The organism is Bacillus sp. S/N-304-OC-R1, from assembly GCF_019749375.1.
Lineage (GTDB): Bacteria > Bacillota > Bacilli > Bacillales > Cytobacillaceae > Cytobacillus.
In genome coordinates this window covers 57,672-160,331 of record NZ_JACWFE010000003.1, presented here as the reverse complement: position 1 = coordinate 160,331, position 102,660 = coordinate 57,672, and the positions used below count along the sequence as shown (strand labels likewise).

At 37.9% G+C, this 102,660-nt stretch carries 91 protein-coding genes, 16 tRNA genes, 1 rRNA gene, 2 pseudogenes and 2 riboswitches (1 of these 112 cut by a window edge); of the genes and pseudogenes, 79 read left to right on the top strand and 31 right to left on the bottom strand.

Going from position 1 to position 102,660, the window contains the following annotated elements; genetic code table 11:
* Window positions 1-136: 136 nt before the first annotated feature.
* From rrf to H0173_RS05000, 22 genes are all read left to right on the top strand, one after another.
* A 5S ribosomal RNA gene (gene rrf / locus H0173_RS05105) occupies window positions 137-253 on the top strand.
* Between the two features lie 16 nt (window positions 254-269).
* Window positions 270-344, top strand: a tRNA-Glu gene (locus H0173_RS05100).
* Between the two features lie 4 nt (window positions 345-348).
* A tRNA-Val gene (locus tag H0173_RS05095) sits at window positions 349-421 on the top strand.
* Window positions 422-438: 17 nt separating this feature from the next.
* Window positions 439-513 (top strand) — tRNA-Gly (locus H0173_RS05090).
* 23 nt (window positions 514-536) lie between these two features.
* Window positions 537-612: transfer RNA gene (locus H0173_RS05085), tRNA-Ala, on the top strand.
* Between the two features lie 27 nt (window positions 613-639).
* A tRNA-Met gene (locus H0173_RS05080) sits at window positions 640-716 on the top strand.
* A gap of 9 nt (window positions 717-725) precedes the next feature.
* Window positions 726-818: transfer RNA gene (locus H0173_RS05075), tRNA-Ser, on the top strand.
* A 29-nt stretch (window positions 819-847) separates the two neighbouring features.
* Window positions 848-924, top strand: a tRNA-Asp gene (locus tag H0173_RS05070).
* 149 nt (window positions 925-1,073) lie between these two features.
* Window positions 1,074-1,149, top strand: a tRNA-Phe gene (locus H0173_RS05065).
* A gap of 24 nt (window positions 1,150-1,173) precedes the next feature.
* Window positions 1,174-1,258, top strand: a tRNA-Tyr gene (locus tag H0173_RS05060).
* 7 nt (window positions 1,259-1,265) lie between these two features.
* Window positions 1,266-1,339 (top strand) — tRNA-Trp (locus H0173_RS05055).
* Window positions 1,340-1,348: 9 nt separating this feature from the next.
* A tRNA-His gene (locus H0173_RS05050) sits at window positions 1,349-1,424 on the top strand.
* Window positions 1,425-1,458: 34 nt separating this feature from the next.
* A tRNA-Gln gene (locus H0173_RS05045) sits at window positions 1,459-1,533 on the top strand.
* A gap of 10 nt (window positions 1,534-1,543) precedes the next feature.
* A tRNA-Cys gene (locus H0173_RS05040) sits at window positions 1,544-1,617 on the top strand.
* 25 nt (window positions 1,618-1,642) lie between these two features.
* A tRNA-Gly gene (locus H0173_RS05035) sits at window positions 1,643-1,716 on the top strand.
* Between the two features lie 6 nt (window positions 1,717-1,722).
* A tRNA-Ile gene (locus H0173_RS05030) sits at window positions 1,723-1,799 on the top strand.
* Window positions 1,800-1,805: 6 nt separating this feature from the next.
* Window positions 1,806-1,880: transfer RNA gene (locus H0173_RS05025), tRNA-Asn, on the top strand.
* 400 nt (window positions 1,881-2,280) lie between these two features.
* Window positions 2,281-3,231 carry an ABC transporter permease gene (locus tag H0173_RS05020; protein WP_221845259.1) on the top strand — a complete coding sequence of 317 codons (951 nt, stop codon included), beginning with the start codon at window positions 2,281-2,283 and terminating at the stop codon, window positions 3,229-3,231.
* A complete protein-coding gene (locus tag H0173_RS05015; protein ID WP_221845257.1) occupies window positions 3,224-4,174 on the top strand; it encodes an iron chelate uptake ABC transporter family permease subunit in 951 nt (316 codons plus the stop codon). The genes H0173_RS05020 and H0173_RS05015 overlap by 8 nt, the downstream gene beginning before the upstream one ends.
* The gene (locus tag H0173_RS05010) at window positions 4,171-4,932 is read left to right on the top strand and encodes an iron ABC transporter ATP-binding protein (protein ID WP_221845255.1); all 762 of its coding nucleotides are present in this window, start codon (window positions 4,171-4,173) and stop codon (window positions 4,930-4,932) included. The genes H0173_RS05015 and H0173_RS05010 overlap by 4 nt, the downstream gene beginning before the upstream one ends.
* Window positions 4,933-4,953: 21 nt before the next feature.
* Window positions 4,954-5,922 (top strand): siderophore ABC transporter substrate-binding protein, encoded by a 969-nt coding sequence (locus H0173_RS05005; RefSeq protein WP_221845276.1) that lies wholly within the window; start codon window positions 4,954-4,956, stop codon window positions 5,920-5,922.
* 1 nt (window position 5,923) lies between these two features.
* Window positions 5,924-6,232: an antibiotic biosynthesis monooxygenase gene (locus tag H0173_RS05000; protein ID WP_221845253.1), complete on the top strand. Its 309-nt coding sequence runs from the start codon at window positions 5,924-5,926 to the stop codon at window positions 6,230-6,232.
* A gap of 124 nt (window positions 6,233-6,356) precedes the next feature.
* On the opposite strand, the gene H0173_RS04995 is transcribed toward H0173_RS05000, so the two are convergent.
* Window positions 6,357-8,564, bottom strand: a complete 2,208-nt coding sequence (locus tag H0173_RS04995; protein WP_221845251.1) for a heavy metal translocating P-type ATPase — start codon at window positions 8,562-8,564, stop codon at window positions 6,357-6,359.
* Window positions 8,565-8,652: 88 nt separating this feature from the next.
* Window positions 8,653-9,447, bottom strand: a complete 795-nt coding sequence (locus H0173_RS04990) for a cytochrome c oxidase assembly protein (RefSeq protein WP_221845249.1) — start codon at window positions 9,445-9,447, stop codon at window positions 8,653-8,655.
* A gap of 189 nt (window positions 9,448-9,636) precedes the next feature.
* Between H0173_RS04990 and H0173_RS04985 the strand changes: the two genes are divergently transcribed.
* From H0173_RS04985 to H0173_RS04970, 4 genes are all read left to right on the top strand, one after another.
* Complete coding sequence (locus H0173_RS04985) at window positions 9,637-10,125, top strand: GNAT family N-acetyltransferase (protein WP_221845246.1); 489 nt, start codon at window positions 9,637-9,639, stop codon at window positions 10,123-10,125.
* Window positions 10,118-10,306, top strand: coding sequence for a hypothetical protein (locus tag H0173_RS04980; protein ID WP_221845244.1), 189 nt, complete (start codon window positions 10,118-10,120; stop codon window positions 10,304-10,306). The genes H0173_RS04985 and H0173_RS04980 overlap by 8 nt, the downstream gene beginning before the upstream one ends.
* A 6-nt stretch (window positions 10,307-10,312) precedes the next feature.
* Window positions 10,313-11,032, top strand: coding sequence for an aminoglycoside phosphotransferase family protein (locus H0173_RS04975; RefSeq protein ID WP_313770607.1), 720 nt, complete (start codon window positions 10,313-10,315; stop codon window positions 11,030-11,032).
* An 82-nt stretch (window positions 11,033-11,114) separates the two neighbouring features.
* Complete coding sequence (locus H0173_RS04970) at window positions 11,115-11,510, top strand: VanZ family protein (protein WP_221845240.1); 396 nt, start codon at window positions 11,115-11,117, stop codon at window positions 11,508-11,510.
* A 308-nt stretch (window positions 11,511-11,818) separates the two neighbouring features.
* Here the strand turns inward: H0173_RS04970 and H0173_RS04965 are convergent, their stop codons facing one another.
* From H0173_RS04965 to mtnW, 4 genes are read right to left on the bottom strand one after another with little or no spacing between them, the layout of a single operon-like run.
* Complete coding sequence (locus H0173_RS04965) at window positions 11,819-12,352, bottom strand: 1,2-dihydroxy-3-keto-5-methylthiopentene dioxygenase (RefSeq protein WP_221845238.1); 534 nt, start codon at window positions 12,350-12,352, stop codon at window positions 11,819-11,821.
* 15 nt (window positions 12,353-12,367) lie between these two features.
* A complete protein-coding gene (locus H0173_RS04960; protein ID WP_221845236.1) occupies window positions 12,368-12,991 on the bottom strand; it encodes a methylthioribulose 1-phosphate dehydratase in 624 nt (207 codons plus the stop codon).
* Complete coding sequence (locus tag H0173_RS04955; RefSeq protein ID WP_221845234.1) at window positions 12,988-13,653, bottom strand: 2-hydroxy-3-keto-5-methylthiopentenyl-1-phosphate phosphatase; 666 nt, start codon at window positions 13,651-13,653, stop codon at window positions 12,988-12,990. The genes H0173_RS04960 and H0173_RS04955 overlap by 4 nt, the downstream gene beginning before the upstream one ends.
* The gene (mtnW, locus tag H0173_RS04950) at window positions 13,650-14,873 is read right to left on the bottom strand and encodes a 2,3-diketo-5-methylthiopentyl-1-phosphate enolase (RefSeq protein ID WP_221845232.1); all 1,224 of its coding nucleotides are present in this window, start codon (window positions 14,871-14,873) and stop codon (window positions 13,650-13,652) included. Before mtnW ends, H0173_RS04955 begins: the two co-directional genes overlap by 4 nt.
* Window positions 14,874-14,945: 72 nt before the next feature.
* Window positions 14,946-15,050, bottom strand: a riboswitch (SAM riboswitch).
* 621 nt (window positions 15,051-15,671) lie between these two features.
* Window positions 15,672-15,823: riboswitch (SAM riboswitch) on the top strand.
* Between the two features lie 76 nt (window positions 15,824-15,899).
* Here mtnW and mtnK point away from each other — a divergent pair.
* The 10 genes and pseudogenes from mtnK (at window position 15,900) to H0173_RS04905 (ending at window position 26,526) form a co-directional block, all read left to right on the top strand.
* The gene (gene mtnK / locus H0173_RS04945; RefSeq protein WP_221845230.1) at window positions 15,900-17,090 is read left to right on the top strand and encodes an S-methyl-5-thioribose kinase; all 1,191 of its coding nucleotides are present in this window, start codon (window positions 15,900-15,902) and stop codon (window positions 17,088-17,090) included.
* Window positions 17,087-18,148: an S-methyl-5-thioribose-1-phosphate isomerase gene (mtnA, locus tag H0173_RS04940; RefSeq protein WP_221845228.1), complete on the top strand. Its 1,062-nt coding sequence runs from the start codon at window positions 17,087-17,089 to the stop codon at window positions 18,146-18,148. The genes mtnK and mtnA overlap by 4 nt, the downstream gene beginning before the upstream one ends.
* On the top strand, window positions 18,145-19,242 hold the full coding sequence (locus H0173_RS04935) for a sugar ABC transporter substrate-binding protein (protein WP_221845226.1): 1,098 nt from the start codon (window positions 18,145-18,147) through the stop codon (window positions 19,240-19,242). Before mtnA ends, H0173_RS04935 begins: the two co-directional genes overlap by 4 nt.
* Before the next feature lie 67 nt (window positions 19,243-19,309).
* Window positions 19,310-20,848: a sugar ABC transporter ATP-binding protein gene (locus H0173_RS04930; RefSeq protein WP_221845224.1), complete on the top strand. Its 1,539-nt coding sequence runs from the start codon at window positions 19,310-19,312 to the stop codon at window positions 20,846-20,848.
* Entirely contained in the window at window positions 20,817-21,806 is a 990-nt protein-coding gene (locus tag H0173_RS04925; protein ID WP_221845222.1) for an ABC transporter permease, read from the top strand. Before H0173_RS04930 ends, H0173_RS04925 begins: the two co-directional genes overlap by 32 nt.
* Before the next feature lie 121 nt (window positions 21,807-21,927).
* Complete coding sequence (locus tag H0173_RS04920) at window positions 21,928-22,770, top strand: YitT family protein (RefSeq protein WP_221845220.1); 843 nt, start codon at window positions 21,928-21,930, stop codon at window positions 22,768-22,770.
* 130 nt (window positions 22,771-22,900) lie between these two features.
* Entirely contained in the window at window positions 22,901-23,422 is a 522-nt protein-coding gene (locus H0173_RS04915) for a YbaK/EbsC family protein (protein ID WP_221845218.1), read from the top strand.
* A 224-nt stretch (window positions 23,423-23,646) separates the two neighbouring features.
* Window positions 23,647-24,426: pseudogene (locus H0173_RS22655) on the top strand (HAMP domain-containing protein); the annotation flags it as partial.
* Window positions 24,421-25,368, top strand: a complete 948-nt coding sequence (locus H0173_RS22650) for a methyl-accepting chemotaxis protein (protein ID WP_396021185.1) — start codon at window positions 24,421-24,423, stop codon at window positions 25,366-25,368. The pseudogene H0173_RS22655 and the gene H0173_RS22650, both read left to right, overlap by 6 nt.
* A 231-nt stretch (window positions 25,369-25,599) precedes the next feature.
* Entirely contained in the window at window positions 25,600-26,526 is a 927-nt protein-coding gene (locus H0173_RS04905; RefSeq protein WP_221845214.1) for a C40 family peptidase, read from the top strand.
* A 79-nt stretch (window positions 26,527-26,605) separates the two neighbouring features.
* Here H0173_RS04905 and H0173_RS04900 read toward each other — a convergent pair whose 3' ends face one another.
* From H0173_RS04900 to H0173_RS04880, 5 genes are all read right to left on the bottom strand, one after another.
* The gene (locus H0173_RS04900) at window positions 26,606-27,994 is read right to left on the bottom strand and encodes a Mur ligase family protein (protein WP_221845212.1); all 1,389 of its coding nucleotides are present in this window, start codon (window positions 27,992-27,994) and stop codon (window positions 26,606-26,608) included.
* A gap of 145 nt (window positions 27,995-28,139) precedes the next feature.
* Complete coding sequence (locus tag H0173_RS04895) at window positions 28,140-28,928, bottom strand: YheC/YheD family protein (RefSeq protein ID WP_221845210.1); 789 nt, start codon at window positions 28,926-28,928, stop codon at window positions 28,140-28,142.
* A 45-nt stretch (window positions 28,929-28,973) separates the two neighbouring features.
* Window positions 28,974-30,278, bottom strand: coding sequence for a YheC/YheD family protein (locus H0173_RS04890; protein ID WP_221845209.1), 1,305 nt, complete (start codon window positions 30,276-30,278; stop codon window positions 28,974-28,976).
* A gap of 127 nt (window positions 30,279-30,405) precedes the next feature.
* Window positions 30,406-30,852 carry a hypothetical protein gene (locus H0173_RS04885; RefSeq protein WP_221845207.1) on the bottom strand — a complete coding sequence of 149 codons (447 nt, stop codon included), beginning with the start codon at window positions 30,850-30,852 and terminating at the stop codon, window positions 30,406-30,408.
* A gap of 125 nt (window positions 30,853-30,977) precedes the next feature.
* Window positions 30,978-32,357 (bottom strand): UDP-N-acetylmuramoyl-tripeptide--D-alanyl-D-alanine ligase, encoded by a 1,380-nt coding sequence (locus H0173_RS04880; protein ID WP_221845205.1) that lies wholly within the window; start codon window positions 32,355-32,357, stop codon window positions 30,978-30,980.
* Window positions 32,358-32,587: 230 nt separating this feature from the next.
* Between H0173_RS04880 and H0173_RS04875 the strand changes: the two genes are divergently transcribed.
* Window positions 32,588-33,811 (top strand): ATP-grasp domain-containing protein, encoded by a 1,224-nt coding sequence (locus tag H0173_RS04875; RefSeq protein ID WP_260631030.1) that lies wholly within the window; start codon window positions 32,588-32,590, stop codon window positions 33,809-33,811.
* A 139-nt stretch (window positions 33,812-33,950) separates the two neighbouring features.
* On the opposite strand, the gene H0173_RS04870 is transcribed toward H0173_RS04875, so the two are convergent.
* The 3 genes from H0173_RS04870 to H0173_RS04860 form a co-directional block, all read right to left on the bottom strand.
* On the bottom strand, window positions 33,951-36,128 hold the full coding sequence (locus tag H0173_RS04870) for a YheC/YheD family protein (RefSeq protein ID WP_221845195.1): 2,178 nt from the start codon (window positions 36,126-36,128) through the stop codon (window positions 33,951-33,953).
* 298 nt (window positions 36,129-36,426) lie between these two features.
* The gene (locus tag H0173_RS04865; RefSeq protein WP_221845193.1) at window positions 36,427-36,876 is read right to left on the bottom strand and encodes a CotY/CotZ family spore coat protein; all 450 of its coding nucleotides are present in this window, start codon (window positions 36,874-36,876) and stop codon (window positions 36,427-36,429) included.
* 131 nt (window positions 36,877-37,007) lie between these two features.
* Entirely contained in the window at window positions 37,008-38,231 is a 1,224-nt protein-coding gene (locus tag H0173_RS04860; protein WP_221845191.1) for an ATP-grasp domain-containing protein, read from the bottom strand.
* Between the two features lie 179 nt (window positions 38,232-38,410).
* On the opposite strand from H0173_RS04860, the gene H0173_RS04855 reads away from it, so the two are divergent.
* From H0173_RS04855 to H0173_RS04845, 3 genes are all read left to right on the top strand, one after another.
* Entirely contained in the window at window positions 38,411-38,989 is a 579-nt protein-coding gene (locus tag H0173_RS04855; protein WP_221845189.1) for a TetR/AcrR family transcriptional regulator, read from the top strand.
* Window positions 38,990-39,091: 102 nt separating this feature from the next.
* Window positions 39,092-39,442 carry a DMT family transporter gene (locus tag H0173_RS04850; RefSeq protein ID WP_221845187.1) on the top strand — a complete coding sequence of 117 codons (351 nt, stop codon included), beginning with the start codon at window positions 39,092-39,094 and terminating at the stop codon, window positions 39,440-39,442.
* A 1-nt stretch (window position 39,443) separates the two neighbouring features.
* Complete coding sequence (locus H0173_RS04845) at window positions 39,444-39,758, top strand: DMT family transporter (protein WP_221845185.1); 315 nt, start codon at window positions 39,444-39,446, stop codon at window positions 39,756-39,758.
* Window positions 39,759-39,840: 82 nt separating this feature from the next.
* On the opposite strand, the gene H0173_RS04840 is transcribed toward H0173_RS04845, so the two are convergent.
* On the bottom strand, window positions 39,841-40,848 hold the full coding sequence (locus H0173_RS04840; RefSeq protein ID WP_313770606.1) for a CAP domain-containing protein: 1,008 nt from the start codon (window positions 40,846-40,848) through the stop codon (window positions 39,841-39,843).
* A 286-nt stretch (window positions 40,849-41,134) separates the two neighbouring features.
* Here H0173_RS04840 and H0173_RS04835 point away from each other — a divergent pair, with 286 nt between their 5' ends.
* Window positions 41,135-42,172: a mechanosensitive ion channel family protein gene (locus H0173_RS04835; RefSeq protein WP_221845183.1), complete on the top strand. Its 1,038-nt coding sequence runs from the start codon at window positions 41,135-41,137 to the stop codon at window positions 42,170-42,172.
* A gap of 41 nt (window positions 42,173-42,213) precedes the next feature.
* On the opposite strand, the gene H0173_RS04830 is transcribed toward H0173_RS04835, so the two are convergent.
* A complete protein-coding gene (locus H0173_RS04830; RefSeq protein ID WP_221845181.1) occupies window positions 42,214-43,368 on the bottom strand; it encodes a pyridoxal-phosphate-dependent aminotransferase family protein in 1,155 nt (384 codons plus the stop codon).
* Between the two features lie 229 nt (window positions 43,369-43,597).
* Here H0173_RS04830 and H0173_RS04825 point away from each other — a divergent pair, with 229 nt between their 5' ends.
* The 3 genes from H0173_RS04825 to H0173_RS04815 all read left to right on the top strand — a co-directional run bounded on the left by H0173_RS04825 (window position 43,598) and on the right by H0173_RS04815 (window position 46,060).
* On the top strand, window positions 43,598-45,190 hold the full coding sequence (locus H0173_RS04825) for a gluzincin family metallopeptidase (protein ID WP_221845179.1): 1,593 nt from the start codon (window positions 43,598-43,600) through the stop codon (window positions 45,188-45,190).
* A 149-nt stretch (window positions 45,191-45,339) separates the two neighbouring features.
* Complete coding sequence (locus H0173_RS04820; protein WP_221845177.1) at window positions 45,340-45,858, top strand: DUF6773 family protein; 519 nt, start codon at window positions 45,340-45,342, stop codon at window positions 45,856-45,858.
* A 7-nt stretch (window positions 45,859-45,865) separates the two neighbouring features.
* Complete coding sequence (locus H0173_RS04815; RefSeq protein WP_221845176.1) at window positions 45,866-46,060, top strand: helix-turn-helix transcriptional regulator; 195 nt, start codon at window positions 45,866-45,868, stop codon at window positions 46,058-46,060.
* 93 nt (window positions 46,061-46,153) lie between these two features.
* Here the strand turns inward: H0173_RS04815 and helD are convergent, their stop codons facing one another.
* Complete coding sequence (gene helD / locus H0173_RS04810) at window positions 46,154-48,418, bottom strand: RNA polymerase recycling motor HelD (RefSeq protein ID WP_221845174.1); 2,265 nt, start codon at window positions 48,416-48,418, stop codon at window positions 46,154-46,156.
* Between the two features lie 232 nt (window positions 48,419-48,650).
* Between helD and H0173_RS04805 the strand changes: the two genes are divergently transcribed.
* From H0173_RS04805 to H0173_RS04785, 5 genes are read left to right on the top strand one after another with little or no spacing between them, the layout of a single operon-like run.
* Entirely contained in the window at window positions 48,651-49,034 is a 384-nt protein-coding gene (locus H0173_RS04805) for a GntR family transcriptional regulator (protein ID WP_313770605.1), read from the top strand.
* Window positions 49,031-49,933, top strand: coding sequence for an ATP-binding cassette domain-containing protein (locus H0173_RS04800; RefSeq protein WP_221845166.1), 903 nt, complete (start codon window positions 49,031-49,033; stop codon window positions 49,931-49,933). Before H0173_RS04805 ends, H0173_RS04800 begins: the two co-directional genes overlap by 4 nt.
* Window positions 49,914-50,654 (top strand): hypothetical protein, encoded by a 741-nt coding sequence (locus H0173_RS04795; RefSeq protein WP_221845164.1) that lies wholly within the window; start codon window positions 49,914-49,916, stop codon window positions 50,652-50,654. The genes H0173_RS04800 and H0173_RS04795 overlap by 20 nt, the downstream gene beginning before the upstream one ends.
* Window positions 50,651-51,361: a hypothetical protein gene (locus H0173_RS04790; RefSeq protein ID WP_221845162.1), complete on the top strand. Its 711-nt coding sequence runs from the start codon at window positions 50,651-50,653 to the stop codon at window positions 51,359-51,361. The genes H0173_RS04795 and H0173_RS04790 overlap by 4 nt, the downstream gene beginning before the upstream one ends.
* A 48-nt stretch (window positions 51,362-51,409) precedes the next feature.
* Entirely contained in the window at window positions 51,410-51,730 is a 321-nt protein-coding gene (locus H0173_RS04785) for an ArsR/SmtB family transcription factor (protein WP_260631029.1), read from the top strand.
* Window positions 51,731-51,832: 102 nt separating this feature from the next.
* Here H0173_RS04785 and H0173_RS04780 read toward each other — a convergent pair whose 3' ends face one another.
* From H0173_RS04780 to H0173_RS04760, 5 genes are all read right to left on the bottom strand, one after another.
* A complete protein-coding gene (locus tag H0173_RS04780; protein ID WP_221845158.1) occupies window positions 51,833-52,756 on the bottom strand; it encodes a cation diffusion facilitator family transporter in 924 nt (307 codons plus the stop codon).
* A 127-nt stretch (window positions 52,757-52,883) separates the two neighbouring features.
* Window positions 52,884-54,734, bottom strand: a complete 1,851-nt coding sequence (locus H0173_RS04775) for an LTA synthase family protein (protein ID WP_221845156.1) — start codon at window positions 54,732-54,734, stop codon at window positions 52,884-52,886.
* Between the two features lie 263 nt (window positions 54,735-54,997).
* Complete coding sequence (locus H0173_RS04770) at window positions 54,998-55,726, bottom strand: amino acid ABC transporter ATP-binding protein (protein WP_260631028.1); 729 nt, start codon at window positions 55,724-55,726, stop codon at window positions 54,998-55,000.
* Entirely contained in the window at window positions 55,723-56,367 is a 645-nt protein-coding gene (locus tag H0173_RS04765) for an amino acid ABC transporter permease (RefSeq protein ID WP_221845154.1), read from the bottom strand. Before H0173_RS04765 ends, H0173_RS04770 begins: the two co-directional genes overlap by 4 nt.
* Before the next feature lie 70 nt (window positions 56,368-56,437).
* Entirely contained in the window at window positions 56,438-57,223 is a 786-nt protein-coding gene (locus H0173_RS04760; RefSeq protein WP_221845147.1) for a transporter substrate-binding domain-containing protein, read from the bottom strand.
* 449 nt (window positions 57,224-57,672) lie between these two features.
* On the opposite strand from H0173_RS04760, the gene H0173_RS04755 reads away from it, so the two are divergent.
* The gene (locus H0173_RS04755; RefSeq protein WP_221845144.1) at window positions 57,673-58,848 is read left to right on the top strand and encodes an MFS transporter; all 1,176 of its coding nucleotides are present in this window, start codon (window positions 57,673-57,675) and stop codon (window positions 58,846-58,848) included.
* 187 nt (window positions 58,849-59,035) lie between these two features.
* Here H0173_RS04755 and H0173_RS04750 read toward each other — a convergent pair whose 3' ends face one another.
* The 8 genes from H0173_RS04750 to H0173_RS04715 form a co-directional block, all read right to left on the bottom strand.
* Window positions 59,036-60,292, bottom strand: coding sequence for an MFS transporter (locus H0173_RS04750; RefSeq protein ID WP_221845142.1), 1,257 nt, complete (start codon window positions 60,290-60,292; stop codon window positions 59,036-59,038).
* Window positions 60,293-60,475: 183 nt separating this feature from the next.
* The gene (locus H0173_RS22515) at window positions 60,476-61,189 is read right to left on the bottom strand and encodes a response regulator transcription factor (protein WP_221845141.1); all 714 of its coding nucleotides are present in this window, start codon (window positions 61,187-61,189) and stop codon (window positions 60,476-60,478) included.
* 1 nt (window position 61,190) lies between these two features.
* Window positions 61,191-63,827, bottom strand: a complete 2,637-nt coding sequence (locus H0173_RS04740; RefSeq protein ID WP_221845139.1) for a sensor histidine kinase — start codon at window positions 63,825-63,827, stop codon at window positions 61,191-61,193.
* Between the two features lie 94 nt (window positions 63,828-63,921).
* A complete protein-coding gene (gene arcC / locus H0173_RS04735; RefSeq protein WP_221845137.1) occupies window positions 63,922-64,860 on the bottom strand; it encodes a carbamate kinase in 939 nt (312 codons plus the stop codon).
* Window positions 64,860-65,645 carry an oxamate carbamoyltransferase subunit AllH family protein gene (locus tag H0173_RS04730; protein WP_221845135.1) on the bottom strand — a complete coding sequence of 262 codons (786 nt, stop codon included), beginning with the start codon at window positions 65,643-65,645 and terminating at the stop codon, window positions 64,860-64,862. The genes arcC and H0173_RS04730 overlap by 1 nt, the downstream gene beginning before the upstream one ends.
* 132 nt (window positions 65,646-65,777) lie before the next feature.
* The gene (locus H0173_RS04725; protein WP_221845133.1) at window positions 65,778-67,040 is read right to left on the bottom strand and encodes a YlbE family protein; all 1,263 of its coding nucleotides are present in this window, start codon (window positions 67,038-67,040) and stop codon (window positions 65,778-65,780) included.
* 60 nt (window positions 67,041-67,100) lie between these two features.
* Window positions 67,101-68,870, bottom strand: coding sequence for an acyl-CoA synthetase FdrA (gene fdrA, locus H0173_RS04720; protein WP_221845130.1), 1,770 nt, complete (start codon window positions 68,868-68,870; stop codon window positions 67,101-67,103).
* 215 nt (window positions 68,871-69,085) lie between these two features.
* Window positions 69,086-70,339, bottom strand: a complete 1,254-nt coding sequence (locus H0173_RS04715) for an MFS transporter (protein WP_260631027.1) — start codon at window positions 70,337-70,339, stop codon at window positions 69,086-69,088.
* A 463-nt stretch (window positions 70,340-70,802) separates the two neighbouring features.
* Between H0173_RS04715 and H0173_RS04710 the strand changes: the two genes are divergently transcribed.
* The 10 genes and pseudogenes from H0173_RS04710 to H0173_RS22640 all read left to right on the top strand — a co-directional run bounded on the left by H0173_RS04710 (window position 70,803) and on the right by H0173_RS22640 (window position 83,161).
* Window positions 70,803-72,539, top strand: a complete 1,737-nt coding sequence (locus H0173_RS04710) for a methyl-accepting chemotaxis protein (protein ID WP_221845129.1) — start codon at window positions 70,803-70,805, stop codon at window positions 72,537-72,539.
* Window positions 72,540-72,770: 231 nt separating this feature from the next.
* Window positions 72,771-73,946 carry a carboxylate--amine ligase gene (locus H0173_RS04705; RefSeq protein ID WP_221845127.1) on the top strand — a complete coding sequence of 392 codons (1,176 nt, stop codon included), beginning with the start codon at window positions 72,771-72,773 and terminating at the stop codon, window positions 73,944-73,946.
* Window positions 73,947-74,000: 54 nt separating this feature from the next.
* The gene (locus H0173_RS04700; RefSeq protein ID WP_221845125.1) at window positions 74,001-75,551 is read left to right on the top strand and encodes a Mur ligase family protein; all 1,551 of its coding nucleotides are present in this window, start codon (window positions 74,001-74,003) and stop codon (window positions 75,549-75,551) included.
* Between the two features lie 70 nt (window positions 75,552-75,621).
* Entirely contained in the window at window positions 75,622-77,469 is a 1,848-nt protein-coding gene (asnB, locus tag H0173_RS04695; RefSeq protein WP_221845123.1) for an asparagine synthase (glutamine-hydrolyzing), read from the top strand.
* Between the two features lie 125 nt (window positions 77,470-77,594).
* A complete protein-coding gene (locus tag H0173_RS04690) occupies window positions 77,595-78,413 on the top strand; it encodes a C39 family peptidase (RefSeq protein ID WP_221845121.1) in 819 nt (272 codons plus the stop codon).
* 102 nt (window positions 78,414-78,515) lie between these two features.
* Complete coding sequence (gene cuyB / locus H0173_RS04685) at window positions 78,516-79,244, top strand: cysteate racemase (protein WP_221845119.1); 729 nt, start codon at window positions 78,516-78,518, stop codon at window positions 79,242-79,244.
* A gap of 40 nt (window positions 79,245-79,284) precedes the next feature.
* Window positions 79,285-79,617 carry a hypothetical protein gene (locus H0173_RS04680; RefSeq protein ID WP_221845117.1) on the top strand — a complete coding sequence of 111 codons (333 nt, stop codon included), beginning with the start codon at window positions 79,285-79,287 and terminating at the stop codon, window positions 79,615-79,617.
* Between the two features lie 362 nt (window positions 79,618-79,979).
* Entirely contained in the window at window positions 79,980-81,242 is a 1,263-nt protein-coding gene (locus tag H0173_RS04675; RefSeq protein ID WP_221845115.1) for a murein hydrolase activator EnvC family protein, read from the top strand.
* A gap of 206 nt (window positions 81,243-81,448) precedes the next feature.
* Window positions 81,449-82,219: pseudogene (locus H0173_RS22645) on the top strand (MCP four helix bundle domain-containing protein); the annotation flags it as partial.
* The gene (locus H0173_RS22640; RefSeq protein WP_396021184.1) at window positions 82,214-83,161 is read left to right on the top strand and encodes a methyl-accepting chemotaxis protein; all 948 of its coding nucleotides are present in this window, start codon (window positions 82,214-82,216) and stop codon (window positions 83,159-83,161) included. The pseudogene H0173_RS22645 and the gene H0173_RS22640, both read left to right, overlap by 6 nt.
* A gap of 86 nt (window positions 83,162-83,247) precedes the next feature.
* Here the strand turns inward: H0173_RS22640 and H0173_RS04665 are convergent, their stop codons facing one another.
* The gene (locus H0173_RS04665) at window positions 83,248-83,586 is read right to left on the bottom strand and encodes a YmaF family protein (protein ID WP_221845111.1); all 339 of its coding nucleotides are present in this window, start codon (window positions 83,584-83,586) and stop codon (window positions 83,248-83,250) included.
* 175 nt (window positions 83,587-83,761) lie between these two features.
* Between H0173_RS04665 and H0173_RS04660 the strand changes: the two genes are divergently transcribed.
* The 19 genes from H0173_RS04660 to H0173_RS04570 all read left to right on the top strand — a co-directional run.
* Window positions 83,762-84,454 (top strand): Type 1 glutamine amidotransferase-like domain-containing protein, encoded by a 693-nt coding sequence (locus H0173_RS04660; RefSeq protein ID WP_221845109.1) that lies wholly within the window; start codon window positions 83,762-83,764, stop codon window positions 84,452-84,454.
* 7 nt (window positions 84,455-84,461) lie between these two features.
* Window positions 84,462-85,028 (top strand): histidine phosphatase family protein, encoded by a 567-nt coding sequence (locus H0173_RS04655; RefSeq protein ID WP_396021183.1) that lies wholly within the window; start codon window positions 84,462-84,464, stop codon window positions 85,026-85,028.
* Between the two features lie 25 nt (window positions 85,029-85,053).
* Window positions 85,054-85,413 carry a hypothetical protein gene (locus tag H0173_RS04650; RefSeq protein WP_221845108.1) on the top strand — a complete coding sequence of 120 codons (360 nt, stop codon included), beginning with the start codon at window positions 85,054-85,056 and terminating at the stop codon, window positions 85,411-85,413.
* A gap of 112 nt (window positions 85,414-85,525) precedes the next feature.
* The gene (locus tag H0173_RS04645; protein WP_221845107.1) at window positions 85,526-87,004 is read left to right on the top strand and encodes a response regulator transcription factor; all 1,479 of its coding nucleotides are present in this window, start codon (window positions 85,526-85,528) and stop codon (window positions 87,002-87,004) included.
* Between the two features lie 82 nt (window positions 87,005-87,086).
* Entirely contained in the window at window positions 87,087-87,239 is a 153-nt protein-coding gene (locus tag H0173_RS04640; RefSeq protein WP_221845278.1) for a hypothetical protein, read from the top strand.
* A 184-nt stretch (window positions 87,240-87,423) separates the two neighbouring features.
* Window positions 87,424-89,097, top strand: a complete 1,674-nt coding sequence (gene hutU / locus H0173_RS04635) for a urocanate hydratase (RefSeq protein WP_221845106.1) — start codon at window positions 87,424-87,426, stop codon at window positions 89,095-89,097.
* Between the two features lie 2 nt (window positions 89,098-89,099).
* Window positions 89,100-90,356, top strand: coding sequence for an imidazolonepropionase (gene hutI, locus H0173_RS04630; RefSeq protein ID WP_221845105.1), 1,257 nt, complete (start codon window positions 89,100-89,102; stop codon window positions 90,354-90,356).
* Window positions 90,357-90,537: 181 nt separating this feature from the next.
* Window positions 90,538-91,374 (top strand): carbon-nitrogen family hydrolase, encoded by an 837-nt coding sequence (locus H0173_RS04625; protein ID WP_396021182.1) that lies wholly within the window; start codon window positions 90,538-90,540, stop codon window positions 91,372-91,374.
* A gap of 151 nt (window positions 91,375-91,525) precedes the next feature.
* Window positions 91,526-92,860: a D-serine ammonia-lyase gene (locus tag H0173_RS04620; RefSeq protein ID WP_221845265.1), complete on the top strand. Its 1,335-nt coding sequence runs from the start codon at window positions 91,526-91,528 to the stop codon at window positions 92,858-92,860.
* A 38-nt stretch (window positions 92,861-92,898) separates the two neighbouring features.
* Complete coding sequence (locus H0173_RS04615) at window positions 92,899-94,110, top strand: alanyl-tRNA editing protein (protein ID WP_221845103.1); 1,212 nt, start codon at window positions 92,899-92,901, stop codon at window positions 94,108-94,110.
* Between the two features lie 170 nt (window positions 94,111-94,280).
* Window positions 94,281-94,598, top strand: coding sequence for a DUF3870 domain-containing protein (locus H0173_RS04610; protein ID WP_221845102.1), 318 nt, complete (start codon window positions 94,281-94,283; stop codon window positions 94,596-94,598).
* Window positions 94,599-94,812: 214 nt separating this feature from the next.
* Window positions 94,813-95,637, top strand: a complete 825-nt coding sequence (locus tag H0173_RS04605) for a M55 family metallopeptidase (protein WP_221845101.1) — start codon at window positions 94,813-94,815, stop codon at window positions 95,635-95,637.
* Between the two features lie 12 nt (window positions 95,638-95,649).
* Window positions 95,650-96,582 (top strand): ABC transporter permease, encoded by a 933-nt coding sequence (locus tag H0173_RS04600; RefSeq protein ID WP_221845100.1) that lies wholly within the window; start codon window positions 95,650-95,652, stop codon window positions 96,580-96,582.
* Window positions 96,582-97,535: an ABC transporter permease gene (locus H0173_RS04595; protein WP_221845099.1), complete on the top strand. Its 954-nt coding sequence runs from the start codon at window positions 96,582-96,584 to the stop codon at window positions 97,533-97,535. The genes H0173_RS04600 and H0173_RS04595 overlap by 1 nt, the downstream gene beginning before the upstream one ends.
* Window positions 97,536-97,539: 4 nt before the next feature.
* On the top strand, window positions 97,540-98,538 hold the full coding sequence (locus H0173_RS04590; RefSeq protein WP_221845089.1) for an ABC transporter ATP-binding protein: 999 nt from the start codon (window positions 97,540-97,542) through the stop codon (window positions 98,536-98,538).
* Between the two features lie 134 nt (window positions 98,539-98,672).
* Entirely contained in the window at window positions 98,673-100,319 is a 1,647-nt protein-coding gene (locus tag H0173_RS04585) for a peptide ABC transporter substrate-binding protein (protein WP_221845087.1), read from the top strand.
* Window positions 100,320-100,461: 142 nt separating this feature from the next.
* Window positions 100,462-101,382, top strand: a complete 921-nt coding sequence (locus H0173_RS04580) for a S66 peptidase family protein (RefSeq protein ID WP_221845085.1) — start codon at window positions 100,462-100,464, stop codon at window positions 101,380-101,382.
* Window positions 101,383-101,440: 58 nt separating this feature from the next.
* Entirely contained in the window at window positions 101,441-102,550 is a 1,110-nt protein-coding gene (locus H0173_RS04575) for a dipeptide epimerase (protein WP_221845083.1), read from the top strand.
* On the top strand, window positions 102,534-102,660 hold the 5' portion of the coding sequence (locus H0173_RS04570) for a C40 family peptidase (protein ID WP_260631026.1). 803 nt of this gene lie beyond the right edge of the window; 127 of the gene's 930 nt are visible here — the first part of the coding sequence; the start codon lies at window positions 102,534-102,536; its stop codon lies off the right edge, out of view. The genes H0173_RS04575 and H0173_RS04570 overlap by 17 nt, the downstream gene beginning before the upstream one ends.

Genomic DNA, 102,660 nt, shown 5'->3' with positions numbered 1-102,660 from the left:
AGGTTTGAGGTGGAAGCGTGGCGACACGTGGAGCTGACAAATACTAATCGGTCGAGGACTTAACCACATTTAGATTACTCGATTTACTTCTTCAGCATTATCTAGTTTTGAGGGAACAAACTCTCAATTAAAATAGTCTAGTGGCGATAGCGAAAAGGTCACACCCGTTCCCATCCCGAACACGGAAGTTAAGCTTTTCAGCGCCGATGGTAGTTGGGGGCTCTCCCCCTGTGAGAGTAGGACGTCGCTAGGCTATTTAAGATTAATAAGGCCCATTGGTCAAGCGGTTAAGACACCGCCCTTTCACGGCGGTAACACGGGTTCGAATCCCGTATGGGTCACCAAAACGGAGGATTAGCTCAGCTGGGAGAGCATCTGCCTTACAAGCAGAGGGTCGGCGGTTCGATCCCGTCATCCTCCATATTTTATAATTTATTTGCGGAAGTAGTTCAGTGGTAGAACACCACCTTGCCAAGGTGGGGGTCGCGGGTTCGAATCCCGTCTTCCGCTCCAAAAAGATTACTTTAACTTATATTGGGGCCTTAGCTCAGCTGGGAGAGCGCCTGCCTTGCACGCAGGAGGTCAGCGGTTCGATCCCGCTAGGCTCCACCATTATAAATATTTAGTAATTCTTACTTTGGCGGTGTAGCTCAGCTGGCTAGAGCGTACGGTTCATACCCGTAAGGTCGGGGGTTCGATCCCCTCCGCCGCTACCATATTTATTTGGAGGAATACCCAAGTCCGGCTGAAGGGATCGGTCTTGAAAACCGACAGGCGGGTCAAACCGCGCAGGGGTTCGAATCCCCTTTCCTCCTCCATGTTTTTAATACATAATAATTATATTTTTGGTCCGGTAGTTCAGTTGGTTAGAATGCCTGCCTGTCACGCAGGAGGTCGCGGGTTCGAGTCCCGTCCGGACCGCCATTATTATATAGGCGCAGTAGCTGATTGTGAAAGTTTGCACTACGAAGCATGACATCCTTGATTAGCAGACTGCAGCAATCTGTTCCAAAGACCGTAGGACTTTGGAACACAGTTATAAAGCAAGATAAACTCTAGAAATATTCATTTATGGCTCAGTAGCTCAGTCGGTAGAGCAAAGGACTGAAAATCCTTGTGTCGGCGGTTCGATTCCGTCCTGAGCCACCATAATTTTTAGAACCCTATTTATCTGGTGGGGTAGCGAAGTGGCTAAACGCGGCGGACTGTAAATCCGCTCCCTTTGGGTTCGGCGGTTCGAATCCGTCCCCCACCACCATTCCTATAGGGGTATAGTTTAATGGTAAAACGAAGGTCTCCAAAACCTTTGATGTGGGTTCGATTCCTACTACCCCTGCCATTAATTATGGCGGTTGTGGCGAAGTGGTTAACGCATCGGATTGTGGTTCCGACATTCGTGGGTTCGATTCCCATCAGCCGCCCCATAATAATATTATTAATATATATTTTTTTTTCCATTGGGCTATAGCCAAGCGGTAAGGCATCGCACTTTGACTGCGACATGCGTTGGTTCGAATCCAGCTAGCCCAGCCATTTTTAATTAGGCAGCATAGCCAAGTGGTAAGGCAGAGGTCTGCAAAACCTTTATCACCGGTTCAAATCCGGTTGCTGCCTCCAATACTATATAAATTTTGATAAATATGCGGGTGTAGTTTAGTGGTAAAACCTCAGCCTTCCAAGCTGATGATGAGGGTTCGATTCCCTTCACCCGCTCCAAAATATGGGCCTATAGCTCAGCTGGTTAGAGCGCACGCCTGATAAGCGTGAGGTCGATGGTTCGAGTCCATTTAGGCCCACCATATTATTCCGCAGTAGCTCAGTGGTAGAGCATTCGGCTGTTAACCGAACGGTCGTAGGTTCGAATCCTACCTGCGGAGCCATTTATTTTATCGTTATGAGTGACAGCCTCCTAGCTGTTATCACTGTTTTTCAAACTTAAATGTACTATCATGATATTATACAGCAAAACCGCTATTTCTACATATTGTGGAAAAGCGGTTTTTTGTTTTTTAAGAAAGTCTCTAATTAAACAAGACTATTAATAAAAATATTGAATTAGGCTAAGATGAGATTTTTCATATTTTATAATAAAAACACTTCGAAATCGGAGTGTTTATTTTTTTTACCATCTGGTCAGAGGTATAGAAGGTCTAGTTGCTAATGATAATTATTTTCAATTATCCATTGACAATGATTTCCTACTTGCTATAATAAGAATCGTGAGCTCAATTGATAATGATTTTCAATATCAAAAACTTTGCGCAGAGGTATTTTAAAGTTATGAAAAAAAGATACTTGATTGTCCTACTTATAATACTTTCACTGCTATCTTTATTTGTTGGAGTTAGCGATATTACACCAAAGGATTTATTAATTCTGCATTCGGAAAAAACACAAATTTTCTTAATAAGCAGGTTGCCTAGACTTGTTGCCATTTTGTTTGCAGGGGCAGGGATGAGCATTGCTGGCTTAATAATGCAGCAGCTAAGCAGAAATAAATTCGTTTCCCCGACAACTGCAGGTACACTTGATGCTACCCGGCTTGGTATTCTTGTCTCTATGCTGTTGTTTACAAATGCATCAATTCTTGAAAAGATGGCTGTTGCTTTTGTTTTTGCACTTGTAGGCACATTATTGTTCATGCAAATACTTGATCGGATTAAGTTAAAGGATGCTATTTTTATTCCTTTAGTCGGTTTGATGTTTGGTAACATTTTGTCTTCAGTAACAACGTTCTTTGCTTATCGGGCAGATATCATTCAAAATATGTCAGCATGGCTCCAGGGTGATTTCTCCATGGTTATGAAGGGGCGATATGAGCTTCTTTACATAACGATTCCCTTGTTGGTCATAGCCTATGTATTTGCAAATCGATTTACAGTAGCAGGTATAGGGGAGGACTTTTCAAAAAACTTGGGATTATCCTATAAACGTGTTGTAAATCTTGGACTTATTCTTGTCGCTCTAATAACAGTTACAGTAGTGCTTACAGTTGGAATGATTCCTTTTTTAGGACTTATTATTCCTAACATAATTTCAATATTTAAAGGAGACCATTTGCAAAAAACCCTGCCTCATACAGCGTTACTTGGTTCATCATTTTTACTTGCATGCGATATATTAGGGCGTATTATTATATTCCCTTATGAGATCTCAATTAGTTTAATGGTTGGAGTAATCGGAAGCGGTATCTTCCTCTACTTATTATTTAGGAGGAAGGCTTATGCGTAATTCAATTAAAATGATCATTCTTGTTGTAATCGCAATTTTGTTCAGTGGAATTTATTTATTTCACGAATTAAATGGCAGCTTTGATTATGCTCTGCCGCGCAGAGGGATAAAAGTGCTTGCGATGGTGTTAACCGGAATATCGATTGCTTATGCAACGGTTGTTTTTCAAACGATAGCTCATAACCGAATTTTAACGCCAAGCATTATGGGGCTTGATTCCTTATATTTACTCGGTCAGACATTTGTTATTTTTTTCCTAGGATCCGGCCATTTGCTTGTTGTGAATCGGCAGCTGAATTTCTTTCTATCTGTAGTAGCTATGATTGTTTTTGCTTTATTGCTTTATAAACTGCTATTTAAAAGCGGCAAACGGCCGATATACTTTCTTTTGTTGGTCGGAATTATTATTGGGACGTTTTTCTCAAGCATTTCGATGTTCCTGCAAGTACTTATTGATCCAAATGAATTTCTAAGAGTGCAGGACCGAATGTTTGCAAGCTTTAATAATGTGAATGCTGATTTAGTTTGGATCGCATTTATCATTATTACAATCGTCTTAGTGATTGGATGGCGGTCCATGAACTATTTAGATGTTCTCTCACTAGGACGTGATCATGCGATGAATCTTGGTGTGCCATATGATCAGATTGTTAAGAGGATGCTTGTCCTAGTGGCTATCTTAATTTCCGTTGCTACTGCACTTGTAGGCCCCATTACATTTTTCGGCCTGATTGTCGCCAATTTATCTTACCAGTTTTTCAAAACTTATAAGCATACGATTCTTATAAGTGGAGCTATGGTTATGAGTGTCATTGCGTTAGTAGGAGGTCAGTGGGTTGTGGAAAGGATTTTTACTTTCTCTACAACGCTTAGTGTCATCATTAACTTTTTCGGAGGCGTGTATTTCATTTATTTACTGCTAAAGGAGAGTCGATCAAATTGATTCAAGTCCGTGCTCTAACCAAGTTCTATGGGAAAAAATCTGTCGTTGAAAACGTGACAGCTGATATTCATCCGGGGAAAATTACGTCCTTTATCGGGCCTAATGGAGCTGGAAAATCAACATTGTTATCAATGGTTAGCCGGCTGATTGAGGCCGATACAGGTGAAGTATTAATCGATAATTCCCATGTAAAGAAAATGAAATCAAGCGACTTTTCAAAGCGTGTGTCCATCTTAAAACAATCAAACTATATGAATGTTCGATTGACCATTCGTGAGCTTGTATCATTTGGACGGTTTCCTTACTCGAAGGGGAGACTAAATAATGACGATGAAAAGATGGTTGATCAGGCGATTGAGTATATGGGCTTAACCAATATGCAGCATGATTTTCTTGATGAGTTATCAGGCGGCCAGCGTCAGCGGGCTTTTATCGCGATGGTCATTGCTCAGGATACCGACTATATTTTGCTGGACGAACCACTTAATAATCTAGATATGAAACATTCTGTACAAATCATGAAAATATTGAGGAAGCTTGTTGATGAATTAGGAAAAACGATTGTGATTGTTCTTCATGATATTAACTTTGCATCTGTTTATTCAGATCATATCGTCGCTCTGAAAGATGGAAAAGTGATCAAAGATGGACCGACAAATGAAATTATTCAATCAGATTCGCTGAAGGAAATTTATGATATGGATATTCCAATCCAAAAAATTAATAACTGCAGAATTTGCGTTTATTTTAATTCATAGAAAAGGAGAATGGTAGACATGATGAAAAAATGGTCATTATTTGCGTTGATTTTTACAGTTTTCTTAGTGCTTGCTGCATGCGGTACGGAGGAAGCAGCTAAAGAAGAGGAGAACACAAATAGCGGAGATGATAAAAAGGTCGAAGAATCTTCAAAAATAAAAATTAAGCACGAGCTTGATGATGAAGAGGTTGTGTTAGAAAAAACACCAGAGAAAGTAGTCGTTTTTGATTTTGGTATTTTAGACACTCTCGATGAATTAGGAATTGAAGTTGCTGGTGTTCCTCAAGCATCGATCCCGCCATATCTAGACAAATATTCGGGATCTCAATATACGAATGCAGGAAGCTTAAAGGAACCAGATTTCGAAGCAATTCATGCAATGAAGCCAGATGTCATCTTCATTTCTGGCCGCCAAGCGGATTTATATGATGAATTCAAAGAAATTGCTCCAACTATTTATGTTGGTCTTGATTATTCAAACTATATGGATTCATTTACACATAATATGGAAATGATTGCTGAAGTCTTTGGCAAGGAAGAACAAATAAAAGCTGAACTAGAAGAAGTAAATCAAACAATAGCTTCTATTAAGGAACAAACATCGGGTAAAGATGAAAAGGCATTAATCATTTTAGGAACTGAAGGGAAAATTAGTGCATATGGACCAAGCTCACGCTTTGGCATCATCCATGATGTGTTTGGATTCAAAGCTGCTGATGAAAATATTGAAGTATCAACACACGGGCAAAGTGTAACTTTTGAATATATCTCAGAAACAAATCCAGAAATTCTGTTTGTCATTGACCGTGATGCAGCAATTAATGCTAATTCAAGTGTCAAGGATTCCCTTGAAAATGAACTTGTCCAAAAGACAAATGCCTATAAGAATGGCAAAATCATTTACTTAAATGCTGGACCTTGGTACTTATCAGGTGGCGGATTACAATCAATGAAACAAATGGCAGAAGACGTTAAGGCTGGTCTATAATATGTTTTATCAAGTAAAGCGTATTGTTGTGAAGGAAGGCTTTTCGGATAATGTAGTGGAGGGTTTTGACAGAGAAGGGCTTATTGAAAAACAGCCTGGATTTGTGGGAGTCCAAGTTCTTGTGCAAAAGGTGCGCCGCGGAGATAAGGAAGTATTAGTTCTTGTTAGCTGGAAGTCTGGGGAAGACCGGAAGAATTGGGAGAAGAGTCCTGAGCATATTGCGGGTCACAAAGCAAAGACTGGAGAACGAAAGCCCGAGTATATTATTGAATCTAGTCAGAATATATATAATTTAAAAGTGAGCAAATAACTAAATGAGGCGGCCTTTAGGTTCGCCTCATTTTTAATACGTTATAATACTGTGAATTAATATCTGACTATTCCATTTCTTATAGCATCCATATAATTTTTTGATCTCAAGTACCTTTTTAAATCTACAATTTTATTTTCTTTAACCGCAGAGAGTTCAGCACAACAGAGACAGAGCTAAATGCCATGGCAGCTGCTGCGATCCAAGGAGCTAAGTAACCAAGCATGGCGAGAGGAATCATCATAATATTATAGAGAAAGGCCCATAGAAAGTTCTGTTTAATATTGGTCATTGTCTTTCTGCTTATTAGGATTGCGTCAACAACCCGATTGAGATCATCTTTCATGATGGTCATATCCGCCGATTCAATTGCCACATCAGATCCGGTACCAAGTGCAATACCGACATGGGCAACTGCTAAGGCTGGTGCATCATTGATGCCATCACCAACCATAATGATCTTATTTCCTTTTTGCTGCATTGATTGGATAATTTCCGCCTTCTGTTGAGGCATGACTTCAGCCCGTAATTTATGGATGCCTACTTTTTTTCCTACAGCCATAGCTGTGTTACGATTGTCGCCAGTCAGCATGATAACCTCTAGCCCTAACCCTTTTAAACGAGATACAGCTTCAACCGATGTAGATTTGATTTCATCCGCAACAGCGATGATTCCAGCAAAGCGGGAATCGATAAAAGCAATCATAACGGATTTCCCTTCCTGTTCAAGCTTTGTTACTAAATCAGCTGCCTTAGATGGAATGAGAATATCTTTCCTTTTATAATAGACAGGGCTGGCAATAATAATTTTTTGATTTCCTACTGTAGCTTTAACACCATACCCAGGCATGGACAGAACTTGAGAAACGCTTGGGAAAATAGGAATATCTATTATTGCCCTCTGAACGATTGCCTTGGCAATGGGATGATCGGAAGTATTCTCAACGGCCCCAATCACTTCTAGAAAAGCCTCAATATTTAAGAGTTCAGAATAGATGTCGGTTACTTGGGGTTCCCCTTTTGTAATGGTTCCCGTTTTATCAAAAACGATGATTTTATTTTTCCCTAATAATTCAAGGAACCTTCCTTCTTTAAAAAGAATTCCGAGCTGTGCGGCTCTTCCGCTTCCGACCATAACAGAAGTGGGGGTGGCAAGTCCAAGCGCACAAGGACAGGCAATGATAAGAACCGTGATTGTTTTTTCCAATGCTTCTCTTAAATCACCTGGCTGAAAAAGGGCATACCATACGGCAAAGGTTACTGCAGCAATGACGACGACGATAGGAACAAATAAAGCAGTAATATGATCAGCGATATATTGAATGGGGGCTTTAGATGCTTGTGCTTCCTCAACAATCCGAATTATTTGTGACAAGGCTGTTTCTGAAATTCTTTTTGTTGCTCGTATTTTCAGTAAGCCATTCTGATTGATCGTTCCCGCATATACTTCATGTCCGATGCTCTTCTCCACGGGTATGCTTTCTCCAGTTAAAAGGGATTCATCCATAACGGAGTGACCGTCGATTACTTGTCCATCAATGGGCACTTTCTCGCCAGGCTTTAAAACAATGATATCTCCAGGGACAATTTCCTCAACCTGTATATTTGATTCTTTCCCATTCACATATAAGGTGGCGGTTTTCATTTGTAATTGATATAGTTTTTTGATTGCCTCTGATGTTCGTAATTTTGTTTTTGCTTCAAGCAGTTTTCCTAAGAGAATAAACGTAATAATAAAAGCGCTCGTTTCGTAGAACAAATCAACAGGCTGAGCGGGATTATAAGTTTTGACTGTCGTAAAGGTCAGATAATGGCTGTAAAAAAAGGCCGCGGACGTACTTAAAACGACTAATACATCCATATTGGCGCTTCTATTTCTTATCGCCTTCCATGCTCTGTCATAAAACTCTGCTCCGATGAAGAATTGAATGGGAATCGTAAGTGCGAACTGAAAAAGGGGATGCACAAACAGTTCCGGTACACGAACGAAGGAAGCCCAGTGGAAATGGGCAAACATCGCCCATGCCATTGGAAGTGTAAGCAAGGCTGATAAGATAAATTTCCATTGAAGCCGCCGAATCTCCTTATACTTATTTCTATCAGATAAGTTGTTTTTGCTAATTTCCTTCGCTTCGAATCCGATTTTATTAATCCTTTGAATAATTTCAGAAACGCTTGTCCGATTCTTTTCATACGAAACGCGACCTTTTTCTGTTGTTAAATTGACCATTATGTCTGTCACACCATCTATTTTTGAAACGGATTTTTCAATTCGAGTTGTACAGGCAGCGCAATGCATGCCCTTTACTTCAATATGTGCGGTTTCGATCATCGTTCTCCCACCACTTTCATCTATCTTTAATTCATTTTATTACTATCAATTTTCAATTAGAACGTAGAGCATTAGTGAGGAACTGGTTCTAACTCCTTTCACCCAAATGTAATGCGACATTTAATGAGAATTTGTGGATGCCAAGCATGAGTATACCCGCCATCAGCTGATCCAGCCTTGGATTAAATAACGGTGGAAAAAGAGTATGGGAACTAGAATGTGAAGGTAAACAAAGTTCAGTCATAAATTGAGCTAGAAATGGATTATTCGTGCCATCCATTAAGGCATTTAAGATGAAAACAGAACAGGCAGGCAAGAGAAGGAGCCCGCTTAGGAAGGCAAAACGTTTTTTGGGTTCGCTATAAATTGTCTGTTTTTGAAAAGGTGAAATTATAGGCCACCACATTCGAAATGCTAATATAAATAGTAATAAGAAATACATACGATGGATGCCTAGGTGATTGGAAAGAAGGTTTAAAACTAAAGGTAAATGATAAACGAAAAACATAAAAGCAAAAATAATTAGTGAAGCTAGGGGCTTTACAAGCAGGAAAGGTCTAATAAGGATAACCTTACTCAGCAGCTGATATATGGGCTTTGGAATGCCTAATAATAACAGTGGAGGAATAATAAAAAACAGAATGCTCATTTGGATCATATGCAAACTGAATGAAAGATGGGCAATGGCTGCTAGGGGGCTGCCGACTATTAAGACAAGTAAGGCTAGGCTGAGCAGAAAGAGAAGCGGCTGTTTATGCATAATTGTTAGTTCAGTTGTTTGTTTTACGAGCAATATATATGAAATGAGGATAAAAATAGAAGTCATTAATATAGGAATATTCCATTCTAAAGCATTGCTAATTAATAATAGATATTGAAACATGCTGCTCCTCCTCTAACCAGGATGAATGATCGAAAAGCATCTCTGTTTATTGATATGAAATCGAAATATTTTACATTCCAATCCTTTAACAATTTACTCCACACTTTCTTAATTCCAAAAAGTAACATAAAATATTCATAAGTGTTTGCTCTAAAACTTAAATTTTAACTATTAAAAAAGAGGGATCTTATGCAGTTATCAATTCAAAAAATCAGTAAAAATGATGCGATACAAATACTAAACTGGAAATATAATGCTCCATATGATTTTTATAATAATGAAGAAAGCGAGGAATCAATTGAGGAATTACTAGGAAACTCGTATTCGGTTGTCGTTGATGAAAGAAATCAATTAATTGGTTTCTTTTGTATCGGAAATTCAGCGCAAGTACCTGCTGGAACACACTACGGTGCTTATTCTGAGAAATATATAGATATTGGTCTTGGAATGAGGCCAGAATTAACAGGGCAAGGTTTAGGATCTTCATTTTTCTCCTTTATCATAAATCATGTTCAAGCTGCAGATAAATCAGTTCCTCTGCGCTTAACTGTAGCAAAATTTAATGAACGGGCTATACGCCTATATGAAAAACTTGGGTTTAAGAAGAAAATGGAATTTAGTAATGGATCTACTGTTTTTTTGACAATGGTAAAGGACGTGGAGATATATAATGCTTAGCTTACCAACTGCATTTATGAAAACTATCAGAGAGGTGCATAAGGAAAAAGGGGAAAAATGGCTAGAAGATTTTCAACAGCTTATTCACGAATGTGAGGAGCGGTGGCAATTGGAAATTAAGCCGCCGTTCGATCTGTCCTATAATTTTGTGGCACCAGCTATTCGAAAAGATGGGGTGTAAGTAGTCATCAAGCTAACGGTTCCGAATGATGAATTCCTATATGAAATAGAGGCCCTTACCCTATTTAACGGGGATGGCATGGTAAGAATTATAGAAGCAGATCGGGCGAAAGGAGTCCTCATTCTTGAACGGTTAAAGCCTGGAACAACTCTCGCTTCACTCGAAGATCATAAAGAGGCTGCCTTTATTGCTGCTCAAATCATGAAAAAACTATGGAAACCGGTGCAAAAGTCTGTTCATATTCCGCATTGTGAAGAAAGAGAAAAAAGCTTAAACAAAATTAATGCTGATCATCCTGAAGGACGTGGATCCATTACAAAAGAAATGCTGCAGGAAGCAACTAGAGTCTTTAAGGATTTGATTGAAAATCAAGGTCAGCCTTTTCTTCTGCATGGCGATTTACATCATTATAATATTTTAAGGACTGGCATCGATTCTTGGCTGGCCATTGATCCAAAGGGATTAATCGGTGACAGAGAATATGATGTGATTCAATTTTTACTAAATAAACTGCCGGATGATCAAATTACTAATGTAATGGAGACGCGAATAGATATTTTTGTTAAAGAATTGAACTTAGATAGAAATAAGGTTCTATTATATGGGTTCGCTCATGCAGTTCTCTCTACATGCTGGTCCATACAGGAAAGTGGAACCTATGATGAAGGTTTCTTTAAAGCGATACATGTGTTTAAGGATTTGAGGAGTAAAGCGGGAATTAGTTGATTTATTTAAGGAAATTAACACTATAGAAAATCGGATCTGTTCAGGTCTATAATAATAGAAAAAACATCTGAAGGAATTAATCATGAAGAAAAAACATATTTGGCTAACCGCTGCTATTGCATATTGCATTGCCATTTTTATAACGACAGCATCACCTGCCTCAACGGGAGGAAATACGTTATCAATCATTGTGGATATTTTTCATCTATCTGAAGAACAAGCAAGAATGATTAATGTGATATTAAGAAAGCTAGTCCATCTGTCCGCTTTTGGGTTACTCGCCGTATGCTTTTACAACGGCCTAGAGAGACGCCGAGTCTTGTTTGCATGGATGTATACAACTGCTTATGCTGCAACAGATGAATTTCACCAGACTTTTATCCCTGACCGGACAGGCTCTATTGTGGATGTAGGAATTGATTCCATTGGTGCCTTAATTGCTTTGATAATAATAAAAATGGTTACCACTAGAAAGTAAATAAGCAGCGATAATAGTAAAAAAGATGTCTAAGAACGAGAAATCGCTACATAGACATCTTTTTTACTATTATAGGAAATTATAAATTCGCATGCTGTGTATAACTTTGTGAATATTTTTGTCAACGTTCAGCTCCAGCGCCTACCCCCGACGTACAGGATGTACTAGTGTCGACATTGCGACAGGACGTCGCGTTTTGTCGACCTCGAGGTCACAAGCCAATCCTCCCAGAAAGGCAAAGAACACCTTTCCGAGAGGCTCGTCTTGTGCTTGTCAGGGGTGACCTAGGCGCTTTCGCATTTGTTCCATTAACCTTCTACACTTTCCTTCTCGTAAACTGGCACCCAGCCTTCTTCTGTTACGAAAATACGGACAGCTACTACTTTTCTATCATCGGCAAGAGTGAAATAATGACGGATATATTCTGGAACAGAGATTAGATCGCCGGGATTTAAATGAACTTCAAAGAAGCGCTCATCCTTACCTTGGATAACGAAAACGCCATGGCCGCTTGCAATAAAGCGCACTTCGTCATCCGTATGATGATGCTCTCTTTGGAAATTTTTCAAAAGCTCATCCAAATTAGGCGTCGTATCAGATAAAGAAATAACGTCAGCTGTTTTGTAGCCTCGGCGTGCAGAAATATCATCAATTTCTGCCTTAAATGACTTTAAAATTCCCTCTTTTTCTTCAGCGCTTAAATTGAATTTTTCACGAAGGTTTTCTGGCAGCTTATTAATATCCCATTGCTCATAAATAACTTCTTGCTTTTCTAAAAATGCTGCAACTTCGCTTTGCTCTTCAATAACTTCATTTGTACCTTGGATAGTAATTGTTGCCATAGGAATCTCCCTCTCTTATTTAAAATTTGATTTGGCATTAATTAATGCTAGCTCGTATTGAAATAAAAACTCACATGCTTCTAATAGTTTCTTAGCTTCAAAGCCATCTCTGCCCCATACGGTGATGCCATGGTTCCGGATCAGGACAGCTCCTTTATTAGCATGAATATGCTCTTGAAATTCTTCTGCTAGAGCAGGTATATGTGCATGGTTATGGATAATAGGAATCGTCAGGACAGCATCTTCTTCCCAAACATCAAACGCTTTAATTAATTCCTGATACTGAAAGCGTACTTTTCCTTCTTCACCATATAGCTCCGAGATCACGTTGTTTGCTACTGTATGGACATGAAGGCTGCAGCCTGCCCCAGTATTTTGAAAAACCGCACAATGGAGCAGAGTTTCAGCAGATGGCTTCAGATGTGTTTCTTCAACCGCTTTGCCATCCTTGTCGACAAGGAGGAAATCCTCTAAAGTTCGTTTTCTTTTATCTTTTCCACTCGCTGTGACAAGAAATTGGAGTGGATCGTTCTTTACCTTAATGGCAAGATTTCCGCTCGTTCCCATAAACCAGTCTCTCGCAGCCAATTCATCCTTAATCTCAGCTAGTTCATTCCATTTAGAAACGAGTGTACTCATACTTTCACATCCATTCGTGATTGGATTATTCGGATACAGTCTTGAAAACGTTCGAAGGGCTCAAAAGGGATGTTCAGTTCCTTGCATTTTTCAATGAGGAAATCCCTTGCAATGACAACGTCTGCAAGCTTAGCAGCTTCAAGATCTGTAATCGAGTCGCCAATCACAATACTACTATGTTCCTCAGAAGCAATCGTACGGATAATAGACGGCTTGCAGCAGCCGCATCCTTTGTTCGTACAATCATCGTCACACTCATGAGGGAATACAATCTGGATGTTCTCGCCTGAAAAATCTGCTTCATTGCAATAAACTTTTTCAAACGGACCAAATGGTTCCAGTACAGGGTGTACGAAGAAATCTATGCCGCCGCTCACGATATACAGCGGAATATTTGCTTCTCTTGTAAACTGAACGAACTGGGCAAAACCTTCTCTGATGACTGCATCCTTCTGTACAAAAGAAATGATTTCTTCTTTTTTCGATGAAGGGAGCAGCGAAAACATCTTGCCGACCCCCTCTTGAATCGATACCTTTTGAGCTAAAATGTCATCCTTAATCCCAACCCATTCAGGCGGGGCAAATTCTTTCATAATGTTAATGATGTTATCCTTATTCGTAATCGTGCCGTCGAAATCACAAAAAATAATTGGATTGCTCATTTTGCACCTCCCCATAATTCAAGGGCGATTCTCAATTCTTCATGTTCGGAAGCGGCTTCTATTAAGCTTTTCCCTGCAAGAACAGCGTCAACTGCCTGCCTAAATGCTTTTCCGCCGCCTGCTGCCCCGTGCGGATGGCCGTGAACTCCGCCACCTGCGTTAATGACACAATCTGTACCAAAATCCTCCATAAGCAGCGGAACAAGGCCAGGATGAATGCCGGCAGAAGGTACCGGAAAGGCGCGTTTAACTGCAGCGACTTCGGTAAGCTTTTCGCCAATTCCCAGAGCAGCACTCTTCTCAAGAGCCACACTGCCATATGGAGAAGGGAATAAAGAAAGGTCAGCGCCAGCATAGCGAGTCAGCTTGCCAAGAAGGAGAGGACTTGCGACTCCGTAAAAGTTAGAGGAGGTAAAAGCTCCGCTAAAAGCAGGGTGTGCCATGAGTGGCAGCCCAATGTCCTGATCTTCTGCAAGCTCCTGAAGGACATCAAGTCCATATGTGTGAACATTGAATAAAAGGGCATCCGCACCTAATTCGCGCGCTCTTCTTGCTTTGTCCTTTAACTCAGAAGTCCGTCCTGTCAGGTTGACAGCATAAAGTGTGCGATGTCCGGTTTCCTCATACACCTGCTGTAATACTTCTTTGCTTTTTACAATCCGCTGCTCGAATGGAGTTAATGGATTTTCAAACAGGATTTCATCATCCTTTACAAGATCCACTCCACCAAGCGCTTGCTCTCTAAGCTGGTCGGTTAAATAGTTTATATCTCTGCCGATTACGCCTTTAAAAATACTCATAGTCAGCGGTCGGTTATGCACATTTAAGATTTTTCGGATTCCTTCAATACCGAATTTCGGACCAGGAAAGTTTCGCTGTAGTTCTGAGCTAAATTCTAAATCGAGAAGCTTCACCTCTCCATCTAAGGAAAGTTTGCCGAAAACGGTTGTTATAATAGCCGGTAAATCAGGAGAAAAGTTAGCGCTCGGATAGGCAATTTTAAGATGCGCTAATATGTCATTTTCTTTAAGGGGATGACGTGTATTTGTAAATTCCTCTACGGAGATAACACGCCCTTTATGTTTTTTAAGCTGCTCCTGTTCAAGCAGCGGTAAGTCAGTCCAAGATCCAATCGTTAAGCCGAGTGCAATTCCTTCTGCTTTTTTTTCAAAGGATCCCGGCTTGCCAAATAGCTGATAGGTAGCGATGATTTCACTCATAATCGAATCATCCTCCTCCTTAGTATAATAAAAAAACCTCTTCAAATAAGAAGAGGTTAATAGGCAAACATCTTCTTATTTCTCAGCATGACTGCTGCAAGAATTAGCACCGTGTCAATAATTTGATCGGTTGCCGGGTTTCATAGGGCTCGTCCCTCCACCTGCTCTTAATAAGAAAAAATATATTCAATTCATTTACAATTCAAAACTAACTGAGACTTATTATTGCACCGTAAAAAAATTCTGTCAATAGCGTTGGATGAAAAATATTGTGAAAAGGTGGGGGTTATTTTTCCCACTTTAGATAGTTGTGATGTTGATTTGCTCAAAATCGCGGTTATTAGGTTAATGAAGGCCAAGTCAAGAGTAATAAAGGGTTGAGTTGGCTGTCATAAGGCGGATGAAGACCAAGTCAAGAGTAAATAGCGATCGAGTTGACCGTCATAAGGCGGATGAAGACCAAGTCAAGAGTAAATAGCGATCGAGTTGACCGTCATAAGGCGGATGAAGACCAAGTCAAGAGTAATTACCGATCGAGTTGTCCGTCATAAGCCAGGTGAAGGCCAAGTCAAGAGTAAATAGCGATCGAGTTGACCGTAATAAAGCGGATGAAGGCCAACTCAATCGTATACAAGTGTTAGATTGTCCGTTATTTAAGCTACCAATCTCTAATTAAGAGAAAAAGTCACAACAATTCGCGAGCTTTGAATACTAAAGAGAAATAAAAAAAATAGTTGACACTTTTAAAAACGGGTGCTAAGATTCAACTCAAGCAAACAAACGTGAATATTTTAAATACTCTTATCATGAGCAGGCAGAGGGATTTGGCCCGATGAAGCCCAGCAACCGACCGTAATACCGTTGTGAAACGGGGCGCTATAAGCGCCGGGATTTTCCCGCAAGGCACGGTGCTAATTCCAACGGAAAGGAAAATTTCCGAGAGATGAGAGGCAGAAGATTTGTATTCTTAAGCCTCTTTCGTGATGAAAGAGGCTTTTATTATTTTCATAGATAGGGTGAAAAACGATGGCAATTTTACAAAAGAAACAGTATGAGGCGCTAACGGTGGAAACGGCTGTTAAGCTGGCTCAAGAACTCAATCTTTTTCCTGAAAATTCAGTATTGGACTGCTGCGAAATTGGTGATGGCAACTTAAACTACGTATTCCATATAACAGATTCCATCAATCAAAAAGGCCTAATCATTAAACAGGCGTTGCCTTACGCGAAAGTAGTTGGGGAAAGCTGGCCGCTGACATTAAAACGCTCCACGATTGAAACGAACGCACTGAAAAAGCATGGAGAGTTTGTTCCGCAGCTTGTTCCAGAGGTATATCACGCAGACGAAGATCTTGCCATTACTATGATGGAGGATTTATCGCATTTAACAATTGCTCGAACAGGACTTATTAATGGGGAGTCGTATCCAAGGTTATCGAGCGATATTGGAGAATATTTGGCACGTACGCTTTTTTCAACATCAGATTTCGCCCTACACCCATTTGAGAAAAAACGCTTAGTAGTTGAGTTTTCAAATCCAGAGCTTTGTAAAATTACCGAGGATCTTATTTTTACTGATCCATTTTTTGATCATGACACGAATGATTTTGAACAAGAGCTTCGTTCGGATGTTGAGGCAATTTGGAATGATCAGGCCCTTAAGCTTGAAGCAGCTAAGCTAAAAAAGAGCTTTCTAACAGAAGCGGAAGCATTATTACATGGGGATTTGCATACAGGCAGTATTTTTGCGAGCAGCACAGAAACGAAAGTCATTGATCCTGAATTCGCCTTTTATGGCCCTATTGGATTCGATGTCGGACTATTTATCGGAAACTTATTCCTTCATGTCATTTCGAGAGAAGAGGCAGATCGCTCCGTTATTTTTGATCATATCGAGAATACTTGGACTATTTTCTATTCGATATTTTCGGAATTATGGGAACAGTCGAACCTCGAAGTGTACACAAGAACAGAAGGATATAAAGAATATATTCTTGAGAAAATTTTCTCAGATACTATCGGGTTTGCAGGCTGTGAACTGATCAGAAGAACGATTGGACTTGCTCATGTAAAGGATTTAGACGGCATTGCCGATCAGGATAAGCGAATTTCTGCAAAAAGGCAGGCATTGGCATTAGGGAAAAAATTAATCTTACATCGCCATAACTTAAAATCTATTAAACAAGCAATAGCTTTACTAGGAGAGAAGACAGCATGAAGGTTCCAACATCAATCCAATGGAAAGACGGGCAGTTAACGATTCTTAATCAGCAGAAGCTGCCTCACCATATTGAATATCTGAAACTAGAGACAATTGAAGATGTTTTCGATGCAATCGTTACATTAAAGGTACGCGGAGCGCCGGCAATTGGCATTACAGCTGCCTATGGACTTGCGATTGCGGCACAAAAATATGCAACAGATGTAATAAATGAATTTCGTCAGCTTTTAGATGGGGATTTTCGTTATTTAGCTGGATCACGGCCGACTGCAGTCAATTTATTCTGGGCTCTCGAAAGAATTGTTTCGGTTGCTGATGAGGCTAAGAGTGTCAACGAAGCGAAAACAATCATTCTTGAAGAAGCAATCAAAATTCATGTGGAAGATGAAGAGACTTGCAGGCAAATTGGAGAGCATGCCTTGTCTCTGCTAAATAATGTTACAAATGTAATGACGATCTGCAATGCAGGCTCCATTGCAACGGCTAAATATGGGACGGCGTTAGCTCCATTCCACCTAGGAATTGAACGAGACAAGAAGTTTCATGTTTTTGCCTGTGAGACACGGCCTGTTTTTCAAGGAGCAAGGCTGACTGTGTGGGAGCTGCAGCAATCCGGCGTTGATGTCACATTAATTACGGATAGCATGGCAGCACATACCATCCACTCAAAGGGCATCCAAGCTATTATTGTCGGAGCTGACCGTATCGCAGCAAATGGAGATACTGCGAATAAAATCGGTACACTAGGATTAGCGATTTTAGCTAAAAATTTCAATATTCCATTTTATGTAGCGGCTCCTGCATCCACATTTGACTTGTCTATTTCAAGCGGGAAAGAGATTCCAATTGAAGAGAGAAAAGCGGAGGAGATTACACATATTAGCGGTATCCCGGTGGCACCTAACAATACAAATGTCTTTAACCCAGCGTTTGATGTCACTCCGTCAGATTACATTACAGCCATCATCACGGAAAAAGGAATTATCTATCCAAACTTCAATGAAAATATTAAAAACCTATTAGGCGAGCCAGTGAAAGAAGGAGAAAAACAATGAGAAAACATTTATCAACATTACTTTTAGCGATATTACTCATATCGGCATTTTTAACAGGATGCCAGCCAAAAAGCAATACAGCGGGAACAGAGCAAAAGGAATCAGAGACAACTAAAAATGCGGAAAAATCCGATAACCCATTGGCAAATAAAAAAATTGCATTAGTGATGCAGCAAAATTTAGGAACGTTTTCAGCTCAGTATATTGAAGGTGTGAAGGAGCAAGTCGAAAAATTCGGCGGAACGGTTAATGTGTTTACTTCTGAAGGAGATCTAGCTAAAATGGCGTCTAACTTAGATGCAGCGATTAACCAAGGCTTTGATGGAATTCTAATCGACCACGGTACGAAAGAGGCATTAAATAGCGGAGTAGAAAAAGCAGTTGAAAAAGGAATTCCTGTTATTGCCTTTGATGCAGGCATTGATGTGAAAGGTGTACCAGTATTAGAGCAAGGCGACGAAAAAATGGCTGAAATGACATTGAATAAATTAGGTGAAGATGCAAATAGCCAAGCGAATATCGTTAAAATCTGGGTTGCAGGCTTTGCACCAATGGAGAGAAGACAAGTAGCGTATGATGCATTCTTAAAAAACAATCCGGGAATTAAAGAAATTGCAGCATTTGGAGCAGCTACAGCTAACACAGCTTTAGATACACAAGCACAAATGGAAGCGATCTTGAAGCAATATCCGAAGGAAGGTCAGATCACTGCTGTTTGGGCGGCATGGGATGAGTTTGCTAAAGGTGCGGTTCGCGCAATTGAGCAAGCAGGAAGAACAGATATTAAAGTATATAGCATTGATATGAGTGATGAAGATCTGCAAATGATTCAAAAGGAAAACAGCCCATGGGTTGCATCAGCTGCGGTTGATCCTAAGGATATTGGCCGTATCCAGGTTCGTTATCTGTACCAAAAAATTAATGGCGATAACCCAGAGCAAAAAATCGTGCTGAACCCGGTATTTGTAGACAAATCGAAGTTGCCTGATCAACAAGTAACTACAAACGAGCTTAGTCAATATATCGAAGGCTGGGGTGCAAGTGAGCAGGGCTATACGGACACATTGAAGGAATTAGAAGAACAGCTTAAATAATAGGTAGTTATAAACAGGAAAAGCCCAATCTTCGTATCGGGCTTTTCTGCCGAAAGGGGGAGTATTCATGGCGGAAACACTGCTTGCAATGCAGGATATACAAAAACAATTTGGCAAGGTAACAGCATTAGAGAATGCCTGCTTTCAGCTCAACAGGGGAGAAATTCATGCCCTGCTTGGTGCGAATGGCGCGGGAAAAAGTACGCTCATGAAGATTCTGTCTGGAGTGTATGAGCATGATGGCGGTGATATTCTGTTAGAAGGCACAGGGAGGCGATTCAAATCGCCTAAAGCAGCAAAGGAACAGGGAGTATACTGTGTTTATCAGGAGGTTGATACAGCGATTGTGCCCGAGCTGTCTGTTGCGGAGAATATTATGCTTGATACATTTGCCTCCAATAAAGCACTCTTTATCTCCAAGAAAAGGATTCGTGCCAGGGCAAAAGAAGTGTTAAAACAGCTTCAATTTGAGCATATACCTGTTCAGAAGCAGGCTTTAGAGCTATCGCTCGCTGAAAAACAGATTGTTTTAATCGCACGCGCATTAGTTCATTCAGCTAAAATTATTATTTTTGATGAGCCAACTGCCCCGTTATCTGTTCATGAATCAGAGCGGCTGTTTTCTGTTATGGAGAAACTGAAAAATCAGGGAGTTGGGTGCATCTTTATTTCACATCGTCTCCCAGAGGTTTTTGAAATTTGTGATCGGATTACGGTTATGAGAGAAGGTAAAACAGTTAGTACGGTGGAAACCACCTTCACTACACAGGATCGTGTTGTAGAAGATATGCTGGGCGCCGCCTTTACGAATGAGTTTACCAAGCATGAGAAGCATATTGGGGAACCGTTGCTTGAGGTATCAGGATTATCTGATGGCTATAAATTACAGGATATTTCTTTTTCCGTTTCGGAAGGTGAGATTGTTGGGATTGTCGGTTTAGTTGGAGCCGGGAAAACCGAGCTTGCTAAAACGCTATTTGGGGTACCACCTGCTAGGCGTGGAAAAATTGTGCTCAATAAAAAAGAGGCAAAGATTCTTCATCCAGCCCATGCTATAAAAGCTGGAATAGTCCTTGTTCCGGAAGAACGGAGAAAAGAAGGTCTCTTTGTTCATGAGTCATTGAGAATTAATGCGACATTTCCTAATTTACGAAGGTTTACGCGCGGATTTTTTATGAATAGGCCTGCAGAGAAGGCTTTTACTGATGAAATTATTGCAAGCCTGCAAATTAAAACAGATGGTACGGAGACACCGCTCGTTCATTTGAGCGGAGGAAACCAGCAGAAGGTGGCAATTGGAAAATGGACTTCGCTGGACTCTAGCATATATTTGTTTGATGAGCCTACTAAAGGTGTTGATATTGGAGCAAAGGTTGATATTTTTAAATTGATTCGGCAAGTCTCCGAGAAGCAAAAAGGTGTAATCTATTTTTCTAGTGAAATTCATGAAATACTCGGTATCTCAGACCGGATTCTAGTTATGTATGACGGTCAGATCGTGAAGGAGTTTTCACGGGATGAAGCTACACAAGAAAAGATTTTGCTGTATGCAAGCGGCGGAAAGGAAGAGCAGCATGAAAGAGAAAAGCATTCAGTTTCTATTTAAATACGGAGCAATTGCCCTGATGATTTTTATTATTGTTTACTTTAGTATGATTAGCGACGCTTTTTTCACTTATGATAATTTCGCTGACATTCTGCGCTCCATCTCGATTGTAACCGTACTGGCACTCGGTGTAACATTCACATTAGTTGTGAATGGTTTTGACCTATCTGTCGGATCTACGATGTCATTATCAACTGTATTTACTGCATCTTTAATGGTTTGGTATGATATGCCGCTCTGGCTAGTACTTATTTTACCAATCCTTGTGGGCATTCTTGTCGGGGTTTTCAATACTATTTTGATCGTTGTGATTGGCATTCCAGATTTATTGGCAACGTTAAGCTCCATGTATATCGTTGCAGGATTACACCGGACATATACAGAAGGATATTCGATTTACAATCATATGCCGCTTACTTCAGGGGGAACGGCAATAGGGGAATTATCCAGTGCATTTCTTTGGATTGGACAGGGGAAATTGCTTGGACTTCCTGTACCTGTCTGGATCATGCTATTACTTGTGTTAGTTACTTATCTAGTGTTAAATCATACGCGCTGGGGACGAATTTTATATATGACGGGAGGTAATGCAGAAGCAGCTACTTTATCCGGTGTAAACGTGAAAAAAGTAAAGTTTGCATCGTATGTTGTTTCCGGAATTTTTGCATCCATCGCCGGAATTTTATTTACAGCACGGGTAGGGTCCGGGCAAATCGATGCAGGAGCGCCGCTTCTTATGGAAGCAGTGGCTGCTGTATTTGTAGGCTATTCTGTTCTAGGTGCGGGCAAGCCAAATGCCATTGGAACTTTTTTCGGGGCAGCTGTTATTGGAATATTGCTGAATGGACTTACGATTTTGAATCTTCCATATTATGCTTTTGATATTGTGAAAGGTTCCGTTTTAGTGCTTGCTCTAGCAGTGACTTATATACATGCAAAAAACAAATTCTCACATTAAATAGTGCCTGATCCAAGGTATTCACTTAGGGTCAGGCATTGCTTTTCTATAAAACATGTTGAAAAGTATCTATAGATGAAAGTATAATATGATGATTCTACACATATAAGGATGGAACGCGATGAAAAAAAGAGTAATAGATATTATCTATATATTAATAGGAGCATTCCTGTTTGCCGTAGGGGTCAATGTTTTTATTATCCCGAATCAGCTTGGTGAGGGCGGGGTAACAGGGATTACCATTATCACTTACTACCTTTGGGAATGGTCCCCTGGCCTCGTTAACTTTATTCTAAATTCAATCCTGCTTATTGTTGGATATAAATTTTTGAGTAAAATGACAACGATCTACACAATAATTGCAGTGATATTTAACTCCCTGTTTCTTCACTTAACAGAGGGCTGGAGGATCGATTCAAATGAAATAGTCGTATCCACTATTTTTGGAGCTGTCATTATCGGTGTTGGGATTGGATTAATCATTCGGGTAGGTGGAACAACAGCTGGTTCCACCATCTTAGCACGGATTACTCAAAAATATCTTGGCTGGAATTTAGGCTATGGGCTGTTATTTTTTGATTTGATTGTTGCGTTTTCGTCTTATTTTATTATTGGTGCCGAAAAGCTCATGTTGACGATTATGATGCTGTATATTGCAACAAAAGTAATGGAATTTGTGATTGAGGGCATTAATACGAAAAAGGCAGTAACAATTATTTCATCTGAGCCGGATAAAATTGCGCAGCAAGTGAATGACGAGATGAATAGAGGTGTAACTGTTTTTTCCGGTAGCGGCTACTATACTAAAGCTCAGAAGGACATTTTGTATATCGTTATCAGCAGTCAGGAGATTGTGAAGCTGAAGAAAATTGTAAAAGAAGCTGATTCTCATGCGTTTATTGCGATCCATGATGTTCGGGATGTATTTGGATTAGGCTTCGGAGAGATATCGAAAGCCGATTGATTATGGGAAAGGATGTTTAACACAGGGAATTAGTGTAAACATCCTTTTTTTTATTTTTTACTTTGCTTTAAAGTGTTAAAGGGTGTTATCATCTAGCTAGTACATATAAAGAAAAGAAAGGAAGAAACGTATGTCTTTGGAAAGTGTTAAGGATCATTTTAAACAGTGGAATCGCGAATCAGATATTCTAGAATTTGATGTATCAAGTGCAACCGTTGACCTGGCTGCTGAAGCGATTGGCGTTATTCCTGCTCGTATTGCCAAAACCTTATCCTTTAGAGGAGAAGGAGATCAAGCCATTTTAATAGTGGCAGCTGGAGATGCTAAAATCGATAATAAAAAGTTCCGCCATACCTTTGGCTTTAAAGCCCGTATGCTTTCGGCTGAGGAGGTAGTTGAGCAAACGGGCCATGTAATAGGCGGTGTTTGCCCATTTGGGTTAGCCAATGATTTAGATGTCTATTTGGATGAATCTATGAAACGCTTTGAAACATTATTCCCTGCTTGTGGCAGTACAAACTCAGCTATCAAGCTAACTTGTGATGAAATATTTGAGTATGCATCTGCAAAAGAATGGGTCGATGTTTGTAAGGGCTGGGTAGAGGAAGAAGTAAGAGAAGCAGTGTCTGCAGACAGTCAAGATAAGAATTAAATGTAACGATAATAGAACGAATAAACACTTTATTCAAGTATTGTCTTAAATGATGATAAGAAATAAGGTGTTTTTTGTTAAGCTAATTTTAATAAAAATTAACAAAACCTTTTTTGTGAATAATAGACATAATTATCTAACTTGTATATAATTTTCCTGTCTATAGTAAAAAAGTAACAGCAAGATTCGGCAGAATATAAAAGTAAAAGTACGGGAGACTGCCAATGAAAATAAGCTTAAAGTTCAAAATGTTATTAGTTTTTTCAATATTGCTATTAATTTCGTGTTTGGTGATGAGTATATTAATCTATCGATCATCATTAGAATTAGTAAAAGACTCAGTTGGGAATCAAGCATCAGCAATAGTTGAAAACTCAGTATCCATGATTGATATCGACCGTTATAAAGAGTTAACCATTGACTCTAAAGAAGAAGGATACTATAAAGAACTGCGGGAAGAGTTAAATACGATCAGAGAAATGAACGGTATGACGTATTTATATACAATGACTCGTGTAAAGAATGGGGATTCATACGATTATTATTATATGGTCGATGGTATGCCATTTGGTGCTGAAAACGCCTCAGATTTGGGAGAGAAGGAAGAACATACGGACTTTTATCCTGAAATGCGCCGAGTATTTGATTCAGGAGTTATTGCATACCAGGTTTCAAGAGATGCCGAGTATGGTGCTTTGATTTCCGTTTATGCACCGATAAAAAATCAAGCAGGTGAAGTAATCGGAATTTTAGGTGCAGATATTGATGCAACGAAAGTTTATCAAGCAATGGATGCAAATAAAATGGAGATTATTATTATTACCCTTGTTGTATTACTTATGGGAATTGTTATCGTCTATTTATTCACCGACTACTTAACAAAGCCTTTAAGAAAGCTTACTTCACAAGTGAGACAGGTTGGAAAAGGGGACCTTACGGTTGTAATAGAGACTGATCGGAAAGATGAGATTGGTGTGCTAACGAGAACCTTTCAACAGATGGTTCACGATTTAAAGATGGTTATTCACGGTATAAACAAAAGCTCTACTCAGTTAATCGAAACTTCTAAACTTCTTTCTGTAAATAGTGAAAAGGCAAATGGGGTCAGTCACCAGATTTTTTCTTCAATTCAAGAAGTATCCCAAGGTGCTAATACCCAGTATAGAAGTTCAGAAGAAAGTGCCGCCACTTTAGAGCAGATGTCAAAGGGAATTTTCCAAATTGCAGAAACCTCCTCTAATGTATCGCATTTATCTTCTATTAGTCTTGAAAATGCCCAATTAGGAAACAGCAGCATAAAGAAAGTAATTAATCAAATGAATGTGATTAATGAATCTGTCCAATTGTCAGCTGATGCGATTAAAACATTAGAGAACCAATCAAACGAAATCTCGCTCATTATTAATATGATTCGAGATATCTCTGCCCAGACTAATTTGCTTGCTTTAAATGCAGCTATTGAAGCAGCCAGAGCAGGCGAATATGGAAAGGGCTTTGCTGTCGTTGCCGAAGAGGTCCGAAAGCTTGCTGAGCAATCGGAAAAGTCCGCTGGCAGCATCTCTCTCTTAATTACGAAAATAAATGAAGATACAAGCAGGACCGTACAGTCGATGAATGTGGTTACAGATAGTGTTCAAGATGGGATTAAAGCAGTTGAAGAGGCAGGGAAATCTTTTGATAATATACTTGGGTCTATAAAAGGTGTAGTTTCACATATTGAAGAAGTATCTGTTACATCAGAGGAAATGTCTGCTTTTTCAGAGGAAGTGACAGCGGGTATTATGGAAAATACGATAATAGCAAGCAGGGCCGCAGAAACAACAGAAAATATTGTGGAACAAACAGTAGAACAAGAGAATTATATTCATGATATTTTGTCATCTACAAAAAAATTAAATGAAATGGCTGAAGAACTAGATGAGCTAGTGAGAAAGTTTGATTTATAGAAGATAATCATATAAATTTAGGAAAATCTCTATGGAAGAACCATAGGGATTTTTTTCTATATTAAGCAATCTGTCATGGTTGTAACTAAACTGTAAATAACCTTAGAGAACTCTTTAAGGACAAGGCTTTAGTCAAGTTGACTCCTATATGTGGAAAGATTTGGCGTAAAGAACGCTTACAATTCCATGTTAAAATCAGGTCAAGCCAAAACAAACAACAGGAGGAAACATATGAAAAAGCGTTTAGTTACAACAACACTTGCCGTTGCGCTCGGATTTGGTTCTTTAGGGGCGATTCCAGTTACAAAGCCAATAGAAGCACAAGCAGCTACTATTAATGTTCAGAATAATCAACAAGCTGTAAATGCCAAGGCGGATCAATTAATTAGTTTAGCCAAAAGCTTAATAGGAAAATCGACTTACAGTCAAGCGGAGTATAAGAAAACGTATCCATACAAATTCTCTTGTGCAACTTTCATAAACTATATTTTTGAAAAGAGCGGTGTGGATCTTGCCACATACAATGAGGACTATATGGTGAAGCAAGGGACATACGTTCCAAAAAGTCAATTACAAAAAGGGGATTTAGTATTCTTTAGAAGTAAAACGACTGGAACAGATCCTGACCATGTAGCTATGTATATCGGAGACAATAAGGTAATTCATATGGCTGATCCGAAGCAAAATATTATTATTGCTGATATGAACAGTAAGCCATACTATACACAAAACTACTTTACAGCTAGAAGGGTTCTGCCAACACTTCTGCCGGCTAACCCAGCGACTAAAGGAGATAAAATCGTTACTAGTGCTTATAATCTTGTTGACAAAGCCAAACTGGGCTCTGTAAATGATCCAGGTACGTCAAGATTTACAAAATTAGGTTTCCTAAATTATGTTTACAATCAAAATGGCGTTAACTTAGGTACAACCTCTATTAGTGAATTAATGAAGAAAGGCACAACTGTATCACGTTCTAGCTTAAAGAAAGGTGATATTGTCTTCTTCAGCGGCACAATTGGTTCAAAAACGCCAACTGTTGCAGCAATTTATGCAGGCGACCAAAGACTTATTGTTCCAGACTCAAGCAAAGTAATTACAAGGGTTATCCTATTTGACTGGTACAATCAACGCTTTATTACTGCTAAAAGATTCTAATATTTTCATATATTAAATGAAAGAGGAAGCATTCATAATTGAGGAATGCTTCCTTTTTATACATAATGAAGAGATAGCATTATTGACTTTTCTTTAGACTATTGGCAAAGTCAATCATCGAACGGCTTGACATAGGTCCTTTTATTAATAGGATTGCCCGATCATTAAGAATCGGCTGTAGAATTTTATTAATACCCTCTACATTTGCAAATGTATGAATATTGGCACGGGATCCATCTTTAGTAGCTTGCCTCGCAATTTCTTCTGCCTTTTTTCCAATCGTAATGAGGGTATGAATATTTTTCTTTGCAATCATACTCCCAATTTCTTGGTGATACTTTTTCTCATAGTTACCTAATCTATTAATATCCCCTAGAACAAGAATCACATTCTTGTCCGCTTTAACAGCATCAATCACCTTTAGAGCCGCTTCTATTGATGTAGGGTTATTTGTCCATGTATCATCAATGATGGTACTTCCGCCTATCCCTTTGAAAAATTCTAGATGCCTAGTCATATTTTGATAGGTTGCAAGCCGTGTAATGGCTTTTGTCATATCGAATCCCATTGCACTTACTGCCGCAAGTGCAGCTAGGGCATTATATACTTGGTGTTCCCCATATCCTGGTACAAAAACATCATATGTCTTATTGGAATGGTGTAGAAGAAACTTCATACCATTGTCTGCAAACTTAATTAGACTAGCCCTAAAATCGGCATTACCGCCTACACCGAAATAGATCACCTTTCCTTTAAAAGACCGCAGAGAGATTTTCTTCGTATTGATATCTTCCGCATTTAGTATGAGTGTTCCGCCTTTTTTAATCCCTTCCACGATTTCAGCCTTTGCTCGTATATATCCTTCCAAATTATTACATCCATCTAAATGATGAACCCCAATATTTGTAATAATCCCAATTGTAGGCTGATATATTAAACATTGATGCTTAATATTTCCTGAGTTACCCAAGCCGTGTTCAAAAACGGCTGCATCTGTTTTTTCATCGATCCCCATTAAATAAGGGAATGATCTTCTCGGTTCATTTTTACTGCTCTCAGAAGCCTGGACATTTTTATCCTGGCTTAGTATATGTTTAATCATGTCTTTGGTAGTTGTTTTTCCGCATGTTCCCGTAATTGTAACGACGGGAATTTGAAATAGTCCTCTGTAATATTCGATGAATTTCCAATAGGACTGAACAAGACTTTCTACTCTAATAACCGTCGTTTGCGGCAAGGCCATCTTCAACTCGGTTTCAGGCTTATCAGAAATGACTAGAGAAGGTCCCATTTTATTGATTTGATTCCAGTTAATGTGATCGTCTCTGCTGACAAACATAAGGGAGTGGCGATTTTTTAAATCATGCCGGTTATAGTAAATAGCATCTCGTACTTTCCAATTCTCTGAACCGCTAATTAATATTCCTTGAAGTAATGTTCTAATATCTTTAACTAGCAATGGTTGCAAACAGATTCCTCCTTTCCTGTATATAGTATGAAAGCAAGTTATTAAGCGTATGGGTATTATCGAGGAATATACCATAACCTACATAAGAAGAGGCAGCTTACTAAGATTAATCTTATAAAAGTAAATTATTTACAAGTGAAATAATTTAAATATCAGGTTTTATTTGCTTCTGCAGTTTCCGATTGTGGACAATTCGTTTCCATGGCTCTTTATTTTCAATTTCTGCAAAGCCTCCAATGCCTGGTGTTGTATTAACCTCAAATAATACGATTTCTCCATTTGTATTTATTCCAAAATCAATGCCGTATTCCCTGCGTGGGAAATGGGCTGCAATGACTTTAGAGGCTTGAATTGAAATATCATGTAAGGCTGTGATCACTTCATTTTTTCTTTCTTTATTCATCTTTAAGTGAATGATCAAAAGATCATGGACTGATAGAACTTTAGATCCTCGGTGAGAATTTACTATGCCGGTATTATATGCTTCTTTCAGTCCAAGGTTTCCGTACATTCCCCCAACAACCCATTTATTGTTTAATATTTGGGTATGGACTCGAATGATAAATGGCTGTCCATGACTTGTAACACTGTTGATTCCCTCTTGAATAATGTAGGTGCCGCTTAATCTCCCAAACTGCAAAAATGGATGTAAAACTCGATGAAATTCATCGATACTTTTGATAGACTTTTCTATTCGTTCACCTTGAACGGTATACCCATTAAAATGAAAAGAATTGTGATCCTTTTTATAAATTTTAAAAATAGCTCTCCCTTGACCTGTTGAATCATGCTTCACGTATACATAATTAAAACGATTTAAAAAATCTAATAGCTGATCTTGGCTATAAATGGCTGCTTCGGGAATGTAATTTACTGTTAATGGGTCCTGACTCAAAAAGAGATGCTGTTTCCACTTTCCTAGAAGATTTTTCAAAAAATACACCTCGCTATATAAAAATCAATATTTGAACAGGGGATATTATTCTTTTTTTCTCTTTGCTTGCGATATATTTTGATACATGGATTTATCCTCCAGCTCATAAAACATCGAAAGATCAGGCTTAAAGTTTGCTTCGATAATCCAAATATCACCATCTCGGGACATTCCAATGTCAAATCCGATAATATAACTATCAGGATAGCTTTTTTCAAGCTGTTCAGAAGCTAGTTTGCAAATTTCGTCTATTCTTGATTTCAGGGAGTCAAAGTTTAAATCAGTTAAATTTGATTGATTAAACGCATCCTCTAGTGATAAAAGTTTTTGAGCTGCGTTAGTAACAATAAAGCCATTACCGGCAACCTTTACAAGTTTACCTGTTACTTTCCATTCGGAATCCTTTTTTTGCGTAAGAACTCTAATATCAATTGGGCATTCATTAATCAATGCTAAAGGCAATCTTTCCTGGATAATGTAATATTTTTTAGACAGAAAATACTCATTTAAATATTGAAAAGCCTCTTCTATACTTTGCATTGTGATCTTCCTTATACCAGAGTGAATTTCATAAGAAAGATCATCATTAGCAGTAATTTGTACAATGCCTAGTCCATGTTGTCCATCATATGGTTTGATCATCACTTTATTATATTTCGATAGAAATTGATTAAAGCTCACCTTCGTTAGCAAATCTGTAGCGGGTATAAATGGATTAATCGCTTTATTGGCAGAAAGAGAAAGAAACTGACTCCATTTACTTCTAGAAAAATGAATAAAGCTGTCTTTAATCCAAATACCGCCTTTTAAGTCATACAGAATTTCAATGACAACCGTACGGCAGTTAGGGTAGGACTGACCAAGCTTTTCCGCAGCTAAATATGAAAGCTTCCAAATCATTAGCATGAAATACATATAAAAAAATTTACTTATGCTGGAACGGTTCATTTCTGTTTTAGAAATAAGCTGCCAATCGGCATGTTTTGTTTGTCTGTGGAGTGTAACATAATAGTGAAAAGGGCTTTTTGAGGAAAATAAAATGGTTATGTTTGGTTGAATTACATAATATGCATTTTTTAGTTCATAAGTTTTTAGATATTGATAAAGATCATCTTTAGTAAAGCTTGAAGTTATGTTTGGATTTGATAGAATCCTAAACTGATTACGAGTAGAAGTAATGGAAATTTCCTCGGGTCCAAGAAGGGGCTTGATGACAAAGGACTTACATGTATCCGCAAATTTATTAAAGGACCCCTCTGAAAAAAGTTCTGTTTCTAACAAATGTTTTCTAAGTTTTTTTTTTGAAGACAATATTCTATATTGGCCTATTCGTCCTACAATAGCCCTCATATTTCCTTCATCTCCCTTTATTTTTAGGGGATAACTAGTGTATCTTATTCAAGCTTGCTTGTTTTCTATTGGACATTGTTGAAAAATAATAAAAACTCTCGGCTTATTTTGCCGAGAGTATAGGCTGCTAAAGTTCTTGACAGCCTAATGCAATTATCGAGCCTTGGGGAACTGGAGCCGCACCATTTTGATTAAAGAAGCAAGTGATGACAAAGGATTGTACTATATCGTTCGCCGCTGATGCTACTTGGTCTCTAAACACTGCTTTAAAGTTAAAGACCTCTGTACCGCAATTAATTGTACCCGTACCAGTTACTGTGACTACGCAATTCTGTCCTTCTTCTTTACACTCGACATTCGTAATAGCATTAGCTGTAAATGTGAAGTTGTTTACACCAGGAGTTTCTGTATCAATAAATTGCAAGGACAGAGTAGATGAACTAAGTGTAGTAACACAGACATCAGCAAGGTAAATTAAGTCCCCTCTAACTGTTCCTCTCTGGTTCTCAAATTTAACATTATTATTATCTGATTCAGCATTTACTCTTACCCCACAAGGACATATAACACCCATTTATATCCCTCCTTTCATATTAGGATGATTTAATATATTGATAATAGTAGGATTGTGGCACCATGTTTGTCCTAAATCTCAAAACTCCGTAAAAATAATTAACAACATAGAGTTTTGTTTAGGAGCTATGTCTTAGCTCGTAATTTTATAGCCAATTCATATACTTCTTTAATGTACATATCCCCTTTGATGAGGACGATTGTATTTTTATCTAACATCTTCTTTATCAGATTTACTACTAGAATAGAATTATTAAATGAATATAGCTTTGCATTTGACCCACTTTTCACAGCGTGTTCACCCATAATTCTCGCTAGTTCTCCAATGGTAATAAGAACATCTACATCTTGACGGGCGATCATCTCTCCAGTTTTTTCATGAATTATATAGCCCCAAGCACCTAAATCCGTCATTCCTCCTAAGACAGCTATCTTTTTCTTGCCTTTGCCAATTTCACTTAACACTTTGAGTCCAGCTTCTAATGATGTAGAAGTCATGCTCCATGTATCATCAAGAATCGTTGAGCCATTTATTCCTTCAAATACTTGAAGCTGTTTATTAAACTTTTTAAATGACCTCAAACGCTCAGCCGATCTTGCTGGATTTATGCCTAGTTCATTAGCTGCTGCAATAGCGGCTAGTGCATTATAGACTTGATGCTCACCAAACCCGGGGACAAACACAGGATAATGTTCTTGTTTATACCGTAAATTAAATTGCATACCGTTTTTATCATATTTAATATTCTCTGCTTTATAATGGCAGGCTGTGCTTTTTCCAACCTCTATGATTTTTCCTGAAAAGCTCTTCATATTTATTTTTCTTGTATTCTCATCTTCGCTATTAATGATAAGAACACCCGAAGGATCAATAATGTCTACGATTTCTCCCTTTGCTTGAATATAGGCTTCAGGCGTTTTGCAATAGTTCAAGTGGTGAGCTCCGATATTAGTAATAATTCCGATTGTCGGCTTATAATATTCTCCAGCCCTTAAAATGTCTCCCGGCGCACCAACTGCTGTTTCAAAAACTGCTGCTTCAGTTGAGTCATCAATACCGAGGAGATATTGTAAGTGAGCAGTTCGTGAGTTGCTTGAATTTACTGTACTTGTGATGTTTTTAGCTGCTGAAAGAATATGTTTAATCATTTCTTTTGTTGTCGACTTACCCGATGTTCCTGTAATAGCAACAATCGGGATTTGAAACTGGCTGCGGTAGTATTTGACGAATTCCCAATAAGCCTTTCCGGTATCTTTGACTTTGATGATCGTCAAATTTTCTAATTGTTCATTTTTGCTATAATCCATATGCGTTACAACAACTAAGGGGAAAAATTTCTTTAATTTATCCCAACTAACAATCCTTCCCTCAGTAAATAATATTGTATTTTTTTTTCGAACTTGTTTAAGTCGGTAAGCGCCGTAATGAACAATCGTTTGGTCAGACCCTTGGATTAATGTACCTGATAGAATTTGTCTTATTTGCCTTACCGATAATGGCTTCATCTATAACGCTCCTTTCTCACTAAATATTGTATGATTCCTTTTGGTCTTCGCTTGTACAGTTAACCAGAAAATTTATTTTGCAACTGGTAAATATGACTCAAATTTAATGACATTCATACAATAAAACATATTCATTAAGATTCATGATAGATAACCATACAAAGTTTGGTCTTTTTCATACACATATAACGAGTTGTTTACATCGATGTTATCTTTGAGGAGTGGACCGTTTGAAAACGATAATCTTTATAGGAACAAATAAATCCGGTTCTAGTAGAGAGGCGATTAGAGCTGCAGAACAACTAGGATATTTCACAGTATTGTTTACAAATAACGAGAAGCAAATAAATCAACGGAAAGAGTATGCCGATGTTCATGAAATGATTTTCATTGACACAAGTAATCTTTCCAAAATGAAAGAGGAAATAAATAAACTTCGTACGAGAGGATTAGAAATAAGTAGTATTCTTAGCTTTGTTGATTCATATGTTCATGTTGCATCCATTCTCTGTGACGAGTTTTGTAAGAGTTATACTTCGTCAAAGGCAATAAAAATTATGGAGAATAAAGAGGATACTAGAGTAGCGTTAGCAGACCAATCTTATACGCCTAAATTTTCGGTTATTAAGCCAGGAGAGAAAATTAATTTTGACACTTTAAATAAGACTCTTACTTATCCTGTCATAATAAAATCATCTAATTCTACAGGATCAAAGGATGTACTTCTAGCAAGAGAAGCAGAACAGGCAGAAAAGCATATTTTAAGGTTACAGGAAAAGAGTGTGGACGAAGCCATTATTATTGAAGAATTTATTGAAGGGGATCAATATCTTGTTGAGGCATTAATTTATAATAATAAGATCCATATTGCAGGTATTATTGAGCAAGAAATTACTCAGGGAAGAAGATTTATTATTACAGGCTACGGTGTATTAGTTAATGTTCCTTACAATCTGAGAAAAGAGATAGAAGAAGTTCTGCAGTCAATCATTTCTAAGCTGGAGATTAAGAATGGAGCACTTCATTTGGAAATGCGCCGATCTAAAAATGGCTGGAAGCTAATTGAAATAAATCCGAGGATCTCCGGTGGAGCCATGAACAAGATGCTTAAAGCAGCGTATGGATATAATTTAGTTGAGGAAACAATAAAATTACATGTAGGTGAGTATCCATCATTAATTCCAAAGCACCAAAAACATGTATTTACCCAGTATCTTATTATCTCGGAAAAAGGAATACTGGAAAAAGTAACAGGAAAGAAAAGAGCTAGAAAGTCACCAGGAGTCATTGAAGTGTATGTAAAGCCAAGAAAAGGAACTAGACTAATTCCTCCATTGTCCATGGGACACAGATATGCATATGTTATCGCTGAAGGCAGAAGTAAAGAGGAAGCAAAAAGAAATGCAAAAAATGCTGCAAACGAAATCAAGTTTCATTTACAAGAAGAAAAATAATGTTTATGATATTTAATTTTAGATATGTAAAGACAAAAGAAGCTTGAGGTACATACCTTTAGCTTCTATTTTTTATTAAATCATATCGAAAAGAATGAAGCCTTCCTCAATATTTGAAGAAGGCCTTGCTTTAAAAATATTATTTAGTTGAGGAGCTAAATGTTTCATCTAAAAACTTTACTGTATCAAACATATTTGTTTTGCTTGCACCTTTAACTAATATCGTATCATCTTTTTTAATTAATTTTATTAAAAGTTCATGCAATGCTTCTTTATTAGTGAAATGGTAAACATTTTTTCGAGGAAATCCTTTCGCGATAGCCTGTTCTCCCATTTCCTCTGTACGGAATCCATAAGTGATTAAAATATCTATGCCCTTTTCACGAATATATTCCCCAACTTTGCGGTATTCTTCTTCTCTTAAATCACCTAGCTCCCTCATTTGACCAATAATGGCTACTTTTCGATGCTTTCCAATGTTGGAGAGGACATCGATGGCTGCTCGCACCCCTTGAGGGTGGGAATGTACAGTATCATCAATTACTTTAATATTATCTTTGCAATCATAGATGGTTAACCTTCTTGGCGGCTTTCTAAAGAGGAGCCCTGCTTTTATTTCCATTGGAGTAAAGCCTAAGTAATCTGCAACAGCTATTGCATTTAGGGCATTATATACATGGTGTTCTCCTAATATTGGAATAAATAGTGAGATTTCCTTTCCTTGAAGCTTCATTTTAAAATTCATTCCATTTTCAGCATATTTTACATCAAAGGCTCTGTAGTTAGCAGCCGTTTTTACCCCTACCGTCAAAATTTTTCCTTTAAATTTCTGTGTTTCTAAATATCTTGAATTTGCATCATCTTTATTTAATATAAGAAGACCATCTTGCTCCATTCCATGAATTAGTTCTGATTTTGCCTGAGCGACTTTTTTAATATCACTATCAAAATTTCCTACATGAGCTAGCCCGATATTTGTCACTATGCTAATATTAGGCTGTATTATGCTGCAATGCTCTGTAATGACTCCCTTATATGCCATTCCATATTCTAAAACAACGGCTTCATGTTTTGAATTAATTTCAGCTGCATGTTTTTTTGTATGCTCCGTTGTATTCCAATAATCTTTAGATTCAAAGATATTCCATTTCTTCGATAGAATCGATGCAAGGAATGCCTTGGAAGTGGTTTTTCCTGCGCTTCCCGTTATAGCGATAATGGGGATCTTTTTCTGTTTCTCTCTATTTTTTTGCTTAATAGCTCTTATTTTTGCCTTTATGGCAGCTTGGTTTTTAGCAAGATACATCGCATATTGAATTGTATTTATAACTACGTCCATTTCTAAATAGAAAGTAGGAGGACAGCCGGGACGCCAATTGACCTCGTAAATCCATATTTTTAAGTTTTGATCTAACCCAATATCTACTCCAATTTCATCAATTACTTCTCCAAATTGGGCCATCTGAAGTTCATCTAAATGTTTAGCAAGCGAAAGGGAAAAATGCTCTAATGTTCTCCTTATATTGAAAGCTTCCTCTTTAAATTCCTGCTCTAGAAATGGATCTAAGTAATTCGTAAATCCTCCATTATTAATATTGGCAATAATAGACCCGTGTGGAGCAACGCGTGGATATATGGCCGTAATAACCCAATTTCCTTCTCCATTTTTTTGTACATGGAGTCTGAAGTCAAATACTTGGCCTGATTTTGTAACGGATTGAATATAGGGCTGAAGGATAAAAGAGCCTGTAGAGAGCATGGATTGGATAAAGTCTTGCAATTGTTGTTTGGAATAATTTTTGGCATTTGAGTCTTTTATTACTTCAAATCCATTCGTCTTTTTGGTAATAAAGTAAATTCCTTTTCCTTTTCTCCCATCAATCGGTTTAAATACAACCTTTTGGAATGCGTCAACATATTTAAAAAATTGATCTGTAGTTTTGATGATTTCTGATGGGATTAAGTAGCTGGAAAACACTTTAGCCTCTTTCAGTCTTTCATTAACATTCCATTTATTACCGATTGAATGAGTAGTGAAGGGAATCACCGCTTTTAACTTCTCAATGATGTCTTTGGACTTTGCTAATTTTTCTGGGCTTCCCGCATTATAAATGACATCCGGAAATGGCATGATCCGTTCTACCCAAGAACCATTTTCATAAACTTGTCCCTTTATGGTTCGATTAACAAAATTCACTGTCCCAGGCGAAAAGTAAAAAAACTTCGCCCCTTCTGCATGAGCAACTGCCGCATAGGCATATGACTTTATTACAGTCTTAGGATCTCTGCGATGGTGTAACATTCCTATCAATGTCATAGAACAATCTCCTTTTTGGCTAATAAGCTTTCCTTGAAGTAAGGGAGTTATTTCAGGGTGAATCCAAATTTGTCTTTCGAATTAGCAACCTATTTACATTACATTCAATGAATGGAACTTTTGAAACGGACAATCGTTTATGTTCCAGCTAATTCTTTGTGACGTTTGAAGGGAAAATGAAGAGAAAGGAAAAAATAAAAGCCAACTCCACTACATTAATCAATGTATATATACTTGCCTAACCTTTATATATACAGGATATTAGTGTAGAGTTGACCCTTTTGATTGCTGCTCGAGATTACCATTTTGGCTCGACAATAATTTTCCGTTTTAAAAGTTCGGTATCAACTAGTTGAACAGCAAAAATTAAGTTTAAATCAACCTCGATAATTGTAGATGTCTTTATTAATTTAATAACATCTTGAACGGCATTTGTAGGATCCCCTTTAAAATCCAGTGGACACAGAACGGACACCCAGGCACGACGGCTTTCCTTATTAATAGAATCAAGTCGAAAATACGATGATTCAAATGATTCACGTTTGCCGGTTTTTTCATTGACTATGAAAACTTTATGTGTAAGTGGTCCGCTTTTTCTTAATAATAGTAAGGGGATTGTATCAACACCTGCAATTTTACCAAGTAAATTTCCGAAGTACTTGGTCGACGAATTTGTTAATAAATCTTGTAATTCCTTTATTTCACTCAGAGCTTCACATATATTATCGAGCTTATCATTGCTCACCATTGTCTTCCTCCCCCCATCTGTCTGTCCTTTATATATAGTATTTGAAGTAAATGGGGACTGTGCTGATTACAAAAAAAATAGACTTGGCCCAAGCACCCAAATTTGTCGGAACATGATCAGAGCAAAAATATTTATGAAAATGGTTCAAGGTAAAACTTAATTTTCTTTGCCGCAGCTAATGCGGTTTCTTTAGCTTGTTTCGGAGACTCTGAAGCTGCAATTACACATGCATACCGATTTCCCATGGAGTAGGGGACAGTAATAATTTTTCCTTTAACAGGTTTAACATAGACGTATTTAACTCCACTATGTTTCCTTGCATGCTCCTCTCCAGTTACCTGCAGCAAGTACCCGCTTCTGCTTATTGTTATATATTTGGCATAGACGTGCTGATGCCTAGTTTGCAAAAAGACAGGCGTTTGTCCCAGGTTCATTTTTACAATTTCCTTGACTAGATTTATGCCCGTCCCTTCCTCAATAATCCGGTTCATTGCTCCCCCGGACATTCTCGGATTTATTTCAACCAGTTTCCATTCGCCCTCTACCTGTTTCATTTCCAAATGACACGAACCGTTTGTTAGTCCAAGCTCTTTAATTATTTCTTCAACACAATTAATTAGCGCATCGTATCTTTCATCATCTAATAAAGCAGGAAAATTATATCCTGTGACAATAAATGTTTTATCTTTTATGATTTCCTGTTCGATCACTCCGGCCCATTGTATGACTCCATCATGCACAACAATCTCAATTAAGTATTGGGGGCCAATTAAATATTCTTCTATTAATATAGGGAGCTTCTGAAATTTTTTTTGTAAGGAAGTAATTCCTCTCTTTAAATCATGTACTGTATCAACAAATAATACATTTTTAGAACCATTGGAATTAGGTATTTTTAATATGAGCGGTAATTTCGATTGATGTTCCTTAACAAATTCGTTAATGGAGGTTCCAGGGCTAAGAACCGTATAAAAAGGGGAGTAAGGAAGGTCTTTTAACTTATGCCGAACTTTAATTTTATTTTCTAGTATGGAGAAGGCTTCTATAGAAATTGAAAATAGACCTAAATTCATTGCGATTTCTGCTGCATAAGAAACATAGGGGTCAATAAAGCTTATACAAGCGCATATTTGTCTCCCCTTATTTTTGAATTCGTTGATTTCCTTTAATACTTTACCCTTATCAAATATATTTTCTAAGAAAACTAAATGATCAACCTCTGGAAATTTTAATGCATTAATTTGCTGAAATTTATTTGTAATCAAGACAACTGAGTAGCCTATCTCTTTTGCAATGGATAGTGCCTCTTTACTGGTACCGAATTGATTACTTCCAATAAAGACAATTGTTTTCATTTATTAACCTTCCTAAGCAAAAAGATTTCTGTATTATATGAAGGAAAAGCCTGACCAGTGAGTAATAATTCTTGTCAAAAGCAAATAAGAAGGAGGGGAAGGTATAGCAGATTTTTGACATTGACTTCATTTTGCTTTAAAATGAATGAAAGTCAGTCATTTGTGAAAGGGAAAGATAGATGAATAAAAAAGAGAAAATTGTTCTTGCGGCCATGGAGGTTTTTAAAGAGAAGGGTATTGAAAAAACGAAAATTTCCGACATTGTGAAGCTTGCTGGAATTGCGCAGGGTACATATTATTTGTATTTTCCTTCCAAACTATCTGTTATGCCGGCTATTGCTGAGGTTATGGTGGAGAAATCGATTGCTTCAGTGAAAAATGAGGTAGATGACAAGGCACCATTTATAGAGCAGCTGGGGCAAATTGTTGAAGCTATCTTTAAGGTAACAAGAGATTATCGGGAAATTCTAGCTCTTATTTATGCTGGGCTTGCATCAACTGATCATATTAAAGAATGGGAAACCGTTTATCAGCCGTTCTATTCCTGGATTAGTGATTTTTTAAGTAAAGCAAAGAATGCTGGTACCATTCGGGAATCAGTTCAAGTGGAGCGAACATCAAAATTATTAATCGGTCTTATTGAAATAGCAGCAGAACAGATTTACCTGTATGACCACCGGCAGGATGATCAAGCCGAAATTCAAAAAGCAGAAGTGCTAGAGTTTTTAAAGCATGCGTTAGGTATTCAGGAAAAGTAGAAATGGCAAATGTTCCGGTCCTTTTCAAGCCAGGAAAATGGGTGTAAAAGGGACTGCTTTATATGAAATGAATGAAAGTCAGTCATCTTAGGAGGGGCAGCAATGAAAAATAAAGCATGGTTTTATGTGTTTTTAACTTGTTTATTTGAATTAATTTGGGTTTATGGATTTAATGAAGCCAGTACTTGGTGGCATTGGGTTATTGTTGTCGGTATTATTTTCATTGATTTTCACTTCCTTCCTAAAGCTTGTGAGACGCTTCCGACAGGTACAGTATATGCTGTTTTTGCAGGGGTAGGTACAGTTGGGACTGTAGTAATGGATGTTTTTTTATTTGGCGGTAATTTCAGTCTAGGGAAGCTGTTGTTTATTACTGTTTTGGTCATCGGAGTCATCGGATTGAATATTGCTGATAACAAGGATGAACAGAGAGCTTCAAAGGAGGCAATTTAAGATGGGGTGGGTTTTTGTGTTTTTTGCAGGCGCAAGTGAAATTGCAGGAGCGATTGGACTAAAATTATATAGCCAGAAAAAGACATTTAGAAATGGCTTATTATATATAGGTGGATTTGGTGCTTCATTTGCATTTTTATATTCTTCGTTTAATTATTTACAAGTGAGCATTGCCTATGCAGTATGGGTTGGAGTTGGAACAGCGGGTGCCGTTTTATTGAATATGCTTTTATTTGGCGAGTCAAAGAGTATTGGACGGATTATCAGTGTAGCTCTAATTGTTACAGGAGTTGTCGGGTTAAAGGCAATTTCATAAAATAGGTGCACAATCGGAAAAGTATATAAGGGTCTCATTAATGGATAATAAGACCCTTTTTAAACTAAAGAATTCCAATTATCTACTTTCCAATGAACATTTGGGTCCAATAATTGCCGTTTTGATCATAACCGATGCCGATGTTGGTAAAATTATTACTTAAGATGTTCTTTCTGTGACCTTCACTATTCATCCAAGCTTGGACCACTTCCTGAGGTGTAGGTTGTCCTTGTGCGATATTTTCACCTGCACTTTTGTAAGTCACACCAAAATCTCTCATCATATCGAACGGTGAACCATAAGTAGGGCTTGTATGTGAGAAGTAATGTTTTTGCTGCATGTCTTCTGATTTCTTTTGAGCTACTCCGCATAATTGAGCATCTGCTTTTAAATCAGGCAAACCATTTTGTCTGCGTTGAGCATTCGTTAAATCAATCACTTGCTGAGCAATCTTACTTATTCCTTGTGCTGCTTGTTTTTGACCTTGTTGCTGATTACCTGTCTTGCCAGTTACATTTTGCTGACTTGGTTGAGCTTGCTTAGGTTGTGCTGCCTGATTTTGTTGCCAGTTAGGAGCTTGCTTAGACGGTGCTGCCTGATTTTGTTGCCAGTCAGGAGCTTGCTTAGACGGTGTTGTCTGATTTTGTTGCCAGTCAGGAGCTTGCTTAGGTTGTGCTGCCTGATTTTGTTGCCAGTTAGGAGCTTGCTTAGGCAGTGCTGCTTGATTTAGCTCCATGTCTGGTGCTTGCTGATAATCTGCTGTTGGATTAGGTTGACCTTGCTGCTGAATAGGTGCTTGGCCATAGTATAGTTGAGCCTGCGGCTCATTAAATTTCCCATCTTCACCAGGATTTAAAGGAACAAACTGAAATCTCGCCTCTTGGACTAATACCGCTTTTGTGTGAGGGTAATTATCACTAGACATCGTTGTTTCCATGCTAGAGAGCTTATGATTGTTGTTATTGTTGTTATTGTTGTTATTGCCTTTTTTGTTCATATGATCATTTTCAGTGCTTAAATTTTTACTGCAAGCAACTAGTCCTAACGTGAGGATAAATGTTAGGAAAAGACCGATCGTCTTTTTTATCACTTGAAAAACCTCCTTTTATTTAAATTCCCTCAAATATATTTTTGATCTTTTTAAAAAAACTATTGATGGAAAAAAATGATTTTTTTGATTAAGAAAAGTAATTGTTTTAACAAAATATATTTTATTGAGGTAATAATTGGAGGCGAGCATAGGACCCTTCGCACTTTTTAATAATTATTGTTTCTGATATTATAGGAAAATAGTTTTTCAGCTGATGAAAAATTATTTAATAAATATACTGACTTCGATTGCCGTCATCTTTCGTATAGGGAGGACTAGTAGAAGTATGCTTTGGGAAATGCTAACATCATATGAAAATCTAAAGGAAATAGGGATTGGTATTGGGATTTTTTTGCTGTTCCTCCTTTTTAGAAAAATTTTTGTGAAAGATATATTTGCTCTATTAGTAAAGATTGGAAAGATTGCTCCTGGTGAATTTTTATCTCAAATTTTCATAGCCTATGAAAAACCAGCACAATGGCTGTTTATCATAATCGGGATTTATTTTTCAGCACAGCACTTTCCTTTTTGGGATCATCAAAATCAATTATTTTTAAGAATAATTAGATCATCTATAATTTTAATTATTACTTGGGGTTTGCTTAATCTTGCATCTTCCTCTTCATTGTTTTTGAAGAAATTAAATGCATCTTCGAAATATAATATTGAATTTGATGAGATTCTTATTCCTTTTTTATCAAAGGCTTTGCAGTTTGTCATCGTGGCTATCAGTATAAGTGTGATTGCTCAGGAGTTTCATTACGATGTCAATGGCTTTGTGGCGGGTCTTGGTTTAGGCGGGTTAGCGTTCGCCTTAGCAGCAAAAGATGCAATTGGCAATTTATTTGGCGGAATCATCATTATTACAGAGAAGCCTTTTTCGATAGGGGATTGGATTAAGACATCGAGTGTTGAGGGGATAGTCGAGGATATTAGCTTTCGAAGCACGAAGGTTCGAACTTTTGCGCAAGCGCTTGTTACGGTTCCAAACGCTACTCTGGCAAATGAAGCAATTATGAATTGGAGCAAAGCGGGAAAACGGCAAATTAGCTTTAATTTCAAGCTTCCTCAAGATTCTTCTAAAGAGAAGATTAAAAGAGTAATAGAGGAAATTGAAGGTTATTTGAAAAATAATGAAGACATTCACCAAGATACTATCCTTGTAAACTTTGATCAATATAAAGACAGTGGACAGGAAATCTTTCTGAACTTCTATACGAAGACAACAGATTGGGGAGAGTATCTAAAGATTAAAGAAGAATTTAATTATCAAATTATGGATATTCTTGAGTATGAAATATCCTTGGAAAAGAGCCCTGTCTAAATAAAAAGTCTGTTCATTGTGGAACAGACTTTTTCTATTTATTATTTACGATGAGCAGCTAGAAAAACCTCTTGAGCTGCTTTCACTCCTGCTCCTAATTCAAAGGAGTATGAGAAATCTTGTAGAGCAGCTTCCATTAAGGAAATGGCTTGAAGAACATCACTAGGGAAACAATAGCCCATATGGCCAAAACGGAAAATCTTCCCCTGTAGGTGACCTAGGCCGCCTGCAAAGTCTAAATGGTATTTTTCCTTCAGGTGTTTCATAAATTGTCCAAGATCAATTCCTTCTGGAGTGCATATAGCCGTAATCGTTGGGGAGGCATATTCATCGCTTGTTAATAAGCCAATATTTAGTGCCTTCATCGCTTCACGAACCATATTCTTCATCAGTTCATGTCGGGCAACAGTTTGTGCAAAACCTTCTTCCTCAATCAGGTCACAGACCGCAGCTAAGCCATAAATAAGTGTAACTGCAGGCGTGTTAGGGGTCATGCCTTTTGCTGCCCAATCGCGGTAGCTTAATAAATTTAAGTAGTATGAAGGTGTGTTATTATTTTCAATTGCCTTCCAAGCTCTATCGCTAACACTAACAAGTGCCAGTCCAGGCGGCAGCATCATGGATTTTTGTGAGCCAGTTACTAAAATGTCAATGCCCCATTTATCCATTTCTGCCGGTGCTCCGCCAATACAGCTTACTCCATCGACAATAAAAAGCGCATCTGAATGTGTGTGAACAGCATTTGCCAGTTTTTCAACTGGATTAAGAATACCAGTAGAAGTTTCGTTATAAGTGGCAAAAACCGCCTTTACATTTTTTAAAGGCTTTAAGAATTCAGCCAGCTCTTCCTCTGTGCAGGCTTGACCCCATTCTTTTTCAAGTTTATGTACATGAAAACCATATTTCTCACAAATGGATACGAAATAGTCCCCAAATGCACCAACTGTAATAACGACTACCTCTTCGCCAGGTGATACTGTATTTACAGCAGCAGCCTCCAAAGCGGCAGTACCGCCCGACGGAAGTAAAAGAATTTCCTGCTCAGTACCGAATATTTGCTTTACACGATTTGTTGTGTTTCGGTACAGCTCCACAAACTCTTCGCTGCGATGGCTAATAATGTCCTCAGCCATTGCAAGTTGAACTTTTTTAGGAATAGGGGTTGGACCCGGGTGTCTTAAAATGTTCTTATACATAACTTTCCCTCCGAACTATTATTTTTTTCTGAATTTATAATTTTCTAATTATAATAGTATCATAATGGCAATGAATAATTAAGAAATAAGAGATTGATGATTTCTTGGTTGTAAGGGTTTAAATTATTTTCCATTTACTGTTTTAGATCTAGAAAAGTCAATCGAGTTTTATCGGCAGGAATGTTAATATATTTATGTCTTTCCTATTTTTAACTAATGGAGGTAAAAAATGAATAGTATATTTGACTTAGATACACTAATTCTCATTCAAGACGAGGAAGAATGGAAAAAAGCATATGAAAAAGAAATTCATAAATTAGATAACAGTTTTAGGGAGCTTGCTGAGATAGAATTTAATGAGCTAAAAGGAATGGATAATTCACTTCGATTGGAAGAAATACAAAATGAACATAATCAATTGTTTATGGATAGTCGGTTTCTTTCCCATTTGGAATATTGGGAAAAGAAGGTTTCAGATGTATTTTGGAAAAGAAGATTATCGGTATTAATGAAAAAAGTAATGGAATCTCGAATTGAAAGTGACTTCAGAGTTGTAAAAATTAAACAAGCACTTCAAGAAAAAATCATGAATAAATTAATTGTTTTCAACTCGGAAGAAATTCCTATGGCAAAAGTTCAAACCCATTTTATGAACAATCCCGACAGAATATTAAGAAAAGCATTATTAAAAGAGGCAAATATTTTTGGAGAAGAATTGTCATCTGAATTCAAGAAATTAATAGAAGTTAGAAACCAACTTGCAAAAGAGGAGGGATTTGATAATTATCATTCTTATTTATTTAATGGAATATATAATTTGAGTTTTCAAGAGTATTTTGCTCAAGGAAGTAAATTAATTAAAGGGGTCGAGAATATATCTGCGGAATGGGAAAACCAGTTTAGAGATAAGTTTGGATGGGATAAATCAGAATATTCTGATGTTCTATATACAGCTCTGAATTATTTTGACATTCCAGAGTCGCTTTTTCTAGGTGAGAAAATTATTGATGCCTATCACTTTACTTGTCGTCATTTTGGATTAGAACCGGAGCATCTTCCTATCTCCTTTGATTTATATGATATACCTTTTGGTGGATTAATGAGTGCCATTTCTTATGATGACATTCGGATAATGGTTAAAAAAAGGAACGGGTTTTCGGGATTTTCAGTAGGTCTACACGAAATGGGACATGCTATATATGAGTATTTCTCCTCTAGAAGGGCACCCGAATTATTCCGATTTAAGAATATTATTGGCCATGAGATTATGGCTGAAATATTTATGACCATTGCATCACAAAGAGAATGGCTTGAAGATTTTCTTGAAGTTGATTCAAAAATAATTGAAAAAATTAAAGCCTCTGAACATCTATTTTCATTAACTTTAACTAAACTATATTTCTATCAAAGTATACTAGAACAAAAAATATATGAAAATCCAAATCAAGATTTACAAGCGTTGGCAAATAGTGTATTTGAAGAAATATATGATATTAAAGCAGAGGCAATTCATCCTGCGACAGATATGATGTATCTTCTTTATCCTGTTTATACTCATAACTACATTTATGCTTATGCTGCTAGAGATATGATTAGGAGTAAATTTGAAGTAGAGGGATTATATAAGTCAAACACTTTATTTGATATTCTTAAAACTGAGTTCATGGAACCAACTGAAGAAAAAGACTGGATAGAAAAAATAAGACTTATATGTGACGAAGATTTTACATTTAAATATTTTGAAAAATACTTATATACAGGAACTCTGCAAGACCGATTGGATTACTATAGGCATGAAAAGGGTCATATGGAGTTTTTCTAAAGGATTCTAAGAATCTGTTTTTGAGAACAGGTTCTTTTTTATTTTTAGATGTGTAAGATTTTGATTACTTTATGTAATATATATATTGCATTTTGTTTAGTATATTGTATACTGGTATTAATTAGGATTCTGTTAAGGGGGAGAATAAAATGAATTGGTTTCAAAAAAGAAAAAAGGCAGTAGATGAACGGGTTTTAAATATGCAGAACAAAATTTATAGAGAAATATATTTGCTTATTATGGGGATTTGTTTTCTATCCATTGTTGTCAAAATGTATATTTTTAACTTGGAACCGGAGCAAAGCATCACAGAATTTATCATCTTATTAATTAGCGGTATTTATTACACAGTCCGAGCGACCAGGTTAGGCATTTTTTCAGACGAAGTTGAAATTCATGACCGCAATTGCAAAATTCCAATGAGCTCTAAAAATGTATATTTTGGTCTTGGATTTGGATTATTGATGAGTCTATTCTTTGGAGTACGCAGTGCAATTGTGTATGGTGATGGTTATGGGAATACGATTTTTACTTTTGTGCTAGTCTTCTTCGTTTCTCTCATGATGTATGTTCCGTTTTTTCTAATTGTTATTGTTGGGCCTTTTTCTGCTGCCAAGTTTGCCAGTAAAAAAGTAGCCGCAAAAGACTTAGAGGATGATGAAGAGTGAGGACGATATGAAGAATTTGAAATTAAAGGTAGCCAGAATAGAAAAGGATTTGTCGCAGGAGGAATTAGCCAATATTGTTGGGGTGTCCAGGCAAACGATAGGTCTGATTGAAAAAGGGAAATATAACCCTAGTTTGAATTTATGTATATCCATTTGTAAGGCTTTAAATAAAACATTGGATGAGCTGTTTTGGGAAGAGTGAGAAACTTAACAAACATCAGTTTCCACTTATTCAAAATCCTATTAAATAAGGACCTCCCGATTAATTGGGGAAGTCCTTATCATCGCTAAACTCCTAAATAATAATAAAATCGCCATCACTTAATCCATAGAAATATAAGCGATGCAAAGGTCTTGTCATGGCCACATACAGAAGCTTAATGTCCAGCTCAGACTGAGGAGAAAAAGACTCTTCAAGCGAAATGATGATGACGGCATCAAACTCTAAACCCTTTGCGAGAAAGGAGGGGACAATGACAATCTCATCTTTTGGGATTTTCGCTTGTTCCGCGAGCAACGTCACAGGCTCATTGGAATGCTTCTCGAAAAGGGAATGAAGAAGTTTGCAATCTTTCATTGTCTTTCCAATGACCGCAAAAGTTTTATATTTTTCTTGTTTTAGGTCAGCCACATGATCTTCAATTTGTTGAATAAGCTCTTTTCCTTCTTTTCTTTTAATAAAGACCGGATTTTCTCCATGGCGAACAACAGGTTCTACTTTTGGAAATGAGTAGGGAAGAAGCTTTAACAGTTCATTCGCCTGCTCCATAATCTCAACTGTTGTTCTATAGCTCTTTTGTAACTCTGTATAGATGGCACGCGGAAAGATGTCCGTTAGAACTGCATCCCAATTCGTTAGCCCTCTATAGGAGTGGATTCCTTGTGCTAGATCGCCAACAAGCGTAAACATATCTGTATCCAATGCCTTCTTTAAAGATAGAAGCTCCATAAAGCTGTAATCCTGTGCCTCATCAATGACTATATTCTTTGCTTTATATTCTTTAGGAATGCCATAAAGATACACCTGTAAATAAAGCAGGAGTGAAAGGTCTTCTCTTTCATATTTCTTTTTCATGAATAAGCTTTGGCTGTACTGGCACAAAGATGTTGCTTCCTGCTCAGTTAACCCGCCTTCTGCCCATTGGCAGAGAAGTGAAGGATCCTCAAATAGCTCATGAAAATATTGTAGAAGTGTTTTTTTCGGAAATTGTTTCATATAAGATGGAACAGCATTTCGGATGGCTTTTTTTATTTCATCGAGGCGCTTTGCCTTTTTATCTAGTGCATCAGAAACATATTGTCTCCTTCTCTCCGGATCCTTTCCATGATAAAGAGCCCTTTCGATTCGTTCATCGTAAAAGGTTTCTATTTTGCCTATCATCTCTTTCTTCTTTTTTGCTACATCATTTTGAAGAATGGCTTTTAGCTTATCAAGTCTCTTGTAGAGAGGCAGGTAGTTATAATCCGTTTTAAAAAGATGAATGAATTTTTTATGGCTAAATAGACGATATTTATCAACCATAAAATCTTCTGTTGGAAAAAAGGTTCTGTAAATGCTTAATAAATAGTTGGATAGAATGACATGAAAGACTGGAGAACCCTTTATCGATGATACCCAAGCTGACAGTTGGCAACCCTTGCTCTCAGGCTCTTCTAGCAGGCGGACTAATTTATTATCATTGACAATATTAAGTTTTTTCCCGAGACAAAATTGCACATATTCTTGAAGTGTCGTCTGACGTACTCTTTCAACTCCGAGCTCTGGGAGTGCTTCAGATATGTAGTCAATGAATAAACGGCTCGGTGCAAGGATCATAAGCTGTTCAGGTGCGAAGTTTTCTTTGTACTGATAAATAAAGTAACTGATCCGGTGGAGGGCAATGGTTGTTTTTCCACTTCCGGCAGCTCCTTGGACAATAATAGGTTTATTTAAATCAGCACGAATAATTCGATTTTGTTCTTCTTGAATGGTTGAAATAATATCTGTGAGGCGGTTGCTTGAGCTTTTGGAAAGTGATTCTTGAAGCAGTTCGTCAGTTGTTGTTAAATCAATGTCACGAATTTCCTGAAGTTCGCCATCCTCAATCATAAATTGGCGTTTTAATGAAAGGTATCCATTAAAGCCTTCATCGTAAGAGTCATAATGAACCTCTCCCAGCAGGCCCTCATAATAGAGATTGGCAATCGGCGATCTCCAGTCCACAATAATTTGCTCCTTATTTTCCCTTGAGTAGAGAGACGTCTTCCCGATATAAAGGATTTCTTCGTCCTTCAAATCCTGCAACAGAAAATCAATTCGGGCAAAATAAGGCTTGTTCCTAGCGTTTTTTAAACTTTTTAATTCGTCACGGGACATTTCGAAGAATCTAGCATTTGTTAATAGAGAAGCATAGCCTAAGCTTGATTCCAGCCAATCAGCATCCTGAAAGGCTTCCTTCATGTTTTCTTGAAACTGATCCTTACTTGTTTCAGCTGTCTTTATTACGACATCCATATACTTCTTAGTAAAATCTAAACGTTGAATTTCTTTTTCAAAATCGGGGTGTTGTTGAGATGACATTCTTTCTTCCTCCCATTTCATTTTCAGCCGCAATGGGGAAGTACTTTTGGAGCATGAGTGATAAGAAATTTATATTATCAGAAAAATTAAATGGAAGCAAGAGGAAAGGGCAAGGGACGATTCTCTTGTTCCGCTATAATTGGGAAACGGTACTGACAATATGTCGCTTGATTTATTTTCCAATTTATTATATAGTACATTACAACAGTAATGCACTATGTTGGAGGGGGCGGTGACAATTCTTAATACAGAAGGTACAAAACCTATTTATATTCAAATTGCAGAATGGATCGAGAATGAGATAATAAACGGCCACTTCCAAAGTGATGATAAAGTGTATTCGCAATATCAATTAGCGGATATGTATACGATAAATCCAGCAACAGCGGCAAAGGGGCTAAGCCTTCTTGTAGATGAACAGATTCTATACAAAAAGAGAGGCCTTGGTATGTTTGTCACAGCAAATGCCAAAGAAATCATATTAAATAAACGAAAAAATCAAACTTTGAAAAGGCTAGTTCAGGAAGTTGTTTTAGAAGCTAAGAGATTGCAGCTTAGTGAAACAGAATTGATCGAAATGATAAAGGCCGAACAATCAGGGGAGGGGCAGTTATGAAGATTATAGAATGCAAGAACTTAACGAAAACCTATTTCCGGAAAACAGTATTAAATAATCTTTCATTTACGTTGGAGGAAAATAAAATCACTGGATTAATTGGTCGGAATGGTGTTGGGAAAACAACCTTACTGAAGATCATTTCAGGATTTATTAACGAGACTTCCGGAGAAATAAAAGTATTCTCGGAAAAGCCCTTTAACAGTTTGAATGTTTCCACGAATTCTATATTTATAGATGATCAGATGAGTTTTCCTCCCGCGCTGCAGCTCTATGAATTATTAGATGAGGGAGGCAGATTTTATCCTAATTGGGATAAAGACTTAGCGAAGCGATTAGCCGATTATTTTTCATTTGATCTTAAAAACTATCATCACCGTCTTTCGAAGGGAAAGGTAAGTACGTTTAATGCCATTATAGGCATAGCTTCCCGTGCTCCTTTAACGATATTTGATGAACCGACTACAGGAATGGATGCAGCCGTAAGAACGGATTTTTATCGTGCGCTGCTTAAGGATTATCTTGCCCATCCGCGAACAATCATTATTTCGAGTCATCATCTAGAAGAAATAGAAGACTTATTAGAAGACGTTCTTCTTATTAAAGATGGACACATTCATATGCATATGCCAATGGACGAGTTAAAGGAATGGGGCATTGGCTTAAAAGGCTCATCGACTGCTATTCTAGAATTAATTGCGGAACGAAAGATTGTATATGAAAAATGGATTGGCGAAAACACGTTATATGCTGTTGTAAAAAATGATTTTATTGAGCTTGAGCTGCAAAATGCAAAACGAGCAGGTGTAGAGATAACATCTGTTTCTCCTAGCGATTTATGTGTTTATGTAACAAGCGAAACGAAAGGAGGAATTGATGATGTCTTTCACAACCGCTAATTTACCCGATGTAGTGAAAAGCCAATTTTTATTCAAGTTAAAAGCAAATATTGATTCATTCAGCGCTTTAGTAGGGATTCAACTATTAGCGATGCTATTTTCAATGGGGGGAGCTAATTCGTATGTTTCCTCGTCAGATCGAATGGTTTTAAGCATAAGTTATTTCTCAAGCGATGTGGTTATTGCCTTTACGATGATTTGGGCTTTCGTAACAGGTATAACGATCACAACGAAGCCTAATCGGAATTTTGATTTCGTGTTTGTAACAAATCGCTTAAGCAGCAGTCTTGCCAATATCCTCTTTTTGTTAACAGCCAGCATAGTTGGCGGCGTTACCGCGATATTAGCAAGAGGTCTGCTTTTAGCTGTAAGGTATATTTTTTTTCATGAACATTATTTCACCTTGCCAGTCACATCATTTGATTTCCTGATTGGCGTTGGAGCAACAGTTCTCTATTTGTTCTGTTTGAGTGCAATTGGTTATTTTGTTGGGGCACTTGTACAATTTAGTAAGTTATTTGTGATAGTGATTCCTGCTGTCCTCATTGGAATGTTATTTATTAGTGCTGTAATAAATAGTGAGCCGTACCTTGTGTATGTTTACGAGTTTTACCTTGTGGAGCCGTCTTTCGGATTGTTTTTTTTCAAAGTTGTTCTAACGGCTTTCTTATTTTTCATTGCCTCGATTGGCATATTAAATCGGATGGAGGTTAGGAGATGAGTATATTGTTAACCTTACTTCTGATTGCTGCTTTCTTTATTTTTGTTTCAATGTTTTCAATAATGAATTTAAAGAGAAAGCTTTTTACGGTCAAAGTGACACATTGGCTGTTAATCATTTATGTAGGAGTACTGCTGCTTTCGGGGCTTTATATTATGTTAGTAACAAAAGTCAATGTTATTAACGGGGAGAAAATTGAAAATAAGAATGATAGTTGGGATAGAGTAAGCCAATTTCATACTATCTTATATGAAGGAAGGACAAATGAGCTTGCAAGCAGGCAATTACTAAAGGCTGAGTCTTATGACTTCAATCAAAACTTACTTAATATTGGAATCACTGGATATGATAAAATTATTTATGTTGAACGAAAAGACATTGATGATGGGAAGATTGAAGCGCGCGTATATACAGATGGCATAATTGTAAGCGGCTTTGATTTCTCTCAACACATAAAGCCTGTAAACTTCCATATGAATGATGATACACTAAAAATAACTTATCCTGATCATCAAAAGATTAATATTTCTGTTGTGAGAAAAGAATTCACAATCAATCAATTTACCGGCCAAAATCCAATTAATGATATTAATGGGGACGGTCAATTAGCAGTATATTTAATTATTCCAAAGTCACTTCAACTGCATAGTGATGTTGCACAATTCCAATATGTACAGGACAAGGGGACGGTTTCATCGTCCAAATAAACTAAAAAGCGGGACGAAGGAGCCCATTGCTATGAGAGGATGATATTTTTGGAGCAGGAAGGTCAGTTCTCTAAATCTAAGGAACTTGATGAGGAAACTCTCTTTATTGTGTCTCAAACGTTCAAAGCGCTGTCTGATCCGACCCGGATTCGGATCCTTCATTTATTGTTTGAAGGCGAGCATTCAGTCAATGATATCGCCGAAAAACTCTCGTTACTTCAATCAACTGTTTCACATCAGCTTCGATTTCTGAAAAATTTACGTTTGGTCAAGTTTAGACGAGAAGGAACTTCACTTTTTTATTCTTGTGATGATGATCATGTCATGGGTATTCTCAAACAAACGATTGAACACGCGAACCATCATTAATACATTAGCCAAGATAAATAGGACAGCCCGTAAAAAGGCTGTCCATTGGCATGTATAAATTTATTATCGTAGGAGGAAGACAGCCCCGTCCCCTCGTCAAGTTTAGTTGCAGCTTCCATGATGATTAGGGCAGCCAAATTCTCGTTTTTCTACTTGGATTGTACTATGCTCAATTCCGAAATCATCATGGAGAATGGATTGTGCATGATGGAGGATAATGTCATGGACTCCATCTTCATCAATGCCGATATGACAGCTTAGCATTGGCATTCCAGATGTTATGGACCATATATGAATATCGTGCACTTCCTTGACATGCGGGATGTTTGTCAGAGCCGATTTCACTTGCTCTATCTGAAGATGAGCAGGAGTTCCCTCCATAAGAATGTGCAGAGAATCTTTTGTTACTCTCCAGCCGCTTACAATTATCAGAATTGCTACAAGGACACTGGCGATCGGATCGGCAATGCCCCATCCAAAGACCATCATTAGCAATGCTGCAATAATGGCGCCAACTGAACCGAGCATGTCTCCAATTACATGCAAGAAAGCACTTCTGATATTTAAGTTCTCTTCTTTATTCCCTCGCATGAGAATCCAGGCTGCTACAATATTGATAAGTAATCCAAGCGTTGAAATAATCAGCATTCCTCCACTGAGAACCTCAGGGGGATTGAAAAACCTGTGATAGGCTTCGAAAAAAATATAAATAGAAATAAGAATCAACGTGATACCATTTAATGCAGCAGCTATAATTTCAAATCTTTTATAGCCATATGTTTTAGAGGCTGAAGCTTTTCTTTCCCCAAGTTTAATGGCAAATAGGCTTAAACCTAATGCCACTGCATCACTCAGCATATGACCGGCATCAGATAGAAGAGCTAAGCTGTTTGTCATGATTCCGCCAACCACTTCAACAACCATAAACGTTGAGATTAAAAGAAAAGATAGAAATAAGGCTTTTTTATTTTCAATGTTTCCATGAGAATGGTTATGCCCATGTGAATGACCGTGGTGATGTCCCATCTTTACCCCCCCTATTTCATTATATGAATATATACTCATATATACATTATGACGAATATCGCAAAATGTTGCAACAATTATCTGAAATGAAACTAGGACCAAATCAATTTGGTCCTAGTTTGTATTATTATTTTGCCGCATCTTTCCGTATATAGTCAGAGTATTGCAGAATAAGTAATGTATTATTAATCTTTTTTTGAAGCTCTTTAGTATCCTTTGTTTTTTTCATTGTTGTTCGGTTATACAAGGAAGCGGGATGTTTTGCGCTTGGTGCTGTATAGAGCAGTTCATTGCTAATAAAAGAACCACCAGGCATATAATATCGCATTCCGAGCAGGTTATTTTTATATTGAAATAGATTATGCCCGATCATTTGGGCATCATGTTCAATTCCAAGCAGGTTTAACAGTGTGGGCATTAAATCAATTTGACCACCAAGTCTTGAGTATTTTTCCCCCATGAAAATATCATGTGCAACGAAGAAAACAGGCACAGTAAAACGGTCATGTAAGTTATAACTATGTCCAAGTATTTCCTTTAAAATCTCTTGATCCTTATCCGTAACAGGAGCTCCGTGTAAACCTGAATGGTCGCCATAAATTAATATAAGAGAATTCTCATAAATCCCAAGTTCTTTAAGCTTATTTATAAATTTCCCTATTTGCTCATCTGTATAACGAACCGATTGTAAATAGTTCCCGACGTAAGTTCCATCATATTCCTCAGGCAAATTAAGTAATTCCATGTCAACTGGCATTTCAAAAGGAGTGTGGCTTGTTAAGGTGATAATATTTGAATACATTTTTTGATGTTTATCCAGTTGCATTGGCAGCTGTTTCTCGACAAAGCTAAATAGGATTTCATCAGCTGGACCGAATCCAACTTCCTTTTCTTTAGGAATTTCATTGCTTGTATACATATAGTCAAACCCGAGTGCCGGGTACAACTTGTCGCGGCTCCAATAAGTAATATCATCGGCATGGTAGGTAGCAGTTCCATAACCATGCATTTTCAAGGTTTTAACAAGAGAAGGAATTTCGCTGCCATCTATGACATTGACTGTTGGGTCCATTCCTTCAGGATAGAGGGACGTATGCATGAGCCATTCAGCATCTGATGTATTGCCAGCACCAATTTGTTGGTACACATTACTGAAATATGCGCTATCCTTTAAAAGGGCATTTAAATTTGGCGTAATTTCCTGTCCTGCAATCGTTTGATTAATAGTAAACTCCTGTAAGGATTCTACTTGAATAACAAATACTTGGCGATCCTTCGCAATGCCAAATGTGCGGTGTTCAGAGAAAGGGGTATACATATTGCCTTTTAATTTTGCTAAATCCTCATCAGTTAATTGTTCATTCTGTGCGAAGGCCCTGCCATATCCCCGTTCATACATTTGCACAAATTGGGATTGAATGTATCCATGTTTTTTAGCGAAATAGGATACGTCGACTAAAGGGTAGAAAAAAGCCAGAACTGTAGTGACTAATCCCGCACAGCTAAAGCTAATTGCCCACTTTTTAGTGACTGCAAAACCACTTCGTGGATCGGATTTTGAGAAGTACCAAATGAAAGGAAGCACAAATACAACATCTGCGAAAAATAAGAAATCATATGGTGTTCCGAGCAGAGCTACCGTACCTTTGACTGAGTTTGATTGGTATACTTGTTTCACATCGTAGTAGGAAGGAATTGTTGAAAAGTATCTTGTGTAAAAAACGACCACAATAAAGAGAGTAGAAAGTCCAAGATTATAAAGCCAAATCGATAGCCATTTCCGTTTTTTTGTAAGGAAAATAAGTACAGATAAACAGAGTGCCCACAGAGGGAACTCGATGAACAAAACATGAAGAATGGATTTGTTATTAAAAATGACAATTTGAAAGGCTGTAATTTTTAGAAAAAGAATAAGCATGATCAAGGTAAATGGATGAGTGATGACATTTTTAAATTTTTCAGGCCAGAACTTATTCATTGAAAAAGGCACCTCTTGAAGTAATAATCATCCTAAACTTTACCAAAAGGACTTTAAGTCTTGCAAACAATATATATGTGATTTTTGATTTTTTATGTAGAAGAAAAAGGCGGTGAGTTTTTAAAATTGGATAAATGTAGAGAACGGTTGGTATTGATCGGTGAGACAGTATTTTGCTCAAATCAAAGTTTGAAGTACTTGTTTTAGCATAAATTTAACAGCCTCTAATAGTGAGAGGCTGCTAAAGTATTCGTTATCATGAATTATAAAACTTTACTTAAGAATGCTTTTGTCCGTTCGTGCTGAGGGTTTCCAAATATCTCATTTGGCTCATTTTCCTCTACAATGTAACCGCCATCCATGAAAATGACTCGATCGCCAACTTCTCGGGCGAATCCCATTTCATGTGTAACAACTACCATGGTCATCCCTTCTTGAGCAAGCTGCTTCATAACCTCTAATACATCACCGACCATTTCAGGATCTAGTGCTGAAGTAGGTTCGTCAAATAGCATGATTTTTGGATTCATTGCTAAAGCTCTGGCAATGGCAACTCGCTGCTTCTGACCGCCTGATAATTCTCCTGGGAAGCTGTTAGCCTTTTCCTTAAGGCCAACTTTATCTAGAAGCTCTAGTGCAATTTTCTGTGCTGCATCTTTTTCCATTCCAAGAATCTTTATTGGCCCAAGCGTAATGTTTTCTACGACCGTTTTGTGGGGGAATAAGTTGAATTGCTGAAAAACCATTCCCACTTCTTGTCTTACCTTGTTGATATTAATTTTAGTATCTGTAATATCATGACCATTTATGATAACCTGTCCGCCTGTAATTTCCTCTAAACGATTCATGCATCGTAAAAAGGTACTTTTTCCAGAACCAGACGGTCCAATTACACAGACAACTTCTTTTTCTTTAATTTCTGCATTAATATCTTTTAGTACTTCTAGTTGACCAAAAGATTTTTTTAAATTTTTAACTTGAATAATACTCATCGTAATTGAAATCTCCTTTCTAGGAAGCTAGCAAGCAAGGAAATTAAATAAATAATAATAAAATAAATGATACCAACGGCAAGCCAGATATTAAATGCCTCAAATGTTGCTGCGGATTGTATTTGACCTTGCTGTGTCAGGTCAGCAATTCCGATGATCGAAAGCAGAGAAGTGTCCTTTAAGCTAATAATGGATTGATTTGTAATTGTAGGAAGCATTCTTCTAAAGGCTTGAGGAAGTACAATATAACGCATTGTTTGTGGACCGGTAAAGCCAATGGATCTCGCAGCTTCTGTTTGTCCTTTATCGATAGATTGGATTCCCGCACGGATAATTTCGGAAAAATATGCCCCTGCATTGATCGCAACCGTGATAATACCAGCTGTTGTATTATTTAATGAAATAAAGCCTAAAGTATTTAGTCCAAAGTATATAAAGAATAGTTGAACAATAAAAGGTGTTCCCCGAATAGCATCTACGAAAATTTTAGCGATCCAATTTAGAATTTTAAGTGGGGAAAGTCTTAGTAGGGCAACAACAAGTCCAAGCAAGAAGCCTAAAATGATAGCAATGCAAAATATATATATGGTTACTTGCAATCCTCTCATTAAATAGGGCAAGACAGATAAAATCGTCTCCATCTTTAAGTCATCTCCTTTCAATAAGAAAGCGCGCACGAATGCGCGCTTTTATACTTCTATTATCGAAAAATTATTGCTCACCAAGGTAAGTTTTTAAAATTTCATCGTATTTTCCATTTTCCTTAAGCTCAGCAAGGCCTTTATTAATCTTGTCTAATAGCTCTTGGTTTTTGCCCTTTAGAACAGAAATACCGTATTGGTCTCCATTTAAACGGTCACCGACAATTTTTAATCCTAGGTCTTTTTGGGCAATTGCATAAGCGATAACAGGGTAATCTTCGATAAGCGCGTCAGCATTTCCATTTGATACTTCTTGGAACATCGCTGGGCTGTCATTGAATTGAACAACCTTAAATCCTTTGCTATCTGCATTGGCTTGGGCGAAGTTAGCGCCTGAAGTTCCTTTTTTCACTGCTATCGTTTTGCCTTTTAAATCGTCTACAGTTGTAATTTCGCTATTATCTTTTTTAACTACTAAAGTAATACCAGCATCAAAGTAAGGCTCAGAGAAATCAACAATTTTCTTTCTTTCATCTGTAATGCTCATTCCAGCAATTGCGATGTCAAGCTGATTAGCTTGCATAGCAGGAATGATGCCGCCAAAGTCCATTGGGCTAAGTTCAATTTTGAATCCCTGGTTTTCTGCGATCGCATTGATTAGTTCGATATCAATTCCCTTATACGTGCCATTTTCCTCGTATTCAAAAGGAGGATAAGTTGTATCAACTCCAACTTTATATACTTTTGAATCTTCAGCTTTACTGCCACCAGCTTTTTCATCTGTTTTGCTTGTTCCGCATGCAGCTAATAAGAGGCTTAGTACTAGGAATAAACTAATAATACTAATTTTCTTCATTTTCAAACCACTCTCCCTTTTCCGATTGTCTATATGTTGTGAATTTTTTATAAATATACCATAAAAGAAAGAAAGCGTATACATAATTCGACAAAAAAATAGGTATTTCATCATTAAAAGATTCTTATTGTAGAATAGTAAAGATTTAAGAATATTGACATAAACGATCTCATTATTATGATAATTGTGTATTTTCATCATTTTCTTAAAAATATATTAATATTATACAATTATTGGGATTTCGCTAGTTGCAATTACAAGAACATGCTGTTTTTTATATGTACATTTCTCTTTTTTTGGCAATTGTAAATTTGATTATTTTCCTATCTTAAAGACATTCCCTTATTGCAAAATTGAAACCTGGTATACAATGTATTAGGATAGAAAATAATACCATGAAATAATACAATATAAATGAGAAAAAGACATTCTGAGAGGACAGATTTTAATTGGAAACTAAAAAAGCACTACCTGTATTATTCCTAGTCATGTTTCTAGTCATGGTGGGCTTCGGCATTATTATCCCAGTTCTGCCGTTTTATGCAGAACAAATTGGGGCAAGCCCTGCAGAACTAGGCTGGCTAATGGCTGTTTATTCATTAATGCAGCTACTCTTTGCACCGATGTGGGGGAAGATTTCAGACCGAATCGGCAGGAAACCGGTCATTGCAATTGGAATTGCCGGCTTATCCTTATCGTTTTTCATAACAGCCTTTGCAACACAGCTTTGGATGTTATTTGCAGCAAGAATAGTAGGGGGGATTCTATCCTCAGCTAATATGCCGACCGTTATGGCATATGTTGCAGATATTACGAGTGAGGAAGACCGGGGAAAAGGAATGGGCATCATCGGTGCTGCAACAGGATTAGGATTTATATTTGGCCCAGCGATCGGCGGGATATTTTCAAAAATGAGTCTAACCTTGCCTTTTTATATCGCAGGTACTACCTCAGCGTTAACTTTTATATTTGTTCTGCTTATCTTAAAGGAATCATTAACGGGTGAACATAAAAATCAGCAAGCCCAGAAGAGAGCATCCATGTGGACTGCGTTTACAGGTTCATTATCGATTCTATTTTTTTTACAGCTGTTCATGTCACTATCTCTTTCAGGCTTAGAAGCTACCTTTGCTTATTTCGCCGCAAAAAGAGCAGGGTTGGAAAGTGTTCAATTAGGCTATATTTTCATGATTATGGGACTGGCCAGTGCTATTGTTCAGGGTGGTCTCATTGGAAGGCTTACAAAGAAGTTTGGAGAGGGAAATGTTATTCAAGGCGGGATCATTATTTCATCTATTGGGTTTGCCTGCATATTGCTCGTTAATAATTTTGCAACGGCAGCTCTATTTCTAACTATATTTGGGGTAGGGAATGGGGTTATACGCCCAAGTGTTTCTGCACTGATTACGAAGAAATCACTGGCAGGGCATGGAAGTTCAACAGGGCTGCTATCCTCCTTTGATTCTTTAGGAAGAATTGTCGGTCCGCCTTTAGGAGGCTGGCTATTCTCTATCCAGGCAGGGCTTCCATACATTTCAGGTGCTATTTTATCCCTAATTGCGTTAGTACTGTATCGGGTCTATGTCGTCAAATCAGGGAAAACAATTTTTTATAAGCCTAGTTGAAAATGGAAAAACCCCTAATTTCTTTAGAAATTAGGGGTTTTTCATCAAGATATATCGGCGACTTTCAAGATATATCGGCGACTTTCAAGATATATCGGCGACTTTCAAGATATATCGGCGACTTTCAAGATATATCGGCGACTTTCAAGATATATCGGCGACTTTCAAGATATTTCAGGTAATCTTTTTATTTTGCTGCACCTTCAACGTTCGGACGGTTGTTTTCGTCAATGAACATTACTGCAATTGTACCAATAACAAGTAATGCGCCAGCAAAATAGAATCCAGTGTTTAAGCTTCCTGTAACGTCTGTTAGGAATCCTGTGATATAAGGTGCCAAGATGGATCCGCACATTCCGATAAAGTTGTAAACACCGAAAGATGTACTATAAGCATTTTTTGGAGCATTATCAGCGATAACTGCAACAAGTACAGGGTTTGTACTGATCTTACCAAAGATACCGTAACCAATTAAGGCAACATAAAGTACTGTCATACTATCGAAGAATACGATTGATACTAGGGCAATGATAGATAATGGAAGCATAACTAATAGTACTGGCTTACGTTTACCCATTCTGTCTGCAACCCAGCTGAAGAAAATAGATCCAGGAATGGCTGCCCAAGGAACTAAGGATGAAACGAAGGCAACATTTCCACCAGTAATTCCGCGTTCATGCTCTAAGTAGTAAGGAATCCAAGAGATTACTACGAAGAATGCATAAATGGCACTGAAAATTGTGATGTAGGCTGCAATTAAGTTTTTGTTTTTAAATAAAACAGAGAGTTTAAGCTTTTCGCCATTATTTTCTGTTGCTTTTTGCTCTTTTGATTTTGGTTTCTCTTTAATTACCCACCACATTGCGAAGCCAATTAGCACAACTGGAACAGCAATGATGAAGAATGGTGATCTCCAGCTCATATTATATTCATGAACTGCATAACTGGAAATATAGTAACCTAGTGAAGTTCCGAATGCCATACCACTATTGATAATAGCGCTACCCACTGTAATGTGCTTAGGAGGTATCGCTTCAGATGATAGGCCGTAAGATGGTCCATAGAAGAACCCTTGGAAAATACCTACTAATAACCAAGTAGACATAAATAAGAAGAATGACGGCATCAAACCAGTTACTGCGGCAAAAATACCGAATAGAATAACCCCTGGTACTAGCACTTTTTTCTTACCTATTTTATCCCCTAAAATACCTGAAGGGATGTTAAGTCCTGCATAACCTAAGAAGAAGATACTCATAATTAAACCGAGCTGTGAATTGCTTAAGCCAAATGCATTTTGAATGTCGCCCATGATTGGGTTCAGAATTGTACGGGTAGCGTATAGGGCAACCCAACCTAAAAAGAATACGGTTACAATTTTGATCCAATAGGGAATTCCACCGCTTTTTGCTGCCGGTTCATTGTGATCCAAAACCTTTGCCATTTTGTGTTCCTCCTAAAGAGTATTTTAGTTGCTAAACAGCAATTAAAAGTATTAAATTATTACAATCAAACTATAAGATATTGGACGTTGCAGTAGAATAAAAATGAGAGGTTTAACATTGCAAAAAGATTAAAATCCATAAAAATTCCCATATTGCATCAGGGCAATATGGGATTAATATTTTTATTCCTTTGGTACGCTTCGAAGCATGTATCCAAGGCCTGGATACGTGACAATATATTCTTCTTTATTAGGCAAATGTTCTTTAATTTTCCGGCGAATTCTGGCAATGCCGACTCGTAAATATTCAACGTCATCTCTGTATTGAGGTCCCCATACTTCAGATAAAAGAGTTTCATGCTGGACAACTTTATCTAAATTTAATGCTAAAATTTCCATAACAGAATACTCCGTTTGAGTAAGCTTAAATTCCTCATTATTAATCCAGCAGCGTTTGCTTCCAAGATCAATTGCTAAATCTCCAGTACGAATAACAGGGGTCTTCGCTAAACCGGGCTCCGCATGATTAGATTGGCTTCTTCTCAGCACCGCATTTACCCTTGCAAACAATTCATCCAATGAAAAGGGCTTTGTTAAATAATCATCTGCACCGACATTTAATCCATGAACCTTATCTTTTGGATTACTTCTAGCTGTTAGCATAATGACTGGAACATCTGAGAATTTCCGCAGCTTGTCCAAAACATAAAATCCATCGTGACCTGGCATCATAATGTCTAGGAGAATAAGGTCGGGTGAAATAAGGTCAAATTTATCAAATAGCTCCTCACCCGAATTAACAGTAGTTACTTCATAACCGATAGATTTTAAGTTTGCTGCTACAAAACGTACAATTTTTGGCTCATCATCGACAATGCAGATTTTATTGCCTTTCACATTATTCTCCTCCTCTTGTAATCGGGAAATATAGAATAAAGGTACTTCCTTTTCCTAGCTCACTTTTCACTTCGATTTTTCCCCCGTGAGCTTCCATAATCCCCAAACAGATGGATAGACCTAGTCCTGTGCCGCCTGTTCTTCTCGTTGCCGTTACATCAACTTGGTAGAATCGATTAAAAATCTTTGTCAAATGGTCCGGTGAAATACCGATGCCGTTATCCGAGACAGAGATTGTAATAAAATCAAGCTCCATGCCCAAAGTTATATCGATCTTCTTTTCTATTGAATCATTGTAACGAAGGGCATTGGTAAATAAATTAACGAGCACTTGTTGAATTCGCAATTTATCAGCATAAAAAGTATAGCCCTCGCGCAGTTTGTTGTGGAATTCAAAATAAGCGTTTTCCTTAAGTGAAAGGGGAATCTGCTCCATTGATTTTGTAATGACATGATCTGCTCGAATCATATTCCGTTCCACATACATCGTTCCTGATCCAATTTTGGAAATATCCATCCAATCATTTACTAGATGAAGTATTCTTTCAATATCCTCGTGAACCCCTTCTAAAAGCTCCTGTTGGAATTCAGGCTCCCATTCAACTTCTGAACGAAGCAAGGTTTCTACGCTGCCCTTGATATTAGTAATCGGTGTTTTAAATTCATGAGAGGTAAGAGAAATTAAATTATTTTTTAATGTATCAATCTCTTCTTCCTTCGTAATGTCTCGTAAAACAAGACCTTCACCAATGATATTCTCATCTAACATGACAGAAAATTTATGAAGCAAATAATAATTTGGCTTTTTTGAATTCTTATCCTCTAATTTAAGCTCTTCTATCTCATTTGCAAAGAATGCTGATAAATCCTCATGCTGGACGTCAAAAAGGGTAATAAATCGTTTGGAAACATCCTCCAAACTAACAAGGCTGTTATTGTACCCATAATCATTATCGTCATCATTGTCTTCTTCTGTAGTCATAATTTTAAGGAAAAATTCATTGACATACTCCACTTCATTTTGATTATTTAATAGCATTAATCCTTCTGACATACTTTCCAATACAGCCTCTAGAACAGCGTGTTTATTGCGGATTTGCTCGAATAAAAACTTGTTCTGCAGCATAACTGCTAAAGAGCTGGCGAATGTATGGAGAAATTCCTGATCACTTGTCTTTATTGATTGGTCATCGTCTAGGTCTACTATTAAAAAGCCTTTGTTTTTCTGTTCAATTTGAATTGGTTCCATATACTGCTGTTCTCCAGTCATATTTTCACTTAGATACTGCAGCAGATTTTGCGTTGTAATAATTGTTTTGTTCGTAACTGCTAAATCCATGAAAAACACATGAATTGAATAGTTCAAAAAAGGTTCGATTTCTTTTAGGCAATGCTGAATAAAATGGGCTAAATCTTTATTGGAAGAAACGGACGTAATTAATTTATTCACTGCCTTAAGCTCTGAATTTTTATGTTCTAGAACAGCAGTCCTTTCCTGGACTCTTCCTTCAAGCTCTCTATTTAGCTCCATTAATCCGTTTCTATTCTTTTCAACCTCTTGAATCATGTTATTAAAATAAAAATATAATTCTTCCATTTCTTTTGGGCCAGTTATCTTTTTCACGACGGTTTTTTTTCGTTTAAAGCCTATAGTGTAATCTTTTATATAATTCAGCAATTGATGAATGGATCGCTCCAGACGGTTTGTAAGAAAAAGACTGACACCAATCATTAAAATAGCGGTTAGGAGGAGGAAAAACAATATTAGCATTATGGCATTTTTATATGTTTTCATGATCATATCTGTAGGTTTGGTTATCCAGACAGTCCAGCCTAGAGGCTGAATTTTTTCATACGTAATATAGACCTCGTCATTGTTATTGGCGTTCTTAAAGAAGTTGCTGCCCTCTTCCTCACGCTGTTTTTCGATATATTGAGTGACCTCTGATTTGGAGAGATTGACTAGTTTTTTTCGTGTCTCTATTTCAGGGTGTACAATCACATTCTTTTCAGCGTCAATTACAACTGCTTGACCGCCATCACCAAAAGTGCGGTTTTGAATATGCTCTCCCAATGCATTTAAATCCAAAGCACCAAGTACATATCCAATCATTTCTCCTTTATCATTCATAATTGGTGAAACAATAGTTACTAATAAAATGTCGGTCCCGCCACGGCCGGGGAGAGCAGGGGATATGACCGTGTTTTTAGTTTTAAGCAATTCTTTATAATAGGAACGGTCACTGAAATTCAAATTCTCCCGTTTTACCCCGTCAGTGTATACCTCTGGATAAAAAACGATAGATTGCCCTTTTATATTTCCAACATACAGATTAACGAATCCTGGATAGTTGGTCTTAATGTTTTTAAGCTGTGTATGTATACCCTCAATATCTTGATTGATAAATTTTTCTCTTATTGTAAGTGACTCTGTTTGAATCGCTTTTTTATGCTCTAAAACATAATTTCGGATATAGTCTGATAAATATTTCGTTGTTTGTGCCTGACTTTTTTGATTTTCATTTATTAGTGAATTTAGTTGATAAATTTGAAATATCCCAAGTAAGGCAATAGAAAAGAAAGTAATAGTTAAGAAGGAAGAAATGAGTTCTTTTTTAAAGGAACGTGCCTTTTTCATGAACTCCCTCCTTTCTAAAGAGGATTAGTAAAAATGGTATCTGCCCATGTGAAAAAATTTTAACATGAACAGACACCATATTATTAGAGAAAAATTATCTAGTTACTGACGTACCAGCTTTACCTTCCATAGCAAGGTCAGCTTGGTCTAATGCACAAATAATAGCACGGCCACCTTGTTCAGCAAATCTTATAGCAGCCTCCATTTTCGGACCCATGCTTCCAGCAGAAAATTGACCTTCCTCCACGTATTTTTTTGCTTCTTCCAAAGTTACGTGAGTTAAAGCCTTTTGGTCTGGTTTACCATAATTCACATATACATTTTGAACGTCAGTTAAAATCATAAATACGTCCGATTTTACTTCTTCAGCTAATTTAAATCCGCTGCGGTCTTTATCGATAACAGCTTCGACCCCTGTGAAAGAACCATCTTCATTTTTGACAACTGGGATACCGCCGCCGCCAGCAGCAATAACAAGTACATTTTCATCAGTTAGCTTTTTAATAATCTCTGCACCATGAATAGATTTTGGCATTGGTGAAGGGACAACACGTCTCCAGCCGCGGCCAGCATCTTCCATGACAGACCAGCCTTTTTCTTCAGCTAGTTTTTTAGCTTCTTCTTCTGTAAAGAAGACACCGATTGGTTTGTCCGGATTTTGGAAAGCAGGGTCATCTTTTGAAACTTCTGTTTGCGTTAAAATCCCTGCAACAGAATTGTTTAAGCCTAGTTTTTGCAATTCATTTTTTAATGTTTGATCCATCATATATCCAATAAATCCTTGTGACTCAGCACTGCAAACGTCTAATGGAAGGGGAGGAACAACATTTTTCGCTTCTTCATTTTGGCGTAAAATATTTCCGACTTGAGGTCCGTTCCCATGTGTAATAATCACAGTGTGACCGTTTTTTACAATACGAGCAATAATTTCACTGCTTTTACGAACATTTTCCAATTGATTTTCAAATGTTGCTTCTTGCTTCGGCTGTAATATTGCGTTTCCGCCTAGTGCAATAACGACTTTTTGACCCATTAATTATTCCTCCAATATTTAATAGATAGTATCCCTATTAATAATCCGAATGCAGTATCAATTCCTGAGCTATGACCAACAGTTATTAATTCTCTCAGATACTTTTCTACTATTCTTATATTCCATTCATCCGCAGATAAATGATTGATTATTTGAACAATAGATGAGCTAAATTGGCCATTTAATGCATAGAGAAGATATTCCTTAGCAATATCAGTTGTTACAGATTCATGATTAAGAATTTTTTTAAGAGTGTTTACAAAGACAGGACTGAAGGCATTCGAGACTTTATGAATGGCCAATAGACCAACTAAGTGGTCGTCTCCAGAAGGGGTAAGGCCTCTTCCTCTGCCTAGAAAATAGCGTACTGCTTTTTCTGCATCCACTTCATTATTTGTGTGGAGAGTTTTCATAAGATGGTACATGGCTCTGACCTCAGGGGTTTCAGCCTCTTGATCACTTAAATAATCAATAAGAAATTCTGCAATATCAATATCTAAACCTGTTTTCTCCACAGAAGAGGTTAAAATTGAAATAAACGGCTGTAAAATCTCAGGGGAGGTGAAAAATTCCCCTGAAGGTTTTTTAATCATATTTGCAAAAGGAAGCCCTTTTTTAAAGCAAATAGTCACTTGGCTGTTTTCAAAATACAGCTCTGCACTTTCTTCATTCCATCTGACTTTTTCAGGCAGGTGAATAGAGGAGAGCAACGCTTGAACTGATTCTTTGTTTAGATGGATCCCAAATGGAAGCTTGCCATTCTTTATAGTACCGATAAAAAACAAACGATCCCCCATAAGAATGTTCAAGCCATTATTGAAAACACTATGGACAGTTCCAATCTTATTATTAAGGAATAGAGGAATATTTTGCTCATATTCCTCTACCCAAATTTTATGGTTATTAGACATTCGTCTTTAGATAAGACCTAATTTTTTTGCATAAGCTTCAAGCGCTTTCTCGAAGCATTCCTTTGGTGCACGAACAGTTCCAGCACCAACCTGTCCTACGCCTGCTTTTTTATGGGCAATACCAGTATTGATAACTGGTTCAATGCCTGTTTCTACTACTTTACGAGCGTCAATACCTAGACAAGCTCCTTGGAAATCCCAAGTAGGAATAGTGAAGTTGCTGTTTTGGCTAATACAAATTTCCATCATTTCATTACTTGTTGATAGAGCATCGCCAAATCCACCAGCACCAACGAAGCGAGTAACACCAGGAGCAGCGATCATTGCCATTCCGCCTACACCGAAAGTTTCTGTAATGGCACTGTCACCGATATCCGGGTTTGCATCATCTTGTGAATAGCCAGTAAAGAATAGGCCTTGTGGTGTATTAACCGGTGCAGTAAACCATTCATCACCCATACCGCTAATACGGATACCAAAGTCTTTACCGTTACGGCACATCGCTGTAACAACTGTACCTTCTTGGATTGTTCTAGCTCCATCTAGTACAGCTTTACTAGTTGCCATTGCAATATTTAAGAAGAATTGGTCAGTATCAGCTAAGAATTGGATAACATCTTTAATATCCTTTGGATCAATATCAAGCTGTACAATGTACGGGCTGATTTCTTTTAAGAAAATTAAAGATGCTGCGATATTACGCTGGTGGAATTCGTCACCCATTGTAATCGCTTTTGCAATCATAACATTTAGGTTTAAACCATCTTCTGTTAACTTTAGAGCTTTAGAGATTGTTGGCCCTAAAACATTTTGCATCCATTTTAAACGGTTAATTACTTCATCTGAGTAAGCACCAAAGCGAAGAACTTTACCAATACCTTCATTCATGATGCAGTATGCTTCATTTCCTTCTGAATGGTTCTTTACAACAAAAACAGGCATGTTAGCAGAAGTAATACCGCCCATTGGTCCTACAGCATTTACATGGTGACACGGAATAAATTTAACTTCCCCGTTAGAAAGCATTTGTTGAGCTTCCTCTTCAGTAGATGCCCAGCCTTCAAATAGAGAAGCACCAATACAAGAGCCTTGCATTGGACCAGTCATGTCTTCCCATTTAATTGGCGGTCCGGCATGAAGAAGGACTTTGCCTTCATTTAATTCTTTAATTTTATCCTTCGCAGGGACTACATCAACTAAAAATGGTGCAGAACCAGTGATTTTATCTATAACAGCCTTGTTTGCTTCATCTATTGAATTGTATTTCATGTGAATCCCCCTCACAATATTTTTTTGCTAATTTCTGAAAAAAATTGTTGAAAAGGCAAATTACGCCTTTTCAACTCTATATGAATTTAAGAGAGATAGAATCTTTCTCATTTTTTCGTTTCCGCCTGCAATTGGTCTCCAATCGTATTGAACAACGGAAGCTCCATTTGCAATTAAAGCTTCAGTAAAGCTCTTTAATCCAACATTGATGATTGTAGGTTTATTGTTCACAAGCTTAGAGACTTGTTCAGAAGAAGTTAGATCAAATTCTCTTCCTGATTTTTCAGCTTCTACATGAGCTTTTTTCACATCATTAACTTCTAGACCAACAATGCTTAGTGCAGTGCGAACAGCTTCATTATTATTGTCTTTCACGATGATGCCAGCTTCTGCAAGGCGCTTCTTGTGACCGTTATAATCTTGTGGATCATTAAGTGTTCCACAAACGGAAGCCACTACATAAAGGTTACGGCCATTTTCTTTTGCATGAGCCACCGCCTTTTGAATAGAAGGAAGTAAAGCGCTAGCCATATCTTCGTGAGAACCGTAGCCAAGTACAAAGTCTAAAAGGATAACAGCTGTCTTTTCATCCTGTGCTGCTTGTTCAATAAATTTAGCTCTTGTTTCAGGGTCAATCATTGGATGCGGTTTACCTTGTGTATACTTGTCATCACCAAGGTCAACTACTTCATGGCCATCCTGTCTTAATACATAGCCTTCTTCGTTTTTAATTTCAGTACCTAATCCAAGTGCGTCGGAAATTAATACAGCTGCTTCAGAAGCCATTGTTCCACCAGAGAATAAACCTTTAATAGCCCTTTGCTCCTGAGTTAAAGAAACGCCTGCTACTGTATAGTCTCCCGCATTGTAGTCTTCTTTGATTGCATTTCCTCTTGCAAGATCAACTGCGATTTGTGCAGTTTCAGCAAGTGTGTAAGCTTGATAAATATTGCCTTCATGTTGAGCAGGCTTTTCACCGATGAAAATGGTAACAACTGGTTTAGATAAGCTGTGTAGTAATTCTACAACCTCGTTGCGAACAGCTTTTGCTGGCGGCTTAGAAATAACAACGATAATGTCTGTTTGCGGATGATTTTCTAATGCCTTAATTCCTTCCATCATTGTGATCGCACCAATAGGCTCTTTAAGGTCACGTCCGCCTGTACCGATTGCATGGCTAACTCCTTCGCCAAGACGGTCAATAATTGTTGAAACTTCTTGAATTCCTGTACCAGATGCACCTACAATCCCAATGCGCCCTTTTTTGACAACGTTAGCAAATGCAATAGGTACTCCATCTAAAATACCAGTACCGCAGTCTGGTCCCATAACAAGAAGCCCTTTTTCACGAGCTTTCTTTTTAAGTTGAACTTCATCTTCAATTGATACGTTATCACTGAAAAGGAATACGTGCAGACCTAAGTCTAATGCTTTATTTGCTTCTTCAGCAGCATATTGGCCAGGTACAGAGATAAGTGCCATGTCTGCGTTTGGAGCAGTCTTAATTGCTTTGTCCCATGTACGTACAGTTTCGAATTCTTGGTTTTTTCCGCTAATAGATTGGTCTTTCAAATATTGATCAACTTTCTCTAGCACTATTGCTACCTTATTTTCATCATCTGTATCAATGACGATAGCCATGTCGTTTGACTCAGCAGCTCCTAATTCGTCTGTGTAAAGGCCAGCATCCTTATAAATATCTTTGTTAGAAGGTGTTGCCATCATTATTTGAACTTTGTTAATTCCCTCAGTCGTTGCTACAGCGTTAGTTAGTAACATTAAATTAATTGAATCCTGATATGAATTCTTCTTAATTATTGTGTGAAGCACTCATAATCACCTCTATTATTTTTTTGTAGGCTCTCGATATTGAAATAGTGATAGCAATAACGAAAACCAAATTATTTAGTTTAATCTTTCTACCGAATAAATCGTATCTTACCGGGCATTACATTCGAATAAAATTGTAAGTGTTTACATTACAAAAACATAAAAGATCAAATATAACGTAATTTTTCCTTGGCATTTAAGAGTTTTTGCTAGGATTAAACTTTATTTCCCTCAACATTTGGCCTGTTGTTTTCATCAATAAACATAACTGCGATTGTACCTAATAGCAGTAAAGCCCCCGCAAAATAGAATCCCGTATTTAAGCTTCCTGTAACATCCGTAAGGAATCCGGTAATATAAGGTGCCAATATAGAACCGCACATTCCAATAAAGTTATAAACTCCAAATGATGTACTATACGCATGTTTTGGTGCATTATCTGCAATTACCGCAACTAAAACAGGATTTGTACTGATTTTTCCAAAGATACCGTATCCAATTAAGGCAATATACAAGACTGTCATGCTATGGAAGAACACAATTGATACAAGAGCAATGATAGATAAAGGGAGCATAATTAAAAGAACGGGCTTACGTTTCCCTAGCTTATCTGCTACCCAGCTGAAGAAAATAGAGCCTGGTACTGCTGCCCAAGGCACAAGAGAAGAAACAAAGGCAACATTTCCACCTGTAATGCCGCGTTCATGCTCTAAGTAGTAGGGAATCCAAGTGATTACTACGAAGAATGCATAAATGGCACTGAAAATCGTGACATAAGCTGCGATTAAATTGCGATTCTTAAATAAATCAGCAAAGTTAAGCTTTTCTCCGTTATTCTCCATCGACTTTTGTTCTTTTGATTTAGGTTTTTCCTTCACGACCCACAGCATAGCAAGTCCAATGAGAACAACGGGTACAGCAATGATGAAAAACGGTGATCGCCAGCTCATTCCATATTCATGGACCGCATAGCTTGAAATATAGTATCCAAGAGATGTCCCGAACGCCATACCGCTGTTGATAATAGCGCTTCCTACAGTAATATGCTTCGGAGGGATGGCCTCAGATGATAGGCCGTAAGATGGTCCATAGAAGAACCCTTGAAAAATGCCTGTTAAAAGCCAGGCAAGCATAAATAGGAAGAATGTCGGCATCATACCTGTAATTGCAGCAAAAACACCGAATAAAATAACCCCTGGAACTAGCACTCGTTTCTTCCCGATTCTATCTCCTAAAATACCTGATGGGATGTTAAGTCCTGCATATCCAATGAAGAAGATGCTCATGATTAAGCCAAGCTGTGAGTTGCTTAGACCAAATTCATTCTGAATGTCACCCATAATCGGGTTTAGGATCGTCCGAGTTGCATATAAAGCAACCCAGCCTAAAAAGAATACAATCACAATTTTGACCCAATAAGGAATTCCGTTTTGAATAGATGGTTCATTATGTTCTATCTGTTTTGACAACTTTATTGCCTCCCTAGGGTAAAATGAACTACTAAATTCATGAAATTTTTTCTATTAAAAGGGTTAAACTCCATTAAAAGTAACCGAAATAATTAATACGTCCATAAAACATTACAAAAACATAAAAAAATCCAAGATTTTGTGTTTAATGGAAGATTTTATTCTATAATTATTTTGCTTATTTGGGAGAGCATCAGGCCTGTTATGCTCCTGCTAATGGAGAAAAATCATACAAAATATTCTTACCGCAAAGATTAGAAATATGTAAATCTATGATAGGTATAAGTTCCTGATTTGTTAAAATAGGAAACTACTCCTAGGTATTTTTTAGTGAATTTAAAATGATAGAAATTGTAAGTAGTTTTTACAGAGAGATTTCCACTAAACGTAAAGAGGATGGAACTGCATTCATATTCTAAATAGGTGAATGGATGCAGTCGAAGATAACTAAGGAGTGTACCTCATGAAACTTACTCTCAGAACAAAGCTTGTAGCTATAACTTCTGTATTGTTGGCACTTCCAATCTTAACTATTGGAATTATTAGCTACATAACAGCAAAGGATAGTTTGGATGATTTAGGGGCAACGGGATTAAAAAACGACGTTAAAATGGCTTTACAAATGATTGATATATTAAATAAGGAAGTAGAGAGGGGAAGTATCTCTCTTGAAGATGCACAGGAACAGGCAAAGCTTGTATTACTAGGAGAATTAAAGGAAGATGGAAAGCGCTCAATCGATACAGAAGTCGATATGGGCGTGCATGGATATTTCTTCGTGCTGGACAAACAAGGGCAGGCTATAGCCCACCCAATGAAGGAAGGAGAGAATTTATTTAATTCTCAAACACCTGATGGAACATATTCGACTCAAGAGCTGATTAAGATGGCTGAAAAGGGTGGAGGATACGTTACATTTGATTTCGCTGTTCCAGGGAAAGACAATAGTATAGAGCCAAAAATCAGTTACGCAGAATTGGATCCTAATTGGGGCTGGGTTGTAGTGGCAGGTTCATACTTAATGGACTTCAATAGCAAGGCTAATCACTTGTTATCTGTGCTGCTGATCGTGTTAGGCTGTTCTCTATTACTTGGAAGCATCATTATCATTTGGTTCTCTGGGCATCTCTCCAAGCCGATTAAATTAGTGACAGTTCAAATTGCAAAAGTAGCAGATGGTGATTTGACATCAGATCAGCTTATTATAAAAAATAAGGATGAAATTGGGCAGCTGGCTAGTGATGTTAATCGAATGACAGCCAATTTAAAAGAAATGATACAAGACGTTTCAAATACTTCTTTACAAGTGGCAGCGACATCAGAGGAGCTTTCAGCAAGCAGTGAGGAAATGAGTCAGTCTGTCGAGCAAGTGGCTGTTTCCATACAGGAATTAGCAACAGGTGCTGATGCTCAAAAAGAGAAAACGGTGGAAACAAATGAAGTGGTTTCAACCATCTCGAATAAAATTGCTCATATCGCTGAAAATACTGAAATAGCTTATGAGATGTCACAGCAGACTACAGCTGTTGCTGAAGGTGGAAATGATGTCATTATAAGAACAATTAATCAAATGAGACAGATTCAAAGCCATACAGATTCTACTGCCGATCGAATGCATGAATTAGAAGAAAAGTCGAATGAAATCGGCAAAATTGTTTCGATGATTACAAGTGTTGCCGAGCAGACAAATTTACTCGCTTTAAATGCGGCTATCGAGGCGGCAAGAGCAGGTGAACATGGGAAAGGCTTTGCTGTAGTAGCAGGAGAAGTTCGTAATCTTGCAGAGCAATCAAGAGAAGCAGCTAAGCAAGTCAATCAGCTCATTATGGGAGTTCAGGAGGATATTAATCATTCTGTATTAGCGATGAATGAAGGTAAGCTCTCTGTAGATGAAGGGATAGAGCTAGTAAATAATGCCGGAGACTTCTTCCAAAAGATCGTTGGAGACATTAAACAAGTGTCCCTTCAGATGAATGAAGTTTCAACAGCCGTTCAAGAAATTTCTTTAGGCGCAGAAGCGATGGTGCTGCAAATTGATGGCACAACAAGAATTGCAGAAGATTCTGCAAGTCATTCCCAAAATATCGCTGCGATCGCAGTGGAGCAAAATGCTTCTATGGAGGAAATTGCTTCAGTTTCAGATGAACTTGCAAAAATGGCTGAAAAGCTTCAGGATTCAATAAGAGTATTTACAATTTAAACAGGCGAGAAATCAGTTTTCCCTAATATGCAGGCAGATAAGCCGCTTCGAGAGAGAGTTAGCTTCGAAGCGGCTTATCTCATGTAAATCCCCCATTTTTTACCGTTCCAAAAACTACCTATGCTATTTGGCTGAATTTATGGATTATCTCTTGCACGGGTACTCAATTCTATGCGAATATCTATATATTGAAGAATATCGTAAAAAGAGGATATTCAAGGAGATGAGAGTTTGAATAATAAAGCTGTTATTCTAGGATGTAACTATTATATAGGTTTAAGCACAATCCGCTGTTTAGGGATTCATGGCATCCATACAGTGGCTGTTGATTATAATGAGGAAGATCGTTATGGCTCTGAATCAAAGTACTGTTCGGAGAGGTTGATCGCTCCATACTATAAAGAAGATAAACAAGGCTTTGTTCAATTTTTAATAGACTATGCGAAAAAGCAGAATGTCACTCCTGTTCTAATTCCTTGTCATGATTCATACGTAGAGATCGTTGACGAATATTTGGATGAATTGAGAGAGTGCTATCTGATTCCGCAGACTGAAAAAGGTCTCTATTCGAAGGTAATGAACAAGGAAACACTGCATGCTTTAGCGATGGAAAAGGGCATGGCTGTTCCTGAAACGGTTAGAATAGACGAAGAGAATTTCATTGAAAAAGTAGAAACAACACTCAAATACCCTTGTATCGTGAAGCCGACCGATTCACCAACTTTTGTTGCTACTTTTAGAAAAAAGCTATTTAAGGTTTTTAATCGCGAAGAACTCATCGCGGCCATTGAAAAAGCACAGAATGCTAATTTAGAAGTTATTGTTCAAAGAATTATCCCTGGCTTCGATGACCATATGTATACATTTGATGCCTATTTAAATCAAGATGCAAAGGTTACCCATTGGGTGACATGCCAGAAACATCGCCAATATCCGATTAACTTCGGTGCATCTGTCTATACTGAACAAAAATATGTTCAAGAGCTTTATGATATTGGAGCCCCATTTTTAGAGGCGATTGGCTTTAAAGGCTTTGCTGAAATTGAATTTAAGAAGGATGCCGAAACAGGCAGATTCTATTTAATTGAAATCAACGCCCGCATCACGAATTTAAATAACCTTTTGTATGAAGTGGGGATTAATTTCCCTTATATTACGTATCGGGAGCTTACGGGAGCTCCTCTTGAACCATATGCAGTAAAAGAGGATAAGCATCGAGTATTCTGGTATGCCTATGAGGATATGTTGGCTATTAAAGGTTATATAAAAACAGGGCAGCTAACACGAGGACAGGTCCTTAAGTCGCTAATGAAGAAAAAGTCATATGCCATTTGGGATTGGAATGATCCTAAGCCTGGTATTGTGTATTTTAAAAAAATCACAGGAAAGTTTTTGAAAAAACATTAAATATATACCTAGAAAAAGCGGTCAAACTGGGACGCAGAAAAGAGGTAGAAACGAATGAAGCTGGAAACACTCCTTCAATCAATAGAAGTAAAAGAATCATTAAATGATCAAGATTTAACTATTTACGGCGTTTCATACCATTCCCAAAAGGTTACTAATGGACACCTTTTTGTTTGTGTGCGAGGATATAAAACGGACGGTCATAAATATTTAGCGCAAGCTGTGAAGAATGGTGCAGTTGCGGCTGTTGTAGAGGAATTCCAGGAAGGAATTGATATTCCGCAATACTTAGTGGAAGATAGCCGAATTTCATTAGCGAGATTAGGTGCAGCATTTTATGACAATCCGTCTAAAAAGCTGAAGATGATAGGCATTACAGCCACAAATGGAAAAACGACTACCTCTTATATGACCAATGCCATTTTAGAAAATGAAGGCTTTAAAACGGGGTTAATAGGTACAGTCTCCATTAAAATTGATGATACATCTATTCCGTCTGAACTAACAACACCGGAATCTTTAGATTTACAGTACTATCTAAATGAAATGGTCCAGCATAATGTTTCTCACGTAAGCATGGAGGTTTCATCCCAAGCTCTTGAAATGCACCGTGTGGAACAAGTAGATTATGACATCGTTTCGCTTAATAATGTAAGCCGTGAACACATTGATTCACATGGTTCTTTTGAAAAATATTTTGAAGTAAAATCAAGTTTAATTAGAAATGCCGGTAAAAATAGCTATGCTGTTTTAAATTTGGATTGTCCTTATTCTGCTTCTCTAGTTAATGTAACAAAGGCTCAAGTGATTACATTTGGCTTGAAAAGCAAGGAAGGGCATATTCATTGCAAAAATTTAGATTTATCAACTGGACGGGCAAAGTTTACGGTAGAAATTCTAAAGCCATTTAAAGCGTATGATACTGAATATATTCCAGGGGAATTTGATGTGGAGCTGGCTGTTCCTGGACTTCACTCAGTTTATAATGCGATGGTTGCTATTACAGTAGCGCTGCTTTCAAATGTATCTGTTTCTACCATTCAAAAAACACTAAAAACCTTTGGCGGAGTAGAGCGCCGTTTTGAATTTATTTTTGAAGATGACTTCAAAATTATTGATGATCATTTTGCGAATGCGGGAAATATCAATGTGACGCTAGAAACATTGAAGTATATGGAATATAAAAAGCTCCATCTAGTGTATGCAATAAGAGGAGAAAGAGGTCCGACCGTTAACCGCGAAAATGCTGAAACGATTGCAAGTTGGGCACCGAAGCTTGGCTTTGATAAGGTAATTGCAACGAAGAGTGTATCTCATGTCACGTCTAAGGATAAGGTGACAGACGAAGAGCAGCAAGTGTTTGAAGAGGTTATGGACCAAGCTAATATTAAGGTTCAGCTATACGATGAACTTCCTGATGCGATTGAAAAGGCTATAGCGAGAGCAGAAAAGGGAGACCTAATCCTGCTTGCAGGCTGCCAGGGAATGGACCCTGGGGCTGAAATTGCCTTACATCAAATTGAAAAGCTGAAGAAGGATATTTCAAAGGAAAAATTATTCCTTCCTCTGCGCAATCGTGTATCAGGTCAAAAAGAAATGGTGTAAAATCATATCTGGAACGGGGGACAGACAAGGTACGTTCCCCCTTTTAAATTTAATATAAAGGTGATATAAAATGTGCGGTTTCGTTGGTTTTGCTCATACTAACCCAGAATTAGACAAGAAAAAAATAATAAATGATATGATGGACACAATCATCCACAGAGGTCCTGACAGCGGAGAGTCTTATACAGATGAACAGGTTGCTTTTGGCTTTAGACGCCTAAGTATTATTGATTTATCTGAAGAAGCTAGTCAGCCGATGTTTAATGAAGATAAAAGCTGTGTGTTAATTTTTAACGGGGAAATCTATAACTATCAAGAATTGAAAAAAGATCTGTTAGCAAAAGGCCATATTTTCAAAACAGACTCTGATAGTGAAGTATTAATCCATGGTTATGAAGAATATGGAGTAGACTTGCTGCAAAAGCTAAGAGGTATGTTTGCTTTTGCTATTTGGGATACAAAAAAAGAAACCATGCTCCTTGCACGTGATTTCTTCGGTATTAAACCTCTTTACTATACACAAAACACAACAGATAACTCATTAATCTTTGGTTCCGAAATTAAATCATTCTTAAAGAATCCATCTTTCAAAAAAGAATTAAATAAAGATGCATTAATGCCTTATTTAACCTTTCAATATTCTGTTTTGGATGAAACTTTCTTTAAAGGTGTGTATAAGCTTAAGCCTGGTCATTGCATGATCTATAAACAAGGCAAATTAGAAATGAAACAGTATTGGAATGTTAATTTCAATGAACAAGAAAATAGCTTAGATCATTATATTAAAGAAATTAATAGCACGATGAGAGAATCAGTTGACTATCACAAAATTAGTGATGTTAAAGTTGGATCCTTCTTATCGGGCGGAATTGATTCCAGCTATATTACGGCTTTATTAAAGCCTAATAAAACATTCTCAATTGGTTTTAAAGATTATGAAGGAATCTTCAACGAAACAAATTTATCAAAGGAACTTTCGGACATTCTTAGCATTGAAAACTATAGCAAACTAATGAATGCGGATGAATGTTTTGAAACACTTCCGACGATTCAATATCATATGGATGAACCGCAGTCGAATTTATCATCGGTTCCTTTATACTTCCTATCCAAATTAGCTAGAGAGCATGTAACGGTTGTCTTGTCTGGAGAAGGTGCGGATGAAATTTTCGGCGGCTATGTTTGGTATCAGAAATCAGAGAAACTTGAAAAATATGAAAAGGTTCCTTTCTTTATTCGCCGTGCGCTATCTAAAATTAGCAGCGCTCTTCCGCAAAACAAAATAACGACGTTCCTAGTAAAAGGCGGACAGAAGATTGAAGAGAAGTTTATCGGACAAGCTAAGGTTTTTGAAGAAGAAGATGCATTTAATGTATTAAAGGGTGAGTATAAAAACGGTCCTTCTGTACAAAGTATTACGAAACAAGTATTTGACCAGGTTAAAGGAAAAGATGATGTAACGAAAATGCAATATCTGGATCTAAAGCTTTGGCTGCCCGGTGATATTCTTTTAAAAGCGGATAAAATGAGTATGGCTCATTCTATTGAATTAAGGGTTCCATTCTTAGATAAGGAAGTCATGTCAATGGCGTCCAAATTACCAAGCTCTCTTCGCGTGAACCGTAAAGATACGAAATATGCATTGCGTGCTGCTTCGAGTGAGGTACTCCCAGATGAATGGGCAAATCGACCAAAGGTTGGGTTCCCGGTACCAATCCGTTTCTGGCTGCAAGAAGAGAAATATTATAAGATCGTTAAAGAAATGTTCGAGTCAGATATTGCGAAGGAATTCTTCAATACCGATGAACTATTGAGATATTTAGAAGAACACTATACAAAGAAGCACAACTACGCCCGTTATATTTGGACAGTCTACGTATTCCTAGTATGGTATAAAAAGTTTTTTAAAGAAATGTGATTAGAAAAGCGGAAGTGCCTTGCACAACATCCCCTAATTAGAGGGATAAAGAAATAGCAGCGAAGATCAGGAAAGAATTTTCATAGGAAAACCTTCTTTATAACTTTAATAGGGGATAGATATAAGTGAAGAAAATAGTAGTAGGCACTACTTTTATAGTCCTTGTATTTGTCGTTTATTTGACAATGAACATGGTAAATAATCACTCAAGAGTGAGCAGTAAAGTGAATTCAGAAGTGGATTTCACAGGAATAGACTCTATTACAAAACTCAATGTTCCCACTTATGTTAAAAAGTATGATTGGACTAAAGAAGGACAGCTGAAAATAACAGAGGTCTTTATTCCTGTGAAAATGGTAAAACAATTGCCGGAGCTACCGCACGGCTGTGAAATTACGTCCTTAACAGCGATTTTAAATACTTACGGTTTTGAAGTTTCAAAAACTGAGATGGCCGATAAATATTTACCAAAGCAGCCTTTTTCATCAAAAAATAATCGCAGATATGGAGCTAATCCATTAAAGGCATATGCAGGTAATCCTAGGAGTCAGACTGGCGGATTTTTCAGTTATGCTCCTCCAATTATTCAAGCTGCAGAAAAATACTCTGTCGCTGCAGGAGCAGAGCTGCAAACAAAAGATATAAGCGGAAGTTCAAGAGAAGAAATTATTAATCAGCTTAACAAAGGCATCCCTGTTGTTATTTGGGTAACCTTAGATCTTGGGAAACCAAGATTAAATTATTCTTGGTATTTAAATGATACAGGCGAGAAATTTACGGCACCTGTTAATTTACATGCAGTCGTATTAAATGGTTATGATGAAAAGAGTGTTCATGTTATGAATCCGTTAAAAGGACAAATGACCTATAACATAGATGCATTTTTCAAAAGCTATCAAGAACTTGGAAGTCATGCAATGACCGTCGTCAAAAATGAAAAGTAAGCAGTGAAAGCAAAAGAAAATCTCTTTACCTAAGATATTTCTTTTGCTTTTCATTTTCTGATAAAATACGGATAAAAGTCATTACAATAAGAAGGATGAATCATGGGAAAGAAAAGCTTAGGAGTAATAGGTGGAATGGGGCCAATGGCCACATCTGTCTTTTTTGAAAAAGTGATCGAAAATACTGTGGCAAATTGTGACCAAGAGCACATTAATATGGTGATCCTGAACCATGCTACATTACCTGATCGGACGAGTGTAATTCTGGAAAATAAAGAAGAATTATTTTTAAATGCTGTGGAGAAGGATTTTAGACTTCTAGAAGCAGCAGGTGTTGAGCATATTGCTATTCCATGTAATACATCGCATTTTTTCTACGATCAGATGCAGGAGATGTCAAAGATTAAAATAATTAATATGGTCGATGAGACATGTAAGGAAATCCATAAAAAACATGGAGACCATAGTAAAGTGGCTATACTGGCAACAAATGGAACAGTACAAAGCGGGATCTATAAGCAGGGATGTAAAAACTATAATATGGAATTATATACCCCTAATCAGGTCTCTCAAGAGCAAGTGATGAATACAATATATAATATTAAAAGTGATTTACACATAGATGAGGCTGTCATTGAACAAATCATCAAAGATCTTGTATTCAAAGAGAATTGCTGCTGTGTCATTCTTGCATGTACTGAGCTATCATGTTTGAGCTTGAATGCTGAAGTGATGAAATATTGCATCGATGCCATGGATGTTCTTGTAGAAAAGTCAATTGAATACTCCGGTGGCATTGTTAAGAATCCAATCAAGTTGGGCAAGCCTTAATCATTTAAAGGTTTATTTTATTCTTAAGGGAGGGTTCGTTTTGAAGCTGAATGAAGCGGAAAAGTTTAAAGAGTTTTTGGAAGAATCATTTGGTGATGGAGTAAAAATTAGAGAATTACGTTTATCGGATGAAGAAACAGAGTACATTAAAAGAAATTACCCAAAGGCTAGTTTAAATACAAGTATGCCGAAACAAGCTCCTGACGGGAAGATATGGTACAAAGTATCTCTCAAGCCTCCCAAAAATGACAGTGAATTACTAGGAAATGATCGCCTTACAGCTATACAAAAAGAAAACTTACAATTAAAACAAGAGCTCGAAACGTTGAAGAAATATATGTTTATTCAACGCGAGGACAATCAGTTCAATTAATATTTAAGTTCCGTCAAGCTACGCTTGGCGGTTTTTTGTTTTTTAGACCCTTATAGTCAGCGGTAAAAGAGAAAGAGCTTCATTTATCACTATTCGACAAGAACCTTCATTTTTGAAATGTATTTGTAATAATTTTCGGGATTAATTTTTACTGGGACAATGCTATAATATAAAATGTACAATTATAGGACAAAAATTGACCATTATTGCGAATATTTTCCACAGAATCCTTTCTTATAATTCTACAATCTATAACATTATGAACCATCTAACCTGACAAGTTATGACTTTTAAGAATAATTGATTACCAGAAATTTTTTACATAAAAGCAAAAATGATAAATAGAAGGGAGAAACGGACACTTGAAACGGAAATTTCTCATTCTAGGAATTGGATTCATCGTTGGCTACGGCAGTTTATTTTCTCCAGTTTCTAATACGGCTTATGCAGTTCAGACAAATAAACAGCTGGAAAATAAGAAAAAAGATGTTCAAAATAAACGGTCAACTATTCAATCAGAGATAAGTGATACCCAAAGCAAAGTTGACCAGATCAATGCAGAACAGGCTGCAACGGCAGCTGAAATCAAAAAGCTAGACTTTGCTGTAGCAGATACAAATACTCAAATTAGAGAAAAGGAAGCCCAAATTGAAGAAGCAAAAACTGAAATACAGAAGCTTCAAGAGGAAATAGCTATTCTAAAGGACCAGATTCAGAAACGGGACGAGCTTCTTAAGGAGCGTGTTCGCTCCATACAGGAAAATGGAGGAGTCATTAGCTATCTAGACGTATTATTAGGGGCGCAGAACTTTGGTGATTTTATCACTCGAGTAAGTGCGGTAACAACGTTTATGCAGGCTGATAGAGACTTGTTAAGAACTCATCAAGAGGATAAAGCTGTCCTTGATCAGAAGGAAGCTGAAATGAAAAAGCAGCTTGATGATTTAAATCAGAAGAAAGCTCAGCTTGAAGAAATGAAGAAAAAGCTACAAGTGCAAGTGGCTGAAAAGAATAAGCTTCTTGCTCATTTAAATGCACAAGAAGAAAAAATGCATGAGGAGCTCCATGAGCTTGAAGATCAGGAAGCCATCCTTGCTGCTCAAGAAAAAGCAATTAAGCGTGAGATAGAAGCTTGGAATAAAAGACAGCGTGAGCTAGAGGAACAACGGAAAAAACAAGCGGCGAATGGAACTGTGGGCCAAATGCCGACAGTGACGAATGGAACATTCATGAACCCGACAACAGGCAGTCTTACTTCAGGCTTCGGCCAGCGTTGGGGAACCTTCCATTCAGGTATTGATATCGGAAAAGGCGGAAGAACTGGATCTGTGCCGATTGTAGCAGCTGCCTCTGGTACGGTTATTCGTGCTAATTATGACCGCAGCTACGGTAATGTCGTCATGATTACACACGTTATCGATGGACAAGTTATGACAACAGTATATGGACATATGGAAAGTCTTAGTGTTTCAAACGGCCAGAGTGTTGAAAAAGGACAAATGCTTGGCTATATGGGCAGTACCGGTCATTCAACTGGGCCACACCTTCATTTTGAAATTCATCACGGAGGCTGGAATGGAAGCCGTACAAATGCGGTGAATCCTCTTAAATATGTTTCGTATTAATAGATATTCATCAAATTGAGAGTTTGCAAATCTTGCAGACTCTCAATTTTTTTGTGCCAAAAATAAATTAAGTAAAATTAATACCATAGACTCAATACATTCTGCCTAAAATATGTAGAAAAAAGCAGGAAAGACTCCTATCTTTGTCGAATTATTCGTATAATTAAGTAGATTATGTGAAAATTAAGTGGAAAAGGAGGGGGAATATGAAGTTTATTAAAAATTTAAAAATTAAAAATAAGTTATTTATTTTAGTTATTACTTCTATTATTTTTTTAATCAGTATCAGTGCTATCGGTTATATATATATGAGCCAAATGTCTAAAAATACAAAGGAAATGTATACCGATAGGCTAATTCCAATTAAAACGATTAACCTCATCCGAAATAATATGCGGGCACTTGATTCATTTGTGTTAGAGTTGATTATTACTGATGATCGAGCTAAGCAAGTTGATTTAGAAACAAAAATTACAGAGAGATTCCAGCAAAATAATCAGCTTTTGAAAGAATATGAAGATACTGGTCTAGTTGGTGATGCAAAACAAAACTTTAGTCACTTACAAGAACATCTTAAAGCCTACGAAAGGGAACTTAATGATATAGCAAAATTAGCTTTAGCCGGTAAATCTCAAGAGGCCTATACCAATTATTCAACACAGCTTAATAGTGTAAGAGTAGCGGTTAGCGGATATTCCGATGTAATTAGCGACAGCAATATTACAGCCTCTGAACAATTAAATCAAAAAAATGTAGAAATGAAAAACCAGGCAACGATGATTATGCTGTTTGTTTCCTTACTCGCAGCCATCCTCTTTACGGGTATAGGATTTGTGATAATTAAGATTATAACTAATCCTGTTAAGGAAATTCAGAATCTTATGTCAAAGGCGGAGAAAGGTGATTTTACCGTCCAGGGAAAAGTGGAGACTAAAGATGAAATTGGACTGTTAACCGAATCATTTAACAGTATGATAAATGGGATACAAGGATTAATTAAACAAGTTTCCCAAACTTCCGAACATGTTGCAGCCTCTGCTGAGGAATTAACAGCAAGTACTGAAATGACGAATAAAGCTACAGAACATATTGCAAGTACTATTCAAGAATTAGCAGCTGGAACGGAACAGCAGGTTCATAGCGTCGGAGAAACGAAGAAAACCATCAATGAAATGTCTGAAGGTGTACGTCAAATTGCCGACAATGCCCAACGAGTATCAGATTCAGCACTGATGACTTCTGAAAAAGCTTATGAAGGAAATGAAACCATTTCAAATGCAATCGGGCAAATGAATTCGATTAACCAAACCGTATCATTATTAGGAGATACAGTTAGAAGATTGGGAGAGCGTTCAAAGGAGATCGGATCTATTATAGAGGTTATCACGGATATTTCTGCTCAAACAAATTTGCTTGCCCTGAATGCAGCGATTGAAGCAGCACGAGCAGGAGATAGCGGTCGAGGGTTTGCTGTTGTGGCAGATGAAGTACGTAAACTAGCAGAACAATCTTCAGGATCTGCACAGAAGATAGCTGCTTTAATCACTTCTATTCAAAGTGAAACAAAGTCAGCCATTGTTTCGATGGAACAAGCTTTTACAGAAGTAAATGAAGGAATTGGCATGGTGAACATAGCAGGTGATACATTCCAGCAAATTCAACATGCTGTCAAAGAAGTAGCTGGAGATATACTTGAAGTTTCATCTGCTGTCCAGCAAATGGCCGCAAGTTCAGAGCATATCCTCGATGCAATAAATATTGTCAACGAAGTAGCTGCCACTGCTGTTACCGGAACAGAAGAAGTGTCGTCTGCAACTGAAGAGCAGCTGGCATCTATGGAGGAAATCGCTTCTTCATCCCATGCATTATCAAAAGTAGCGGAAGAATTAAAAATGTTAATTGGTGAATTCAAAGTCTAATATTTAAATAATGGAAAGCCCAAATTTCGCTTGGAAAATAGCTGAAATTTGGGCTTGTTAACTTCATGAACAAATAATATAAAAGATTATTTACTACCGGGAGCCGGCTGGTCTACTCCCTGTACCCGATGCCGATGTCCATCATTTTCAGTTGTATAAAAGTCATAATAATGTACATGCATGCCGTTTCCGATAGGAATGGCAGGTCCGGAATATGCCTGATAATGATGGTTATGCCCATCCTCAAAGAGGACATAGCCTTCAGTATAATGAACATGACTGCCGTCAGGTGTCTGAATAGGAGGGGAGGTAATGTCTAAACATTGATGAACATGCCCGTCACTAACAGAAGTATAATCAACTGAACCATGATTGTGATTAGGGACAAAACCTTGAATAAATTCATCTTTTCCAACTCTTTTCAAGCCAATCACCTCTACAATGATATATTCATCTTTAAAATGTATATGCTAAGGAAAAGAGTCATCATACATTGTTTGGAAAAAATATAATATAATTCTAATATATTTATTAGATATTAGTAATCTCGCTATCCTATAACGATTAAAAAAGTGAAAAATATAATTAAGGGTGAAAAAGATGAGGCAAATCATTGCGGTAGGCGGTGGTGGATTCTCTATGGAGCCAGATAATCCATTGCTAGATTTATATATATTAGAGCAGGCAGAAACAAGTCATCCAAAAGTCTGTTTTCTTCCTACAGCGAGTGGAGATTCAGTTGATTATATATCAAGATTTTATGCTTTTTTTGAAAAACAAAATTGTACGCCTTCTCACTTATCTTTATTTAAGCCTCCAACTAGGGATTTAGAGGCCTTTCTCCTGGAAAAAGAAATTATTTATGTGGGTGGAGGCAATACACGAAATTTACTTGTGTTGTGGAAGGAATGGGGAATCGATTCTATTTTAAGAAAGGCTTGGAATAAAGGGATAATACTAGCGGGCATTAGTGCTGGCTCTTTATGCTGGTTTGAAGAAGGTGTGACTGATTCTTTTGGAGATGGATTAGAACCTCTTTCATGTTTAGGTTTTCTAAAGGGAAGCAATTGTCCGCATTATGATGGAGAATCAGATAGAAGACCGGCGTATCACAAGCTCATTAGCTCAGGTACGTTACAGGCAGGTATAGCTGCAGATGACGGAGCGGCTATACATTATATAGATCAAAGCATTAGTAAAATTGTTAGTTCTAGGCAAAATGCTAAAGCTTATAAGGTCTCTTTTCAGGACCAAATAATAGAAGAAGTACTTGAAACGACCTTTTTAAAATAAGGAGAGGATCAGACTGTCTACTAATCTTTATTTTGTCAGACACGCACACTCTGTCTATACCCCAGACGAATTACAAAGACCGCTATCTGAACGTGGATTTGCAGATGCGCAAAAGGTGACGGAAGTGCTGAAAAAGGAAAATATTGACCTTGTCATTTCAAGTCCTTATAAAAGGGCAATTGAAACCGTTGAAGGGATAGCCAATTTAATAGATCAAGAGATTCAAATTGTTGAAGGCTTTAAGGAACGGATGCTATCAGAAAAACCTGTTGAGGATTTTCAGCGGGCTATTACGAAAGTATGGGAGGACAATTCTTTTTCCTGGCAGGGAGGAGAGTCTAATTTATATAGCCAAGAAAGAGGAGTAAAGGCCGCTTTTCATGTGCTAGAAAAATATAATGAAAAAAATATAGTCATTGGCACACATGGAAATATAATGGTTTTGATCATGAATTACTTTGATTCCAGATTTAATTTTAAGTTCTGGAAGGAGCTCGATATGCCTGATATTTATAAATTGTCATTTGATCGTTTAGTGTTAAAAGGTGTTGAGAGGATTTGGAAAAGAGAATAGGAATTACTTTGCGGAGGATATGAATATGAGAAAATATTTTTTACCAATATCCATTTTGATATTAAGCATTTCAATTTTTTATGGCGGATTTCAGTTAAGTTCTGTCATGAAAAGTCAGGAAAGTGATAAATCATCTGGTGATAGCATGATGGATAAAGGCTTGCTTACATTAGAAGAGGCGGCATTATTTTTGAGCATGTCGACAGATGAGCTAAATATAGTAATTAATAGACAGGAATTTGAAAGAAAGAAATTATCGAGTTTTGAAACTTACAGGTTTATTCCGTTTATTACTATGAATAATAAAAGGTATTTTAATAAGGATCAATTGAATAAATGGATCGAATATAACTCCATTATTTGGAGCGAGATTAGCGATAATTAAGCTTGGGATTAGCTTCTCAGGTTTTTTCTCTTTGTAATGCAAATGCGTGAACTGAGAATGATATAATAACTATTACTTAGATTAGAACGACGTAAAGCAGGAGGTGAGAGCTGTGGATATTTATTTTTTGGCAAAGGATTCATTAGAGGCACAGGGAATACGTTGGACCATTGAGTCACATTTGGCTGGGGTGAAGCTGACTCAGTTTCATTCAATGGAAGAGCTTTTTCAGTCTGTACAGAAGAACCGTCCCAATCTGGTTATCTTGGATATGGACAGGTGGGGAAAGGAAAGTGAACGGCTTTGTCATCAAATGCAACAGCAAAAAACTCGATGGCTGGGAATCTCTTCAGAACGGATTTTTCAAACAGCTTATCGTGCCCTACAGTTCCGGGCGGAGGACGTATTGTTCCGTCCATTTTCTGCAGACGACTTGGTAAAACGTATTCAGCAGCTCCGCTATCAAATGCGCAATGAACAGCCCTTCTCATTAAATGCAAGTGTTATTACAAACGCAAATAGCATCGATTATCCAGATCTTTTTTTGTCTGATCATCATTATGATGAACGAATGATAATGGTAGCTTTTTTAACACCTAATACCGATTCCCTCCAGCTCGTATATGAAGCATTACAGCGATATCCGTTACCGGGAAAATATAAACTTTTTGCTTTATCTGACTTCATCCTTTGTATTCAGGAAACAGAAAAGGCTGAAGCTTTACAGGAGGTTTATCATTCCTTTTTAACAAGGTGGAAGGAGCGCATAGACGAGCCGCTGGCTATATTTATTAATTTTGACTCAACCCAAAAATCTCTTAAGAATAGATATCTGGAAACAAGACAGTTAACGAAAAGAATCTTTTTTGAGGGGTACGATATTATTTTAGCAGAAAATAACCAAATGCAATCAAGAGAATTGGATCCATTCCTTACCCCGCTTGAACAGAGGCAATGGATAGAAATGCTTGAAAAACAAAATATAACGGCTATTAGAGAATGGGTAGAGCATGAATTTTTAACATATGAGCAGCCATACCCTGACCCTGAAATGGTACGCATACGCCTTACAAGTGTGCTTGCCCAGATTCGCAGACATATGAAGTCTTATAATCTTCAAAGTGCACAGTTAGAATCAGCTTATCATAATGTTTTTCAACATATTATTCACACTCCGGTTATTTATCAAATTGTGCAAGAGTTTCTTGCTTTTACGGCACTCTTGCTTAACCAGGTGAAAGCTCAGCTTTTGCAAAAAGGTCCACATTCTTTAGTTGAAAAAGCAAGGGAATTAATTGAATCTAATTATTGGGAGGCAGGATGGAATCTAGCTGCATGTGCAGAGGCTCTACGAATTAATAAAAGTACCCTGAGCCGCCGTTTTTCAAAGGAATCCGGCACACCGTTTGGTAATCTGCTTCATCAAGTGAGAATTAGAGAAGCGAAACAACTTCTTCAAGAAACTGATTTATCTTTAGAAGAGGTGGCTAGGTTAACGGGCTACTCTCACCAAACCTATTTTAATGCGAAATTTAAGCAGATCGAGGGTTGTACACCGTTTGCTTATCGTACTGGCTATAGAAGTTCATAAAGTTTTGCCTCTTATCAATATCATAAACATAATAATGGGAAAACGGAAAATGATATTAATATGATGATGAGGAGGCTGAATGATGAAAGAGAATATCGACCAGACGAGTGAGGGTCTAAATCAACTATTTGAAGTGATTAATGCAAAAGGTGATACAGGAGAAATAAATGAAATAGTCAAAAGAACGAAAACAGATTCTGATAGGAACAATGAGAAATCACAAAATGATATGTAAGTAGCAGGGGCTTAGATTTTAAATCTGAGCTCTTATTTTTTTGCGATTAAGTGTGAAATAAATTATAAAAATTTAAATTTTAATTAAAATTTGTGATATAAATTATAAAATTAGCATCATTTTATAAATAATTATCTGAAATTTCCCTATAAAATAAATATATAGATAAAAGGAGGCTGTATTTATGAAAACAATTGCAAATGAAAAGGTTGTCCGTTATCGGGGAACAGAATTAAATACAAAGGGCTGGCAGCAAGAAGCAGCACTGCGAATGCTGATGAATAACTTAGATCAAGATGTTGCTGAGCGTCCAGAGGATCTAGTTGTTTATGGGGGAATCGGGAAAGCTGCACGAAATTGGGAGTGCTTTGATGCCATTGTAAAATCATTAAAAGAACTGGAAAACGATGAAACTTTGCTTATTCAATCTGGTAAACCGGTAGCCATTTTTAAATCACATACTGATGCACCTCGTGTGCTTCTAGCAAACTCTAATATTGTCCCGGCGTATGCAAATTGGGATACATTCCATGAACTTGATAAAAAAGGTCTTATGATGTATGGGCAAATGACGGCTGGAAGCTGGATTTATATCGGATCTCAAGGGATTGTTCAAGGAACTTATGAAACATTTGCAGAGCTAGCTAAACAGCATTTTAACAATTCGTTAAAAAATACGATTACAGTAACTGCTGGCCTTGGCGGAATGGGTGGAGCTCAGCCGCTAGCTGTTACGATGAACGGCGGGGTTTGTATTGGTATTGAAGTTGATGAAACACGAATTGACCGCCGAATTGAAACTCGATATACAGACGTGAAAACAAGCTCACTTGATGAAGCTATTCAATGGGCACAAGAAGCGAAACTATCAGGTAAAGCTCTGTCTATCGGTCTATTAGGAAATGCATGTGATATTCTACCAGAAATGATTTCTAAAGGGTTTATCCCAGATGTGTTAACAGACCAAACTTCTGCTCATGACCCGCTGAATGGATATATTCCTTCAGGGATGTCGTTAGAAGCAGCTGCTGAATTACGTCAAGCTGATCCAGCAGAATATGTTAAGCTGTCCAAAGCATCCATGGCTAAGCACGTAAAGGCGATGCTAGAAATGATGGAAAAAGGCGCGATTACTTTTGATTATGGCAACAACATCCGTCAAGTTGCGAAGGATGAAGGAGTAGAAAACGCCTTTGCTTTCCCAGGCTTTGTCCCGGCTTATATTCGTCCGCAGTTCTGTGAAGGAAAAGGACCTTTCCGCTGGGCAGCTCTTTCAGGTGATCCTGAAGATATTTATAAAACAGATGAAGTGATTTTACGCGAATTTAGCTATAACACACATCTTTGCAACTGGATCAAAATGGCACGCGAAAAAATCCAATTCCAAGGACTTCCTTCACGCATTTGCTGGCTAGGCTATGGTGAACGTGCTCGATTTGGAAAAATCATTAATGACATGGTGGCAAAAGGCGAGTTAAAGGCTCCGATTGTTATTGGACGTGACCACCTTGATTCAGGTTCAGTTGCATCCCCTAACCGAGAAACAGAAGGAATGAAGGATGGATCAGATGTTGTAGCTGACTGGCCAATTCTAAATGCTATGATCAATGCTGTTGGAGGCGCAACATGGGTTTCTGTTCATCATGGCGGTGGTGTTGGTATGGGCTATTCCTTACATGCAGGTATGGTTATCGTTGCAGATGGAACTAAGGAAGCTGAAGCGCGGCTTGAACGTGTATTAACGACTGACCCGGGCATGGGTGTTGTACGCCATGTGGATGCAGGATATGAATTAGCAGAGAAAACGGCACGTGAAAAAGGGGTAAATATCCCAATGCTTTCAAAAGGGAATGAGTAAGAATGACAAAACCAATTTGGATTAAACATATTACGCAGCTGGCTACTCTTGCTTCAAAAGTAAAAGGCCCCCGTTCTAAGGAGGCCATGTCCGAGCTTGGATTAATTGAAGACGGAAGCTTGTGGATAGAGAATGGCGTTATTGGAGCTGTAGGAACAACGGAGGAACTTGAAAAGCTCTACACGTCGAGAGAGCATGAAGCGAAAATTGTAGATGCTACTGGCCATCTAGTTACTCCTGGGCTCGTCGATCCGCACACACATGTGGTCTATGGCGGCAGTCGTGAACGTGAATTTGAAATGCGCCTTGAAGGGGCAACTTATATGGATATTATGAATGCGGGCGGCGGAATTCATGCGACGACCCGCATGACCCGTGAAGCTTCAGAGGAAGAACTAATTGAACAAACAACCCGCAGGCTTGATTCATTCCTTCAACATGGGGTTACAACCGTAGAAGGAAAAAGCGGTTATGGAATGAATCTTGAAACGGAGCTAAAGCAATTAAAAGTCATGAAAAAGCTGCAGGAGATTCATCCAATTGATCTCGTTCCAACCTTTATGGGCGCTCATGCCGTCCCACCTGATTTTAAAGGAAGAGAAGATGAATTTGTCCATCATTTAATAGAAGATATGCTGCCAATAATAGCAGAAGAGAAATTAGCCCAATTCAATGATGTTTTCTGTGAAAAAGGAGTTTTTACCCCAGAGCAATCAGAACGTATCTTAGAGGCTGGAAAGCGATTGGGACTGACTCCTAAAATACATGCAGACGAAATTGAACCATATGGTGGAGCGGAGTTAGCAGCGAAAGTAGGCGCGATTTCAGCTGAGCATTTATTGAAGGCATCAGACGAGGGAATCCAAGCAATGGCGAAATCAGGAACTATTGCGTGTCTGTTGCCTGCAACAGCCCTTTACTTAAGAGAACAAGCTGCTGCTGGAAGAAAAATGATTGATAGCGGGGTGGCTGTCGCGATTTCGACAGACTGTAACCCAGGATCTTCTCCAACCACGTCAATGCCGCTTGTTATGAATCTAGCTTGTATATCTATGAGACTTACACCAGCTGAGAGTTTAACTGCTGCTACCTACAATGCTGCCTGTGCAATTAATCGACAGGATGAGGTTGGATCACTAGAAGTAGGCAAGAAAGCAGACGTTGTCCTGTGGAATGTGAAAAGCTATCAGGAATTACAATATTTATTTGGGGTTAACCATGTGAAATCAGTATGGAAAAAAGGGGTTCAGGTAGTTTAGGCAGGATCAACCATTTAAATTAGCTAAATTTGAAATATAGAGGCAGAGGCTAAACTTCTGCCTCTTTTTTTAATTCTTATGATAATAAATAGCTTTCCTGAACGACTCTTCCCAAGTAGTCTATAAAAAATATCAGAAACTTGGAAATTGACATATCTTTTCAACTCCTGTGGAAAATGTTATAACGAAAAGTAAGGTTTACTATTGTCAGATATTTATAGGAGGAGGAATTCGAATGAAGTGGAAGGTTGGATGTGTCCAAATGGATATTGCCTACGGGGATCCGGTGAAAAATTTGGAACTTGCCGAGAAGTGGTTTGATAAAGCAGCGAGCGAGAATTGTACAGTTGTTGTTCTTCCTGAGCTATGGAGTACAGGTTATGATTTGGAGCGTTTACCTGAAATTGGTCATAAAGAGGGAGTGGATATCATTCATTTTCTTCAGGAGCAGGCTAAGAAGCATGGGTTTCAAATTGTCGGGGGATCCATTGCGAAGGGTACGGATGATGGGTTTTTAAATACTCTTTATGTAGTAGATAAAGAGGGAAACGTTGTTCATGAGTACAGCAAGCTCCATTTGATTCAGTTAATGGATGAGCATCTTTACTTAAAGGCAGGTACGGATGAAACCTTCTTTATGTTAGATGGAGAAGCTTCTTCTAGTTTTATTTGCTACGATATTCGATTCCCTGAATGGTTGAGAAAGCCGATTATTAAAGGGGCCAAAACGATGTTTGTTGTAGCAGAATGGCCGATCCAAAGGTTAGATCACTGGCGCACCTTATTAAGAGCCCGTGCAATCGAAAATCAATGCTATGTTATTGCTTGTAACCGGAGCGGAGAAGATAAAAATAACAAATTCGCAGGTCATTCGATGATTATCGATCCATGGGGAGAGGTTGTATCAGAAGGCGGCGAAGGCGAGGAACTTGTGATTGGAGAGGTTAATTTTGATCACATCGACTCTATACGAAGCCAAATTCCTGTATTTGAAGACAGAAGACCAGAGCGGTATTAAAAATAAACTATAGAAACCAAATCAGCAGGGAGGTGCATTTTCCATGCTGATTTTTTACTATCAGAAAATTTTGCATGATATCTTGTAAAACAACTCATCTTCCTTCAAAATTACTTTAAAAAGCAGAAAGAGTGATAATATGCCAACAAGAATGATACAAGGAAAAACATTGGATGAATGGAAAAGAGAATTGCCCATTTTATCAGAGATGACGGGCTTTCACGAAGTATTTTGGACAAATCCTAAATTTCAATCAGACTCAGAAACTTCTTTAACGATAGATGATGTAATAGATGCAGAGAAAAGGCTTGCCCGATTTGCTCCGTATATAGCAAAAGTATTTCCGGAAACAGCAAAGGATCAAGGATTGATTGAATCGCCGCTTTTTTTTATACCAAAAATGCTAGAAAAGCTTGAAGCATTCTATCAGAATGATTTTCTCGGTCATTTATATTTGAAAGGAGATAGTCATCTGCCTATTTCAGGCTCTATTAAAGCACGCGGCGGAATTTATGAAGTGCTGAAATATGCTGAGGAGCTAGCACTTAGACATAACATGCTTTCTTTGGATGATGACTATTCCTTATTAGCGGAGCAAAGATTTAAAGATTTCTTTTCAGGTTATTCTATAGCTGTTGGATCGACAGGTAACCTAGGATTAAGCATAGGGATTATGAGTGCAAAGCTTGGTTTTAAGGTATTTGTACATATGTCGGCTGATGCAAAACAGTGGAAAAAGGATTTACTTCGAGAAAAAGGAGTAGTCGTAGTCGAGCATGCATCTGATTTTAGCGCTGCTGTTGAACATGGGCGGAAGCAGGCTAGCGAGGATCCAAATATGTATTTTGTTGATGATGAAAGCTCTAAACATCTGTTTCTTGGCTATTCGGTAGCAGCACTTCGTTTAAAAAAACAGCTTGAGGAAAAGAATGTGAAGGTGGATGATCAGAATCCGTTATTTGTCTATCTTCCTTGTGGAGTGGGCGGCGGCCCGGGAGGAGTGACATTCGGTCTTAAGCTTGTGTTCGGAGACCATGTCCATTGCTTCTTTATCGAACCAACTCATTCTCCTTGTATGCTGCTAGGCCTTATGACAGGATTACACGATGAAGTGTCGGTTCAGGAGTTTGGCATTGATAATAAAACAGAAGCAGATGGATTAGCAGTTGGCCGACCATCAGCCTTTATCGGGAAAACGATTGAAAATAAGATCAGCGGTATTTGTACGGTCGACGATGATAAGTTATTTACCTACCTGGCCATGCTGGCGGATACAGAAGGAATTTACCTTGAACCGTCTGCTCTCGCTGGCTTCTCATGCTATGTTCAATTATTTGAATCTATGGCAGGACAAAAATATTTGAGCGAGCAAAACCTGAAGCCAAATTTAGAAAATGGAACACATATTATTTGGGGGACAGGCGGCAGTATGGTTCCAGAAAAAGAGATGAAGCAATACTACGAAAGAGGAAAGAAGACGTTATAATAATTGATACTATGAATTAACCAAAGGAGATAAAGCTATTGGAAAACAAGCTATATTACAAGGACCCATATATGCACACTTTTAGAGCTCATGTCCTAAAACAAGAAATAGATGAGCAAGGAAAACAATACGTCGTTTTAAATGAAACGGCATTCTATCCAACTGGTGGGGGACAGCCTCATGATACCGGCTATATCGATGATGTAAAGGTTATTGATGTGGAAGAGGTAAATGGAGAGATCCGTCATTATTTAGAAAAGGAATGGCAAGGTTCACAGAATGAAGTCCAAGGTCAGATTGATTGGGCCCGCCGGTTCGATTTTATGCAGCAGCATGCAGGCCAGCATATATTAACCGCAGCTTTTGTCGAGCTTTTTAATATTCCGACTATAGGTTTTCATTTAGGAAGAGAAACTGTAACAATTGACTTGGACATTGACCAGCTTTCTGAGAGCCAAGTAATAGAGGCAGAGCAGCTTGCAAACAAAATTGTTTTAGAGGGAAGGCCAATTGAAACAAAGTGGGTAGCAGAGGAAGAATTGGTTAACTATCAATTACGAAAAGAACTAGCAGTTACAGAAAATATCCGCCTCGTCATTATTCCTGACTTTGATTATAATGGCTGCGGCGGAACACATCCAAAAACTACTGCAGAAGTAGGAGCTATCAAAATTTTAGACTGGGAACGGCAAAAAAATAAAATCCGGGTACAGTTTGTTTGTGGAGGAAGGGTTATATCTCAGCTTCACCAAAAACAAAAAGTAATTAAGGAATTAACAGATTTATTAAATGCGCCGGAGCTGGACTTAGCCGCTGCTGCGAAAAAACTGATTGATAGTGGAAAAGAACGGGAAAAATCACTGGAAGCCCTTCAAGAAGTGCTTCTGTCGTATGAGGCGAAAGAGCTGCTGAATCATGCAGAGTCCACGGAAAAAGGAAAAGTGATCTGTGAAGTGTTTCAAAATCGATCCATTCAGGAGCTGCAAAAGCTAGGACGTTCAATCGCAGCAGAATCAAATGAAGCGGTTGTTTTTCTTGCAAATGAGCTGAACGGCAAGCTTCAATTTGTTTGTGCTCGAGGTTCCGAAGTTACGAGTAGTATGAAGAAGGTCTCCGGTGCTTTGCTTGGATTAATCAATGGAAAAGGCGGCGGCAGCGACCAGTTCGCACAAGGAGGCGGCGAGAGTTTGCTGTCAGGGGAACAGCTTCTTCAGCATGCCAAGGAATTAGTTATTCAGGAGAAAAATTAGATTTATAAGGTGAAAGTAATTAATAAAATATTTAGAAAAATCTTTTAAAATGGTTGTCATGCTTTCCTTGTTGTATTACAATCCTAATAAGGGCTATGCATCACAATGAATGTTTATGTTATCCGCATAAACACCTCATGTGATATCCTTGCTCTGCAGGAGGCATGTTCATGTTTCAGCAAAACACTGTTTATATTATTGGAGACAGCAAGACATCCTTGAACAATCCGATTATGCAAAAATATAACCAATTTTTTATTGGACTAGTAGTAAATAGAGATAACCATGAAATTGTAGATGCTGAATGCTCATCTACAATTGCGCTAACATCCTTATTTGTTAAGTCACTGTTTACAGGAAAATCGATTTTGAATGTAAATCAAGTGCTTGAAGAAATTGAACAGCGCTATTTTGGATCATCTCAAAAGGCTTTGATGGTAGCCTTCAAAAACGCGAATATTAAATATGCACAAATAATGAATAAATAAGCTGCTTTTTCTGTCAAACGCAGATTAAATCCAGCTGTTAGAGATGATGTTTTTCTCTGGCAGCTGGATTTTTTTATCTAATTTATTGGGTGCTTTATGACTTGAAAATAGGAAAGATTCCATTAACTATGATTCTATTTTTCAGGTCAATCGGAATAAGAATGAATAAATATATTTACTCATACTACTTAACTATAAAAATGGGGGTTTACGAATGAAGCTATATATTTCTGTTGATATGGAAGGGATTACAGGGCTGGCTGATTATACACATGTTGATTCTTCAAAGCATAATTACGAGCGCAGCCGCAGGATTATGACGGAAGAAGCGAATCATGTTATTACATCAGCTTTTAATGAAGGATGTTCGGAGGTTGTTGTGAATGACAGCCACTCAAAAATGAATAATCTTTTAATTGAGCATCTTCACCCAGATGCCCAAGTCATAGTGGGAGATGTTAAGCCATTTTCAATGGTTCAGGCATTGGATTCAAGCTTCATTGGGGCCATGTTTATCGGTTACCATGCCAGGGCTTCAATGAAGGGAGCTATGTCCCACTCTATGATTTTCGGAGTTCGAAATATGTATATAAATGATGTAGCAGTTGGAGAAATGGGCCTCAACGCTTATGTGGCTGGCTACTACGGAGTTCCGGTACTAATGGTTGCAGGAGACGACCGGGCTGCATTAGAGGCAGAGCAGCTCATACCTAATGTCACAACAGCTATCGTGAAGGAAACGATTACCCGGTCAGCGGTAAAATCCTTAACTCCAGCAAAGGCTGGCGAGCTTCTGAGAGAAAAAACGGAAGAGGCTTTAAAAAATCGGGATTTAGTGAAACCGCTTGCACCGCCAGAAAATCCACTTTTACGAATTGAGTTTGCCAATTACGGGCAGGCAGAATGGGCATCCTTAATGCCGGGAACCGAGATTGAGGAAAACTCAACAATTGTGCGCTATCAAGCCAAGGATATTCTAGAAGCTTATAAAGCAATGCTGGTAATGGTGGAATTAGCTATGAGAACATCATTCTGTTAGGAAGTGTTATTAATGACAACATACATTGTAAAACGCCTCATTGCCATGATAGTAACACTTTGGCTAATCGTTACACTCACTTTTTTCCTGATGCATTCTGTTCCAGGTTCACCATTTAATGAGGAAAGAGCAACGAATGAAACGGTTCAGCGCAATTTGGAAAAGTTCTATCATCTCGATAAGCCGCTTTATGTTCAATATGGAATGTATTTAAAATCAGTGGCGACTCTAGATTTTGGACCATCTATAAAAAAATCATCCCAAACTGTTAATGATATGCTCGGGAGAGGATTTCCAGTTTCATTTGAGCTAGGAATGGTCACGTTAATATTTGCAGTATTATCTGGGATCACATTAGGAATCATTGCCGCTCTTCGGCATAACGGCATTATCGATTATTTAGCTATGACAATTGCGGTGCTCGGAATCTCCATCCCGAATTTTGTAATGGCGACTCTTCTTATCCAGCAGCTCGCTGTTAATCTTGGCATTCTTCCTGTTGCAACCTGGGTAAGTCCAAAGCATATGATTCTCCCTACTTTAGCACTTGCAACAGGCCCGATGGCGATTATCGCCAGATTAACTAGATCCAGTATGCTCGAAGTGCTAACGCAGGATTACATAAGAACTGCAAAAGCTAAAGGATTATCCCCTGTGAAAATTGTCTTTAAGCATGCACTCAGAAATGCGCTTTTGCCAGTTGTTACGGTATTAGGCTCTTTAGCAGCCAGTATCTTAACCGGCACCTTTGTTATTGAAAAGATATTTGCTATCCCGGGAATGGGAAAATATTTCGTGGAAAGCATCAATCAGCGAGATTATCCGGTCATCATGGGAACAACGGTTTTCTACAGTACCATTTTGATCATCATGCTATTTTTAGTGGATATTGCTTATGGAATTCTAGATCCGCGAATTAAGCTTCATAAAAAGGAGGCAAGCTAATGGAATTAAGAAAACAGCATGATCATCATATTGCAGCAGACATTCCGGATGATTGGTTTGTCCCGAAATCTAATAATCAAGCAGAGGCTGAGGCGGTTGTTAGACCAAGCCAAAGCTATTGGCAGGACGCTTGGAGGCGTTTATTAAAGAATAAATTAGCAATGGCGGGACTTACGTTCTTAATTTTTCTAACGATTATGGCGATCATTGGTCCGATGATCTCGCCTCATGATGTAACAGAGCAAAAGTTAATCAACCAAAATTTACCGCCATCAAGTAAGCATTGGTTTGGAACAGATGAATTAGGAAGAGATGTGTTTTCAAGAACGTGGTATGGAGCGAGAATTTCCTTATTTGTTGGAATTGCCGCTGCATTAATCGACTTTATCATAGGGGTTGTATACGGAGGAGTAGCAGGTTATAAAGGCGGAAAAACAGACAATGTCATGATGAGAATTATTGAAATTTTGTATGGACTTCCATACTTGCTTATCGTCATTTTAATTAGTGTTGTTATGGGACCCGGTTTGTTTACAATAATCGTCGCCCTAACCGTAACAGGATGGATTGGAATGGCTCGAATTGTCAGAGGGCAGGTTCTCCAAATAAAAAACTATGAGTTTGTCCTGGCATCTAAAACATTTGGGTCCAAAACTGCAAGGATTATTAGGAAAAATTTGCTGCCAAACACAATGGGGCCAATTATCGTTCAAATGACTTTAACAGTTCCGTCCGCTATTTTTGCTGAGGCTTTCCTAAGCTTCCTTGGCTTAGGTATACAGCCTCCATATGCTAGCTGGGGATCGATGGCAAGTGATGGCTTGTCTACTATTCTATCAGGTCATTGGTGGAGACTATTCTTCCCGGCATTCTTTATTTCTTTAACGATGTTTTCGTTTAATGTTCTCGGGGATGGACTTCAGGATGCGCTTGATCCGAAGTTAAGGAGGTAACATCATGGAAAAAGTTCTCGAAGTAAAGGATCTCCACGTTTCATTTAAAACATTTGGCGGAGAAGTGAAGGCTGTCCGAGGGGTTACCTTCGATCTATATAAAGGGGAAACACTTGCAATTGTTGGTGAATCCGGCTGTGGAAAAAGTGTTACATCCCAAAGCATCATGCGGTTAATACCAAATCCGCCAGGAAAAATAATAAAAGGCTCTATCAATTTTAAAGGAACTGATTTAACAAAATTAAAAGAGCGGCAGATGAGAAATATTCGTGGAGCAGATATATCGATGATCTTCCAAGATCCGATGACCGCTCTGAATCCAACGATTAAGATTGGCGAACAGATTATAGAAGGAATTCTGCAGCATGAATCTATTTCAAGGCAAGAGGCTAAAAAAATGGCCTTAGAAATGCTTGAGCTTGTTGGTATCCCTGATCCATTGGAAAGATTAAACCACTACCCTCATCAGTTTAGCGGTGGAATGAGACAGCGGATTGTTATTGCAATGGCCCTAGTTTGCCAGCCGGAAATATTGATTGCGGATGAGCCTACAACGGCATTAGATGTAACGATACAGGCACAAATACTTGATTTATTTAGAGACATTCAGAAGAAAACAGGAGTTTCTATTATTCTTATTACTCATGATCTTGGCGTTGTTGCTCAAGTGGCTAATCGTATCGCAGTTATGTATGCAGGTAAGATCGTTGAGGCTGGATCAAGAAGGGAAATATTCTATAACCCACAGCATCCATATACAAAAGGCTTGCTTAATTCAGTACCTCGATTGGACCTGGAGGAGGCAGACCTTATCCCAATCGGTGGCACGCCGCCAGACTTGTTCTCACCTCCAGCAGGCTGTCCTTTTACAGCAAGATGCAGCTACGCAATGGAAGTTTGCGAACGGGCATATCCGTTTAAAACCCATCTAAGTAAAGAGCATCATGTAGATTGCTGGCTTCAGGATGAACGTGCCATGAAGATGCTAGCAAGTGTGAAGTAGATTTAGATCTTTTAGAGGGTGATTCGTATCTAAATCAAGCTAGCGGAGACGCCTTTGAAAGTTCTTTTCTATCAGCGATTATCATATAGCTGAGAATAATAGAAAAAGACCAATTATTAAAAGGGGGAAATGAGATGAAAAAGTTTTTATCACTTTTGCTGACTGGGCTAATGATTTTTGTTCTTGCAGCCTGTACAGCAAAGGAGAATGCAGGAACTGAAGAACCTGCAAAAAAAGACAATGATAATGAAGGAACTAAGGAGGAAGTAGTTACTGAGAAGGTTCTTTACCTTAATAACGACATGGAACCAACATCATTTGATCCTCCAATTGGATTTGATTCTGTTTCATGGAGTGCCTTGAATAACTTGATGGAAGGTTTAACCCGTTTAGGATCAAATCATGATCCGGAGCCAGCTACTGCTGAAAAGTGGGATGTTTCTGATGATGGAAAAGTGTATACGTTCCATATTCGCGATAATGCAAAATGGTCAAATGGTGATGATGTAACAGCCGGTGACTTTGTATTTGCATGGAAGCGCTTATTAGATCCTGAGACTGGATCTCCAGCTTCATTCCTAGGCTATTTCATCGAGGGGGCTGAAGCCTATAATAACGGCGAAGGTTCAGCAGATGATGTAAAAGTAAAAGCAATTGATGATAAAACATTCGAAGTGACATTAACTAGCCCGCAAGCATATTTCTTAAGCGTTATTACAAACCCAGCCTTTTTCCCAATCAATGAGAAGGTAGCAAAAGAAAATCCAAAGTGGTTTGCTGAAGCAGCAACTTTCGTGGGGAATGGTCCTTTCAACTTAACAGAATGGGAGCACGACAGCCATTTTGTTATGGAAAAGAATGATAAATACTGGGATGCTGCTACTGTAAAGCTTGATAAAGTTCATTGGGCAATCATTGATGATACAAATACAGCTTATCAAATGTTCCAAACAGGTAACCTTGATACATCCGATGTGCCAGCTGATTTAGCTGAACAGCTTTTTGCAGAAGGAAAGGTTAAAGTTGAAGGTCAGGCAGGAGATTACTTCTACCGTTTTAATGTGACAATGGAGCCGTTCCAAAACGTTAATATCCGTAAAGCCTTTGCTATGGCAATTGATCAACAGCAAATTGTTGAATATGTAACGAAAAAAGGCGAAAAGCCAGCATATGGATTTGTAGCTTATGGCTTTAATGATGCAAACGGAAAAGATTTCCGTGAAACAGCTGGTGATTTAGTAAAGACAAATATTGAAGAAGCGAAAGCACTTTTAGCAAAAGGTATGGAAGAGGAAGGCTATACAACACTTCCGGAAGTAACGCTCACATATAGTACTAGTGATGCCCATAAGAAAATTGCAGAGGCGCTTCAGCAAATGTTTAAAGATAATCTTGGCGTTGAAGTAAAGCTTGCGAACATGGAATGGAACGTATTTGCTGAGGACCAAAAGGCATTGAAATTCCAATTCTCACGCAGTTCTTTCCTTGCAGACTATGCTGATCCGATCAACTTCTTAGAAAACTTCCAGACTGGTCTTTCTATGAACCGTACAGGTTGGAGTAATGCGAAATATGATCAATTAATTAAAGATGCTAAAAATGAAGCGGATGAAGCAAAACGATACGAAATGATGTACGAAGCTGAGAGAATTCTATTTGAAGAAATGCCAATCGTTCCTCTGTACTTCTACAATCAAGCTTATTTGCAAAATGAAGCAGTTACTGGCATCGTCCGTCATCCAGTCGGTTATTTAGAGCTTAAATGGGCTGATAAGAACTAAAAAAGGAAGCACCTGTTAAGTAAGAATGAAATGATAAAAAAGGGATGTTCCGGATGAACATCCCTTTTTTAGAAAGAATACAAGGTGACTTTTTGAATATGGTTTAAGGGGAAACCTTAAAAATCAAAAGGGATGTGACAGCATGTTGACAAAGCCTCAAGCATTAAAGGCTGGAGACACCATTGGTATTATTGCACCAGCAAGTCCGCCAAATCAAGAGAATTTACATCGTTCTTTTCATTTCCTAGAGGAACTAGGGTTAAAAGCAAAGGTCGGAAAACATGTTTATGATCAATATGGTTATTTAGCGGGAAAAGATGAAGATAGATTAGCAGATTTACATATGATGTTTGAGGATCAAGAGGTAAAGGCCGTTATCTGTGCCGGGGGAGGATACGGGACAGGAAGAATTGCCTCACAAATTGATTATGAATTAATTAAACAGAACCCGAAAATCTTTTGGGGCTACAGTGATATTACTTTTTTGCATACAGCTATTCGCCAGCAAGCAGGTCTCATTACTTTTCATGGACCGATGCTTGCCTCTGATATGGGAAAAGAGGATGTTGATCCTTTATCGAAGGAATTCTTTAAGCAATTATTCAAACCTACTACAATTCAATATTCCGAAGAGATTGCGCCGTTAGAGACTCTTATTGAAGGAAGAGCTAGCGGAGAAATTACTGGAGGAAATTTAACCCTTATTGCAAGTACGATTGGAACTCCATTTGAGATTGAAACGAGAGGCAAGCTCTTACTACTTGAAGATATTAATGAAGAGCCGCGTTCAATAGATCGAATGCTTAATCAATTGCATATGGCAGGAAAGCTTTATGATGCAGCAGGACTGATTTTTGGAGATTTTAATAATTGTATTCCTGAGAGGGAGCTTTCATTAAGTCTTGATGAAGTTATTGAGCATTATACATTCCTAGCAAATAAACCTGCTATAAAGGGATTTAAAATTGGCCACTGCTTCCCGCATATCTCTATACCCCTTGGGACAAAGGCAGAAATAGATACGGCCACAAAGCAATTAACCATTGAAAGCGGAATTCGGTAAGTTTGAAAAAGGATAGCTTTTTATCCCTTTTTTGAACAATTATTAAAGGGTGGTATATATGAAAATAGACAAAATCGAGACATACAGGGTAGCGATACCACTTATAAAGCCATTTAAAACAGCACTGCGCACTGTCCATACAGCTGAATCAATTTTGGTGAAGATTACATGTGATAACGGAGTAATCGGCTGGGGGGAGGCCCCTCCAACCGTTGTCATAACTGGCGACACATTATCGAGTATTGAATCGGCCATTCACAACGTATTAAAGCCTTACTTAGAACAGAAAAACCTATTAAACTATGAGGCGATCTTTCAAGAAATTCAATTGATATTGATTGGTAATTCAAGTGCGAAAGCTGCTATTGATATGGCATTGTATGATTGCCTGTCACAGCAATGCAAGCTCCCGCTTTATCAGTTTTTAGGTGGCCATAAAGAAGAAATTGAAACAGATTATACTGTTAGTGTAAACGGACCAGAGGAAATGGGAGAGGATGCGGTCGCTTATGTCCAGAATGGGTTTGACGTCCTCAAAGTTAAAGTTGGCAAAGACAATATTCAAACCGATATGGATCGTATTCGTGAAATCAGAGCACGTGTTGGAGGCTTAATAAAAATCCGCCTTGATGCTAATCAGGGTTGGTCACCAAAGGAAGCCATTCATGCTATTCGTAAAATGGAGGACATGGACTTTAATATTGAACTTGTTGAACAGCCTGTTAAAGCTTGGGATATTGCAGGTCTTAAGCAAGTTACGGATCATGTGGATACATTAATTATGGCAGACGAGAGTGTTTTTTCGCCTCGGCAAGCCTTTGAAGTCATTAAAACGAGAAGTGCTGATTTAATTAATATTAAACTGATGAAATCTGGCGGGATCTACCAGGCTCAAATTATCAATCAGCTTGCTGAAGTATGCGGGATGGAATGTATGGTAGGGAGCATGATTGAAACTAAGGTTGGAATTTCAGCTGCTGCCCATTTTGCTGCAAGTAAGAAAAATATTACCCGATTTGATTTTGATGCACCGTTAATGCTGGCAAAAGAACTTGTAGAAGGTGGGATAAAATACAACGGCAGAAAAATAATGCTTCCATCAGAGCCGGGATTAGGGATCCGTCATGTTCATATTGAAGGAGGGATTTCACTTGGAAATTCAAGATAAATGGCTCGTAAATGCAGCTGTTGCCACCGTCTGGACATCTTATGACAGTACAAGGGAAATAGACAAAGAGGCGATAGAATGTCCAGGAGATGTAGAATTATGGCTTAATG

Bases quoted from the DNA above. Each gene is read 5' to 3' on its own strand.
- H0173_RS04890 (WP_221845209.1), bottom strand. From the start codon at position 30,278: ATGAGGGCTATTGTAGGACGAATAGGCCAATATAGAATATTGTCTTCA.
- cuyB (WP_221845119.1), top strand. From the start codon at position 78,516: ATGGGAAAGAAAAGCTTAGGAGTAATAGGTGGAATGGGGCCAATGGCC.
- H0173_RS04830 (WP_221845181.1), bottom strand. From the start codon at position 43,368: ATGTATAAGAACATTTTAAGACACCCGGGTCCAACCCCTATTCCTAAA.
- H0173_RS22640 (WP_396021184.1), top strand. From the start codon at position 82,214: ATGATAAATGGGATACAAGGATTAATTAAACAAGTTTCCCAAACTTCC.
- H0173_RS04815 (WP_221845176.1), top strand. From the start codon at position 45,866: ATGAAGAATTTGAAATTAAAGGTAGCCAGAATAGAAAAGGATTTGTCG.
- helD (WP_221845174.1), bottom strand. From the start codon at position 48,418: ATGTCATCTCAACAACACCCCGATTTTGAAAAAGAAATTCAACGTTTA.
- H0173_RS22650 (WP_396021185.1), top strand. From the start codon at position 24,421: ATGGTTCACGATTTAAAGATGGTTATTCACGGTATAAACAAAAGCTCT.
- H0173_RS04915 (WP_221845218.1), top strand. From the start codon at position 22,901: ATGTCTTTGGAAAGTGTTAAGGATCATTTTAAACAGTGGAATCGCGAA.
- H0173_RS04960 (WP_221845236.1), bottom strand. From the start codon at position 12,991: ATGAGTACACTCGTTTCTAAATGGAATGAACTAGCTGAGATTAAGGAT.
- H0173_RS04740 (WP_221845139.1), bottom strand. From the start codon at position 63,827: ATGAAAAAGGCACGTTCCTTTAAAAAAGAACTCATTTCTTCCTTCTTA.
- H0173_RS04865 (WP_221845193.1), bottom strand. From the start codon at position 36,876: ATGGTGAGCAATGATAAGCTCGATAATATATGTGAAGCTCTGAGTGAA.
- H0173_RS04610 (WP_221845102.1), top strand. From the start codon at position 94,281: ATGTTTCAGCAAAACACTGTTTATATTATTGGAGACAGCAAGACATCC.
- H0173_RS04850 (WP_221845187.1), top strand. From the start codon at position 39,092: ATGAAAAATAAAGCATGGTTTTATGTGTTTTTAACTTGTTTATTTGAA.
- mtnW (WP_221845232.1), bottom strand. From the start codon at position 14,873: ATGAGTGAAATCATCGCTACCTATCAGCTATTTGGCAAGCCGGGATCC.
- H0173_RS04835 (WP_221845183.1), top strand. From the start codon at position 41,135: ATGCTTTGGGAAATGCTAACATCATATGAAAATCTAAAGGAAATAGGG.
- H0173_RS04885 (WP_221845207.1), bottom strand. From the start codon at position 30,852: ATGGGTGTTATATGTCCTTGTGGGGTAAGAGTAAATGCTGAATCAGAT.
- H0173_RS04650 (WP_221845108.1), top strand. From the start codon at position 85,054: ATGAGAAAATATTTTTTACCAATATCCATTTTGATATTAAGCATTTCA.
- H0173_RS05005 (WP_221845276.1), top strand. From the start codon at position 4,954: ATGAAAAAATGGTCATTATTTGCGTTGATTTTTACAGTTTTCTTAGTG.
- H0173_RS04820 (WP_221845177.1), top strand. From the start codon at position 45,340: ATGAATTGGTTTCAAAAAAGAAAAAAGGCAGTAGATGAACGGGTTTTA.
- H0173_RS04770 (WP_260631028.1), bottom strand. From the start codon at position 55,726: ATGAGTATTATTCAAGTTAAAAATTTAAAAAAATCTTTTGGTCAACTA.
- H0173_RS04935 (WP_221845226.1), top strand. From the start codon at position 18,145: ATGAGAAAACATTTATCAACATTACTTTTAGCGATATTACTCATATCG.
- H0173_RS04965 (WP_221845238.1), bottom strand. From the start codon at position 12,352: ATGGCAACAATTACTATCCAAGGTACAAATGAAGTTATTGAAGAGCAA.
- H0173_RS04870 (WP_221845195.1), bottom strand. From the start codon at position 36,128: ATGACATTGATAGGAATGTTACACCATCGCAGAGATCCTAAGACTGTA.
- H0173_RS04970 (WP_221845240.1), top strand. From the start codon at position 11,115: ATGAAGAAAAAACATATTTGGCTAACCGCTGCTATTGCATATTGCATT.
- H0173_RS04760 (WP_221845147.1), bottom strand. From the start codon at position 57,223: ATGAAGAAAATTAGTATTATTAGTTTATTCCTAGTACTAAGCCTCTTA.
- arcC (WP_221845137.1), bottom strand. From the start codon at position 64,860: ATGGGTCAAAAAGTCGTTATTGCACTAGGCGGAAACGCAATATTACAG.
- H0173_RS04725 (WP_221845133.1), bottom strand. From the start codon at position 67,040: ATGAAATACAATTCAATAGATGAAGCAAACAAGGCTGTTATAGATAAA.
- H0173_RS04600 (WP_221845100.1), top strand. From the start codon at position 95,650: ATGACAACATACATTGTAAAACGCCTCATTGCCATGATAGTAACACTT.
- H0173_RS04605 (WP_221845101.1), top strand. From the start codon at position 94,813: ATGAAGCTATATATTTCTGTTGATATGGAAGGGATTACAGGGCTGGCT.
- H0173_RS04860 (WP_221845191.1), bottom strand. From the start codon at position 38,231: ATGAAAACAATTGTCTTTATTGGAAGTAATCAATTCGGTACCAGTAAA.
- H0173_RS04575 (WP_221845083.1), top strand. From the start codon at position 101,441: ATGAAAATAGACAAAATCGAGACATACAGGGTAGCGATACCACTTATA.
- H0173_RS04775 (WP_221845156.1), bottom strand. From the start codon at position 54,734: ATGAATAAGTTCTGGCCTGAAAAATTTAAAAATGTCATCACTCATCCA.
- H0173_RS04700 (WP_221845125.1), top strand. From the start codon at position 74,001: ATGAAGCTGGAAACACTCCTTCAATCAATAGAAGTAAAAGAATCATTA.
- H0173_RS04925 (WP_221845222.1), top strand. From the start codon at position 20,817: ATGAAAGAGAAAAGCATTCAGTTTCTATTTAAATACGGAGCAATTGCC.
- mtnK (WP_221845230.1), top strand. From the start codon at position 15,900: ATGGCAATTTTACAAAAGAAACAGTATGAGGCGCTAACGGTGGAAACG.
- mtnA (WP_221845228.1), top strand. From the start codon at position 17,087: ATGAAGGTTCCAACATCAATCCAATGGAAAGACGGGCAGTTAACGATT.
- H0173_RS04930 (WP_221845224.1), top strand. From the start codon at position 19,310: ATGGCGGAAACACTGCTTGCAATGCAGGATATACAAAAACAATTTGGC.
- H0173_RS04595 (WP_221845099.1), top strand. From the start codon at position 96,582: ATGGAATTAAGAAAACAGCATGATCATCATATTGCAGCAGACATTCCG.
- H0173_RS05000 (WP_221845253.1), top strand. From the start codon at position 5,924: ATGTTTTATCAAGTAAAGCGTATTGTTGTGAAGGAAGGCTTTTCGGAT.
- H0173_RS04710 (WP_221845129.1), top strand. From the start codon at position 70,803: ATGAAACTTACTCTCAGAACAAAGCTTGTAGCTATAACTTCTGTATTG.
- H0173_RS04660 (WP_221845109.1), top strand. From the start codon at position 83,762: ATGAGGCAAATCATTGCGGTAGGCGGTGGTGGATTCTCTATGGAGCCA.
- hutI (WP_221845105.1), top strand. From the start codon at position 89,100: ATGACAAAACCAATTTGGATTAAACATATTACGCAGCTGGCTACTCTT.
- hutU (WP_221845106.1), top strand. From the start codon at position 87,424: ATGAAAACAATTGCAAATGAAAAGGTTGTCCGTTATCGGGGAACAGAA.
- asnB (WP_221845123.1), top strand. From the start codon at position 75,622: ATGTGCGGTTTCGTTGGTTTTGCTCATACTAACCCAGAATTAGACAAG.
- H0173_RS04920 (WP_221845220.1), top strand. From the start codon at position 21,928: ATGAAAAAAAGAGTAATAGATATTATCTATATATTAATAGGAGCATTC.
- H0173_RS04880 (WP_221845205.1), bottom strand. From the start codon at position 32,357: ATGAAGCCATTATCGGTAAGGCAAATAAGACAAATTCTATCAGGTACA.
- H0173_RS04585 (WP_221845087.1), top strand. From the start codon at position 98,673: ATGAAAAAGTTTTTATCACTTTTGCTGACTGGGCTAATGATTTTTGTT.
- H0173_RS04620 (WP_221845265.1), top strand. From the start codon at position 91,526: ATGATACAAGGAAAAACATTGGATGAATGGAAAAGAGAATTGCCCATT.
- H0173_RS04750 (WP_221845142.1), bottom strand. From the start codon at position 60,292: ATGGCAAAGGTTTTGGATCACAATGAACCGGCAGCAAAAAGCGGTGGA.
- H0173_RS04985 (WP_221845246.1), top strand. From the start codon at position 9,637: ATGCAGTTATCAATTCAAAAAATCAGTAAAAATGATGCGATACAAATA.
- H0173_RS04590 (WP_221845089.1), top strand. From the start codon at position 97,540: ATGGAAAAAGTTCTCGAAGTAAAGGATCTCCACGTTTCATTTAAAACA.
- H0173_RS04780 (WP_221845158.1), bottom strand. From the start codon at position 52,756: ATGGGACATCACCACGGTCATTCACATGGGCATAACCATTCTCATGGA.
- H0173_RS04980 (WP_221845244.1), top strand. From the start codon at position 10,118: ATGCTTAGCTTACCAACTGCATTTATGAAAACTATCAGAGAGGTGCAT.
- H0173_RS04990 (WP_221845249.1), bottom strand. From the start codon at position 9,447: ATGTTTCAATATCTATTATTAATTAGCAATGCTTTAGAATGGAATATT.
- H0173_RS04640 (WP_221845278.1), top strand. From the start codon at position 87,087: ATGAAAGAGAATATCGACCAGACGAGTGAGGGTCTAAATCAACTATTT.
- H0173_RS04955 (WP_221845234.1), bottom strand. From the start codon at position 13,653: ATGAGCAATCCAATTATTTTTTGTGATTTCGACGGCACGATTACGAAT.
- H0173_RS04790 (WP_221845162.1), top strand. From the start codon at position 50,651: ATGAGTATATTGTTAACCTTACTTCTGATTGCTGCTTTCTTTATTTTT.
- H0173_RS04995 (WP_221845251.1), bottom strand. From the start codon at position 8,564: ATGATCGAAACCGCACATATTGAAGTAAAGGGCATGCATTGCGCTGCC.
- H0173_RS04825 (WP_221845179.1), top strand. From the start codon at position 43,598: ATGAATAGTATATTTGACTTAGATACACTAATTCTCATTCAAGACGAG.
- H0173_RS04580 (WP_221845085.1), top strand. From the start codon at position 100,462: ATGTTGACAAAGCCTCAAGCATTAAAGGCTGGAGACACCATTGGTATT.
- H0173_RS04905 (WP_221845214.1), top strand. From the start codon at position 25,600: ATGAAAAAGCGTTTAGTTACAACAACACTTGCCGTTGCGCTCGGATTT.
- H0173_RS04800 (WP_221845166.1), top strand. From the start codon at position 49,031: ATGAAGATTATAGAATGCAAGAACTTAACGAAAACCTATTTCCGGAAA.
- H0173_RS05020 (WP_221845259.1), top strand. From the start codon at position 2,281: ATGAAAAAAAGATACTTGATTGTCCTACTTATAATACTTTCACTGCTA.
- H0173_RS04855 (WP_221845189.1), top strand. From the start codon at position 38,411: ATGAATAAAAAAGAGAAAATTGTTCTTGCGGCCATGGAGGTTTTTAAA.
- H0173_RS04845 (WP_221845185.1), top strand. From the start codon at position 39,444: ATGGGGTGGGTTTTTGTGTTTTTTGCAGGCGCAAGTGAAATTGCAGGA.
- H0173_RS05015 (WP_221845257.1), top strand. From the start codon at position 3,224: ATGCGTAATTCAATTAAAATGATCATTCTTGTTGTAATCGCAATTTTG.
- H0173_RS04765 (WP_221845154.1), bottom strand. From the start codon at position 56,367: ATGGAGACGATTTTATCTGTCTTGCCCTATTTAATGAGAGGATTGCAA.
- H0173_RS04795 (WP_221845164.1), top strand. From the start codon at position 49,914: ATGTCTTTCACAACCGCTAATTTACCCGATGTAGTGAAAAGCCAATTT.